The 92924-nt window shown below is 44.4% G+C and carries 74 protein-coding genes, 5 tRNA genes and 1 pseudogene; 47 read left to right on the top strand and 33 right to left on the bottom strand.

Annotation, left to right across the window (positions count from 1 at the left end):
• Window positions 1-330 precede the first annotated feature (330 nt).
• The 12 genes from CIK88_RS10545 (at window position 331) to CIK88_RS10490 (ending at window position 12425) form a co-directional block, all read left to right on the top strand.
• Window positions 331-738: a WbuC family cupin fold metalloprotein gene (locus CIK88_RS10545; protein ID WP_094436340.1), complete on the top strand. Its 408-nt coding sequence runs from the start codon at window positions 331-333 to the stop codon at window positions 736-738.
• Between the two features lie 28 nt (window positions 739-766).
• Window positions 767-2041: a DegT/DnrJ/EryC1/StrS aminotransferase family protein gene (locus tag CIK88_RS10540; protein WP_094436338.1), complete on the top strand. Its 1275-nt coding sequence runs from the start codon at window positions 767-769 to the stop codon at window positions 2039-2041.
• 87 nt (window positions 2042-2128) lie between these two features.
• A complete protein-coding gene (locus CIK88_RS10535; RefSeq protein WP_094436336.1) occupies window positions 2129-3280 on the top strand; it encodes a galactokinase family protein in 1152 nt (383 codons plus the stop codon).
• A 22-nt stretch (window positions 3281-3302) separates the two neighbouring features.
• Entirely contained in the window at window positions 3303-3674 is a 372-nt protein-coding gene (locus CIK88_RS10530) for a four helix bundle protein (protein WP_094436334.1), read from the top strand.
• 88 nt (window positions 3675-3762) lie between these two features.
• On the top strand, window positions 3763-4596 hold the full coding sequence (locus tag CIK88_RS10525) for a sugar phosphate nucleotidyltransferase (protein ID WP_094436332.1): 834 nt from the start codon (window positions 3763-3765) through the stop codon (window positions 4594-4596).
• A gap of 96 nt (window positions 4597-4692) precedes the next feature.
• The gene (locus CIK88_RS10520) at window positions 4693-6021 is read left to right on the top strand and encodes a UDP binding domain-containing protein (RefSeq protein WP_094436330.1); all 1329 of its coding nucleotides are present in this window, start codon (window positions 4693-4695) and stop codon (window positions 6019-6021) included.
• 35 nt (window positions 6022-6056) lie between these two features.
• On the top strand, window positions 6057-7103 hold the full coding sequence (locus CIK88_RS10515; RefSeq protein WP_094436328.1) for an NAD-dependent epimerase/dehydratase family protein: 1047 nt from the start codon (window positions 6057-6059) through the stop codon (window positions 7101-7103).
• 572 nt (window positions 7104-7675) lie between these two features.
• Window positions 7676-8533, top strand: a complete 858-nt coding sequence (locus CIK88_RS10510) for a PD-(D/E)XK nuclease domain-containing protein (protein WP_094436326.1) — start codon at window positions 7676-7678, stop codon at window positions 8531-8533.
• Window positions 8534-8536: 3 nt separating this feature from the next.
• On the top strand, window positions 8537-10564 hold the full coding sequence (locus tag CIK88_RS10505; protein ID WP_094436324.1) for an AAA family ATPase: 2028 nt from the start codon (window positions 8537-8539) through the stop codon (window positions 10562-10564).
• Window positions 10539-11378, top strand: a complete 840-nt coding sequence (locus tag CIK88_RS10500; RefSeq protein WP_094436322.1) for an HNH endonuclease — start codon at window positions 10539-10541, stop codon at window positions 11376-11378. Before CIK88_RS10505 ends, CIK88_RS10500 begins: the two co-directional genes overlap by 26 nt.
• Before the next feature lie 4 nt (window positions 11379-11382).
• The gene (locus tag CIK88_RS10495; protein ID WP_094436320.1) at window positions 11383-12180 is read left to right on the top strand and encodes a TIGR02391 family protein; all 798 of its coding nucleotides are present in this window, start codon (window positions 11383-11385) and stop codon (window positions 12178-12180) included.
• A gap of 5 nt (window positions 12181-12185) precedes the next feature.
• The gene (locus CIK88_RS10490) at window positions 12186-12425 is read left to right on the top strand and encodes a hypothetical protein (RefSeq protein WP_094436319.1); all 240 of its coding nucleotides are present in this window, start codon (window positions 12186-12188) and stop codon (window positions 12423-12425) included.
• A 301-nt stretch (window positions 12426-12726) separates the two neighbouring features.
• On the opposite strand, the gene CIK88_RS10485 is transcribed toward CIK88_RS10490, so the two are convergent.
• Window positions 12727-12969, bottom strand: a complete 243-nt coding sequence (locus CIK88_RS10485) for a hypothetical protein (RefSeq protein ID WP_094436317.1) — start codon at window positions 12967-12969, stop codon at window positions 12727-12729.
• 287 nt (window positions 12970-13256) lie between these two features.
• Here CIK88_RS10485 and CIK88_RS10480 point away from each other — a divergent pair, with 287 nt between their 5' ends.
• From CIK88_RS10480 to CIK88_RS10470, 3 genes are all read left to right on the top strand, one after another.
• Window positions 13257-13664 (top strand): transposase, encoded by a 408-nt coding sequence (locus CIK88_RS10480; RefSeq protein WP_094436315.1) that lies wholly within the window; start codon window positions 13257-13259, stop codon window positions 13662-13664.
• A gap of 259 nt (window positions 13665-13923) precedes the next feature.
• Window positions 13924-15189, top strand: coding sequence for an ATP/GTP-binding protein (locus tag CIK88_RS10475; protein ID WP_094391640.1), 1266 nt, complete (start codon window positions 13924-13926; stop codon window positions 15187-15189).
• Between the two features lie 9 nt (window positions 15190-15198).
• Window positions 15199-15891, top strand: a complete 693-nt coding sequence (locus CIK88_RS10470) for an RloB family protein (RefSeq protein WP_094391641.1) — start codon at window positions 15199-15201, stop codon at window positions 15889-15891.
• Window positions 15892-16666: 775 nt separating this feature from the next.
• Here CIK88_RS10470 and CIK88_RS10465 read toward each other — a convergent pair.
• Both CIK88_RS10465 and CIK88_RS10460 read right to left on the bottom strand, forming a co-directional pair.
• Window positions 16667-18418, bottom strand: coding sequence for a phospho-sugar mutase (locus CIK88_RS10465; RefSeq protein WP_094436313.1), 1752 nt, complete (start codon window positions 18416-18418; stop codon window positions 16667-16669).
• A 761-nt stretch (window positions 18419-19179) separates the two neighbouring features.
• Window positions 19180-19252: transfer RNA gene (locus tag CIK88_RS10460), tRNA-Met, on the bottom strand.
• Window positions 19253-19439: 187 nt separating this feature from the next.
• Between CIK88_RS10460 and CIK88_RS10455 the strand changes: the two genes are divergently transcribed.
• Together CIK88_RS10455 and fabG are read left to right on the top strand one after the other, a co-directional pair.
• Window positions 19440-20042, top strand: coding sequence for a TetR/AcrR family transcriptional regulator (locus tag CIK88_RS10455; protein ID WP_094391643.1), 603 nt, complete (start codon window positions 19440-19442; stop codon window positions 20040-20042).
• A gap of 58 nt (window positions 20043-20100) precedes the next feature.
• Window positions 20101-20859: a 3-oxoacyl-[acyl-carrier-protein] reductase gene (gene fabG / locus CIK88_RS10450; protein WP_094391644.1), complete on the top strand. Its 759-nt coding sequence runs from the start codon at window positions 20101-20103 to the stop codon at window positions 20857-20859.
• 92 nt (window positions 20860-20951) lie between these two features.
• Here the strand turns inward: fabG and CIK88_RS10445 are convergent, their stop codons facing one another.
• Genes CIK88_RS10445 through CIK88_RS10420 form a run of 6 tightly spaced genes read right to left on the bottom strand, consistent with a single transcriptional unit; the run spans window position 20952 to window position 27239 of the window.
• Window positions 20952-21662 carry a LytTR family DNA-binding domain-containing protein gene (locus CIK88_RS10445; protein WP_094436311.1) on the bottom strand — a complete coding sequence of 237 codons (711 nt, stop codon included), beginning with the start codon at window positions 21660-21662 and terminating at the stop codon, window positions 20952-20954.
• Window positions 21659-22663, bottom strand: coding sequence for a sensor histidine kinase (locus tag CIK88_RS10440; protein WP_254046887.1), 1005 nt, complete (start codon window positions 22661-22663; stop codon window positions 21659-21661). Before CIK88_RS10440 ends, CIK88_RS10445 begins: the two co-directional genes overlap by 4 nt.
• Window positions 22656-23876: an ABC transporter permease gene (locus CIK88_RS10435; protein ID WP_094436309.1), complete on the bottom strand. Its 1221-nt coding sequence runs from the start codon at window positions 23874-23876 to the stop codon at window positions 22656-22658. Before CIK88_RS10435 ends, CIK88_RS10440 begins: the two co-directional genes overlap by 8 nt.
• Before the next feature lie 32 nt (window positions 23877-23908).
• Window positions 23909-24667 carry an ABC transporter ATP-binding protein gene (locus tag CIK88_RS10430; RefSeq protein ID WP_094391647.1) on the bottom strand — a complete coding sequence of 253 codons (759 nt, stop codon included), beginning with the start codon at window positions 24665-24667 and terminating at the stop codon, window positions 23909-23911.
• A 5-nt stretch (window positions 24668-24672) separates the two neighbouring features.
• Window positions 24673-25860, bottom strand: a complete 1188-nt coding sequence (locus tag CIK88_RS10425) for an efflux RND transporter periplasmic adaptor subunit (RefSeq protein ID WP_094436307.1) — start codon at window positions 25858-25860, stop codon at window positions 24673-24675.
• 41 nt (window positions 25861-25901) lie between these two features.
• The gene (locus CIK88_RS10420; protein ID WP_094436305.1) at window positions 25902-27239 is read right to left on the bottom strand and encodes a TolC family protein; all 1338 of its coding nucleotides are present in this window, start codon (window positions 27237-27239) and stop codon (window positions 25902-25904) included.
• A 761-nt stretch (window positions 27240-28000) separates the two neighbouring features.
• Here CIK88_RS10420 and CIK88_RS10415 point away from each other — a divergent pair.
• The 4 genes from CIK88_RS10415 to CIK88_RS10400 are packed head-to-tail and all read left to right on the top strand — an operon-like array spanning window position 28001 to window position 31946.
• Window positions 28001-28831, top strand: a complete 831-nt coding sequence (locus CIK88_RS10415) for a prephenate dehydratase (protein ID WP_094391650.1) — start codon at window positions 28001-28003, stop codon at window positions 28829-28831.
• 38 nt (window positions 28832-28869) lie between these two features.
• Window positions 28870-30036: a pyridoxal phosphate-dependent aminotransferase gene (locus CIK88_RS10410; RefSeq protein ID WP_094436303.1), complete on the top strand. Its 1167-nt coding sequence runs from the start codon at window positions 28870-28872 to the stop codon at window positions 30034-30036.
• A 51-nt stretch (window positions 30037-30087) separates the two neighbouring features.
• Window positions 30088-31152: a bifunctional 3-deoxy-7-phosphoheptulonate synthase/chorismate mutase type II gene (locus CIK88_RS10405; RefSeq protein WP_094391652.1), complete on the top strand. Its 1065-nt coding sequence runs from the start codon at window positions 30088-30090 to the stop codon at window positions 31150-31152.
• Window positions 31149-31946, top strand: coding sequence for a prephenate dehydrogenase/arogenate dehydrogenase family protein (locus tag CIK88_RS10400; protein ID WP_094436301.1), 798 nt, complete (start codon window positions 31149-31151; stop codon window positions 31944-31946). Before CIK88_RS10405 ends, CIK88_RS10400 begins: the two co-directional genes overlap by 4 nt.
• A gap of 148 nt (window positions 31947-32094) precedes the next feature.
• On the opposite strand, the gene CIK88_RS10395 is transcribed toward CIK88_RS10400, so the two are convergent.
• From CIK88_RS10395 to CIK88_RS10345, 11 genes are all read right to left on the bottom strand, one after another.
• Window positions 32095-33393, bottom strand: coding sequence for a serine dehydratase subunit alpha family protein (locus CIK88_RS10395; RefSeq protein ID WP_094436299.1), 1299 nt, complete (start codon window positions 33391-33393; stop codon window positions 32095-32097).
• Window positions 33394-33419: 26 nt separating this feature from the next.
• Entirely contained in the window at window positions 33420-34262 is an 843-nt protein-coding gene (ispE, locus tag CIK88_RS10390) for a 4-(cytidine 5'-diphospho)-2-C-methyl-D-erythritol kinase (RefSeq protein WP_094436297.1), read from the bottom strand.
• A 46-nt stretch (window positions 34263-34308) separates the two neighbouring features.
• Window positions 34309-36036 (bottom strand): AAA family ATPase, encoded by a 1728-nt coding sequence (locus CIK88_RS10385; RefSeq protein WP_094436295.1) that lies wholly within the window; start codon window positions 36034-36036, stop codon window positions 34309-34311.
• Between the two features lie 30 nt (window positions 36037-36066).
• A complete protein-coding gene (locus CIK88_RS10380; RefSeq protein ID WP_094436293.1) occupies window positions 36067-38541 on the bottom strand; it encodes a transglycosylase domain-containing protein in 2475 nt (824 codons plus the stop codon).
• Window positions 38538-39425, bottom strand: coding sequence for a tRNA (adenosine(37)-N6)-dimethylallyltransferase MiaA (miaA, locus tag CIK88_RS10375; protein ID WP_094436291.1), 888 nt, complete (start codon window positions 39423-39425; stop codon window positions 38538-38540). The genes CIK88_RS10380 and miaA overlap by 4 nt, the downstream gene beginning before the upstream one ends.
• A 1-nt stretch (window position 39426) precedes the next feature.
• The gene (gene lpxA, locus CIK88_RS10370; protein WP_094391659.1) at window positions 39427-40197 is read right to left on the bottom strand and encodes an acyl-ACP--UDP-N-acetylglucosamine O-acyltransferase; all 771 of its coding nucleotides are present in this window, start codon (window positions 40195-40197) and stop codon (window positions 39427-39429) included.
• A gap of 57 nt (window positions 40198-40254) precedes the next feature.
• Window positions 40255-41637: a bifunctional UDP-3-O-[3-hydroxymyristoyl] N-acetylglucosamine deacetylase/3-hydroxyacyl-ACP dehydratase gene (locus tag CIK88_RS10365; RefSeq protein ID WP_094391660.1), complete on the bottom strand. Its 1383-nt coding sequence runs from the start codon at window positions 41635-41637 to the stop codon at window positions 40255-40257.
• Between the two features lie 2 nt (window positions 41638-41639).
• On the bottom strand, window positions 41640-42677 hold the full coding sequence (lpxD, locus tag CIK88_RS10360; RefSeq protein WP_094436289.1) for a UDP-3-O-(3-hydroxymyristoyl)glucosamine N-acyltransferase: 1038 nt from the start codon (window positions 42675-42677) through the stop codon (window positions 41640-41642).
• A 49-nt stretch (window positions 42678-42726) separates the two neighbouring features.
• The gene (locus tag CIK88_RS10355; RefSeq protein ID WP_094436342.1) at window positions 42727-43947 is read right to left on the bottom strand and encodes an HD domain-containing protein; all 1221 of its coding nucleotides are present in this window, start codon (window positions 43945-43947) and stop codon (window positions 42727-42729) included.
• A 239-nt stretch (window positions 43948-44186) separates the two neighbouring features.
• Window positions 44187-44258, bottom strand: a tRNA-Cys gene (locus tag CIK88_RS10350).
• 195 nt (window positions 44259-44453) lie between these two features.
• A complete protein-coding gene (locus tag CIK88_RS10345) occupies window positions 44454-45491 on the bottom strand; it encodes a diacylglycerol kinase family protein (protein ID WP_094391662.1) in 1038 nt (345 codons plus the stop codon).
• Between the two features lie 162 nt (window positions 45492-45653).
• Here CIK88_RS10345 and CIK88_RS10340 point away from each other — a divergent pair, with 162 nt between their 5' ends.
• The 3 genes from CIK88_RS10340 to CIK88_RS10330 all read left to right on the top strand — a co-directional run bounded on the left by CIK88_RS10340 (window position 45654) and on the right by CIK88_RS10330 (window position 49946).
• Window positions 45654-46841, top strand: coding sequence for an aminotransferase class I/II-fold pyridoxal phosphate-dependent enzyme (locus CIK88_RS10340; protein ID WP_094391663.1), 1188 nt, complete (start codon window positions 45654-45656; stop codon window positions 46839-46841).
• 207 nt (window positions 46842-47048) lie between these two features.
• A tRNA-Pro gene (locus CIK88_RS10335) sits at window positions 47049-47121 on the top strand.
• 371 nt (window positions 47122-47492) lie between these two features.
• Window positions 47493-49946, top strand: a complete 2454-nt coding sequence (locus CIK88_RS10330; RefSeq protein WP_158214675.1) for a helix-turn-helix domain-containing protein — start codon at window positions 47493-47495, stop codon at window positions 49944-49946.
• Here the strand turns inward: CIK88_RS10330 and CIK88_RS10325 are convergent.
• Entirely contained in the window at window positions 49938-51218 is a 1281-nt protein-coding gene (locus CIK88_RS10325) for a DUF5103 domain-containing protein (RefSeq protein WP_254046330.1), read from the bottom strand. The genes CIK88_RS10330 and CIK88_RS10325 overlap by 9 nt on opposite strands.
• Window positions 51219-51292: 74 nt before the next feature.
• Between CIK88_RS10325 and CIK88_RS10320 the strand changes: the two genes are divergently transcribed.
• Window positions 51293-51931 carry a hypothetical protein gene (locus tag CIK88_RS10320; RefSeq protein WP_094391667.1) on the top strand — a complete coding sequence of 213 codons (639 nt, stop codon included), beginning with the start codon at window positions 51293-51295 and terminating at the stop codon, window positions 51929-51931.
• Between the two features lie 108 nt (window positions 51932-52039).
• Here the strand turns inward: CIK88_RS10320 and CIK88_RS10315 are convergent, their stop codons facing one another.
• The 8 genes from CIK88_RS10315 to rho form a co-directional block, all read right to left on the bottom strand.
• The gene (locus CIK88_RS10315; protein WP_094436285.1) at window positions 52040-53101 is read right to left on the bottom strand and encodes an endonuclease/exonuclease/phosphatase family protein; all 1062 of its coding nucleotides are present in this window, start codon (window positions 53099-53101) and stop codon (window positions 52040-52042) included.
• Between the two features lie 30 nt (window positions 53102-53131).
• Entirely contained in the window at window positions 53132-54385 is a 1254-nt protein-coding gene (locus CIK88_RS12735; RefSeq protein WP_094436283.1) for an ATP-binding protein, read from the bottom strand.
• 100 nt (window positions 54386-54485) lie between these two features.
• The gene (locus CIK88_RS10305) at window positions 54486-55670 is read right to left on the bottom strand and encodes a glycosyltransferase family 2 protein (RefSeq protein ID WP_094436281.1); all 1185 of its coding nucleotides are present in this window, start codon (window positions 55668-55670) and stop codon (window positions 54486-54488) included.
• 24 nt (window positions 55671-55694) lie between these two features.
• A complete protein-coding gene (locus tag CIK88_RS10300; protein ID WP_094391671.1) occupies window positions 55695-57272 on the bottom strand; it encodes an Rne/Rng family ribonuclease in 1578 nt (525 codons plus the stop codon).
• Between the two features lie 242 nt (window positions 57273-57514).
• Window positions 57515-57790: an HU family DNA-binding protein gene (locus tag CIK88_RS10295; protein ID WP_094391672.1), complete on the bottom strand. Its 276-nt coding sequence runs from the start codon at window positions 57788-57790 to the stop codon at window positions 57515-57517.
• Between the two features lie 178 nt (window positions 57791-57968).
• Window positions 57969-58571, bottom strand: coding sequence for a riboflavin synthase (locus tag CIK88_RS10290; RefSeq protein WP_094391673.1), 603 nt, complete (start codon window positions 58569-58571; stop codon window positions 57969-57971).
• 402 nt (window positions 58572-58973) lie between these two features.
• Window positions 58974-60254 (bottom strand): serine hydroxymethyltransferase, encoded by a 1281-nt coding sequence (glyA, locus tag CIK88_RS10285; RefSeq protein ID WP_094391674.1) that lies wholly within the window; start codon window positions 60252-60254, stop codon window positions 58974-58976.
• Window positions 60255-60282: 28 nt separating this feature from the next.
• The gene (rho, locus tag CIK88_RS10280) at window positions 60283-62262 is read right to left on the bottom strand and encodes a transcription termination factor Rho (RefSeq protein WP_094436279.1); all 1980 of its coding nucleotides are present in this window, start codon (window positions 62260-62262) and stop codon (window positions 60283-60285) included.
• 758 nt (window positions 62263-63020) lie between these two features.
• Here rho and fabD point away from each other — a divergent pair.
• The 6 genes from fabD (at window position 63021) to CIK88_RS10245 (ending at window position 72006) form a co-directional block, all read left to right on the top strand.
• Window positions 63021-63911, top strand: coding sequence for an ACP S-malonyltransferase (fabD, locus tag CIK88_RS10270; protein ID WP_094391676.1), 891 nt, complete (start codon window positions 63021-63023; stop codon window positions 63909-63911).
• Between the two features lie 82 nt (window positions 63912-63993).
• Complete coding sequence (locus tag CIK88_RS10265; RefSeq protein ID WP_094436275.1) at window positions 63994-66138, top strand: alpha-amylase family glycosyl hydrolase; 2145 nt, start codon at window positions 63994-63996, stop codon at window positions 66136-66138.
• An 84-nt stretch (window positions 66139-66222) separates the two neighbouring features.
• On the top strand, window positions 66223-67890 hold the full coding sequence (locus tag CIK88_RS10260; RefSeq protein WP_094391678.1) for a formate--tetrahydrofolate ligase: 1668 nt from the start codon (window positions 66223-66225) through the stop codon (window positions 67888-67890).
• A gap of 30 nt (window positions 67891-67920) precedes the next feature.
• Window positions 67921-68649: a tRNA pseudouridine(38-40) synthase TruA gene (gene truA / locus CIK88_RS10255; RefSeq protein WP_094436273.1), complete on the top strand. Its 729-nt coding sequence runs from the start codon at window positions 67921-67923 to the stop codon at window positions 68647-68649.
• Window positions 68650-68708: 59 nt separating this feature from the next.
• Window positions 68709-69629, top strand: a complete 921-nt coding sequence (locus tag CIK88_RS10250) for a DMT family transporter (RefSeq protein WP_094391680.1) — start codon at window positions 68709-68711, stop codon at window positions 69627-69629.
• A gap of 178 nt (window positions 69630-69807) precedes the next feature.
• Window positions 69808-72006, top strand: coding sequence for a BamA/TamA family outer membrane protein (locus CIK88_RS10245; RefSeq protein WP_094436271.1), 2199 nt, complete (start codon window positions 69808-69810; stop codon window positions 72004-72006).
• On the opposite strand, the gene CIK88_RS10240 is transcribed toward CIK88_RS10245, so the two are convergent.
• On the bottom strand, window positions 71960-72373 hold the full coding sequence (locus tag CIK88_RS10240) for a hypothetical protein (protein WP_144269606.1): 414 nt from the start codon (window positions 72371-72373) through the stop codon (window positions 71960-71962). The genes CIK88_RS10245 and CIK88_RS10240 overlap by 47 nt on opposite strands.
• 120 nt (window positions 72374-72493) lie before the next feature.
• Between CIK88_RS10240 and CIK88_RS10235 the strand changes: the two genes are divergently transcribed.
• The 11 genes from CIK88_RS10235 (at window position 72494) to CIK88_RS10185 (ending at window position 82984) form a co-directional block, all read left to right on the top strand.
• A complete protein-coding gene (locus tag CIK88_RS10235; protein WP_094436267.1) occupies window positions 72494-73297 on the top strand; it encodes an MBL fold metallo-hydrolase in 804 nt (267 codons plus the stop codon).
• Between the two features lie 166 nt (window positions 73298-73463).
• Window positions 73464-74459, top strand: coding sequence for a MoxR family ATPase (locus CIK88_RS10230; protein ID WP_094391684.1), 996 nt, complete (start codon window positions 73464-73466; stop codon window positions 74457-74459).
• Window positions 74460-74510: 51 nt separating this feature from the next.
• A complete protein-coding gene (locus tag CIK88_RS10225) occupies window positions 74511-75380 on the top strand; it encodes a DUF58 domain-containing protein (protein ID WP_094391685.1) in 870 nt (289 codons plus the stop codon).
• Window positions 75381-75385: 5 nt separating this feature from the next.
• Window positions 75386-76459 (top strand): BatD family protein, encoded by a 1074-nt coding sequence (locus tag CIK88_RS10220; protein ID WP_173815124.1) that lies wholly within the window; start codon window positions 75386-75388, stop codon window positions 76457-76459.
• Window positions 76460-76472: 13 nt separating this feature from the next.
• Window positions 76473-77471, top strand: coding sequence for a VWA domain-containing protein (locus CIK88_RS10215; RefSeq protein ID WP_094436265.1), 999 nt, complete (start codon window positions 76473-76475; stop codon window positions 77469-77471).
• A 20-nt stretch (window positions 77472-77491) separates the two neighbouring features.
• Entirely contained in the window at window positions 77492-79195 is a 1704-nt protein-coding gene (locus tag CIK88_RS10210) for a VWA domain-containing protein (protein ID WP_094436263.1), read from the top strand.
• Window positions 79196-79261: 66 nt separating this feature from the next.
• Complete coding sequence (locus tag CIK88_RS10205) at window positions 79262-81106, top strand: BatD family protein (protein WP_094436261.1); 1845 nt, start codon at window positions 79262-79264, stop codon at window positions 81104-81106.
• A complete protein-coding gene (locus CIK88_RS12635) occupies window positions 81103-81906 on the top strand; it encodes an SH3 domain-containing protein (RefSeq protein ID WP_094391689.1) in 804 nt (267 codons plus the stop codon). The genes CIK88_RS10205 and CIK88_RS12635 overlap by 4 nt, the downstream gene beginning before the upstream one ends.
• Before the next feature lie 12 nt (window positions 81907-81918).
• Window positions 81919-82566 (top strand): phosphatase PAP2 family protein, encoded by a 648-nt coding sequence (locus tag CIK88_RS10195; protein ID WP_094391690.1) that lies wholly within the window; start codon window positions 81919-81921, stop codon window positions 82564-82566.
• Between the two features lie 203 nt (window positions 82567-82769).
• Window positions 82770-82842, top strand: a tRNA-Thr gene (locus CIK88_RS10190).
• Window positions 82843-82911: 69 nt separating this feature from the next.
• Window positions 82912-82984 (top strand) — tRNA-Gly (locus CIK88_RS10185).
• 475 nt (window positions 82985-83459) lie between these two features.
• On the opposite strand, the gene nth is transcribed toward CIK88_RS10185, so the two are convergent.
• From nth to CIK88_RS10170, 3 genes are all read right to left on the bottom strand, one after another.
• Window positions 83460-84095, bottom strand: a complete 636-nt coding sequence (gene nth / locus CIK88_RS10180; protein ID WP_094436259.1) for an endonuclease III — start codon at window positions 84093-84095, stop codon at window positions 83460-83462.
• A 375-nt stretch (window positions 84096-84470) separates the two neighbouring features.
• Complete coding sequence (locus CIK88_RS10175; protein WP_094436257.1) at window positions 84471-85820, bottom strand: MATE family efflux transporter; 1350 nt, start codon at window positions 85818-85820, stop codon at window positions 84471-84473.
• 124 nt (window positions 85821-85944) lie between these two features.
• The gene (locus CIK88_RS10170) at window positions 85945-88245 is read right to left on the bottom strand and encodes an NADP-dependent malic enzyme (protein ID WP_094436255.1); all 2301 of its coding nucleotides are present in this window, start codon (window positions 88243-88245) and stop codon (window positions 85945-85947) included.
• A gap of 129 nt (window positions 88246-88374) precedes the next feature.
• Here CIK88_RS10170 and CIK88_RS10165 point away from each other — a divergent pair, with 129 nt between their 5' ends.
• From CIK88_RS10165 to CIK88_RS10140, 5 genes and pseudogenes are all read left to right on the top strand, one after another.
• On the top strand, window positions 88375-88998 hold the full coding sequence (locus CIK88_RS10165) for a TetR/AcrR family transcriptional regulator (RefSeq protein ID WP_094436253.1): 624 nt from the start codon (window positions 88375-88377) through the stop codon (window positions 88996-88998).
• Between the two features lie 612 nt (window positions 88999-89610).
• Window positions 89611-90042, top strand: coding sequence for a hypothetical protein (locus tag CIK88_RS10160; protein WP_094436251.1), 432 nt, complete (start codon window positions 89611-89613; stop codon window positions 90040-90042).
• The gene (locus CIK88_RS10155) at window positions 90039-90506 is read left to right on the top strand and encodes a DUF6575 domain-containing protein (RefSeq protein ID WP_094436249.1); all 468 of its coding nucleotides are present in this window, start codon (window positions 90039-90041) and stop codon (window positions 90504-90506) included. Before CIK88_RS10160 ends, CIK88_RS10155 begins: the two co-directional genes overlap by 4 nt.
• Before the next feature lie 763 nt (window positions 90507-91269).
• Window positions 91270-92295 (top strand): virulence RhuM family protein, encoded by a 1026-nt coding sequence (locus CIK88_RS10145; protein WP_094391695.1) that lies wholly within the window; start codon window positions 91270-91272, stop codon window positions 92293-92295.
• A 325-nt stretch (window positions 92296-92620) separates the two neighbouring features.
• Window positions 92621-92924: pseudogene (locus CIK88_RS10140) on the top strand (IS1380 family transposase); the annotation flags it as partial.

Genomic DNA, 92924 nt, shown 5'->3' with positions numbered 1-92924 from the left:
ATTTTACAGTTGCAGACAAAGTTGTTGATTCAGCTATAGTTATTGAAAATAAATCTAAAAAAATGTCTATGAAGAACAATTCTTTCAAGGGAGAATTTGTTAATGCTCCTATATATAACCAAAGTTTAGGAGATGTTCTAATTGAAGGAACTTCTATAAATAGGTAAAATGTTAAAATGGATTTAGTTATACAATTGAAACACTTCATTGAAGAGGAGGCACGTTCTTGTTCAATGGACTGTGGGTGTGTTACTCCTCAATACGTTTATCGTATGTGGGGTGGAATTGTATCACTTGAAGAGATTGAGACTGTATTAAAGGAGATTAAGAATGGTTGTAGATAAGGAAATACTGGATGAATTGACGGTCAAGGCCAAAGAGAATCCGAGGTTGCGTTGTAATCTGGATATGCGCAATTCTGCTGACGACCAGTCGCAACGAATGCTGAATGCTCTGGAGCCTGGAACTGTGATGCCTATACACAGACATAAGGGGTCTTCTGAGACGTGTATCTGCATTCGCGGACATTTTGAGGAGTATTTCTATGATGAGCAAGGCAACCTCTCGGATACTATAGATATGGTGCCAGGAGGAGTGGTGCTGAACATAGAGAAAGGGCAGTGGCATAGCTTGAAGTGCCTGGAGAGTGGAACTGTGCTGTTTGAGGCAAAGGATGGACCTTACCAGCCATTATCCTCTGACGAGATAATGGAGGTGAAAAATGGAAGAACAAAATAGAAAATATAAATCATAGAGTTGTAGAATTATGAACATGAAACTTAGGAATATTCCTTTCTCTCCGCCGGATATGACGGAGAAGGAGGCAGCAGAAGTGCGTGAAGCTATTCTCTCGGGTTGGATTACTACGGGTCCTCGTACCAAGAAACTGGAAAGCCAGATTTCTGAGTATGTGCACACGGATAAGACGGTGTGTCTGAACTCGGCAACGGCGGCACTGGAGATGGTGCTGCACCTGCTGGACATTCAGCCGGAGGACGAGGTGATTGTGCCGGCATATACGTACACGGCCACGGCATCGGTAACTCAGCACGTGGGCTGCAAGCTGGTGCTGGTGGACAGTCAGAAGGACAATGTGGAGATGGACTACGACAAGTTGGCGGATGCAATCACGGAGCGGACGAAGGTGATTTGTCCGGTGGACCTGGGCGGTATCGTGGCTGACTATAAGCGTGTTTATGAGATTGTGGAGGCGAAGAAGGGCCTGTTCAGGCCCAACAATGCGCTGCAGGCAAAGATTGGAAGGATTGTGGTGTCTGCGGACTGTGCACACAGCTTTGGCGCTTCGCAAAAGGGCAAGATGGCTGGTGAAATAGCGGACTTTAGTTCGTTCAGCTTCCACGCCGTTAAAAACTTCACTACTGCTGAAGGTGGAGCGTTGACCTGGCATCTACCTTTCGGAAATGAGGCTGTTCCTACTGATGTGAATTATCTGCCTAATGTGCCTAAGAAAGAGTTTGAAACCTGGAATGAGTTGCTGTATCGCTTGAGCCAGTTATTCTCACTGCATGGTCAGAACAAGGATGCACTGGCTAAAACTAAATTGGGTGCCTGGGAATATGATATCATCGGCCCTTGGTATAAGTGCAATATGACTGATATCATGGCTGCTTTAGGACTGGTTCAGATGGAGCGTTACCCTAAGATGTTGGAGCGTAGGCATGAGATAGTTGCCAAATACAATGAAGCTCTGAAGGGGCTAAATGTGGCAGTACTGAATCATAAGGATGCTGACCATTGCAGTTCACATCATCTGTACTTGGTACGCTTGCTTGGTAAGACTCGTGAGGATGCCAACAAGGTGATTGAGCAGATGGCGGAACGTGGCATTGCTTGCAACGTGCACTACAAACCACTGCCCATGATGACGGCATACAAGGCACTTGGATTTGACATCAAGAACTATCCTAATGCTTATCATCTGTTTGAGAACGAGGTGACATTGCCGTTGCATACAAAGCTCACAGATGAGGATGTTGAGTATGTAATAACAAACTTTGTTGAAATAGTCAAAAGTCTCTGATTTGTGGTATGAATTACCTAAAAGCCATCTGGCAGTTCTGTTCTTACCTCTTTTGGCCTCAATGGGGAAAACATAAGGAGTAATTAAATGGATAAGTATCAATATCATATATTCAGCCCATATAGGGTCTGCCCATTGGGGGCACACGTTGACCACCAGCATGGACTGGTGACAGGCTTTGCAATAGATAAGGGTGTTGATCTGTGGTTTAATGTCCGTGATGATAGCCTTGTTAAATTATCTTCACGAACATTTGAGGGTGATGTGGAGTTCCATGTTAATACTCCATCGCAGGTAAAAGAAAGACACTGGGGAGATTATGCCCGTGGTGCGAAATATGCCCTACGCAAACGATTTGAGTTGAGTCATGGTATAGAAGGCGTTATTCAAGGCTCGCTACCAGTTGGTGGTTTGTCTTCATCTGCAGCAGTACTCATTGCCTACGTAATGGCGTTTGCTAAGGCGAATGACATTACACTCCAGCCTTTCGAGGTAGTAAAGATAGCATCTGAGGCAGAACGGGAGTACATTGGGTTGAATAATGGTCTACTTGACCAAGCATGTATAGCCCTTGGTAAAAAAGATGGTCTTTTGTTCTTAGATTGTGATTCGAATGATTGGCGCATCATCAAGCGGAATCCTGAGATGCCAGAGTTTGAAATTGGTATTTTCTTTTCGGGCCTGACTCGTTCGCTGGTGAACTCAGATTATAACCTGAGGGTGTATGAGTGTAAGACTGCAGCGTGGAATATGCTTGCCTATACAGACCAACCACTGAAGACGTTTGATAAGACGTTCCTGAGGGATATCCCTAAAGCAACGTTTGATAAGACGCGTATTGCTATGCCACAAAGGTTCGCTCGTCGTGCAGAGCACTTCTATAGTGAGTACCGTCGTGTGCGACAAGGCGTGACGGCATGGGAAACAGGCAATATGAAACTGTTTGGTAAACTGTCGTTTGACTCCTGTGAAAGTAGTATTCATAACTATGAGTGCGGTTCTCCAGAGTTGATAGCTATCTATGAGATTATGCGTCAGTTGCCAGGTGTCTATGGTGGTCGCTTCTCTGGTGCTGGTTTCAAAGGCGCTTGTATTGCACTCGTTGATCCTGTCTATAAGGAGGAGATTCAGAAGTCGCTGACTGAAAAGTATCTGGAGCAGTTCCCTGAATATGAAAAGACTTTCCAAGTGTTCTGGGTGAAACCGGATGATGGGGCACGATTCCTTAGTGTTCAGTGATTAATGGTCAGTGTTTAGTGATATGAGATCAGTAGTTGAGGAAAAGAGCATTGCATTTGCACATCGTATTATGGATTGCACAGATTACATTCTGAGCAAATATAAGAAATACAGTTTGTGTGATCAACTTTTCAGATGTGGCACAAGTATAGGTGCCAACATTGCTGAAGCGCAATATGCTCAAAGTCCTGCAGATTTCATATCAAAAATGTCTATCAGCCAGAAAGAATGCAGTGAAACTAGTTATTGGCTTGAACTTGCATTTTATGGAAAGTATATTGATGAAAAGATGTACAATTCATTGATGGCTGATAATATAGAAATAATGAAGTTGCTTACAAGCATCATTATCACAAAGAAAAAGAACTTAAGTGTGACATGTATTAATCACTAATCACTAATCACTAATCACTAATCACTCATCATTAATCACTCATAACTCATAACTCATAACTCATAACTCATAACTAACAACTATAGAAGTGAAGAATATTGTAATTGCAGCTGGATATGCAACGAGGTTGGGGGAGTTGACAAAGAACTTTCCGAAACCCCTCTTGAAGATAGGGGAGAATACTATTCTCGGACGTATGTTGGATGATATAGATAAGATTGATGATATTGATGAACATATCATAGTGACTAATCATAAGTTCGCACAGATATTTGCCGATTGGGCATCTGAGCAAAACTATAGCAAACCTATTACAATCGTTGATGACGGAACGTCAACCAACGAAACAAGATTAGGAGCTGTATGTGACTTGTTGATGGCAATCAATGGTGCAGGCACTGTCATCACTCACCACTCACCACTAAACACTCATCACTCACCACTCATCACTCACCACTCACCACTCACCACTCATCACTCATCACTAATCACTGACGACTTGTTGGTAGTGGCTGCTGATAATCTGCTGTTTTTCTCATTCCAAGAGTTTGTGGACTTTGCAAAAGAGAAACAGACAAGTTGCATCATGTGCCATGAGCAGCCTTCGATAGAGAAACTGCAAAGGACTGGTGTTGTGGAACTGGATGAGAACAATAAGGTGTTGGGTATGGAAGAGAAACCGCAGGTGCCTAAGAGCCACTGGGCAGTGCCTCCGTTCTATATCTATCTGAAGAAAGACCTCGATTTGGTACGTCACTCGGTAGAGAATGGCTGTGGCAAGGATGCGCCAGGCAACCTTGCTCACTATATGGTGGAACATACCACTATGCATGCATGGCCTATGAGTGCAGGACGATTTGACATCGGCAGCCTCGATACTTATTATGAAGCCTGCGAGTTAGCGAGAGCAGGCAAAATTTGATTTTGGATGCCGAGCGTGAGCAGGCTCGACCGAAGGTCAAACCGTTGAGAAATACGGAAAGTAATTATTATAGAAACTAACTTATTATTGAAAACGATGAAAATTGCAGTAGCAGGAACAGGTTACGTAGGCATGAGTATAGCAACACTGCTTGCTCAGCATAATCACGTAACAGCTGTTGACGTGATTCCTGAGAAGGTGGAGAAAATCAACAAAAAGATCTCGCCTATTCAGGATGAGTATATTGAGAAGTATTTAGCAGAGAAGCAGCTTGACTTGACGGCAACGCTGGATGGTAAGACTGCCTATAAGGATGCTGACTTTGTGGTGATTGCGGCGCCGACAAACTATGACCCGCAAAAGAACTTCTTTGATACGCATCATATCGAGGATGTGATTGACCTCGTGTTAAGTGTGAATCCCGATGCAGTGATGGTCATTAAGAGTACTATCCCTGTCGGATATTGCCGTTCTCTGTATGTAAAGTATGCGCTGAAGTTCTTGACTGACCCAACGTTGAAGGGGAAGAAGTTTAACTTGCTGTTCTCGCCTGAGTTCCTACGTGAGAGCAAGGCGTTGTATGATAATCTCTATCCTTCTCGCATTATCGTAGGCTATCCAAAAATATTGCCTGCTGACAGAAACAGAAAGTGGGACGAGGAGAATGCTGCCATTACAGCTATCGGTAATCCAGAGGCAGAGGAGAAGGCTAAGACATTTGCAGGACTGCTACAGGAAGGAGCTATCAAAGAGAATATCGATACCTTGTTTATGGGCATGACCGAGGCAGAGGCCGTGAAGTTGTTTGCAAATACATATCTGGCACTGCGTGTGTCGTACTTCAATGAGTTGGATACATACGCTGAGGTGAAGGGTCTGGACAGTCAGGCTATCATATCGGGCGTAGGTCTAGATCCTCGTATCGGAACGCACTATAATAATCCTTCGTTTGGTTATGGTGGTTACTGTCTGCCTAAGGATACCAAGCAGTTGTTGGCCAACTATGCGGATGTGCCTCAGAATATGATGACGGCCATCGTGGAGAGTAACCGTACACGTAAGGACTTTATTGCTGATGAAGTGCTACGCAAGGCTGGTTACTATACGGCCAACAGTGACTGGAATGAGAATGCAGAGAAGGAAGTGACTATCGGTGTGTTCCGTCTGACGATGAAATCTAATTCAGACAACTTCCGTCAGAGTGCTATCCAGGGCATCATGAAGCGTGTGAAGGCCAAGGGTGCCAATATCATCATCTATGAGCCAACGTTAAAGGATGGTGAAACGTTTTTCGGGTCGAAGATTGTGAACAATCTCGATGAGTTCAAGAAGCAGAGCGATGCGATTATTGCTAACCGCTACGACGAGGCTCTGGATGATGTTCAGGAGAAGGTATATACTCGCGATATTTTCAAGAGGGACTGATAGAAGATTGAAGATTGAAAATTGAAAATTGAAGAATGAAGACCATATTGGTTACTGGAAGTGCTGGATTTATTGGCTCGAACTTGGTGCTACGCTTGTTTAAGGAAATGAGCGAAGGTACTATTGTTGGACTGGATAATCTGAATGATTATTATGATCCGACACTGAAAGATTACCGCCTCAGTGAGATTGAGAAGGCTAAGCCTGCGGGAATAGAATATGAGTTCGTCAAGGGTGACTTGGCTGACAAGACTCTGATTGATGAACTGTTCGAAAAGTACCACTTTGACGTGGTGGTAAATCTCGCTGCTCAGGCTGGTGTGCGCTATAGCATCACCAATCCTGATGCCTACATCCAAAGCAACATGATAGGCTTCTATAATATATTGGAGGCGTGCAGACATTACCCTGTAGAGCATCTGGTATATGCTTCTTCATCAAGCGTATATGGTGGCAACAAGAAGGTACCATTCAGCACAGATGACCGTGTGGATAATCCTGTGTCGCTGTATGCAGCAACCAAGAAGAGCAATGAACTGTTTGCCCACTGCTATTCAAAATTGTATGACATTCCCACTACGGGGTTGCGCTTCTTTACCGTTTATGGCCCTGCAGGTCGTCCCGATATGGCATACTTCGGCTTTACCAACAAGTTGTTGAAGGGCGAGACTATCCAGATATTCAACTACGGCAATTGCCGTCGTGACTTTACGTATGTCGATGACATCGTAGAGGGCGTGTATCGTGTGATGCAAGGTGCGCCAGAGCGTAAGAAAGGTGAAGATGGCTTGCCCATCCCTCCATACGCAGTATATAATATCGGAGGCGGTCAGCCAGAAAATCTGCTGGACTTCGTGAATATCCTGCAAGAGGAACTGGTTCGTGCCGGTGTCCTTCCTGCAGACTTCGACTTCGAGGCACACAAGAAGCTCGTCCCTATGCAGCCAGGTGATGTACCAACTACCTATGCCGATGCCACAGCCCTTGAACGTGACTTCGGGTTTACACCAAAGATAACTTTGAGAGAAGGGCTGAGGAAGTTTGCGGAGTGGTACGCATCCTTTTATATGTCAAAGAACTAAGGTCAAATGTCAAAGGCGAATTGTTGATTCCCTTAAGTGATACACAGACAAGTCGGTCATTGAACTATTGGTTTAAGAGAATTCGAGCTTTGCTCGCTTCGCTAGTCGAAGAACTTCCAATGGTGATATGGCCGCTTGTCGGTTTTAAGAAATGGCATAAGGATGCAAGAGACGGCAAACAAGCAGAAGCGCATGGCCGATGAGATGGATATAAACCTGGAAGTGTTCAACCTCTAAACCGATTTCTTCGGTGACCTACACTGCAGCTCCCGCTTCACAGACATGCTCTGTGATGCCCATACCCAATACGGCGATTATTCCGAGTTAGAGAAGTGCCCCATGTGGGGGAAGTGGTGGAAAGAAGGGGGAGAATGAGTTGTTGGACGATATGAACTTTGACAAGTATGGCAAGGTGAAATGTCGGAAGATCGAAGGGATGCTGCCGAAGCTTATGAAGATGGTGGAGGGAGAGATGAGAAGTATGAGATAAACTCGATGGGGGAATCGGTGAGCACAGTAACTGCAGGAATGGTCGCGATGGTATCGCAATATACGAGATAAATGGTTCGAGTATGAATGTCGTTGAGAAAGAAAAAGAACTGTCAAATTATATTGAACAATGGGCGTTAGCTCGTTATCATGATTGGTTTATGTTTAAAAAGGATGCTTATAGCAGACCTGAATTCGGCATATACCAGTTAAAAGGTGGTAAAGATTTGTTGATGTTTGTAGAAACGATAGTCGGGATTATCGAAGATAACTTGAGTACATCTGAGGGTGAGTCGATTATTCCAGCAAAATTTTCTTCGATAACACAACTATTACAGTTCTTAAGAAAACTTGGTGCATATATTGAAGGCTTTTATGATTTAATAGAAAGCAACTTGAATAATACTGTAGCAGAGTATTATATTGCTGAGATTGGAAAAATGTATGATGATACGAAGCATATGGTGGAGCGATGCAATCAAATCTATCTCAATGATGACAGCATCCCCATTCCGTATCTTCAAATTAAGAATTCGTTACAGAATAATGATTTGAATACCTTTATAGATTTGATGAAAGGCCTCATAATGGAGATACCGTATTCTGTGCGAAAGGAGAAGATAAACGAAGGTTATTTTCATACTGTTTTCCACGTGATATCATCAGTAATCGGATTGGATCCTCTATCAGAAATAGAATCTGCTAATGGTAGGTTAGATATGTCTTTTGAAACGCCGGAAATATTTTATATACTGGAATTTAAGTATAATTCAAAGAACGAGGATGAGTCAAATAAAGCTCTAAAGCAGATAAAAAAAATGAAATATGGCCAGAAATACCACACAAAAGGTAAAACGATTATTGGCGTAGGCATCAGCTATAGTGCAAAGATTAGAAATATTAATGGTTTTTTATCGGAGGTTCTCTATAAAAGAGTTTGAAATATGAACGCTAATACCCCTTTTCTGACAAAGGAGCAATTTCTTCCGATTTATAGGAAGATTATTGAGCTTGGTCTAGTTGAGTCGCTTCAAGAATATGGTACTATCATGGAGTTCCTATCTTCGATATGGGAACTTAGGACGATGCGTTCACATGATAACCGCTATAATGATCTATATAGTGATATTAAGAAACACTGGGTCGATAATACTAATGATTATAGTGATGACGACCTCTTTATAACAAGGCTCGGGTTGTTAGACTCATTAGATTTATATCAAGATTTTATAGAGGCTGTTGTTGACCAAAGATTCGTGACAAATGAAAACCAAAGGGAAAGGTACAAGACGTGCGTTGAAGAGATTTTAAAGCGACATGGCTTTGAATTGCAGGTGTACGGATATGATGATGAAAGCAGACCCAAATTTTTGGTTGCCCCAATTGTTGGGGGAGTTGCTTCTGGTGATATACCATCCAACCAGATTCCATTTGTTGTGGTTAAGAATCCAAGAGGCTATTCTCACAAGTTGGATTCGTTTGAGAAACCAAAGAAGTATCCGTGCTTTGTTTTAGTGGCAGATGGGTGGAGTGATGGCTATGCTCATGTACAATTCAACCTATATTACTTCCATACGGAGTACGATTATGATTCGTATGGCTTGGTAAAAATAATTAAGCGAGAGAGCACAATGGAATGTACTGAAGAGCATCGATACTATGTAAAAAATGATGGATTACCAGATGAATTTCTACGATTACCAGAGGATTTTTGCTCACTAGGACAAAATGATAATTATTATAAAGCTATAAAAAGGCGTTTCGTGGATAGTTATGAATCGGTGTTTATGGCACTGAATGATGCTGCGATTTTTCCTCAGATAGATGACGCTTTTAGAAATACGTTATACTATAGTTGCCTGATTAGGGAAAACGAAGCAGAAAGACTTATACGCGAAGCGCAGCTTATTTTGCAAGGCAGAAACGTTGCGGACAGATACAGATTCAAATATCGTTTTCGTCCAATATATGCAGAAAACGATGTTGAGTTCGAATTTAACTTCAGGGATGAGAGACAATTACTGCAAAGACGTATTTATGCAGTTATTGGAAAAAACGGAGTTGGTAAGACTCTATTCGTAACTCAGTTGCCTATTGATTTGTCTGATAAGAATTCAGACGCTTTTACTCCGGCAAAACCGATTCTTAGTAAAGTGATTTCTATAGCGAATAGCACATTTGACAATTTCAAAACTGCAGAGAATACTGCTAAACTGAATTATTTTCATTTTGGACTTACGAAGAGTGTTGGAGATGGTCAGATGCCAAAAACTAAAGATGATTTTACAGCAGAACTGCTAAATGCAACTAAAAAAATAAGAATGTATAGCAGGGTTGAGCATCTGAAGCAAGTACTTGGTAAAATTGTTTTCACAGAGGCGATAGAGGAACTGTTTGTGAAGGTGCGTATAGATGAGCGTGACGTCCTTGACATAGACACCTCAAAGCTGAACAAACTCCTGAGAAAAATGAGTTCAGGTGAGAGTACAATGCTATACCTCTTTATGTGTTTAGAGGCAGATATGCGTTATGATTCACTATTATTGCTTGATGAACCAGAAACCCATCTTCATCCTGATGCGATTGCAGAGTTATTGAGCGCATTGGATGATATGCTGGAGGAGTATCAATCATGTTGTGTGATGGTGACGCATTCGCCATTACTTGTCAGGGAACTAACATCTGACTGTGTGTATGTGATGGAGCGTGAAGACAAAATGGTTATTTTGCGGAAACCTGGTGTTGAGACTATAGGTTCTGGACTAAACACAATAACGGATGACATTTTCGGTTCGAAAAATGTGCAGCGCAACTATAAGAAACGGTTGTCAGAACTTGCACGCTATTACAGCTATGATGACTTGAAAGCCTCGCTTGAAAGTGATGATGTTCCATTGAGTCTCGGTATGGACGTATATCTAAGAAGTCTTTATCAAAACAGAAATAATGAAGAAGCGGGCGAAATACAGTAAGAATCCTTATGGTTTTCACAAGGAGGTTGTGAACCGTAAACAACTGTCCAGAAAAGAGAAATTGTCTCTATTAAGAAGAAAAGTAAGGAGAAGCTTTGGTCTTTACAAAAGAATGATGGCTGCTGATACCCTGGAGGAATTGCGAAATCATCAACTTAAAATGTCAGATTGGAAAGCAGTTGCGCTTCGCGGTCTTTATAGCTATAGGGCCAAAAAGTTCAAAGAGTTGAAAATAGAACTTACCACAACATCCAAAGGCCGTATCAGTAATGTATGTCCATATTGCCAACTTGACAAAGTGGGAACGCTTGATCATATTCTGCCCAAGACTCCATTCCCAGAGTATAGCAGTATGCCGTGGAATCTAATTCCCTGCTGCTCGACTTGCAACAGCAAAAAGGATGATTATTGGCTTGACGAGAATAACAAGAGGTGCTTTATTAATTTCTATATTGATGATATACCACCTGTGCAATACTTCTTTGCAGATGTGAGCGTGGCGAATGGAAAAATAGCAATTAATTTCTACTTAAGATTTCCTGTTGGTTATGACTCGGTTCTTCAAACAAGGATTGAGAAGCACTATAAAAAACTTGACCTTCTCAATCGCTATCTGGAGAACTCAGATGATGTGATAACAGAATTGGAATATTTTGTTCGTAATTATGCCCCAGGTGTTTCTGATACTGAAATAATAAGCAGTATAAATAGAACATGTAATGATATGCAGGATCTTATGGGTGTAAACTATTGGAAACCTGTGCTAGAAAAGGCTTGTGTAAATACTCCGGCGGTGTTTGATCTTTTAAAATAGTGAAATGATTGCAACATTTGACGACCTTGCTCTACTGAATTTTGCTAGCGTTCTAGCAGGTATCCTAACGCATAGTAAGATAACGGATATACTTGCGCTTTGTAACATACCTCAAGCAGAAGGCACGAATAAGTCTGACAGAATTTACTATGCGTTCAAAAACATTCAAAATCGGAATGGCTGCGGAAATAACGTGATTGATTTTATTCAAAAAACGATTACTCCCAAACGATATGATGACAATAAACAGTTTGAGTTAGAAAGAGCTGCTATTAATGAGAAACTGTTGTATGAAGGGTATGAGATAAACGAGAAAGGTGAAATACTACAATGCAAGAAAGCTCAGACTATTACAGAAGCCAAGGAACGGTCACGGAAAATTAAATACAAAATTAGGGGAATGAAGATTCATTCCGAAATTATAAAGTATTGTGATGAAGAATGGCTTAATGAAGACTATTTTCATGCGATGGAAGAGGTTGCCAAAAGTGTATTTGACAGATTACGGAAGATGACAGGAATACAACAAGATGGAGGTTCTCTAGTCACTGCATGCTTTTCGCTAGGACAATCAGGAATCCCCGTTCTTGCTCTGAATAAGTTAGAAACCGAGAGTGAACAGAGCGAACAAAAGGGATTTATGAATTTTTGTATAGGTTTTTATGGACTGTATAGAAATCCCAAAGCACATAACGCAAGAGTAAATGAAGATGTAAGGCTTGAGCAATTTGCTGAGGTGCTGGTAGTGGCTTCGATTATCCATGAAAGACTTGACCATGTGTATTTAACGAGAATCCATTGATATTAATGAATGTTATGACGCAGGATGAACGCTGGTTGAAACGATATGAGGAGGTGATTGATTTTGTTGAAAGCAATCGACGGAATCCATCGAAGCATCGGATTGAGGAGCATGACATGTTGAACTGGGTGAAGGCGAATCGTAAAGTCCTGAATGCGGGGAAGATGAAGACGGATAGGGTGGAGAAGTTTAGAAAACTTCTGGAACTGACGGAACAGTATAGGAGGAAGAATCAGTATGAATAGTTGTTGCGATAATATCGCAACATACGGGACATTATAAAGAAAAGGAATGAGGCAGCTCAATAATACATATCATAGCGGGATGGCTGGATATCTTATGGACTTCGGATTTGGTGGGTTCATTGGGTACGGGAAAGGTGTGTCCGTTGGATTGGTGATGGAAGAGCTGAATAGATGTGATAAGTAAGAAGTAAGATGGAAGATGTGGAGTCGTAGATGAACGGCTTTGCATTATAGCGGCATATATACAGGCATCCCCCGATTCAGCTTTTTCGTGAGCTGAGTCGGTGGATGTCTGTTTTGGTTACTGGCGTCGGTAGTTGCCGACGACCTTGTATATCTCTACGATGATGTCCTTGGGGATGCTGGACTCTTCGGGAGTGCCATCGACCATTTGCGTGAAGTTGATGCTTTGCTCGTCAGGCTGAGTGACAGACACCTTACGGAGTACTTTATATTCGCTAGTAACTACGACGCAGATGAAATCACCGGGAATGTACGTTTTCCACGTTGCGAGTTTCTTCAGTGCGATGACATCACCTGGCATGATGATTGGTGCAAGTGATTATGCCAGAGGGACAGGTCAGTGGCATCAGCTTAAACTGAGGGTATAAACGGATCTAAAATACAAGCATGCCGAGGCAGGCGAGGAAGGAATCGTGCACAGGGATATTTCATGTGATGATGCGTGGCATCAATCATCAGAATATCTCTGACCTTCGGTCGAGCCTGCTCACGCTCGACAATGCTCAAGCGAGCTAGGCATTGTACTCGCTTAATCGCAGCCTTGAAGATGAAGAGGATAATTGGCAGTTTATCAATACTCTTGATCGGATGCGCCTGCGTACGGATGACAACGGGCTTCCTTGTGGAACGAACTGCACCTATTATGGCTATTGCCTGATGACTAATCATTTCCACCTTTTGATTCGTGAGCGTGAGGAGAAGGTGGGGGAGACGGTTAAGCGTATAGCAAGTTCTTATGTGTATTACTATAATAAGAAGTATGGACGTGACGGGCACTTGTTTAAAGAACGCTTTAAGAGTGAGCCGGTGAACGACATGGCTTATTTCGTAACGCTTCTGAGATATATACACCAGAATCCAGTGAAGGCAGGAATCGTGAGCGACATCAAGGATTATGATTTTAGCAGCTGGGGCGAGTTACGGAATTACGGAGTTACGGAGTTACACTCCTGTCGCACAGGCTCAAGCAGCAGGGCATCCTCTGAGATCCTTTGAAAATCCTCAAAGAATCCTGGACTTATTCCGAGAATCTTGGAGAATCCTGCAAGATTTTGAAAATCTCTCTAACATTTTAGGAGGAACTCTGCAAGACGGGGTTCGCTGATGGCTTACAATGAAAAATGTGTTTTTTTTTCTAATTTTTGGGCTGTTAAATAGGTTGTTTGTGTTAAAACGTCTTGATTTTTGAGATATTTTCTCGTAATTTACAGGTTATGCCGATTGTTATTTGTATCTTTGCACAAAAAATTGAGATATGCTAGTAAATTTCACAGTTAAGAATTATCGCTCTTTTAAACAGGAACGAACTTTTGGTATGGAGGCGAGTTCCATAAAGGAACATAAAAAGTCTGTCATCAACAAAGGTAAATACAAGCTGCTTCCGTTGGCAGTTTTCTATGGTGCAAATTCTAGTGGCAAGAGTAATTTCATTCTGGCAATATCTACTATGCGAAGTATGGTCAGACGTTCTGTGCGTTTGAATGAAGGTGATGCGCTACCTTACGACCCTTTTGCATTGGATGAAAATTCTGACTCGCAACCTACGTTGTTTGAGATACAGTTTATAAAAGGTGAGGTCCTATATCGCTATGGTTTTGAATACAACAAAACCGATATTATCTCTGAGTGGCTTTATGAGAAGCGATTTGGCGAGAAAGAGTATGAACTCTTCATGCGCTCGCGAGACATCATTGAAGTGTCTGAGAAAAGATTCCCTGAAGGTCAAGGAAAAGAAGATCTGACCAATTCGAATCGTCTCTTTCTGTCACTTGTTGCTCAGCTGAAGGGTGAAAAGTCCAATTCGATAATGGGCTGGTTTGGTGAATGTAATGTACTATCAGGAATCGATAGTGAAGGTTATGAGGCCTTTACGCTCAGAATGTTTTTGGAGCATTTGAATGGAGCTGATCAGGCTCAGGAGTTTTTTAAAACTCTGCAACTGGGCTTTACCCGATTTTCTGTAAAGAAAGTAGATATTCCCAAAGAAGCCTTAGATAGTGCTCCTCTGTCTATAAGGGCACAGCTTGAAAAGGATATTGTGACAGGTAGTTTTGTTGAGCCAATTACTACTCATAATGTCTATAATGAAAATGGTCTTGTGATAGGGGAACGCAATTTCCACAAGAATCAGATGGAGTCTGAGGGGACGAAGAAAGTTATAGAGATTTCCGGCCCTATATTTGATACGCTGAACGAGGGCAAGACTCTGATTGTTGATGAACTTGATGCAAAGCTTCACCCATTACTGACTCGGAACATCGTACTTCTATTCATGGATCCAGAGAAGAACAGACATGGTGCACAGTTGATCTTCGCTACTCACGATACAAATCTGCTTGATTTGGAAATTATTCGGCGTGACCAAATCTGGTTCGCTGAGAAGGATACGGTGGAGGCTACAGATATCTATTCTCTTGTGGAATTCAAGGATGAGGATGGAAAGAAAGTGCGCAATGATCGTGACATCAAGCGAGATTATATTCGCGGACGATATGGCGCTATACCTTTCATTGGAAAATAGAGTACTGCTATGGGATATTCGAGAAAAGAAGAAATCGCAAAACTGAGGCGGGAACGAAAAGAAGCCAAGGCTGCCAAGAAACGCAAGGAGAATGTTCGTGAAAAGCTCGTGCGTTTCCTCATAGTCTGTGAAGGTACGAAGACAGAGCCGCATTACTTTGAGGCTCTAATCAAGAACTACATTTCTACTGTCCGTGAGGTGACGATTGAGGGCGAAGGTAGGGCTACGGTAGCTTTGATTGACAGAACACAGGAAATCAAGACAGAACTGGAGCGTAAAAATGCCATGTCTTTTGACCGTGTGTGGGTGGTATTTGACAAGGATGATTTCGATGATTTTAACGATGCCATCAAGAAAGCCCATAAGTTGGGTTTCCAAAGTGCCTGGACGAATGAAGCCTTTGAACTCTGGTACTATTTGCATTTTGAGTATCTTGACACAGCCATTAGCCGCGAGGCCTACATTGACAAATTGCAAGATGCCTTTCGTAAGAAGATGGGCGATGAAGGCTTTAAGTATCGGAAAGGAAATCCCGATATATACAGCTTACTTCAGCAGTATGGTCGTGAGGACTTGGCCAAGCGCTTTGCAAAACAACTTCGGGCATTACATAATGATGGCAACTATGCGATGCATAAGCCTTGCACGATTGTAGATAAACTGGTAGAAGAACTGGAACATCCTGGGAGGCTGTTAGAGTGAATGTGATACGGATCATCGGAATTTAAACGGAATTATTTTGGAAGTTGCTTCGCAAGAAATCTTTGGGGGAAATCTTTAATAAAAATATGGCCTATGGCCAGAAATAATCTATCACTAAGGTAGGCAGCTACAACATAATCTTTAACTATAATCTTTGACCAAAATGCGCTCGAGTTCCTCGCTTCTGGGAAGGATTTTTTTTATGGATCGCATCGTTGATGCTCGACATCCAAACTAGAATCTTGAGGAGAATCTTTAAACAAAATCTGTGTTCTGTGGGTGGTTTTTTAGTAGCCTAAAGGCTAGAAATCTTTGGAGAAAATCTTTTTTAAGATGTTGCTGACGCAAGAAATATATTCAATTCACTATAATCTTTAAATAAAATCCTGACTAGAATGCGCTCTTCCTCAGGGTGTTGCCCTGGGCTAGGGAAACCATTGGGCTTTCAGTCCGTTTTTGCTTGTGTATCAAAATCTTTAGAAGAATCCTAACTGAAAATGCGCTCGAATACCTCGCTTCTGGGAAGGATTTTTTTTATGGATCGCATCGTTGATGCTCGAAATCTTAACTATAATCTTAAACTAGAATCTCTAAACTCTAAACACTAAACACTAAACACTAAACACTAACCTATAACCTATAACCTATAACCCATATCCCATATCCCATATCCCATATCCTATAAACTAAACACTAATATCTGACAATGAAAACGCCACCCTGGGTTCGGTGAGAACAGGGTGGCGTCGTATCTTCCTGTGGAAGTGGGGGAGGGTTAGTCGAGTTTCAAATCTTTTTTGATGGCTTCAATGCGCTGGTCGGCTGCTTTGGTGCAACGCTCGTAGCAGCCTGCACACTTGAATGAGGCATCTTTGATTTCAAGGTAGAACTTGATCTTGGGTTCGGTACCTGAAGGACGTACGCTGATCTTGGTGCCGTCTTCACAGAACCACTGGAGTACATTAGAGGTGGCGGGCATGTTGAGCTTCTCTACTGTGCCGTCGGCATGCTTGGCTTCGAGTGACTGGTAGTCTTTCCACAGCACTACCTTGGCACCACCCAATACCTGTGGGGGATTGGCACGGAAGTCTGCCATCATCTGTTTGATCTCGTCGGCTCCTGTCTTTCCTGGACGTACTACATTGACGGTGAACTCGCGAGAGAATCCGTATTCGGCATAGATGTCCATGAGGAGGTCGTAGAGGGTCTTGCCGTTGTCTTTTGCCCATGCTGCTATCTCGCAGATGAGGCAGATAGAGGCGGGGGGGGCTTTTTCGCGTACCTTGTCGAAGGGGAGGAATCCGAATGATTCTTCACCACCACCGATATACTTCTGTTTGCCTTCTGAGATTCTAATCTCGTTGGCAATCCATTTGAAGCCTGTATAGCAGTCACGCAGTTCTACACCGTTCTTCTTGGCTATCTCGGCAATAACTTCTGTGGTGACGATGGTCTTGACGAGGAACTCGTTGCCCTTGAGTTGACCGAGCTTCTTCTTGTTGGCGATGATATACCAGCAGAACATCATGCAGGTTTGGTTACCATTGAGGATTTCCCATTCGCCCTTGGCATTGCGGCAGACAATGGCGAGACGGTCGGCATCGGGGTCGGATGCTATGACGAGGTCGGCATTGAGGCGTGTTCCGAGTTTCATACCGAGTGTCATGGCTTCAGGATTCTCGGGGTTGGGTGATACTACAGTGGGGAAATTGCCGTCGATGACCATCTGTTCGGGTACGACGTGGATGTTTTGGAATCCCCATGAGCGCAGTGCTTCGGGAATGATGACGCGTCCTGTGCCGTGCATGGGCGAATAGACGATATTGAGGTCTTTGTTGCGCAGGATGACATCCTGATCTACCATGGCCTCTTTGACTGCCTGGAGGTAGTCCCAGTCCATTTCTCCACCGATAATCTCGATGAGGTCTTTGTTGCCTTCAAACTTCACATCGTTGATGGTGACTTTATTGACTTCATCGATGATACCTTTGTCGTGGGGTGCCAATACCTGTGCGCCATCATCCCAATAGGCTTTATAGCCATTGTACTCACGTGGGTTGTGAGAGGCAGTGACGTTGACACCTGCCTGACAATGGAGCTGACGGATGGCGAAGGAGATCTCTGGTGTGGGGCGCAGGCTCTCGAAGAGATATACCTTGATGCCGTTGGCAGAGAAGATGTCTGCTACGGTTTCTGCAAACATACGTCCGTTGTTACGGCAGTCGTGGCCTACTACTACGGCGAGGTCGTTGCGGTTGGGGAATGCTTTGAGGATATAGTTGGCAAAACCTTGTGTGGCCATGCCTACGATATATTTGTTCATGCGGTTGGTTCCTGCTCCCATGATGCCTCTGAGTCCTCCTGTTCCGAATTCGAGGTTCTGGTAGAAGGCGTCGATAAGGTCGGTCTTGTCGGCATTGTCGAGCATGGCCTGTACTGCTTTGCGTGTCTCTTCATCAAAGGCTGGTGAGAGCCATTCTTTTGCCCGTGCTTCGCATTGGGCGATCAACTCAGTGTTGTTTTCCATAATTCATTTATATTGTTTATATTGTTAGTTATTGTTTCTAATAGCACAAAGTTAAAACAAAAAAATGAAACGATGCAAGGAATGGCTATGAATTTTGTTTTTTTAACCTTGATTGTTGCATGAGGACACGGATCATCGGAATTTTATCCACGGAGGACAGGATTTTTTTAGTAGCTACGCTAGAAATCTTGGAGGAAATCTTAATAATAAAGAATGGCCGGGGGCCAGAAATAATTCAATAACCAAGAAACTATAATCTTTAAAGAAAATCCTAAACAAAATGCGCTCGAGTACCTCGCTTTTGGGAAGGGTTTTATTATGGATCGCATCGGAGATGCTCGAAATCTTAACGATAATCTTAACGATAATCTTTAACTAGAATCTCTTTCCGTGTCTTCCGTGTGTTCCGTGGATTATTATCATCGGAATTTAGACGGAATTTATACGGAAACAAAATCTTTAAAGAAAATCCTAAACAAAATGCGCTCTTCCTCAGGGTGTTGCCCTGGGCTAGGGAAACCATTGGGCTTTCAGCCCGTTTTTGCTTGTGTATCAAAATCTTTAGAAGAATCCTAACTGAAAATGCGCAACAGTACGTTGCTCTGCAGGAGGGGTTTAATGGGGATCGCCTTACAGGCTCGAAATCTAAACTAAAATCTTAACAAAAATCTCTAACCTTTAACCTCTAACCTTTAACCAAAACACTCCATGAATATAAAAAATCGCAACAGCTGATTATCAGAATGTTGCGATTTGATTAGTTGCGGAGGCAGGACTCGAACATGCGACCTCCAGGTTATGAGCCTGGCGAGCTACCAACTGCTCCACTCCGCTGTATTTCTTAATTGCGGGTGCAAAGGTACAAACTATTTTTGAAAATACCAAATTTTTATGCGATAATTTTTTGATTTTCCTCCAAATAGAACAAAATAACGGAAATTGTTTGCACAATAGAAAAGAAATGTGTAATTTTGCACACGTATGCATACATGTGCAATAGAAAAATAGGAGGAGTCATACTATGTCAATATCAAAGACGCGACAAAAATTAGTAGATGTAGCCCGTCAGTTGTTTGCCAAAAACGGAATGGAAAACACGACGATGAACGACATTGCCATTGCCTCTGGCAAAGGACGTCGCACGCTATATACCTATTTTAAATCCAAGGAAGATATTTATTTTGCTGTCATTGAGTGCGAACTGGAGCGCCTGTCTGATAAATTGGATGAGGTAGCTGCTAAGCGTATCCGTCCACAGGATAAGGTGATAGAATTGATATACACCCATCTGAGTATGATCCGTGAGACGGTGGTGCGTAACGGTAATCTACGTGCTGAGTTTTTCCGTAATATATGGATGGTGGAGAAGGTGCGTAAGAACTTTGATGATGCAGAAGTGGAATTGTTCCGTAAGGTATATACAGAGGGCAAGGAGGCAGGCGAGTTTGACATAGAAAACGTAGATCTTGTAGCTGACATCACCCACTATTGTATCAAGGGACTTGAAGTGCCTTATATCTATGGTCGTATTGCCCATGGAATGACAGAAGAAGCCACCAAACCTCAGGTTGCCAAATTTGTGTATGGCGCATTGGGAAACTTCAAGAAGAACAGTGACCGATGATTTGACAGGAATAGTAACACTAACAATAAAACATATAACATAAACAAATAAACACATTATGGGATTATTAACAGGAAAGACTGCCCTCATTACAGGTGCAGCACGTGGTATCGGCAAAGCCGTTGCTATGAAATTTGCCCAGGAAGGCGCTAACATTGCATTTACAGATCTTGTACTCAACGATGATATGGCTGCAGGCCTTGAGGCTACCCGCAAGGAAATTGAGGCTCTTGGCGTGAAATGTAATGCCTATGCAGGAAATGCTGCTGACTTTGCAGAGACAGAGGCTGTGGTCAACAAAATCAAGGAGGATTTCGGTTCTATTGATGTACTGGTGAACAATGCCGGTATCACCAAGGATGGTCTGATGCTCCGTATGACAGAGGCCCAGTGGGATGCAGTATTGAATGTCAATCTGAAATCAGCTTTCAACTTCATTCATGCTTGCGCTCCTATCATGTTGCGCCAGCGTAAGGGTTCTATCATCAATATGTCGAGTGTGGTAGGTGTACACGGTAATGCAGGCCAGTGTAACTACTCTGCTTCTAAAGCAGGTATGATTGGTTTGGCAAAGTCTATTGCTCAGGAACTCGGTCCTAAGGGTGTACGTGCCAATGCCGTAGCTCCTGGTTTCATTGAGACTGCCATGACGGCACAACTGCCAGAAGAGATTCGTAAGGACTGGATGAAGAAGATTCCTCTCCGTCGTGGCGGACAGGTAGAAGATATCGCTAATGTTTGTCTGTTCCTGGCTTCTGATATGTCAAGCTATGTATCAGGTCAGGTGATTCAGATTGACGGTGGTATGAATATGTAACAATCTAATTATTACGCTATAAAAAACGCAGACTCCTTTGTTGGGAGCCTGCTTTTTTGTTGGTATGCCCGATGGCAATCGTGCTGTGCATCTTATGCCAGCGTATGCGCATCGATATACTGTTGAACGTTGTCTTTGTAGGATTCAGATACGGGGATAAACTCCTTGCCGAAGACGATACGGAAGCGGTCGATAGATTCCGCCTTGCTCATGTGCACGATATAGGAGCGGTGTGTGCGCTGGAACTCCGGTCTGGGAAGGAACTCTTCGAGTTTCTTCATGTTCATGAGTGACATGATTTTCCTACCGTCGTCGAGATAGAAGCGGACATAGTCTTTGAGTCCTTCAACATACAGGATGTTGTCGAGGTCAATGCGTACCAATTTATAATCGCTCTTGACAAAGATAAAGCGGTCGCGCATATAAGTCTCTTGTTTGCGGAATACCCTGAACCATTCCAGCGCTTTGTTGGCAGCAACCAGGAAGTCTTCGTAGGCAATGGGTTTGAGCAGATAGTCGAGTGCCTTAACCTTATAGCCATCCAGGGCATACTGTTGGAAAGCGGTGGTGAAAATGATTTTTGTTGTTTTAGGAACGATTCTGGCAAATTCTATGCCTGACAGTTCTGGCATCTGGATATCGAGAAAGAGCAGGTCAACAGGATTGTCGCGTAGCACCTTCATAGCCTCGATAGCGCTTCCATACGAACCTTGTAGTTCGAGAAATGGTGTCTTTTCGGCATAACTCTTCAGGAGTTCAATTGCCAACGGTTCATCGTCGATGATAGCACAAGTGATGTTCATAATTTAATTGTAATGGTAGAATGATACATTTTTTGATTATCGTTAACGCCATGCGTCCATTCATAGCGTCCTTTATAAGCCAGTTCCAATCGTCGTCTTACAAGTTCGAGTCCCACGCCGTGTCCACTCCTGTCAGTTGAAGTCTTGGGGTGGTTGGAGTTGACGATGTCGCAGACGATTTGTCTGTCATTGGCTTGGATGGTAATATTGATGGTACAGGGAACGGCAGGTTTTACTCCATGTTTGAAGGCGTTCTCCACCAGTGAGATGAAGATCATTGGAGCCACTTTCTGTTGTTCGTTGGTGATATGAAACAAGGTATTGACTTCTACCGACGGCCCCTGACGCAGTTTCATGAGTCGGATATAGTTTTTTAGGAACTCCACCTCATCGCGCAGTTCTATCTCCGATCGCTGATAGTCATAGAGAATGTGTCGTAACATCTTAGAGAGATCTTGTATCGCCTCCTGTGCCTTCTGGGTATTGATAGCAGTCAGCGCATAGATGTTGTTGAGCGTGTTGAGCAGGAAATGAGGATTGATCTGTGAACGAAGATTGCTCAGTTCAGCCTCTTTTCGTGCCTCTTCTGCTGTCTGCCACTGCAAGGCGAGATGAAGTAGGGTGGCAATTGCCGCCGCAATGACGAGGTTGACAATGTCGCGTATGACAAAAGCAATGGTCAATATCAACGGCGGTTCCCTGTGGTTATGTCCCAGCATGTCGTGTGACAGACTCATCCAGAGGTGAAGGGCAATGCCGAGCACGATGACTATGAAGGTATTGGTCACAAAGAACTGCGTGCGGTGTCCTGTTACGAAATACCTTGGGGTGAGCCATAGGTAATCGATATAGAACACAGCCATGAATGTCAGCGGTACCGTTGTGGTCAGCATAAACTGACTGACGGACATACCTCTGCCATGATTCATGAACATCAGCGGTAAAAGGATGATAACAATCCAGATGGCGATGTGGATGAGAATCTCTAAACGTTTATTCATGTCGAATAGCTTCTATTGGGTCCATATTAGCAGCCTTCTGTGCCGGAATGTAGCCGAAGAGCACACCGATGCAGACACAGACAAAGAATGATACGTAGATGCTCCATGCAGGAACACTTGACGGCATATTGAACATCGGTACGATAAATTCGCTTGCCGAGCATCCTACGAGTATGCCGAGTAGTCCACCTGTTACAGAGATGAGTACGGATTCTATCAAGAACTGCAATGAGATGACCGGTCCTGTGGCTCCCACAGCCATACGCAATCCAATCTCCTTGGTGCGTTCGGTCACGCTGACCAGCATGATATTCATGATACCGATACCAGCCACAAGGAGTGAGAAGGCAGCAGCCACCACGAGGATGATGGTCACGGTATCCATGGTGGATGACATGGTCTCCATCATCTCAGCCTGTGAACGGATGGTGAAATCATCGGCAGCATCACCTTTCAGTTTGTGGTTGTCGCGAAGAATCTGTGTGAGTTCTTCGATGGCCGCATCGCTCAGTTCTTCGGTAATTGCCGAACACACAATGCTGGAGAACCACGTCTGTGCCGCGATGCGTTTCATGACGGTAGAATAGGGAGCGATGATGACGTTGTCCTGGTCCATACCCCAGTTGTTGTAGCCTTTCGACTTCAGTACGCCGATGATGCGCATCGGTATGGATTTGAAGCGGATAGTCTTGCCGATGACATCAGCCCCTTCTCCATAGAGTTCCTTGACGATGGTAGTACCAACGACACACACCTTAGCCGCCTTTTTGATATCCTCCTGTGTAAAGCAGTCGCCCTGTTCTATGGTCCATTGCTTGATGTCGAGGTATTCCGGACTTTCTCCATATACCGTAGTATTGGTATTGCTGTTGCCATAGATAGCCTGTCCGCTTGCTGTGACCTCAGGAGAAACATTCGTCACATATTTTTTCTCGCGCATGATGCGTTCATAGTCAGCCATCTTCAAGGTTTGCATGCTTGACGGGTCCTGGCGTACGCCGCCACGCATATCAGCCCCCGGTCGGATATTGATCAGGTTGGTGCCCATGGTAGAGAGTTCCGCACGGATACTCTCTTTAGATCCCTGTCCGATAGACATCATGATGATGACCGCTGCCACACCGATGATGATGCCAAGCATGGAGAGGAAGGATCGCATCTTGTTGTTGGCGACAGCCCTGATACTGACTTTGAAAAGATTGAGTATGTTCATAATCTGATGGGTTCAATATATAGTATGTGAGTTTAATCGTCTTGCGGTTTCGGTAATGCAGCGAGTGCTTCTGCCGCCGACTTGATATTGGTGTTGATGGTATCTTCACGTATCTTACCGTCACGGAGGTTGATGTTACGACTAGAATACTCCGCAATTTCCGGATTATGGGTCACGAAGATGATGGTATGTCCCTGTCGGTAGAGTTCTTGGAAGAGCACGAGCATCTCAAACGATGTACGCGTATCAAGGTTACCCGTAGCTTCGTCAGCTAAAAGTACGGCAGGGTCGTTGACAAGAGCCCTGGCAATTGCCACACGTTGCATCTGACCACCCGACATCTGATTAGACTTATGGTCCAGACGGTCGCCCAGTCCTACAGCCTGCAGAGCTTTAACGGCAGCCTCACGACGTTGTGCTGCATTATACTTGTTGTTGTACATGAGCGGCAGTTCAACATTCTCTACAGCCGTTGTCTTAGCCAACAGGTTGTAGTTTTGAAACACAAAACCAATCTTGTTGTTGCGCAGGTGTGCCCGTTCCGTCTTCGACATGGTGCGTACAGCCACTCCGTCAAGGAAGTATTCTCCGCTGGTAGGTGTGTCGAGACATCCCAACTGGTTGAGGAGTGTAGATTTTCCAGAACCCGATGTGCCCTGAATGGTGACAAACTCGCCCTCATAGATTTTGAAGGAGACACCCCTTAGTGCCTTCACCGTCTCACTTCCTACCTGGAAGTAACGTTTCACATTCTGCAGTTCGATGACTGTTTTTCTTTTCTCTTCAGCCATAGTACTTACTTCTTCTGGTTGTTTTTCTTGTTGTCGCGTGGTTTAGGCATGAAGGGATTCCTTGCCTGCTGGTCTTGGCCTTCAGCCTCGTTACCACCCATGATATTGAAATCAATCAAAACCTCAGTACCCTCTTTGATGCCACCGGTAATCTCTGTTGTAGTACCGTTGGTTGTACCAATCTCAACGGCATGAGCCTTGAAGACATTATTTTCGAGTGTCCACACCTTGTGATCACCCTTGCAATCTGCAATGGTCTGTCCTTCTTGCAGCAGGGTTTCGTTGGGTGTAAAGCGTAATGCCTTGGCAGGTACAGCCGTAACATTTTTCTTCTCCAGTGTGAAGATGGTGACATTGGCAGTCAGTCCCGGTTTCAGTTTCAGATCTTTGTTTGGTGCCGAGATCACCACTTCGTAAGTCACGACATTACTCTCAGTAGTAGCCTGTTGGCGAACCTGAGTCACTTCACCTTCAAACAAGTCATCGGGGAAGGCATCCACTGTGAATGTCACGCGTTGTCCCTCTTTTACACCACCTATGTCAGCCTCGTCGATATCGGCAATCACGCGCATGTCGGTCAAGTCTTTGGCAATAGTGAACAGTTCAGGTGTGTTGAATGATGCCGCAACGGTCTGTCCCTCTTCTACCGATTTGGACAGCACCACACCATCAATAGGTGAGGTGATCGTGGCATAGCCCAGGTTGGTTTGTGCCTTCTGTACATTCTCTTTGGCTGAAACCACCTGCTGTCGAGCCTTGTCATAGGAAAGACGCGCATTCTCATAGTCATCCGCACTAACCAGTCCCTTCTGATACAAGGTTTTGTATCTTCCGAAGTTAGTCTTTTCGTAGTTCAGCGTGCTCTGTGCACTCGACAGGTTAGCCTTAGCTGTATTCAGTTCGCTGATGAGGTTGGTCTTATCGAGTTCAGCGATGACCTGTCCTTTTTTCACCACCGAGTTGTAATCCACATAGAGTTTAGAGACGATACCGCTAACCTGAGTACCCACGGTAACAGAAGTCACAGGTTCTATGGTACCAGTTGCTGTGACGGTATTCTCAATATTCTGGCGTTCCACCTTTGCGGTTGTGTATGTCACTTTCTGTTCCTTTTTGTTGCCTGTCAGCAAGAAAGCCACTATGGCGATGAGTACTATAGCAGCTGCTGCTATACCTATTTTCTTGATATTCATATTGTTGTGGTATTATGTTTCTGTTAGATATGTTGTTTATGTTATAATGTCATTTTCTCGCCTTGGTAGAAGCGGAGTAACTGACGGTTGAGGATAGTGGTGTATTTCGCCTGCAATTTATTTTGTTGTGACGAGAGCAACCGGTCTTTTCCAGTCATCAGTTCAACGATGTTTTTGAGACCGAGCCGAAACTGCTCTTCGAGCAAGTCATAGCTTGCCTGTTCACTCTCAACGGTAGTCAATGCCGTTTTGAATTTCTGTTGGTTTGTTTCAGCGTCGAGCCAGTAGCCTTCGATGGTGGCATAGAGTTGCTTCTGTTGGTCGAGCAGTTCCAGTTGAGCCTGTTCCCGTTGGATACGTGCCTTATTGACAGCTGTTTTTGTCTTTCTGTTATCGAAGAGCGGTACGCTAACAGAAGCACCCACCGAAGCATCGAAATTTGTTTTAATCTGCTTGTCCCAGTTTTGAGAGCTCATCGATGCCGTACTGGTGCCCACACCTCCGTTGATGCTGATGGTAGGCATGGCACCAGCCTTGGCGATATTCATCTGTATGTCGCTTTGTTTCAATCCCAGTTGTGCATTTTTGATTTCCGGTCTTCCGCCCAGAGCTGTCTCATAGACCGTAGATAGAGCAGGAATTTCAGCTAAAGCCTGTTCGTCGCCTGCTGTTAGCATTTCGATGTCAAAAGCCTCATCTCCTGTGAGTTCCAGTAGTTGCTTCAACTGTAGCTTATAGTTAGCGATATTGCTCTCAGCCTCTACGATGGTATATTCGTCGGCAGCCCGTTGTGCTGTGAGTTGTGCGAGGTCAGCCTTTGCCATTTTACCCACCTCAACCATTTCTTTACCACGTTGCTCGTTCCTTTTACTAGTTTCGAGACTTTGTTTATTGACCTCCACGGCTTCGTTCATATATAGGATCTGCACATAGAGCTGAGCAATCCGCTCTTGAATATTGTTAGCGGTCGTTTCGGTTTGCAGTTCTGCCTGTTGTTCGCTAACCTCGCCGAGTTTCACTTGATTCCGGTTTTGGTTTCCGTTCCATACCGTCCATTGTGCGTTGATGCCATAGCTTCCATTATAATAGGTCTTGTTGACCTTCGAGTTTACCGTACCGTTTGTCACGGTAGCGACACCATTTTCCAGCCACGGTCTGTAGCCAAATGATTGGTTTGTTGATGCCGACAGCGATGGCAGTAGTGCCGCTTTAGCCTGTTTGCGTTCCTCCGTAGCCGATTGTTTTTGCAATTTCGCCTGTTGTAGGGTAATGTTGTTCTGTAACGCATAGTCTATACACTCAGTCAGCGTCCATTTTTTCTGGGCGCTGGCCGATAGCGCTATAGCTATTGCCGTTACCATTAGTGTTGTCCTTTTCATACCTTAATTAATATATATGCCTATGATTACTTGTGTTGTATTTTCACGTTGCAAAATTAGACAGAATATCTGATATATAAAAATGTGATAGACGTTTCGTTCCAGTTAGTAGAAAGTATCTTCTTATTCTTCGATATTTTCCTTTGTTTTAACGATTCTTTAGAATAGCGGTTGCGTGAGTCCTTTCATTATATTTTCAGCTCGGCTCTCGGCTTCGGGATGAATACGGGATGCCTTGACCTATGGTCGAGTCATTTTTGCCTCGGCATAACCAAAAAGTGAACTTTAGTCTTTGCTCTCGGCTTCGGGATGCCTTCGGAACATAACCATTCTTTGTACGTAAACAGTAAGTCCCGAGTAAGTTCCAAGTAAGTCCCAGAAACTGCGTTGAAAATGGGAGGAGGATGGGATAAGCATCCTTGAAACATATCAGAAAGATGAAGTTTGGTCAAAAGCGAAACTATAATATATAAATAAGGTGAATCATAAGAAAAATAAGAAATTCACATCTCTTTGGTATATTTTCCATTAAAATGTTTGCATAATTGGTGGAAATATTATACTTTTGCAAGCGTTAATATTTAAAAACAAGAAATATGTTAGACAACAAGGCATTCTTTTACGGTTATTACTTTTACTTTACAGGATACTGTGAAGCGGTTGGCCGTAACTTGAAATGAACTAACAACGAACGATAATAAGGTCCCGCTTCACTTACATGTGAAAGCGGGATTTCTTTTAATATAAAGATAAAAAAGATAATGAAAAGAATCGCAATACAAGGAATCATAGGATCGTTTCATGATATGGCAGCACACCTGTATTTTGAAGGAGAACAGATACAACTCGTTTGCTGCGCCACCTTCGAGGAGGTGTTTGAGCATATGAAGCAGGATCCTACCATGATAGGAATGACAGCTATAGAAAATACTATTGCCGGTTCGCTACTCCATAATTACGAACTGTTACGTTCGTCGGGAGCAACCGTAGTAGGGGAATACAAACTGCATATCTCACATTGCATCTGCTGTCTGCCTGACGATTCGTGGGACACCATTACAGAGGTACACTCACATCCTGTTGCATTAATGCAATGCAGACAGTTTCTGGCACAACATCCTAACATCAAAAATGTGGAAGGCGAAGATACAGCAGGAAGTGCCAAGGATATCAAGGAACATCAACATCACGGATGGGCAGCCATCTGTAGTGCTGAGGCTGCCAAACTCTACGGACTGAAGATACTGGAAGACCATATTGAAGACAACAAGCATAACTTCACACGTTTCCTGGTCACTTGTCAGCCACAGAAAGCAGACTTCCTCAGACCCTTGGAGAAAGCCAACAAGGCAAGTCTGGTATTCTCATTACCTCACGAGGAAGGTTCGCTCTCTCAGGTGCTCAGCATACTTTCGTTCTATAAGATCAACCTCACGAAGATACAGTCGCTCCCGGTCATCGGACACGAATGGGAATACCTGTTCTATGTGGATGTGACCTACAACAGTCTTACACGGTATAGACAGGCCGTTGACGCTATTATGCCTTTGACCAAGGAACTCACCGTACTGGGCGAATATCGAGAGAATTGACAGACAGAAATTTACTTGAACAATAACAATAACACGTCATGATACAACCAGCAGACAGACTTACACTCGTTAGTGAATACTATTTCAGCCGAAAACTCAAAGAAGTGGCTGCACTCAACGCACAAGGTATGGATATTATCAGCCTTGCCATTGGAAGTCCGGATATGCCCCCGTCACCACAGACTATTGACAAGCTCTGTGAGGTGGCCAAACAGCCAGACGCGCATGGCTATCAACCGACCATGGGAACGCCAGAACTAAGACAGGCGATGGCAGGATTCTATAATAGATGGTATGGAGTGCAACTCAATCCTCAAACTGAAGTATTGCCACTCATCGGTTCGAAAGAGGGCATTCTCCATGTGACGCTCGCCTTCGTCAATCCTGGCGATGAAGTCCTCGTACCCAATCCAGGTTATCCTACCTATACCTCGCTGAGCAAACTCCTTGGAGCAAAGGTGGTCAACTACAATCTTGTGGAGGCCAATGGATGGCAACCGGATTTCGACGAACTGGAGCAGATGGACCTCAGCAAGGTGAAACTCATGTGGACCAATTATCCCAATATGCCCACAGGAGGAAATGCAAGGCGCGAAACCTATGAAAGACTGGTTGACTTTGCCAAGAAACACCATATCGTAGTGGTCAACGACAATCCCTATTCCTTTATCCTCAATGAAGAACACCTCTCAATTCTTCAGGTAGAGGGAGCAAAAGACTGTTGTATCGAGTTCAACTCCATGTCGAAATCACACAATATGCCAGGATGGCGCGTAGGACTCTGTGCTACCAACGCTCAGTTTATATCATGGATTCTGAAGGTGAAGAGTAATGTAGACAGTGGAACATTCAGAGGACTGCAACTGGCTGCCGCAACAGCCTTCGACAATAGCGACGAATGGCATCAAGAGGCAAATATCGACACCTATCGCCGTCGCCGACACTATGCAGAGCAGATTATGGAAACGCTCCATTGCAGTTACGATCCCCATCAGGTAGGAATGTTTCTGTGGGGAAAAATACCTGATCAGTATGATGATGTGGAACAGTTGACAGAAAAGGTACTCCATGATGCACGGGTATTCATTACACCAGGATTCATCTTTGGATCCAACGGCAAACGTTATATTCGCATCTCCCTCTGTGCCAAAGAGGAAAAACTACAGGAGGCACTAACACGTATTGCAGATATGATGAGAAAATAAGCTATTTAGCAGTAAATAATAAATAACAGATAAAAACAAAAACAAGATATTATGGAATTGGAATTAGAACCTTTGAGACTTCCGAGTGACAACGAACGTCCCTTCGTCATTGCAGGACCTTGTAGTGCAGAGACAGAAGAGCAGGTGATGACCACAGCACGACAACTGGCCAATTACGGATGCCACATGTTTCGTGCAGGAATATGGAAACCCAGAACAAAGCCAGGAGGATTTGAGGGTAACGGAGAAAAAGCGTTGCCATGGATGCAACAGGTGAAAAAGGAAACAGGCATGTTGACAGCCACAGAAGTTGCAACGCCAGAACATGTGGAACTCGCTCTGAAATATGGTATCGACGTGTTGTGGGTAGGAGCAAGAACCACAGCAAACCCCTTTGCCATGCAAGCCCTCGCAGATGCGTTGAAAGGTACAGACGTGCCCGTATTGGTGAAAAATCCAACCAACCCAGATCTCGAATTATGGATAGGAGCACTGGAACGCCTCAATCTTGCAGGCATCAAGAGGCTCGGAGCCATTCATCGCGGATTCTCAAGCTACGACAATAAGATTTACCGTAACTTGCCCACGTGGCAGATTCCCATCGAGCTGCACAGACGCATTCCCGATCTTCCTATCGTCAACGACCCCAGTCATATCGGAGGACGACGCGAACTGATTGCTCCGCTCTGTCAACAAGCCATGGACCTTGGTTTTGACGGACTGATTGTAGAAAGCCATTGCGATCCAGACAAGGCATGGAGCGACGCTAAACAGCAGGTGACTCCCGATGTTCTTGACTACATCCTCTCGTTGCTCGTTATACGTGATGAAACTGTCACCACAGAGGGTATCGTACAACTCCGCAAGCAGATTGACGAGATAGACAACCAGCTCATGGAAATGCTCTCAAAACGTATGCGTGTCTGCCGTGAGATAGGTCACTACAAGAAAGAACACAACATGACCGTACTTCAGACATCACGTTATAACGAAATCCTCGACAAACGAGGTGCACAAGGTGCACTCTGCGGCATGGCACCAGAGTTTGTTGCCAAGGTATTTGAAAACATTCACGAAGAATCAGTAAGACAACAGATAGAAATCATCAACAAATGAAAATACTCGTATTAGGGGCAGGAAAGATGGGGAGCTTCTTCATAGACCTGCTGAGCTTTGACCATGAAGTGGCGGTCTATGAAAAAGACGCCAGGCGAATGCGGTTTACCTATAACTGTCAGCGCTTTGCTGATTTAGAGGAAATCAGACAGTTTAAACCAGAACTCGTCATCAATGCCGTTACCGTGAAATATACTATCGCGGCATTTGAAGAGGTGATGCCTTTCCTCCCGAAGGACTGTATTATCAGCGATATTTCATCGGTTAAAACAGGTCTGAAAGACTTCTATGAAAAGACAGGTCATCCTTATGTTTCTACACACCCGATGTTTGGACCTACATTTGCCAATCTGCAGCAGTTGTCAGAGGAAAATGCCATTATCATCAACGAAGGTGACTATATGGGACGCATCTTCTTCAAGGACCTCTATCAGAAACTGGGACTGAATATCTATGAGTATTCATTTGACGAACACGACAGAACAGTTGCTTACTCCCTCTCTATCCCATTTGTTTCAACCTTCGTCTTTGCTGCCGTTATGAAACATCAGGATGCGCCAGGAACAACGTTCAAGCGTCACATGAAGATTGCTCAAGGGGTTCTCAACGAAGATGATTACCTATTGCAGGAAATCCTTTTCAATCCCTATACCCATGATCAGGTGGCTCAGATTCGCACAGAGTTGAAAGAGTTGCTAGAGATTATCGACAATCGTGATGCTGTGGGCATGAAAGCGTATCTAACAAAAATCAGAGACAACGTGCGACGTGACATAGAAATCAAACATAGTTGATGTCCCATTCTGACGACCGATTGCATATGAAGATATATCTGACAACCAGTCTTATACGATATCAATAAAACACAAGACTGACCTTCATGATAGGCCAGTCTTGTTGGGTTTTATACCGACTGATAAGCGACAATCGTCGTATCGTACGTTATGATTTGTTGGTCATGATAGTCAATACCATTTCATCGGTAGCACACATCGCTTCCTTGCCGATACTCGTCAGGTTGCGGATAGAACAATCCACATCATGGTCTATAATACCTTCTGCTTCGGTGACATGCTTGCCTTCACGAGCCAATAGGGCAGAGAGTAATGCTGTGGAAACACCAGAGCAGATCTTTAATGAACAACTGGGTTTTGCTCCGTCGCAAATCATTCCTGTTAAGTTGGCTATCATATTCTTCACGGAGTGGCAGATATCTGCATATTGGCCGCCCATGAGGTAAGTAATACCGCAACTGGAACCGATACTGGCCACAACACAACCGCAGAGGGCACTCAGTCTGCCGAGACTTTGTTTGATATAGATGGCGGTGAGGTGACTTAACGTTAAGGCACGGATGAGTTCTTCCTCGGTATTCTCATTCTCCTCAGCAAATACTACAACAGGATTGGTGGCACAGATTCCCTGATTGCCCGAACCGCTGTTACTCATTACGGGAATCATAGCACCTCCCATACGAGCGTCACAAGCAGAGGCTGTCTTGGAGATGATATGGGAAAACATGGTATTGCCAAAAATGCCATGGCTGAGTGGACGGTCCATCGTCTTACCTAAACAATGACCATAATTGCCTTTGACAGCTTCGGCAGCCGCACGCATGTTATACTCTTTTGTTTGCAGAATAAAACGGAGTTCGTCTATGGGAGCAGAGATGGAAAAGTCATAGACTGTCTGCATGGTCAAGGAGACGTGTTCTTCACCCTCTTCCGATGTAGCAGGCTTGCGGTGGTCAACAAGGACTTTGTCATCCGTTGCCTGATAGTCGATATTGGTATGGTCGCCTGAGATGATGGCTGTGGCATGATGAGGTAGGGAAGAATCGTCGGAACTACATTCTACCTCGATGTATAGTTTATCGCAAGCGTCAGCCTTGAGACCGATGTTGATATGGTTGTCCTTGACATATTGTTTGCCGAGTTCAAGAGACTGTGCATCAAGGTCTTTCAAGACCTCGAGTTGATAGTCAGAACAGCCAATCAGCGCACCCAAAGCAATGGCAATGGGCAAACCAATCATACCCGTGCCGGGAATTCCTACTCCCATAGCATTTTTTAGAATGTTAGCACTGAGTAGGACATTGATATGGTCGGGAGTTCTACCAAGGAGTTCTGTGGCACGTGCCACACAAAGGGCTACTGCCATAGGTTCTGTGCATCCAACGGCGGGTACAATCTCTCGTTTCATCAGTTCGAGAATCTCGTTTTGTCTAATGGCATCAATCATAAGCTTTGTATTATTGTTTATTCATTTTAGAGTTGCAGACAAGTGGTGAATGTATCGGGTGAGGTGCATGGAAAACTGACAGGCCTACGGAAAAGACCGAAAAGGGCGCTACCGCTACCGCTCATTGCTGCATAGACTGCACCAAGGTTGTAGAGTTGCCTTTTGACGGCAGCCAACTGTGGGTGTGCACGAAAGACACTATATTCGAAATCGTTGACCAGTAGGTCGCGCCATGTTTCCACAGGTTGCGAAACGATATCAAGGCAACAATGTTCAGGATGACGTGGGGTGATATGAGCAAAGGCTTCACGTGTGGGGACAGGGATATTGGGGCGTACCACACAGAGATACCATCCTTTCAAATCCAATGAGATAGGACGTAACCGTTCGCCAATCCCTTCCGCATAAGCAGGTTTGTTGAGAATGAAAAACGGACAGTCGGCTCCAAGTCTTGCAGCCCGTTCTATGAGTTGTGACGCTGTGAGGTTGAGATTTCCCATTCTGTTCAGCAGAGTCAGCATGGCAGCACAGTCACTTGATCCTCCACCCATTCCAGCCTGTGTAGGAATGCCTTTGTAGAGGTGGGTGTGCAGTCGTGGCAATGTTGGAAACTCATCTTTCAACAGATGGTAGGCGCGCACCACCAGATTGCGTTGTTCGTCACCTTCTACGTCAATACCAGTCACCTTCAGGTCGCAGTCAACGGTAGATGGAAAGGCATCGTTCATCTCAGACACTTCAAGAGCATCCATGATAGGGACTGGATAGAACACGGTCTGAAGGTTGTGATATCCATCAGGTCTGCGCTCTACGACATTGAGGCCGAGATTGATTTTTGCTAAAGGGAATATGATGTCTGTATGTTGCATAGTTCATTTGTTTTTTTTTGTATCACACTTACGGGTCCACGTTATTTTATTTCTTCTTCTTCAATACTTTGATACGTCGGCTAGCTTCATGAGCCTCAGGGTATAGTTCAAGCGCTTTCTCATAGTTACGGATGGCGGCATCTGTCATGTGTTCTTTCTCACATTCACGTCCCAATGAGACATATTCTACAGCCAAGCGTTTGAGCATCTCATCACGATCATGTAGTTTGTTGATAGCCTCCTGCCGTTGTTCTTCCAGTTGGGTGATGACAGCGAGTTTTCTGCGGATGAGTCGTTGTGCAGCAGGCCGTTCGATGTCGTAACGACTATGGATGGCGATGAAGAAATGTTTCAGAAATGCTTGAAAATCGCGTTCGTCGAAAGCACTCATGGCCTCCCTGTATTCGTAGTCGGCTTTACTCTCATGGAGGGCTTTGTTGATGAGGCTGCTGTTATTGTATCGCTGAGCGAACGCGATTACTTCGGGTTTGACAAAGATGTCGCTGCGACGAAGTGGCGACTCTAAACAAATGCCTTGCAGGGAGGTGCATCGGCTTAATGCCACATAGGCTTGTCCGCCGGCAAAGGCGCCTCCTGTGAAATCGATACGCACATGACGGAAGGTAAGTCCTTGACTCTTATGAACGGTAATGGCCCATGCCAGTCGGATTGGAAACTGGATGAATGAACCGAGCAATTCCTCTTCTATCTTCTGTTCCTTCTCATTGAAGGTATAGCGCATATTTTCCCAAATGGCACGTTCTACGTCGTGCTCATGACCAGTCTCGTCGCAAATGGTGATGATACCTTCTTCTTCGTCAAGGGCGACGACAACCCCTAAGGTACCATTGACCCATCGGTGTTCTTTGTCGTTCTTGATAAAGATCACCTGTGTGCCAGGTTTCACCTCTAGCGCAATAGGGGCAGGGTAGGAACTCTCAGGAAATTCTCCAAGGACTTTTCCTTTGAAGACGGTAGCTTTGCCTTCAAGAGCTGCCAGTTGTTCGTTGTTGATATGTTCTGCTGTATCTCGACGGGTAGTCAAGGTAATAGCCATCTCGTCTTGGCTGTTATGGAAAGAAGCCCCCAGTCGTTGATTGATGATTCGCAGGTCATGATCCGTTGTGGTATTGCTTCTGATTCGGTCCAGTATGTGGATGAAATCTTCATCCTTTTGCCGATATACTTTCCGTAATTCTATGCTAACGAGATCCATCTTTTGCCAAACGGAGGCAGAGAAGAAATAGGCAGAAGCATAGAATGGTTGCATGAGTTGCCATTCGTCAGACTTCACCACAGGCTGTAACTGGAAGATATCGCCAACGAGTAAGAGTTGTTTGCCTCCGAATGGCTCACGCATATTGTGGCAGTAGATGCGCAATACTTTGTCAATGAAGTCGATGATATCAGAACGAACCATCGATATTTCATCGATGATGATGAGTTCCAACTCACGCAACATCTTGATCGTGTCTCCGCTATATTTCAAACTTTTGCGGATATGGCGTGCATCATACCGGCTGTCGTTAGGAAGAAGCGGGTGGAAAGGAAGTTTGAAGAAACTATGGATTGTCTGTCCTCCTGCGTTGATGGCAGCAATACCTGTTGGTGCGAGGATGACGTGTTTCTTCTTTGTATGTTCAGACACATAACGCAGAAAAGTAGATTTACCCGTGCCTGCCTTCCCAGTAAGGAAAAGCGAGCGACGGGTAAAGTTGACAATCTGGAGTGCCGATTGCCACTCCGCATTGGTAGTGTCTATAGACGATTTCAATACAGAAGGTCTGTTAAAGGTCTTGCAAAATTAAATTTCCGTATGTTTGGGCTCCTCTGCAGCCTTCGGTTGTGAGGGCGTTCCGTGTTGGTTACCATCAGGTGATGGCGCAACAGGAGCAGTAGGATCAACAGCATTCTCATTGGGCTGTTCCAGTTCGATATGCTGGATACTATCGCTGGCAATAGAGTCTGAATCGGCAGGCTCTTTGAAATAGCCACCGCAACTATACATTTGCATGGTGATGTCGGTATCGTGTGGTTTGTCGAATTTAGCACGATACATTTTGAATGCAGGGTCTCCAAGAACCTGTTCTAAGAAGTCTCCACAGATGGGAAGAGCTGTCTTGGACCCTTGACCTAATGCTCCAGTACGGAAGTGGATACAACGGTATTCACCGCCTACCCATGCTCCGACAACGAGATGTGGGGAAACACCAACAAACCATGCGTCGGAATGGTTGTTAGAGGTACCAGTCTTACCGCCGAAATCTGTATCACGAGCAAATTGGTTGGTCCAGCGTCCCAATGCAGAACTTGTTCCTTGCATACCGCCCTGCAGCAATTGTTGGAGGAGAAAAGCACTCTTGTAGGTCAATACTTGTTTCTCCTCTTCAGGAGCAGTATAGATTTCTTTGCCGTCGCGATCTACGATACGGGTGACAAGGACGGGGTTGTGTGTTTTACCGTCATTGACCGGTGTACAATATGCATTGACAAGTTCAAGGAGGTTGACATCGCTACTACCCAAGGCGAGTGCAGGGGTAGCATCCAACTTACTTTTTATACCCATATCGTGTGCGGTTTTTACAATATTGGGAATACCACATTCTTGGCCGAGTTTGACAGCAATAGAGTTGATACTCATGGCGAAAGCCTGTTTCAGCGTGACATTAGCACCGGAGAAACGTCCGTTGGCATTGGTTGGGGCCCATAATACTTCTTCGTTTTTCTTGCTGTCGAAGACTTTCATAGAGAAATAGGAGTCCTCACGTGTGTCACAAGGAGTAATACCTTGGTTCATGGCCTCAGCATAGACAAAGAGCTTAAACGTAGAACCAGGTTGACGCATCGACTTCACCTTGTCGTACTTCCATGTTCTGAAATCGAGGTCACCGACCCATGCTTTTACGTGACCCGTCTCGGGTTCCATTGCAACGAATCCACAGTGCATGAAATGTTCCATATAACGGATGGAGTCGAGCGTTGAGATATTTTTCTCGATGATGCCTTCGTCGTAATCAAACAACTTCACAGGGTGTGGAAGGTTCAGATAGTAGTTGATAGAATCGGTATTATTGTCGTATCGTTGACTCAGATATTTGTAATAAGGCAATTTTTTTGCAAGATCTTCAATGAAATTAGGAATTTCCTGATGGCGCTCATCCTGCCATGGGTTCTGGCCAGACCAGTGGTTGTTGAAGTTACGTTGGATGATACGCATCTGTCGCTTTGCAGCCTGTTCTGCGTATTTCTGCATACGCGTATCAATAGTGGTGTAAATCTTCAAACCGTCTCTGTAGAGATCAATATCATTGTCCTTACACCAGTCGTGAAGTTCATCAGCAACGGCCTCACGGAAATACTGTGCCTGTCCATCGTAATTGTTCTCCACACTATAGTCGAGTTGGATAGGTTTCTTGGAAAGGGTGTCGTAAGCTTCACGTGTCAGATCCTTGTGTCGACGCATGTTGTCGAGTACCACATTACGACGTTTGAAGGAATTGTCGGGATTGGTTCGGGGATTATAATAGGTTGTAGCCTTGAGCAGACCGACAAGAATAGCAGCCTGTTCAGGGGTCAATTCCTTTGGTGTGGTACCGAAATATGTTTTTGCTGCAGTTTTGATGCCGTATGCATTGGACCCAAAATCCACTGTATTAGCATACATGGTGAGGATGTCTTTTTTATCGAAAAACATCTCAATCTTCACAGCGGTAATCCATTCCTTACTTTTCATGATGAGCATTTTTACACCAGGGATGTTGCCCAACAGACCTGTGGAATACTCAGTACGAACACGGAACATATTTTTCACCAACTGTTGGGTGATGGTTGAGGCACCACGAGCATCATGGTGAACCACAAAGTCTTTTGCTGCTGCAAAAACGCCCTGGAAGTCAATACCGAAATGATGGTAGAAACGTTCGTCTTCTGTGTCTATCAAAGCTTTCCAGAATACAGGGTTAATCTCTTCGTAGGCAACAGGGGTTCTGTTTTCGCTGAAATACTTACCAATCATGACACCGTCAGCACTGTATAGTTCTGATGCTTGTATGGTTTTTGGGTGCATAATAGCTCTCAAGGACGGTGACTTGCCGAAGAGCCACAGAAAATTGACATCTACCATGATGAGGTAGAAGATGAAGGCTATAATTAACGAGGCAAATCCTACACCACCTTTCACGTACCAGGCACGTCCCTGATACAAGCTTTTATACCATAGCCATGATTTCTTGAGCCACTGACGTGCTTTTGCTGTAAACTCAACGATTCTCTCTTTCATAGATTATCAATATACTTCAAAATGTCTTTTTCTTCTTCAGGATGAAACCATCTCATGGCTTCGTCACGTTTATACCAGGTCAATTGCTTACGAGCATAACGACGGGTGCTCCCCTTGATACGCTCTATGGCTTCTTCTAATGACCAGCGCCCGTCCATATAGTCAAACAGTTCTTTATAGCCAACGGTATTGAGTGCGTTGAGATGTCGGTATTCACGGAGTGCAGCAACTTCTTCTAAAAATCCTTGCTGCATCATTTCGTCAACTCTCGCGTTGATCCGTTGATAGAGTTGTTCACGGTCTCTGTTCAGTCCTATCTTGATAATACGGAAGGGTCTTTGTTTTTTTTCTTGTGTTCTAAATGATGTGTAGGTCTTCCCTGTCTGATAGCAGATTTCTAATGCGTGTATCACGCGTCGATAGTTTTGCTTATCTACTATCTCATAGTGTTCTGGGTCCAGACGTTTGAGGTCTTCACATAAAGCCTCAAGACCTTCTTCTGTATAACGACGTTTCATCTCCTTTCTGACGTCATCACGTATGGTAGGAATATCGTCAATACCATTGCAGACAGCATCTATATACATCATGCTTCCTCCCGATAGGAGTGCATAAGGATGATGGTCGTCTTGGAGTAATTGCATCACTTCCTGCTCATACATAGAGGCATTATAATAGTCTGCAATACTCTTGGTGCCTACAAAATAATGATGTGCTTGTTGTTGCTGCTCTATGCTCGGTGACGCTGTACCGATTCTCATCTCCCGGTATATCTGACGGGAGTCGGCATTGATGATGGGAATACCTAAATGATTGGCCAAACGTATGGTCAATGCGGTTTTTCCCACTGCCGTAGGACCGGTGACGACAATCAACGTATGCATATTAGCGGATTACTCCACGCTTGGAGTTCTCTATGAATGAGCAGATATAATCGACCTCTTTTGAGTCGGGATATTTGGCACGTGCCTCTGCAACACCCTCTTTGAGGATTCCTTTAGAGTAGATGATGCGATAGCTGTCGTGAATGGCCTCGATGGTCTCGTTGGAGAATCCACGACGACGCAGGCCAATCAGATTGACGCCAGCATAGCGTACAGGTTCCTTACCTGCAATCACGAAAGGAGGAATATCCTGGCTGGTACGTGAGCCGCCTTGGAACATGATATAGCTTCCGATATGGATAAACTGGTGGAACAGGCAGCATGCAGAGATGATGGCAAAGTCGTCAACGATGACTTCGCCTGCAAATTTGGTAGAGTTACCAATGATACAACCGTTGCCAATCTCACAGTCATGACCGATATGCATATTCTCCATCAACAGATTGCCGTTGCCTACAACGGTCTTGCCTTTTGAGGCAGTACCACGGCTGATGGTAACGTTCTCGCGGATAGAGTTGTTGTCGCCAATCTCACAGGTTGTATCTTCACCTTTGAATTTCAAATCCTGAGGTTTGGTGGAGATTGATGCGCCAGGGAAAATCTCATTGCCGTTGCCCAAACGTGTACCATAGTGTAGTGTGACTCCGTTGTAGAGCTTGTTGTTATCGCCAATGATAACATTCTTGTCAATGACACAGAAAGGTCCAATCACATTGTTGTCACCGAGTTTTGCCTCGGGATCAACGATAGCCATAGGATGAATCTGATTCATATATTATAAAATTAAGAGGGTCTGCATATGTTTGTGTATGCAGACACCGTGATGTTATTATTTGTTTTTTACTATTTGTGCGGTAAAGGTGGCTTCTGCTACCACGTGATCACCCACGAAGATGTATCCCTTCATGCTGGAAATACCGTGGCGTACAGGTGCCAACAGGTCAACTTTGAACAGCAACGTGTCGCCCGGTACTACCTTCTGGCGGAATTTTACATCGTCAATACGCATGAAATATGTGGACCAGCGCTCAGGTTCTTCCAGTGTGTTGAGTACTAGCAGACCGCCACATTGTGCCATGGCTTCAATCTGTAACACGCCAGGCATGACGGGTTCTTCGGGGAAGTGGCCTTGGAAGAAAGGTTCGTTGCTTGTCACATTTTTCACTCCGACAATGCTGCTGGCTCCTAAGGCGATAACCTTATCAACCAGTTGCATGGGATAACGATGGGGCAGCAATTCACGAATTTTGTTGATGTCCATCACCGGTTCGTCGTTGGGATCGTAGATAGGAGCTTGGATTTCGTGCTTGCGAATCTCCTTGCGCATCTGACGGGCAAACTTGTTGTTGATGGTATGGCCTGGACGAGTGGCGATGATACGTCCCTTGATGGGTTTGCCGATGAGAGCCATATCGCCGATGATGTCAAGCAATTTGTGGCGTGTACATTCATTCTCCCATACCAATGGCTTGTGCTGAATATATCCTAAATCCTCTGCGTTAAGGTGGGGCACTTGAAGCATGTCTGCCAGTTGGTCGAGTTGCTCTTGACTAATCTTTCTCTCATAGATAACGATGGCATTGTCCATGTCGCCGCCTTTAATCAGATTAGCTTGAAGCAGGGGCTGTATGTCTCTTACAAAGACGAAGGTACGTGCTGCAGCAATCTCTGTGGGGAAAGCTTCAATCTTTTCGAGGGTTGCAAACTGAGAGTTGATGAACTTCGACTCAAACGAGCACATGGCTGTGAGTGAAAATTCTTCGTCAGGCAGAATGGTGATGGTAGAGCCGCTTTGCTCATCTTTTACCTCAATCTTCTTGCGGATGATGTAATAGTCTTTCGGCGCATTCTGTTCCTCAATGCCCACTTCGTTGATTTTGTTGACATACTGTATAGCACTTCCGTCGAGAATAGGAAATTCAGGACCATTCACCTGAATACGACAGTTGTCGATGCCTAAGGCGTAAAGGGCGGCAAGACCATGCTCTACGGTACTTACGCGGGCTTCTCCTTTAGCAAGAACCGTGCCACGCTGGGTGTCAACGACATTCTCTGCAATGGCATCGATGACAGGCTCCCCTTCAAGGTCGATACGCTGGATTTTATATCCTGTATTCTCTGGAGCAGGATTGAAAGTCACGGTGAGGTTCAGACCGGTGTGCAGTCCTTTTCCGAAGAGGGAGAAACTGCCTTTCAAAGTTTTCTGTTTCATATTTATTTTTGTTTTTTCAATTCATCGAGTTCTTTACGAAGCATGTGGAGTTCACGATACATATCGGGCAACTTACGGAAGATGGCAGAGGATTTGAAGAATCCCTTTGGTTCAATGGCAGGAGAACCAATCAATTGCTCACCATTGCCTTTTGTGTTACTGATTACGCCAGCCTGTGCGCCGATGAATGTCTTGTCTGCCACGTGGATATGACCAGAGAATCCTGCCTGTCCACCTACCATACACCAAGCGCCTATCTTAGTAGAACCAGCAAGGCCAACCTGGGCAGACATTACCGTGTTCTCACCAATCTCACAGTTGTGAGCCACCTGGATGAGGTTGTCTATCTTCACACCTTTATGAAGTACGGTCTGTCCCATGGTAGAACGGTCAACACATGTGTTGGCACCAATTTCTACATGATCTTCGATGACCACGATACCAATTTGTGGTATCTTATCATAACCCTCTTGGCTGGGGGCAAAACCGAATCCGTCTGCACCAATCACGCTACCAGCATGGATTGTTACATCGTTACCCAGGCGGCAACCCTGATAAATGGTGACGTTGGGATAGAGCAGGCAATCGTTGCCGATGCTCACGCCGTCGCCTACTACAGTATGGGGGTAAATCTGAGTGTTGTCGCCAACTGTTGTGCCGTCTCCAATGTATGCAAAGGCGCCAATATATACATCTGCGCCGATTTTTGCGGTTGGGCTAACGAATGCCAGTGGATCGATGCCTTTCTTCTTGGGCATGCTTGCGGCATAGAGTTGCAACAATTTAGCCACACACTCATAAGCATTTTCCACACGGATGAGTGTGGCTTCTACAGGGTGGTCCAGTACCAAATCGTTGTTGACAAGAACAATACTTGCCTTGGTGTCGTAAATATACTGTGTGTATTTAGGATTTGACAAGAAGGTAATGGAACCTTTTGTGCCTTCTTCAATTTTCGAAAAAGTGTGTACAGTGGCGTTATCGTCACCTTCTACACGACCACCGATAAAATCGGCTATTTGTTTGGCTGTAAACTCCATATTTTTGTTTGTAATAATATTAAATTGGTGCAAAGTTACAATTTTTTTCTCAAACTCTTTGGTAACAAAGGTAATATTTGCGTATTTTTTTGGAAAGTAGTTGTACATTGAGAATTTCTGAAGCCTCTGAAATATCCTTAACGGTACCGTCTTTGTAAAGAATACCGATACTGTCGTCTTCTGGATTGTACATGTCTTTGCCTATTTCAGCGACGGATACCATGTATTCAGTTTCTTCGAAAGAGATGTCTAATGTGTCTGCTATATTCTTGCGTATCTCGTTGATAGTATGCTTGTCAGGAGCGTTTTCAAGAACTTCTACTTTAAATAGTTTTCTATCGAGCATGTCTGTGGCAAGAGTGGAAAGAATTTTGTCTTCGTTGTATCTCCATACCTTGAGTGTACTCCATATATCGCAATCGTCAAGGTCGGCATAATGGCGTAATGCAGCACTTTGGGTCCGGAAGTCTTCTGCGCTGATGTCGTTGTTCAGAAAATAGGCGAGGGCGGGAGGGGCGAAAAGGGAATTTCCTTTTCTTACGAGGTCTTTTGCTCTTCGTAGTGTGTTGATCAATACTTTTTCGTATCCTACGGCGGTTTTGTGCAGATAGACCTGCCAGTACATCAGACGTCTCGTTGTCAGGTAGTTTTCTATTGAATATATACCTTTCGACTCCACCACGAGTTGTTCATCCACCACGTTGAGCATCTTGATGATTCTATCGCTGCCAATGTTTCCTTCAGTCACTCCGGTAAAGAATGAATCGCGACGCAGGTAGTCGAGACGGTCCATGTCCAATTGGCTGGAAATGAGTTGGTGGAATATCTTGTTGTGGTATTCGTCTTTGAAGATAGAAATGGCGAGGTTGAGAGCGCCATGAAAGTCTTCATTCATGCGTTCCATCATCATCATGGAAATCTCTTCGTGCGATATGTCGTGGATGAGCGTATTCTCCAGGGCATGTGAGAAAGGGCCATGACCGATGTCGTGCATGAGGATGGCTGCAAGAACAGCTTCCGCTTCCATGTCGAAGATATATACGCCTTTCTCAAGTAACGACTTGATTGCTTCTGACATCAAGTGGTAGGCGCCGATGGAATGCTGGAAGCGTGTATGTCGTGCTCCTGGATATACCACAGATGCGAGTCCGAGTTGGTTGATGCGATTCAAGCGTTGGAACAACTGGTGTTGCACGATATCGTAGTGCAGTCCTTTTCCGATTTTTATAAAACCGAAAACCGGGTCGTTGATGATGGAATATCCGTTCATGGGCAGGTGGTTTTCAAAATGATACACAAAGATACGCATAATATTTCTAAAAAGCAAATCTTCTGTGTTCTTTCGTTTATTTTCGTTGTACCCGTAAAAACTGAAGAGGAAAATAAGCCACACATTTTTTTTGTGGACTGGTTGATTATGTCCTGGTGGAAGCTATGTGGCTTGTGCAGTATTTTATGATATAGAAAAAGAGAGTCGTGTGGACTCTCTTTCTGTTAACCTTACTCTTGAGGTGCCTGGCGGATTCGAACCGCCGTAGACGGTTTTGCAGACCGTTGACTAAGCCACTCATCCAAGGCACCTTGTTGTTAAGCGAGTGCAAAGGTAATACTATTTTTTTGAACAACCAAATTTTTTCCTGTTTTTTTTGCTTAATTCGCATCCTTTGCAGCCTTGACATGGATTTTCGTGGTCAGAAAGCTGACGGTAAATGCGCCAAGCAATATATCCCACGCATAAGACAAGGACTATGAAGACAAGGGTGTATTGCATGTTTTTTATAATTTGGATAGTTTACGCAGCATTAGTTTGTTCATGGCTTGAATACGTCTGCCGCTTTTCTCAATATCCTCGCGAACATTATTTATATTATTGAAGAAATCGCTGAATGCGTTGAGGAAAGGATTGGGTTGACAGGGGTCTTCCATGGCATTGGGGTTGGTGACGATACGGATTCCTGCCGGTTCGATATGCACATCGACATCGGAACTTGTCATGATCGGGTCTCCATCGTAATGGATGGCGCCAGGTTGGGAACGGTGGATATGAATGGACCGCGTCTTAAAGGTTTTGATTTTAGAATTGTTGGTCAGCGTCTTGTTCATCAGGTCGATGCTGATCTGTGGTGCTTCCAATGCTGTAAATGGCTCCATGATGATGACGTCCATCATACCGTCTTTCATGGTTGCATTTGGTGCAATATAGGCATTGTTGCCATATTGTGATGCATTGGCACAGGCAATGAGGAATGCTTTGTAGCTTCGTGCACCGGTATCGTCGGTGACTTCATAGGTTTCTGGCTTGTATTTCAGACCTTCTTTTAGCACATTTTCTATATAGGTGAGCGGTCCACGCTTGCCGGCTTCTGCGAACTTGAGTGAGATGAACGCGTCGAATCCCATGCCACAGGTGCAGAAAAACGGCAGTCCGTTGATGACTCCATAGTCGAAACTTTCTACGACACCCCGGTTGATGACTCCTAATGCCTTGCGTGGATTGAGCGGCAAGCAAAGATGGCGGGCAAGGCCATTTCCAGAACCGCAGGGCACGATTCCCAAAGCCGTGTCTGTGTGGGTGAGTGATCGCGCCACTTCATTGACGGTTCCGTCGCCACCAACTGCCACGACGATGTCGGCACCATTGTCTGCACACTCGCGTGCGATTGATGCAGCATGGCCGGCATGTTCGGTCAATCGAATAGTAACATCGAAGCGTTGTGCATCGATTTCGCTGGCAATCATGTCAGGAATAGCATCCTTTCCATGCGTTCCCGATATGGGATTGACTATGAATGTTATTCTTTTCTTTTCGTTCATGCGATGCAAATGTACTAATAATCGTTCAAAAAGTATGCAAAAATAGATAAAATTACATTTTAATAACGAATAATATTTCTTTTTTTGCACGTTTTGATAAAATTTGTGTAACTTTGCAGTTCGAAACGAATAAAAACAGCTCAGCTGTAGATAACTATTCTCATGGGACAATTACAAGAAAGATACAAAAACTATCGCGAGCCTCAGAAATTTATGGAGGCTGGTGTTTATCCCTATTTCCGTGAAATTACAGGAAAACAGGGTACGGAGGTAGAAATGGGCGGCCACAAAGTTTTGATGTTTGGCTCTAATGCTTATACAGGATTGACTGGTGACCAGCGAATCATTGATGCTGCTAAAGCTGCTTTGGATCAATATGGTTCAGGCTGTGCAGGTAGCCGTTTTCTTAATGGTACTCTTGATCTTCACGTCAAGTTGGAAAAAGAAATCTCGGCGTTTGTTCATAAAGACGACTGCCTCTGCTTGTCAACTGGCTTTAGTGTGAATCAAGGAGTGTTGGCAATGGTAGTGGGTAAGAACGACTACATTATCTGTGATGATCGTGACCATGCAAGTATTGTTGATGGACGTCGTCTCTCGTTTGCTCGTCAGCTACATTACAAGCATAATGATATGGCAGATTTGGAGCGTGTGCTTCAGAATCTTCCTCACGAGGCCGTGAAACTTATAGTGGTGGATGGTGTATTCTCGATGGAAGGTGATTTGGCTAAACTTCCAGAAATTGTAGAGCTGAAGCATAAATACAACTGTTCTATCATGGTTGATGAAGCTCACGGTATTGGAGTATTCGGAGACCATGGACGTGGAGTTTGTGACTATTTCGGTTTGACCGATGAGGTAGATCTTATTATGGGAACATTCTCTAAATCTTTGGCTTCTATTGGTGGATTTATTGCAGGAGATAAAGATACCATCAATTTCCTGCGTCATAATTGTCGTACCTATATTTTCTCGGCTTCTAACACTCCGGCAGCTACAGCCGCAGCTCTTGAGGCTCTGCACATCTTGCAGAAAGAGCCAGAGCGCATAGAGGCTTTGTGGAAAGTAACGAAGTATGCTTTGAAGCGTTTCCAGGAAGAAGGTTTTGAAATTGGAGAAACAGAGAGTCCTATTATTCCACTTTATGTGCGTGATGTGGAGAAGACATTCCTTGTAACAGCACTTGCCTTTAATGCAGGAGTATTCATCAATCCTGTTATTCCTCCTGCATGTGCACCTCAGGATACTCTCGTGCGCTATGCACTCATGGCTACCCATACTGAAGAGCAGGTGGAGCGCTCTGTAGAAATTCTGAAGAAGATATTTGTCGAGCAAGGCATTATCAAGTAAAAGAGAAAGCCAGTTTTTACCACTTTTTACGTCGGATGCACTTTGTAAACCCGATGTAGAGTGAGTGAATAAGCGGATAATAAAGTGGCAGATAAAAGACTAAAAGGTCTGAAGTCTTAAAATAATGTTAAAAACGAAAGATTTTTCTGTTTTTAGTCTTTTGTCTGCCAAATTATTTGTACTTTTGCACCCGCTTAGATAAAGCAACGAGGTGTAGCGCAGTTGGTAGCGTTCCTGGTTTGGGACCAGGCTGTCGCAGGTTCGAGTCCTGTCACCTCGACAAAACATAAGAAAGATCCTATGAATTTAATATTCATAGGATTATTTTTTGCTTGCAGAATAATGCTTTCTAAATAGTTGAGTAACGAATTTATCTCAGCCGATGGCAAGGGGCATCCCGAACACATTCCGGGCACATCCCGAATGTCTCCTTAGTTCCTCCCTAGTTTCTTCCTAGTTTCTCCCAAATAGCTCCCAACGGTAAAAGCCATCTGTAGAATAATCAACAGAAGTGGAAAATAACAAGCATTTTGTACCTTACCAAGCAATTTTCGGTTCAAAAACTTGTTTTTCACAAGCATTTTGCTTAACTTTGCGACAAGTTACATGACTACTAAACCGAAAATGACTAAACGAACAATAATTTGCTGTGTGATAATAGCATTAATGCTGTTTTTTGAACCATTTTATACCAAAGCAAACGAAGCAGATCGGGTGTTCAGGGTTTATACCTCGTCACACGGCATGATAGATAATAGTGCGCAGACGATTAGTTGCACGACAACGGGCCGCATCATCCTCACCACACTTGGTCACGTGAACTTCTTTGATGGTGTGACATTCACACATATAGACCCACAGCCGTCTAATGTCTATCCCTTGGCAAAATACACAGGTTATTCGCATGTCTATTTTGATAATAATCAGCATCTCTGGGTTAAAGACACCCATCGTGTCACATGTGTGGATCTAAGAAAAGAAGAGTTTATCGATGATGTACAAGGCGTGTTCAACTCTTATGGTATCAAAAACAAGGTAGATGACTTATTTGCTGACGAGACAGCTACCGTTTGGGTGGTGTTGGGAGACAAATTGGTCAACATTCACACGAAGTGTACGCTTAAAATCAAGCGTTACCCTTTGCAGGATATTTCCCGTTTTGAAAATCGGCTATTTCTCTTTTATAACAATGGCGATGTAGATGTGTATGATATTAACACAAAAAAAATACTATACACGATACATACTTTGACAGCAGAAGCTGGCAAACGCTACAATGCAACCAGCGTCTTGTGTAAAACCGAACAAGGTATTTTTCAGATTCGTACAGGAGTCAATAAATCAATTTTGCTTTATTTAGATGTTAAGAAGCGGAGTGCCAAAACAATTCTCCAAACTCCTTACAGTCTAAACTCTATGGTCGTTCATGATAACAAGCTCTATATTGCATGCGTAGAAGGTTATTGGACATATAACCTGACAACTGAAGAAACAAAACACCATGCTGAAATCACATTAGACAACGGTCAACGAATGGTTCCTGACATTAATGCCCTTACCTTCGATAAACAAGGCGGTATGTGGCTTGGAACTAAACACAGAGGATTACTCTATTGCAAACCATATACGTCGCCTATACAACAATACGGAACCAATACCGATTTTTTTAAACGCTACGAGTCCCAGATGGCTAAAGCGATTAAAACCAATATAAAAAATCTGCCTCCAACAATCACTTGCTCGTTTGTAGATAGCAGAGGATGGACTTGGCAAGGAACCTATAGCGGAATACGTCTTATGAGACCTAATGCAAAGACTATAGAGTATGGCTACAAGGATGGGCTTGCCAATGAGGTAATACGTGCTGTGATAGAAGACAACAACCACAATATTTGGGTTAGTACAAGTTATGGTATAGCACATATAGATGTCAAGAACAACAAAGTCAATCATATTGAGTACTTTGCAGGAATAGATAACGTACCTGACGAAGCGTTTACAGAAGGAGCAAGTCTCAAGCTGGCGGACGGTACCATCATTTTCAAGTCGCTTGACCACATGGTGACATTCCATCCTGACAAGTTCCACACACAGGCAATCAAAAAAATCCGGTTAACTCCCCAAATGTGCAAAATCCTGATGAATGGTCATGAAGTGCATCCGGGAGAGCGGTTTAATGATAACGTAGTAACCGATGTAGCTATCTCGCGTACACGTGATATGTACTTCAATTATGACCAAAACTCTATTACGTTGATGTTTGTCAGTCTGAACTATTTTCGTCCGTTTCAGACCTATTATAGAGTACGCGTAAAAGGATGTGAACCATATAACGAATGGACCGTTTTATCAACCTACAACGGAAGGGGATTGGTGGATAAGAAAGGCGCTTTGCATTTACCTTTGTCGGGAATAAGCCCCGGACATTATGAAGTGGAGCTACAAGCATCTATGAGTCCTGAGTATTGGACAGAAAAACCATACGTGTGGCATATTTACGTGAAAGAGCCATGGTGGCGCACCACTATCATATATGTCCTTTTAGGATTGACGCTGTGTGTGTTGATTGTAGGCAACCTAATGGTGTACAACAAATATATTCGTATGCGCGTGAAATGGATTAATGTTGAAGCGCAGGTAATGAAACGATTGAAAACATTTGTGCAACGCTGTAAACAACATGAGAACTCTGTACTTGAGCCATTAAACAATAATGGTGGCGCGGATGACAAGGGGGATGTAGGAGAATATATGTACGAGCAAATGATGTTGAAAATCATGCCTCATCTGCTCATCGATCACAACGAACATCTTTCGCTCAGACGATTGGCTGAAAAGGCTGAAGTGGACGAAGTGGAACTTTCGAAAATGGTAATGGCTAACAGCCATAAAAACCCAATCCATTTCTTGATATCGCTACGCCTTGAAACATCAAAGAAGATGCTGAGTGAATCTACAATGGGTATTCCTGAAATTGCCAAAATGTGTGGTTTCGTATCGGCAAACTACTTTATTGCATGTTTCTATCATCGCTATCAATGTACTCCAATAGCCTATAGGACAGAACAAAGGAAGAATGTTCTTAAAACAACAAGACTATCTTGATAATAATTCGCAAAAGCCGACTAAAAGCCATGTTCGTCCACCTATAGGACGATAATATGCGAGCATCTGGTAGTTATTGCTTGTTTGGAAGAAATTTCCTTCTGTTTCTGCCGGAAGACCTTTATCATCAACATAGATATAGGAATAATAGCCTTGTTTCTGCATGATAGTTGCATGATATGATGATGTGGTATTATCATAGTACATCAAATAGTCTCTACTGTCTGACGAATTGGTCCATTGCCCAAAAATGTATCTGTTGCCATGATAGGGGGCTTGTAATTGATAGTTTACAGAAACATAGTCGCACGTTACATCATCTTCCTGTCGGTCGCTATTACGAACAAGTGAAAAACCTTTAGCGGCTTCATCGGTTAGGTAGAACGGTCTGGGAACATCGGGATGGAGATAAGCGTCATATTGATGGCCATTCCATTCGATACGTTCTATGCCCATTGTTGGGTGGCTGGTGGCAAGTATTTCAAACTTGTGATATTCGTTGCCTGCCAAGAAAATGTAGTTTTCATCGTGGTCCCATTTCATTCCGCTTTTCATTTGATATGTAGGAGGAACGTTGATTCGTGGGCAATGCCAGTTCTGCATCATAACGGTATATAACTGTCGTTCTCGATCGGAAATATTAAGTGATGGATATTCTAAGGTCGCAGAAATCTGCTGATGTTTTCCGTTTACGTCCTTATCGGTAATGGTTGTCATAGTCAAGGCTACCTTAGCCTTCGGTTCAACAACCATGAAGCAAACTTCTGCTACGGGTTGATCAAGGCGATGATTCCTGTCGAATATTCTTAATCGGTAGTTTCCACTCATCGTAATCTGACATTGTTCGTTGGGAATCGTAATCGTATAGTGTGTATAGTCGATGGTGGTATTGATGGAATGTTGGTAATCCAATATCGGAAATTCTGAGAATCCTTGCATCCAGTCGTTTTCAAAAACAAATTGAGAAGTAGTCCAGTCGGGTTCACACCGTTCCAGTCTGCAAATGTAGTCGTGGACTTCGTGAGACATTTCATCAAAGCCAACTGTCATTCTTTCGTTTGTTGCATGAAGATGGAGTAGGGGCAACGTTTGCCAATTGTCATTCACAATAGCGGTAAGGGATTTTAATTGCGAAACATATAGTCGCGTGGAATTTACCCACTCGCCAGGACCTGACGTTTGGAAATGCTGACCATTGGCAACTGTAGAAATTGCTGTTATCAGGAATAGGAACAATAGAAAAAAGTTCCTTCTGCAATTGAACGTTTTCATCATAATGGCGCAAATTTAGTAATTTCTTGTTAGAAAACAGAATAGATTGAAAAAAAATTGCTATATTTGCATTCATGATGAAGAAATCTATAATTTGGGTAAGTGCTGTCTTACTGATGATGGCGTTCGGTTGTCGCAATCACAATCGAATGGCGGAGTATCAGCGTAAGATAGACAGTATTAAAAAAGCGGAAACCACGAAAGCTATGTTGCCTGTACCCGATAACCGTGAACCTTTGACTGTATTTTTCGACAGTCTTTCTATGATTGCGTTGCCTTTGCATTATACCCCTGAGTTTGTGGAATATCTTCCCCAGATGACGCCTGTTCCAAAACTATTCAATAGTAGTATGGGGTGTGAGGGAGACCAGAAACTCAAAGCTGCGATTCTTCCACCAACCCCTCATTTTAATATGGTACTGTTGGCAGAGCGTATGGATTCTATAACTCCACCAACTTTATACCTTTGTGTTTTTGATCACGATAACGTCATGCAAGACCGGTTGACCATTTACGAACGTGCCGATGGTGATCTGAATGGTGAAATTGGAAGTATGAAACTTGAATATTCTGTGACGAGCCGTTACGAAGTGACATTAATGCGCTTCTTTCGTTCGGACAATAAGCCGGATGCTGATTTTGAATGGAAAGAAAGTCGTAAATTCCATATCAATCGTGAAGGTCATTTTGAAGAGGAACCGGCAGATTTATAATTATCGATAATGAGTATGTGGAATATTTAATGAAGGGATAAAATACAAAACCGGCAGTACTATAGGGTTGTCTGTGTAGTACTGCCAGTTTGTATATAGGAAATTATTCTATAAAGCAATTTTCATAAATACGGGATAGTGATCAGAGTATGTAAGCTCACGTTTGTAATAGGTAAGACCTTTGAGCATCTCATCATGGAAGATGTAGTCAATGCGGACACTTTTCTTTCCACCACGGAAGGTACTCATCCAGCCGAAACCACATTCTTTGAATCCGTCAACCATGTTGCCTAAAAGTGTCTTATACACATAAGAGTAGGGCACATCGTTAAAGTCGCCGCAGATGATACGTGGGTGTTCTGTCTGTCGCATATTGTTAGCTATAGTCATCGATTGGCCTGAACGAATCATCAGACCTAAAGTGTAATTGCCATAAATGGCGCGCAAAATAGAACTTTTATCTACATTTATTCCGTGATAGTTAGCTTTGGCAACTTGATGGAGTGTGCCGTTGATACCTGTTGTCTGCAGGTGAACATTATAAACGCGGATGATTTTTCCGTTTACCTCTATGTCTGCCCACATGGCACTATTGTTGGAATATTCAAAGAGAATCTTATCCGTTTTACGGATTGGATAGCGGCTGTAGATGATCATATCATCACGTCCATAAGCTTTGTAAGGAAAGTAGTTCTTATATGAATCAGACACTTTCTTATCGCCACTTGCATCAAGATACTCCTGAAAACAAAGCACATCTACTTTTTGGTTTTTCATTTCTGCCAAGATGTCTTGAGAGATGAAACCTGATGTCTCCCTTCCAAACATGGCAACGTTGTATGTGGCGATAGTTAAACCGTCTTGAGCTGCAACCGCTTTGGTGTTGTCAGACCGGAATTGGACTAGCGTACCAATATAGGGAATGCAACAAAGTAATGTGATGATTGGTACAAATGTCAACAGCCAGTTCCGTTTAATCAACCAATATACCAACAATAGTAGGTTGGCAAGGATGAGCAGGGGCAAGATATAAACTATCATTGCCTTTGCATTATTTCCTACTGGCGAATAGTTTCCTCCAAACAAACCGAGAATCGTGAAGATAGATACTATAATCTGCATTATAAGAAACATCATAGCCACATAGCGATAAACAGCAAGTTTTCCCATATAATTTGTGTCAAAAGATTTATAATAAACTTATTCGGTCAAATAGTTGTGAATCTTATCCAACAAGTCTTCCACGCGGAATGGCTTTGAAAGAAATCCGTTGCATCCTGCAGCTTGGGCCTCTCTTATATTTTCCTCAAAGGCATAGGCGCTGAGGGCAATAATGGGTACGTCTGGATTTACTTCTTTGATGATTCGAGTGGCATCGAGTCCATCCATTTCCGGCATTCTGATGTCCATGAGAATAAGGTCGGGATGCTCGTCTTCACAAAATGTTACGGCTTCTATTCCATTGTGGGCGCGTAGCAAGCGATAGCGTTTGGAAAGCACGACCTTAACCAGCTCATAGTTGTTGTCTTCATCTTCTGCAACGAGAATAAGTGGAGCATCTTGCAAATTGCCATGTGTACTAACTCGTATGGTTCGCGAATTAGTGGTGATGCGTGAGTTTTTGGCAAGTCCTCCAACTGATCCATCGAAAGGTATTGTAAAGCGGAAGGTCGAACCTTGGCCGAGCTTGGAAGATACGCTGATGGTTCCTCCAAGTTTTTCTACAATAATTTTGCTTAAAGGCAAACCGAGGCCAAATCCGTTTTGAATAAAGTCGGCATCTTTCGAAACATAGGTCTTGAAAATGTTGTCTATGTCTTGTGGGTCAATACCTGAACCGGTATCGCTCACATAAAATTCTACGTCTTGCCCGTCGTTAATCAGTCTGTATCCATAAGAAATGCTACCTTGTGTGGTATGCTTCAGAGCGTTGCTGATTAAGTTTGAGAAGACCTGCGAAATACGGTTACCGTCTGTATTGAGCATGACAGTCATATTAGGTTCTTCCCACACCATGTTGACAGTATCAGGACATCTAAACTTGAATGTGTTGTTGAGTGTTCTACAAAGTTCGTTGAGGTCTGTTAACGACTTCTTTATCGAAACTTCTCCGGCTTCTACTCGTGAAAGGTCAAGAATTTCATTGATAAGTGTCAGCAAACGCGAATTGTTGCTCTCAATAATCTCCATGTATTTCATGCGTTCTTCCTGTGATTCAGTTTCACACATGACTCTTGAGAAACCTTCGATTGCATTGAGCGGTGTTCTTATTTCATGGCTCATATTGGCCAAAAACAACGATTTCATGCGGTTTGCCCGTTCGGCCTCTTTTGCTTTTGCTTCATATTCGCCTATCTTTTTCTGGAGACCCAAAAATTTGATTTCAGCAGCATCAGCTCTGGAATTTGCTTCGTTTATCTTTGCTATAAGCTCTTTGCGTTCATCTTGGTTCATAATATTTAATTTTTCAAGATGTAATTAGTTCTTGTTTGTAATATACTTCTGCAAAGATATAATTTTTTTTTTATTCCGCCAAACCTGGGGAGTATATATTTTAAGCGCGTTTGCTTTTTTCCCATTTTCCACTATTCTTATGTGATTGAAGATAAGATATTCCGTAGAATACATTCAGGTTCATAAATACAAAGTAGCAAGGGATATATAGAAATTTGTTCTTCTTTCCATTGAGTTCTTGCATATAGCCACACAATGCTGCAAGATAGAAAACTATCTGCAATATCCAAATCACGTTGTAAACCATGCCTGCTTTCATCAAGACAAGGGCAATGTTAAGTGGAATCAAACAGAAAAGTGCGAAAGGGGTAATGGTCCAACGGAGTACACGATGTGAAACAAACTGAAAAGAAGCTATGGGATAGCGTAGGGGATTCATGAGTTGACGAAGCCACCAGATACTCTGTAGTCCACCTGCTGCAATACGTTTTTTTCTTTTGGCTTCTTCTGCTAAATTGGCAGATCCGTGCTCAAGTGCATAGGCTTTTGGAGTATAAGCAATACGATAGCCTTGCATCAGCATTCTCAACGACATGACAAAATCATCAAGCAAAGCGTTCTCTGGCATGGGTTCGTATAGAGAGCGGCGAATGGCACAAAGCTCGCCTGCAGCTCCCATGGCTGAATAGAGTTCGCTGTCAAGTTGTTTAAGTTTGCTTTCATATTTCCAGTAGAGGCCTTCACCTTGAGCTGCTGCTTGTTGTGGGCCTTGCTCGTTGGCAGCAACACGCTTTTCTCCTGCTACGCATCCTACTTTTGGATCAAGAAAGCATTTCACGATTTCGCGTATGGCATTGCTGTTGAGCATGGTATTAGCGTCTGTCATCACTACAAGTTCTGTATCAACCAATGCCAAGCCATGATTAAGTGCTGCGGTCTTTCCACGACGCTCAGGTGAAAATATCACCTTCACGTCGTAGGAAGACAGCTTTAGGTTGGTATCGTCATCCGATCCGTCTGTAACCCATACGGTTTTTAGTTTCGGATAATCGATTGCCAACGTATTGTTCATTTTGTCGTTGACAATATCCTGTTCGTTGTATGCACATATCATCAGCGTCACTTCAGGAAGCTTGTTGTCTTCCGGCAGTTTCGTCTGTTCCTTTTTGCCTTTACTTAAAAGCCGTTTCACTCCGACTATGATATAAAGTAAGATTCCATATCCGAAGTAGGTATAAAATACCAGCGCTATAGCTGACCAGAATACGATTTTCAGTAAAAGCATAAGAAATGATATTGTGTCTGTTGTTTAGTTTTTACTTTCCACTTCTTCGCGCATGTCGATGAAATGGCCTTTTTTGTCATAGAACTCGTATTGCAGGAATGCCAGTTTCTGCGAAGGGATTATGCGCACTCCAAGTCCATATTTAATTTGCCAGCGACGCTTCATGGAAATCATTCCTTGATTGATGTATGCTGCAACATAGGGATGGACATGGAGGGTGAATTGCTTGATTCCAATCTTGTTGACCAGCTGGTCAATCTTATTTTCCAATTGGTCGGTAAAGAGTATTGAGGACTTGATTTTTCCTGTTCCGAGACATGTTGGGCACACCTCTTCCACATTCACATCCATAGCAGGGCGTACACGTTGTCGTGTAATTTGCATGAGGCCGAATTTGCTAAGCGGAAGAATGTTGTGTCTTGCACGATCTTTCTGCATGTTCTTACACATTCTTTCGTAGAGCAATTGTCGATCTTCTGCCAAATTCATGTCGATGAAATCGACAACAATGATACCTCCCATGTCTCTTAGTCGCAATTGTCTTGCCAATTCATCGGCCGCTCCGAGATTTACCTCGAGTGCATTGGCTTCCTGTCCGTTTTCAGCCCTTGTTCTGTTTCCGCTGTTTACATCCACCACGTGCATGGCTTCTGTATGCTGAATAATCAGATAGGCTCCTCGTTTGTAGTTGACAGTTTTGCCGAATGATGACTTCAACTGTTTGGTTACGTTGAAATTGTCGAAAATGGGGACGCTTCCTGTGTAGAGTTTGACAATGTCTATCTTGTCTGGGGCAATAATCTCGACATAGTTCTTGATTTGCTTAAATACCTCTTTGTCGTTGATGTAGATTCCGTCGTAAGTAGGATCAAACAGGTCGCGTAGCAAAGCTACTGCACGACCTGTTTCTTCGTGTATGAGTTGTGGCGATGTTGTGGCCTTCTGTGCATTTTCTATGGCTTCATCCCATCGTTTTAACAGTTGTTTCAGTTCTGCATCAAGTTCTGCGACACGTTTTCCCTCTGCTGATGTCCTGACTATAACTCCGAAATTTTTTGGTTTTATACTCTGAACCAATTGTTTGAGTCTGGCTCTTTCTTCTCCTTTTTTGATTTTTGTGGAAACTGATACTTTGTCTTGGAAAGGCATCAGTACCATATATCGTCCCGCGAAACTTAACTCGCAGGTAAGTCGTGGTCCTTTGGTTGAAATGGGTTCTTTCACCACCTGGACAAGAATTTCCTGACCAGGCTTCAGCGTATTTTGCACGCTTCCTTCTTTGGGTAAGTCTGGCAGTCGTGTAGCTTTAGAGATGGGGAAGAGTTTTCTTCTGTCGCTTTGTACTTGTTTAAGGTATTTCTCGTACGAACAGTAATGTGTTCCTAAGTCAAGATAATGCAAGAAAGCGTCGCGTTCCGAACCGACATTGACAAAGCATGCGTTGAGTCCGGGCATGAGTTTGTGTACTTTTCCCAGATAGATATTGCCTACAGAAAACGACATCTCACGCTTTTCGTTTTGGTATTCTACCAAGTTCTTGTCTTCGAGAAGTGCAATGGAGATTTCTTTCTGTTGTACGTCAATGATAACTTCACTTGTCATTCTTAAAAACTTTTTGTATTTGTATTTTGAAATACAGAAAGGGGTGTACTGAGAATTGTCGGCACTCGACATTTTCTCGGTACACTCCTTTCATTTTTCTCGTTGAGCTTATATGCTTATGGCTTACTTGCTCTTGTGACGATTCTTGCGCAGTCTTTTCTTACGCTTGTGAGTAGCCATCTTGTGGCCCTTCTTTTTCTTTCCGTTTGGCATAATGTGTATAAATTAAGTTGTTGTTATAATTATTTCATTTTGGCGATAAAGCTCTTTGCAGGCTTGAATGCAGGGAAGTCGTGGGCATCGATAACAAGAGTGGTGTTCTTGGAAATGTTGCGTGCAGTTTTCTGGGCACGGTGTTTAACGGTAAATGTACCGAAACCTCTGAGATATACGTTTTCTTTTCTCACTGACATGCTCTGGCGTATTTCTTCCATGAATGCTTCAATGGTGCCTGCAACATCTTTTTTCGAGATTCCTGTTTCAAGGACAATCTTGTTGATAATTTCTGCTTTCGTCATGTTTTCTAACGATTTTATTTTCTTTCTGTGATTATAATTTTTATTTCGGAGTGCAAAGATACTGATTTTCAGCGTGAAACGGAAATATATTTTCGTTTTTTTTTGATAATCAGTATTTTTTGTGCTATTTTTGTGGTCTTACACCTTATATTATAGGTGTGGTCTGCTGTGAATTTTGTTATTTCAACTGTTGTAGCCGTGCGATGTATTTGCCTATAATGTCAAACTCAATATTGACAACACTTCCTTTTTCGATATTACAAAAATTGGTATGTTCAAAGGTGTAGGGGATGATGGCTACCTGAAAGCTGTTGGCGGTAGGGTTGCAAACGGTAAGGGATACACCATTGACGGTAACCGAGCCTTTATCTACTGTAAAATAGCCATTGAGAGCCATTTCTTGGTTTTCTTGGTATTCAAAAGTAAAATAGGTAGAGCCGTTTGCGTCTTCTTTTGCGATGCACACAGCGGTTTGATCGACGTGTCCTTGTACAATATGTCCGTCGAGACGTCCGTTCATCATCATCGATCGTTCCACATTGACTTTGTCGCCTATGTGAAGTAGTCCTAAGTTGGTGCGCTCTAACGTTTCTTTCATGGCTGTTACCGTGTAGCAATCGTTGTCAATGGCTACTACGGTAAGGCATGTTCCGTTGTGTGCTACACTTTGGTCGATACCTAACTCGTTAGTAAACGGACAACGTAATTTTAAGTCGATATTGTCGCGGTCGCGTATGATATCAACAACTGTTGCGGTTTCTTCGATTATTCCGGAAAACATATTATTAATGTTGGTTTAATATTTCTTTGATTATTTTGATGAAAAAGAAAAAAGAGGCCGCACCGGTGATGTGATGAAAACTCCTTTTTTAGAAGATATGGGGTTCTCCTGCCTTTGTAATCCACTGGTCTGTTGCCAAACTGCTCCTTAGGAGTTGTGGCCCGCCATTGTACAGGAAATACGCCCTGTTTTCATAGTAATTTGATGAGTATCCCTATCGAACCGATACGGCCATTCTCTTTCTGTTTGCAAAGATACGAAAAAAAATGGAGAGCACGAGGTTTGCTCAACATTATTTTTCATGTTTCTGATAAAAAAACAGTTCTGCGTGACTTTTGTTGTCAGCAGAACTGCTTTGTATTTAGTTGTTTGAAGGGTTAAAACCTCTTGCTTTTCAATAGTTTAGTAGGCAAAGAGTGGATATTCCTTCATGCGTTCGTTGACGCGTTTGCGAACACTTGCAATAACTTCTGGATTTTCGGGATCGTTGAGTACTTCTTCGATGAAAGCGGCAATTTCTACCATTAAGTCTTCTTTTGCACCACGTGTAGTGATGGCAGGAGTGCCGAGGCGAATACCTGATGTCTGGAAGGCAGAACGGCTGTCGAATGGTACCATGTTCTTGTTGACTGTGATATCTGCAGCAACGAGGGCATTCTCTGCTACTTTACCGGTCAAATCGGGATATTTTGTACGCAGGTCAACGAGCATTGAGTGGTTGTCTGTACCGCCGCTTACGATGGTGAAACCACGCTTGATGAGTTCTTCAGCCAATACCTTGGCATTCTTTTGTACTTGTTTGGCCCACTCTTTGAACTCTGGCTGTAGTGCTTCGCCAAAAGCTACTGCTTTAGCAGCAATAACGTGTTCCAGAGGACCGCCTTGCTGTCCAGGGAATACTGCTGAATTGAGCAGTTGTGACATCATTTTGGTGACACCCTTAGGCGTTTTGAGTCCCCATGGGTTTTCAAAGTCTTTACCCATCAAGATGATACCTCCGCGTGGACCGCGCAGGGTTTTATGTGTGGTAGAGGTTACGATATGAGCCCATTTCACCGGGTTCTCGAGGAGTCCTGCGGCGATGAGACCTGCTGGGTGTGCCATGTCGATCATGAGCAAAGCCCCAACTTTATCTGCGATTTCGCGCATGCGCTTGTAGTCCCATTCGCGGCTGTATGCTGATCCGCCACCGATGATGAGTTTTGGTTTGTGCTCGAGTGCTAAATGCTCCATTTCATCGTAATCTACACGTCCAGTTTTCTCATCAAGATTGTATCCTACGGGTTTGTAGAGAATACCGCTGGTATTGACGAGTGAGCCATGTGAGAGGTGACCGCCGTGAGCCAGGTTAAGGCCCATGAATGTATCACCTGGTTTAAGTACGGCGAGTAGTACTGCAGCGTTTGCTTGTGCTCCTGAGTGGGGTTGTACGTTGGCGTATTCAGCTCCGAAGAGTTTGCAAACACGGTCGATGGCGAGTTGTTCTACTTCATCCACGACCTGACAGCCACCATAGTATCGGTGTCCAGGGTAGCCCTCAGCATATTTGTTTGTCAGATAGCTGCCCATGGCTTCCATCACTTGTTCGCTGACGAAATTTTCTGACGCAATCAGTTCGATGCCTTTGAGTTGGCGCTGATGCTCTTTTTCGATGAGCTCGAAAATCGTGTTGTCTCTTTGCATAGTTGTAATTATTGGGATGATTTAAAGGTTATCCATTCATTGTGGCCAAGAATTCCTCGTTGTCCATGGTTTTAATTATGCGGTCTCGCATGGTATTCATGGCTTCAAGAGGATTCATGTCTGCAATAAAATTGCGTACAATCCACATACGCTGGAGTGTGGTTGGATCCTGCAACAAGTCGTCGCGTCTGGTAGAAGAGAGGACGAGGTTGACAGCAGGGAATATGCGTTTGTTGGCCAATGTGCGGTCGAGTTGTAATTCGGAGTTACCGGTTCCTTTGAATTCTTCAAAGATTACCTCATCCATTTTTGAGCCCGTATCTGTAAGAGCAGTGGCTATAATAGTGAGTGAACCTCCGTTTTCTATATTACGTGCAGCTCCGAAGAAGCGCTTTGGTTTCTGTAGTGCGTTGGCGTCAACACCACCTGTGAGTACCTTTCCTGATGCAGGACTTACGGTATTATAGGCACGTGCCAATCTTGTGATGGAATCGAGGAAAATTACTACGTCGTGTCCACATTCAACCATTCTTTTTGCTTTTTCCAGTACGATACCGGCAATTTTTACATGTCTGTCCGCTGGTTCGTCAAAGGTAGATGCAATTACTTCTGCGTTGACAGTACGGCTCATGTCTGTGACTTCCTCAGGTCTTTCGTCAATGAGGAGCATCATGATGTAAGCCTCTGGATGGTTGGCTGCTATTGCGTTGGCAATGTCTTTCATCAGTACTGTCTTACCTGTCTTTGGCTGTGCCACTATGAGTGCGCGCTGTCCTTTTCCTATAGGTGAGAAGAGGTCAACGATGCGTACACTTGGATTTGTGGTGGCGCTATTGCCGCAGAGGTTGAATTTTTCATCGGGGAAGAGTGGGGTGAGATGTTCGAAGCTTACGCGGTCTCTGACCTCTTGTGGGTTTCTTCCGTTGATGCTTTTTATTTCTGTTAAAGCAAAGTATTTCTCGTTATCGTGCGGTGGTCTTACGGTACATTCCACCACGTCGCCTGTTTTGAGACTATAGCCTTTTACTTGTTGTGGACTTACGTAAATATCATCGGGTGATGAAAGGTAGTTGTAGTCGCTTGAACGAAGGAAGCCGTATCCATCTTGTAGTATTTCGAGTACTCCGTTACCAGAGATAATACCGTCGAAGTCGTATTTATCCTGTGCAGGTTGTTGTGGTGCAACAAAAGTGCTGGCTGTTGGGGCGTTACTGCTGATGGGTCTGTCGAAGATGTCGAGTGAAGGTAGTGCCTCTTGGTCTTCTATGGGCAGGTCGACAACGGTAATAAAATCAGTACCGTCTCCTGGGTCTCCACTCCAAACATCATCTTCTGTCATTGGACCTTCGTTGTAGTATGTGTTATTGTTTTGCTCCATGTTCTGAGCTTCGGACTGTGGTTCTGTCACAGGCTCCTCTTGTGCAACAGTATTGGGGTCTACGTTTTCAATCTGCTCTTGGGGCTCGTTAGTTTCGGGTTGTTGCTGAATAAGGGCCGCTTCTTTTGCAGCCTTTTCCAGTTCGAGAGCTTCGAGTTCCTTTTTCGATTTCCTTCCTCGTTTTTTAGGAGCAGGCTTGTCTGTAGCTTCTTTTTCTGCCTTTTCCACAGGTGCTGTTTCTGTTTCAGCATCTTTTGCTGTTTCTATAGATTGTGGTGCAATGGTTTCGCTGTTGTCATTTTCTTCTGTGGGAATAGTTTGTTGTGCGGCAGTAGCAAGGAGTGTGTCGAGAGAAGGTTTCTTCTCGCGTTTTGCAGGCTTTGTATCAAGGTTTTCTCCGTCTTTTCCGCTGACAGTATATACTTTATCTTTTTCTTTTTTAGCTATACGTGTGCGTTTGCGTTTGGTGTTAGCCACAGACTCCGCAGCAGAATCTATGGCATGTTTATCGAGTATGGCATAGATTACGCTTTCCAAAGAATCGTCAGGTGACACTTTTACACCTACTTCATGGGCAATCTCCATAAGTTGAGAGATTTCCATTTTTTCCAAATCTTCTTTTAAGTACATATTTATTTCTAAGTATTCTTGGTATGAATGTGTGCGACAGGAATTTGTCGCAATACTATTGTTTCTCGAATGGAAACAAGGGAATGATTAATATCGGCTGCAAAAGTAATCAATATATTTGAGATTTCCAAACTATTTCAACAAAAATAATCTGATAGAGATTCAAATTATTCAATTATGTTTGGTGTTCAAAGACTTTTATCTGCTTTTTTATCTCATAATATAATAAGGTTAGCACATCGGCAGTTCTTACCTATATAGTCCTAGCATGTTCCTATTGTAGTGGACATGATTTTGGGACTTACTTGGGATTTACTTGGGAGTTTCTTGGGACATGTTACGCGATTTCTGTTCTTCGCTTTTTTCACGGAAAATCTCGAACGGATCATTTGACTTAACAAAGTTGAGGACGATTACCTGAACGCATCCCGAATGCAACTCGAAGATAAAAGGTTTTGTTTGCTTATTCGTACCTCTGAGACTGTTGTCTCTTAGGTACTTTCGTTCGATAATCCAAAAGAAAATGTGTTTTTCTTTTGGATTCTGCTCGCTTATTCGTACCTTTAATCCTTCGGATTTTAGGTACTTCCGCTCGGAAAAACTCAAATAAGTTTGGTTTTTCCCTCGCTTATTCGTACCTTTAATCCTTCGGATTTTAGGTACTTCCGCTCGGAAAAACTCAAATAAGTTTGGTTTTTCCCTCGCTTATTCGTACCTTTGCACGCGGAAAGAATTCCATAATAAAAATATATAAGAAAATGAAAGCATTTGTATTTCCCGGTCAGGGAGCTCAATTCGTAGGAATGGGCAAAGACCTCTACGACAACAATCCTAAAGCAAAAGAACTTTTTGAAAAAGCCAACGAGATTCTTGGCTATCGTATAACCGACATTATGTTTGAAGGTACTGACGAAGACCTCAAACAGACCAAGGTAACGCAACCCGCCGTTTTCCTTCACTCTGTTATTTCTGCCATCTGCATGGGAGACGCATTCCAACCAGCTATGGTTGCAGGACACTCTCTTGGCGAATTCTCGGCACTTGTTGCTGCTGGAGCATTGAGCTTTGAAGATGGTCTTAAACTGGTTTATGCTCGTGCCATGGCTATGCAGAAAGCTTGTGAGGCTCAGCCCTCTACCATGGCAGCCATCATCGGTTTGCCCGACGATAAGATTGAAGCCATTTGCAAAGAAGTAAGCAAGATGGGTAAGGGTGTTGTGGTTCCTGCCAACTATAACAACCCCGGACAGCTGGTAATCTCTGGTAATATCGAAGCCATCAACGAGGCTTGCGAACAGCTGAAAGCCGCCGGCGCTAAGCGTGCTCTGCCTTTGAAGGTAGGTGGCGCATTCCACTCTCCATTGATGCAGCCTGCTAAGGACGAACTTCAGGCCGCTATCGAGAAAACAGAGTTTGCCGCTCCCAAATGTCCCATTTATCAGAATGTAGATGCCAAGCCACATACCGATCCTGCTGAAATCAAGCAAAACCTGATTGCTCAGCTGACAAGTTCGGTTCGTTGGACACAGATTGTGCAGAACATGATTGCCGTTGGCGCAGACGATTTTACAGAGTGCGGTCCAGGTAAAGCCCTTCAGGGTATGATTGCAAAAATCAATAAGGAAGTAAGTGCTCATGGCATTGCTTAATCCTAATGATACTAAAACAGAATTAAATAAATAATAGGCGTGGGCTATACCTGCGCCTATTATCTTTACTCGTTAAATCTTTATGACAGGTAAACAGGTTATCTATCAAGTTTTTACTCGCCTTTACGGCAATCGTAGTATCACCCGTCACATGAACGGAACCATTGAAGAGAATGGTTGCGGAAAAATGGATGATTTCACCCCAAAGGTATTGAACCGATGGGCAAGAATGGGCATTACTCATGTCTGGTACACGGGGGTTATTCGTCATGCGACGAGGACAGATTATTCAGCATATGGAATCCCAAAACAACATCCTGCAGTTGTGAAAGGATGTGCCGGTTCGCCATACGCTATTGCCGATTATTATGATGTTGATCCAGATCTCGCAACAGATGTTGACCACAGAATGGAGGAGTTTGAAGCCTTGCTTCAGCGCACCCACGAGGCTGGTCTCAAAGTGATTATCGATTTTGTGCCCAACCACGTTGCACGCCAGTATCATTCCATTTGCAAGCCAGCAAATGTTAGCGACCTTGGAGAAGACGATCATGTGGATAGAGGCTTCGACCCGGTAGATAACAATTTCTATTACTGTCCAGGACAAGCTTTCGTACCTTGTTTTGACCTTTATCACGGCGAAGCAACACCTTACGAAGAATATCCTGCCAAAGCCACGGGCAACGACCATTTTGACAATGCGCCAGGGAGGAATGACTGGTATGAAACGGTAAAACTCAATTATGGTGTTGACTATTACGCAGGTGGAGTATTGTACGACAATCCCATGCCCAATACCTGGAAGAAAATGACCGACATCCTCTTGTTCTGGGCAGCCAAAGGTATAGACGGTTTCCGTTGCGACATGGCTGAGATGGTGCCGGCAGCATTTTGGAGCTATGCTACAAAAGCGGTAAAAGAACAATATCCCGACATACAGTTCATCGGTGAGGTATATAATCCGTCATTATATCGTAGTTATATTTCAGCCGGCTTTGACTTACTCTACGACAAAGTAGGCATGTATGATACGATGCGCGCCGTCATAACCGGACAGGCTGCTACCTCGGCAATTACTTCTGCCTGGCAACAAACAGACGATATTCGTCAACACATGTTGTACTTCTTGGAAAACCACGACGAACAACGTATTGCAAGCACATTCTTTGCAGGCGAAGCCCGTCGCGGAGTCCCTGCTATGATGGCATCCATGCTCATGCAACAGAATCCTTTTATGCTCTATTTCGGAGAAGAGTATGGAGAGCGCGGAATGGACCACGAAGGATTTAGCGGATGCGATGGACGAACCACAATATTCGACTACTGGAGTATCGATACCCTATGTCGGGCAGCCTCCAGAAAATTGACCGCCGACGAAAAACTGGTTTATGCACAACATGAACAAACCATGCAGATTGCTCGTCGCGAGAAAGCCATAAGCGAAGGCACATTCTTCGACCTGATGTATGTGAATCCACATTTGCACCGTCAATATGCGTTCCTCCGCCACATCGGACATGACCTGCTCTTGGTGGTAGTCAATTTTGAAGACCGCGAAGTTGATGTTGATGTCAATCTGCCGAAACACGCCTTCGACTTCTTGCAAGTTGCCTCAGGCGAATATGTTGCCACAGAACTGTGGAGCAAAACAAAAACCAACATTGACCTGCAGCCAGATAAGGCCGTTCGACTGCAGGTAGGCGCCAATGGGGGCGTGGTGATGAAGATGAAAGTTACAGTATCTGAAAATCATAAAACAATGGAAAATATCATTCTCAACGAACACCACAAAGAGGAATTTCCTCCGGCTCATACAGCCGAACACCTGCTCAATCAGACCATGATGCGCATATTCGGTTGTGAACGTTCTTTCAACGCACATATCGAGCGCAAAAAGAGCAAGATGAGCTTTCATCTGAGTCATAAACCTTCGCGCCAAGAGGAGAAGGAAATAGAACAGACGATGAACCGACTTATTGAAGAGGATTTGCCTGTGGAGTTTGAATTTGTTGACCGCAACAATCTGCCAGAGGGCGTTTCGCCAGACCGACTGCCAGAAGATGCGTCGGAAACCATCCGACTCGTACGCATAGGCGATTATGACGTTTGTCCGTGTATCGGCAAACACGTGCGATCAACCAGTCAGATTGGCCGTTTTGAATTATTTGGAACGAATTGGGACGAAGAAAACAAGGTATTCCGGGTTCGTTTCAAAGTGGTGCAATAAAAACAATAAGAAACAATCGATTACATGGTGACACAGCAGGACTATATCAACAAATATATAATCATTTAAAACCCACCTGACCGCATGAAACAAGACATCGAAATTGCACGCGAAGCAACATTGAAGCCAATCAGCGTGATTGCTGCCACGATGGGCATCAACCAAGACCTGATTGAACCGTATGGAAAATTTATTGCCAAAGTGCCAGGCAAACTGATTGATGAAGAACGAGTTGAAAAGAGTAACCTCATCCTCGTAACAGCCATTACTCCTACAAAGGCAGGAATCGGCAAGACAACCGTCTCCGTCGGTCTCTCGCTCGGATTGGCACGTATAGGAAAAAGAGCTGTTCTGGCACTCCGCGAACCATCACTCGGTCCGTGTTTCGGACAAAAGGGTGGAGCTGCCGGAGGAGGCTACGCACAGGTGTTGCCCATGGATAGAATCAACCTGCATTTCACAGGCGATTTCCATGCCATTACCACGGCAAACAATATGATTGCCGCTTTGCTCGACAATTACATCTATCAGCACCAGACTGAAGGTTTCGGAATGAAACAGATACTATGGCGAAGAGTCATGGATGTGAACGACCGATCGCTCCGACACATCGTAACAGGACTTGGACCTCATGTCAACGGCTGTCCGCAGGAAAGCGGATTCGACATTACTCCTGCCAGCGAGATTATGGCAATCCTTTGTCTTGCCTCTGACCTTGAAGATTTAGAACGAAGAATCAATCACATCCTACTGGGTTACACGCTCGAAGACAAACCGTTTTATGTGAGCGATTTGGGAGTAGGGAGCGCTATCGCAGTATTGTTGAAAGATGCACTCAATCCTAATCTCGTTCAGACCACAGAAAATACGCCTGCCTTCATCCATGGAGGACCATTTGCCAATATCGCACATGGTTGCAATTCTATTATAGCTACAAAGATGGCGATGACGTATGGCGACTATGTAGTGACAGAAGCAGGATTTGGTGCTGATCTGGGTGCAGAGAAATTCCTTGATATCAAGTGTCGTAAAGCCCATATTCAACCCAAACTGACGGTCCTTGTGGCTACGCTACGCGGATTGAAAATGCATGGTGGAGTGGAAGAGAGGGCAATCCGTCTGCCTCATACAGAAGGAGTTTGTCGCGGCTTGCGCAATCTCGACAAGCATATTCACAACCTCCAGAAATTCGGTCAGACCGTACTCGTTTGTTTCAATCAATATGCAGATGATGATGCACAGGAAATAGAAATGGTACGTCGCCATTGTAAGGAACAGGACGTACCCTTTGCCTTAAATAACGCCTATGCACAAGGGGGCGCAGGTGCTGAAGACCTTGCCCGTCTGGTGGTCGAGACGATAGAGCAGAAACCGTCAAAACCACTCCAGCTGATGTATGCAGACGAGAGTCACATAAGTGCAAAGATTGAAGCTGTTGCACGCAGAATCTATGGCGCCTCGCATGTGACATTCTCAGCAGATGCCCAGCTCAAGATGAAACGCGCAGAGCAATTAGGTTGCAGAACCTTCCCCGTGTGTATTGCCAAGACCCAGTATTCGTTCTCGCAAGACCCGAAGGCATACGGAGTGACCGACGGATTTGATTTTGAAATCCGTGACATCGTCATCAATTCCGGAGCCGAGATGATTGTGGCTATTGCAGGAAGCATGATTCGCATGCCAGGACTTCCAAAATCTCCTCAGGCATTACATATTCGCTTGGTAGATGGTGAGATAGATGGTTTAAGCTAAAGAAAAGAAACAATCAAACAAGTTAAGAAAATGAGATATTTCGTATGGTTTGGTTATGATGGAACACGTTATCATGGATGGCAGTATCAGCCCAATGGTATTACAGTTCAAGAAGAATTGGAACGTGCACTTTCACTCCTTCTCCGTGAGGATATTCACGTGACAGGAGCAGGACGTACTGACACAGGAGTTCATGCACGCCAAATGGCTGCACATTTCGATACTGAGGTTGTTTTCGATTGTGTACACATGGTCAAGCGCCTCAATGGCGTATTGCCATACGATATAGGAGTTTCTAAGGTAGAGGCGGTTGCAGCCGATAAACATGCTCGTTTTTCGGCTACCGCCCGAACCTACCATTATTATATCCACTACGGCAAGAATCCCTTTTGCCAGCAGTTTAGCCTGCAGATGCATTATCAGCTCGATTTCGGACTCATGAATCAAGCTGCGGCTATACTGATGGAATATGACGATTTCGGTTCGTTTTGCAAAACCGGAAGCGACGTCAAGACCACGCTCTGTAAGGTAACCCATGCACAATGGCATCAAACCGCTCCAGAGGAGTGGTATTTCGAGATACGTGCCAATAGATTTCTTCGGAATATGGTAAGGGCCGTTGTCGGTACGATCATAGAAGTGGGGCGAGGCCGCATGACCCTTGAGGAGTTTCGACGGGTTATTGAGAGTGGACATCGTACCCAAGCAGGCGAGTCGATGCCCGCCAAAGCATTGTTTCTTGAACGGGTAGAATATTAAGTATTTCAAACAACGATACATTTTTTCAAATAATAAACACATAAAAGATTGTTAAAAAGATGACTTGGTTATTATTGGCTTTTTTGTCGGCAACATTATTGGGCTTCTATGATGCATTCAAGAAAGAAGCTCTACGCGAAAATGCCGTCATTCCTGTGTTGTTTCTCAACACCCTGTTCTCGTCGATAATCTTCTTACCATTCATCATTCTGAGTGGTCAGACAGAAATTCTCGACAATACCATATTCCATGTTGCTTCAGGCGGATGGGAGATGCATAAATACATCGTCCTCAAATCCTTGATCGTGCTGAGCAGTTGGGTGTTAGGCTATTTCGGCATGAAACATCTGCCCTTGACGATAGTAGGTCCGATTAACGCCACACGTCCGGTCATGGTACTTGTAGGAGCGTTACTCGTATTTGGAGAACATCTTAACGGATGGCAATGGATGGGAGTCTTGTTGGCCGTCATGTCGTTTATGATGTTGAGTAGGAGTGGTAAAAAAGAAGGAATAGACTTCCGGCACAACCATTGGATCTGGATGATAGTTGGTGCTGCTGTTCTTGGAGCGATTAGCGGACTTTACGACAAGTACCTGATGGCTCCCGAAGGAAGCGGAGGCGTTGGGCTTGATCGTATGATGGTACAGTCGTGGTATAACATCTATCAATGTGGTATGATGCTCATCATGCTTGCCATTCTCTGGTGGCCCAAACACAAGCAGACCACGCCATTTCATTGGCATTGGTCAATTATCGGAGTCAGCATTTTCCTTTCTACAGCTGATTTCGTGTATTTCTATTCCCTCTCGTTGCCCGATGCCATGATATCTATCGTGTCGATGGTGCGTCGTGGTTCGGTTATCGTGTCGTTCCTCTTTGGTGCTGCCTTCTTCCATGAGAAGAACCTTCGCGCCAAGGCTGTCGATTTGGCGTTGGTGCTGCTGGGAATGATATTCCTGTATATTGGTTCGCATTAACAAGAGTGAGTGGACATATTTCTTTGAACCGTTCAAACACATTTATCTGTTCAGCCAAACGGCCTGATTATGGTAAAATCAGAACGCAAGTTAGTTGTTGAACAGACAAAATTTGTTGGTTTGTTTTGTATTTCACCTGAATTGCACTACCTTTGTAAACAGAATGCGACATACGATCATGATAATAACAGGAGTCATAGGGTTGATGCTCTGTGGCTGCTCAGAAACCAAATATGTGCCAGAAGGCCAATACCTGCTCAATAGAGTCAAGGTGGAAAGTGACGGAAAATACAGAGATGTAAATTCCGCCAATCTCAAATCGTATGTACGCCAAAAAGGTAATACAAGATGGTTCTCGTCGTTCAAACTACCATTGTCAACCTACTCGTTGGCAGGTAAAGACTCGTCGAAATGGATCAACCGTACCCTAAAAAACATAGGAGAGGCTCCTGTCATTTACGACACGTTGAGCACTACACGCTCCATGCAGGATTTACAGATGAGATTGCAGAATATGGGTTATCTGCGTGCTTCTGTAGATGCGACATTCAAAGAAAAGAAACGTAAGATCAACGTGACGTACCATGTTCACCCTCGTGAGCCTTATTATTTGGGAAAGGTGAATTATGAAGTACGGGATACTGCCATTGCCAATCTGTTGCGTTTGGACCTGCCTGAGCATAGAGGGCTGAAAGAGAATATGCGCTTTAGCGTTGAGAATTTAGATAACGAACGCAACCGATTAGTCGGCGAATTGGCCAACAGAGGATATTTCAGATTCAACAAGGATTTCATCACCTTTCGAGCCGATTCTATGCCGGGTGAAAAAGCTATCAACCTGACACTTGTCATCCATGCCAATACCGACCATGACGGGAATGAAATACCACACCTCAGTTATAGGATAGGGAAAGTCAACCATCTGAGTGGAGATAGCGAAGACAGTATCATTCATCTTCGAAAAGCAGTCTTGCAACGCAATACTTTTATACGTTCGGGAGAATTGTATTCGGCAAAGAAATTGCAAGATACCTATGCACATTTCGGAAGACTCGGAGCCGTCAAATACACCAGTATTTCATGGGAAGAACACCAGCGAGAACGTCTTCTCGATTGTAATATCCATCTGAGTACCAACAAACCCTCCACCATCTCTTTTCAACCCGAAGGAACGAATACAGCAGGAGATTTTGGCGCTGCTGTTGCGCTAACCTATCAGAACCGCAACCTCTTCAAGGGAGCAGAAAACCTTACCATAGAACTGCGTGGCGCGTTTGAGGCTATCAAGGGGCTGGAAGGCTATGGTAACGACAATTTTGAAGAGTATAGCGTAGAAACCAAATTGACATTCCCAAGATTCATCGCACCTTTTCTTGCCAACAGCTTCAGACGTCGCATTAATGCCACAAGTGAAGTGTCGATGCTATACGACCTTCAAAACCGACCGGAGTTCCATCGACGAGTCTTTTCTGTAGCATGGAAATACAAATGGAATGACAGTAGGCATCATGACCGTTATCGCATAGACCTGCTTGATCTCAACTATATCTCCATGCCATGGATAAGTGAAACGTTTCGTAATGAGTATCTTAACGATACCGAAAGTAAGAATGCCATCCTGCGCTATAATTACGAGAACCTTTTCATTATGAAAATAGGTATGGGGTATACCTATAACAACGGACGTATTGCCATCAAAGCCAATGCAGAAACAGCAGGCAATCTGCTTCATGGCGCAGCACATGCGTTGAATTTCCATAAAAACGCACAGGGACAATACACTTTCCTTGATATTGCCTATGCACAATACGTGAAGGGGGATGTTGACTTCACACGTAACATACAGTTGGACTACAACAACCAACTCGTATTCCATGCCGGATTTGGAATTGCTTATCCCTATGGAAACAGTACTATCCTGCCGTTTGAAAAACGATATTTCGCGGGTGGAGCCAATAGCGTGCGCGGATGGAGTGTTCGCGGACTTGGTCCTGGTTCGTATATCAGCAAGGACGGACGTATCGACTTCATCAACCAGACGGGAGACATGAAGCTGGACCTCAACATGGAATATCGCACACATCTGTTCTGGAAAATAGGAGGTGCACTTTTTGTTGATGCCGGTAACATCTGGACCATCCGTTCTTACGACGACCAACCGGGTGGACAATTCAAGTTTGACGAGTTCTTGAAACAACTCGCAGTAAGCTACGGAATGGGATTCCGATTGAATTTTGGATACTTCATCCTTCGCTTTGATATGGGTATGAAAGCCGTTAATCCTGCTTATACTACATCAAAGGAACATTACCCTCTGTTACATCCGGATTTTAGTCGCGATTTTGCATTTCATTTCGCGGTAGGCCTGCCATTCTAACCATCCAATGGCCATGACGTTTTACCACAGTAACGGTCGTGTGGTATTCGTCAACGAGATGAGCTCGGGAACCTATGGAGTCGGCAACAAAGGCATTATCCACAACCAACTTTATCAGGCACATCGTATCACCCGGAAGTTCCGTCACATCATCGATATGTGCCGACGTGGAGGCATCCTCCGAATTGGCGAAATCCAAATCTTCGTCTGTAATGTTAGAAGCCATGAAATGTAACCAAGGCCGACTCTCTTCAACTGTCAGTTGGTTGGCACGTGCAAGGTCGAAGCTGAAAAAGGCTTCAGCCCATGATTTTGCTGCAACTTCAGACTCCTTTTGATGCACTTCTATCAGGCTACAAGACACCATAATCATAGTGCAAATGTATAATACAATTTTCTTCATAAGTTTAAAATATCCAAAAATCGTTGCAAAGATAAGAAAAATGTGACTTTTTTTTATTACTTTTGCAGATAAATTTAAAACCAAATGCTAAGATTTATATCCTTTGGAAGCGGCAGTAGCGGAAATTGTTATCTGTTGACTACGCCGACGGATGGACTATTGATAGATATCGGAGTAGGACTTAGAAGTTTGAAAAAGAACTTCAGAGATTATGGATTAAGTTTCTCACAGGTGCATCATGTACTTGTGACCCATGATCATGCAGACCATATCAAATCGGTAGGTTCGTTCAGCAAAGACCAACACGTTCCTGTGTATACGACGAAGGTGGTGCACGAAGGTATTACCAAAAATTATTGTGTCCAACAGAAAGTTCCCTCAGACTATGTGAATAATGTAGAAAAGGGCACTTCTTTTACCATAGGCGACTTCAAGATTACTCCCTTTGGCGTTCCACATGACAGTAGCGATAATGTGGGGTATATGGTGGAAGCGGAAGGAACCGCATTCTGTGTGATTACTGATGCTGGTTATGTAACCGATGAAATGAAAGAATACATCAGCAAAGCAGATTATCTCGTCATCGAGGCTAACCACGATGTTGAAATGGTGAAAAACGGTCCATATCCGGCTTTTCTTAAAGAGCGCATACTCTCGCATACCGGACATCTCAGTAATGTAGAATGTGGAGAAGCACTTGTGGAGAACATGAGCGAACACCTGAAGCATGTCTGGCTTTGTCACCTGAGTGAAGAGAACAACCATCCGGAACTTGCCCGTAAGACCGTTGAGGCCATTTTGCGTAGCCATGGTATCGTGGCGGGTGCCGACCTGCAACTGGAAGTACTCAAAAGAAAGAGCCCGACAGGCATTTTTGATTTGGTATAAATCTCAAATATACAGCTAAAATGTTATGATATGAAAAAGTTTCTTAAATTGTAAGACGTAGGAAACTTTTTTAATATTATTTAGATACTTGCATGAGAACTTTCCTATAGGAATTGATTACTTTTGCATCACGTAAAACAGAAATAAACAAAAATAGAATATAACTATGGCAGAATCAATTGATATCCGGGAGCTTAACATCCGGATTGAACAGCAAAGTGGATTTGTCACCAATCTCGTGACAGGAATGGATCAAGTAATAGTAGGACAGAAGCATCTCGTAGAGTCGTTGCTCATCGGACTTCTCAGCGACGGAAACATATTGCTCGAAGGTGTGCCTGGTCTGGCAAAGACACTTGCCATCAAGACCCTTTCACAACTGATTGATGCAACTTACAGCCGCATACAGTTCACACCTGACCTCTTGCCTGCCGACGTGACAGGTACGATGATCTATTCGCAGAAAGACGAGCGCTTCCAGGTGAAACAAGGTCCGGTATTCGCCAACTTCGTATTGGCAGATGAGATCAACCGCGCTCCTGCCAAGGTACAGAGTGCGTTGCTCGAAGCCATGCAGGAAAAACAGGTGACTATTGGCAAAGAAACATTTGATTTGCCCACACCATTCCTTGTGATGGCTACACAAAACCCCATCGAACAAGAAGGTACCTACCCACTTCCAGAAGCACAGATGGACCGTTTCATGCTGAAGGTGGTGATCGACTATCCTACACTCGAAGAGGAGAAACGCATCATCCGCGAGAATATCGCAGGAAAACTTCCTGAAGTGAAACCTGTCGCTACGGCTCAGGAAATCCTTAATGCAAGAAACGTGGTACGCGAGGTCTATATCGACGAGAAGATCGAACAGTATATTGCCGACATCGTATTTGCCACTCGCTATCCTGATCGCTACGGACTGAAAGACATGAAAGACCTCATAGCATACGGCGGAAGTCCGCGTGCGTCTATCAATCTGGCGAAGGCTGCCCGCGCTTATGCCTTTATCAAGCGTCGCGGATATGTTGTTCCTGAGGATGTACGCGCCGTGGCACACGATGTATTGCGTCATCGTATCGGTCTGACCTATGAGGCAGAGGCAAGCAATGTGACAAGTGAGGAAATCGTTTCAAAGATCATCAATAAGGTGGAAGTACCTTGATTGTCGCCTGTCTTATTGAAGTGATTATAAACAACGAATCAGATCAAACAAATGGAAACCGCTGAAATACTAAAAAAGGTAAGAAAGATAGAAATCAAGGCCAGAGGACTGAGCGTTAACGTCTTTGCAGGCCAGTATCACTCTGCTTTCAAGGGCCGTGGAATGGCTTTCAGCGAAGTGCGCGAATACCAGTACGGAGATGATGTCAGAGATATCGACTGGAATGTGACAGCACGCTTCCATCGCCCTTATGTCAAGGTCTTCGAAGAAGAGCGCGAACTCACCGTCATGCTACTCATAGACGTCAGCGGATCGCTCGACTTCGGCACGCAAAGCCAAATGAAGCGCGATATGGTGACAGAAATAGCTGCCACCATTGCTTTTAGCGCCATTCAGAATAATGATAAGATAGGAGTGGTATTCTTTTCCGACCATATCGAGAAGTATATCCCTCCGAAGAAAGGACGTAAACACATTCTTTATATCATACGCGAAATGCTCGACTTTCACCCTGAAAGCAAGAGAACGAACATAGAGGGAGCGTTGCAGTTTCTTACAAGTGTTGTTAAACATCGTTGTACCGCATTCGTGTTGAGCGATTTTTACGACCAGAAGGATTTCTTGCATCCCCTTCAGATTTGCAACAGAAAACATGATGTTGTTGCAGTTCAGGTCTATGACCGTTTCGCCAAGTCATTACCCGATGTGGGATTGATGCGTGTGGTTGATGCTGAAACCGGCTATGAACAGTATATTGATACCAGCAGCAAACGCTTGCGACGTGCTCACGAGCAATATTGGAATCGGATGCAACAGCATTTGCGAGAGACCATGAACAAGAGTAATGTTGACATGGTAAGCATTTCCACAGGTGATGATTTTGTCAAACACCTGTTGCTGCTATTTAAAAAGAGAAGTTGATAAGCATGAAACACCTGATATTATTTATCCTTGCATTATTGCCTGCTACGATCTTGGCGCAGGTGGATGTAGAAGCTCGTATCGACTCACTTGAGATGATGATAGGAGAGCAGGTGCATGTGACTGTGACCGCAACAGTTCCACAGCAGTCTAAGGTCAACATGCCGAGTTTCAAACCGCGTGAGAATATCGTACCGGGAGTGGAGGTGTTGGCTGTAAGCGACGAACAGACTGAAGATGTGAGCGATGGACGCATGCAGGTTAAACGCATCTATACCTTGACGTCTTTCGACGGAAAACTCTATTATCTGCCCGCATTTCGCGTTAAAGTAAACGGAAAAGTATATCCTACTAAGAGTCTGGCACTAAAGGTGATAGAAGTTGAGGTAGATACAACCAAACTCGATAAGTTCTATGGTCCGAAGGATGTACAGGACAACCCATTCTCATGGGCAGAGTGGGCTCTTCCTTTTTGGTTGAGCATTCTCTCTTTGCTCCTGATGGCTGTGGCTTATTACCTCTACCTTCGCCTGCGCGACAACAAACCTATCATCAAGACTTTGCGTATCGTGAAGCGACTGTTGCCACACCAGAAGGCCATGAAGGAGATAGAGCAGATCAAGGCAGAACGTATGGTGTCGTCGGAGAATCCGAAGGAGTACTATACGAAACTTACCGATACGCTTCGTAAATATATAGAGGAGCGCTACCATTTCTCTGCCATGGAGATGACAAGTGGAGAGATTATAGAACGCCTGACGTCTTCGGGCGACCAGGCTATGATCGACGAACTCCGCCAGCTGTTCATCACGGCCGATTTGGTGAAGTTTGCCAAATATTCTACACTCATCAACGAGAACGACGCCAACCTGGTTAACGCTATTGCCTTTATCGACCAGACGAAACAGGAGGCGGTTGCTACAGAGGAAGTCCAGAAACCTGAGTTGACAGAAGCTGACCAACGCTCTCTGAAAACAAGACGACTGCTCAAAACCGTTATCAGCCTGATTGTCGTGGCATGTGTGGCTATGCTCGTTTATGCCGTTTATCATGTGTTGCTTCTCGGCGAGTGGATATAAATAATGAATTAGAATGGAATTTGCAAATAAAGAATATTTCCTGCTGCTGTTACTGCTGATACCGTATGTGATATGGTATCTGATGTATCGGAAGAAAACCGAACCTACCGTGCGGTTGAGCGATACCCATGCCTATAGGTTTGCAGCACGGAGCTGGAAGGTGACCTTGATGCCGATACAATTGTTGTTGAGGCTGGCGATTTTCGTACTGTTGGTATTGATATTGGCACGACCTCAAACCCATAACTCCTGGAAAAACAAATCGGTGGAGGGTATCGATATCATGATGGCGATGGACGTCTCTGGATCTATGCTGGCAGAAGACCTAAAGCCTAATCGTATTGAGGCTGCCAAACAAGTGGCTGCTGAGTTTATTGCCGGCAGACCCAACGATAATATTGGTCTGACGATATTTGCGGGTGAGGCGTTTACACAATGTCCTATGACGACCGACCACGCTTCGGTACTCAACCTGCTACGGGGTGTCAGAACCGACTTGGCAACGAGAGGACTTATCGAGGATGGAACAGCCATCGGAATGGGACTTGCCAATGCTGTCAGCCGTTTGAAGGATTCTAAGGCGAAAAGCAAGGTTGTCATTCTGCTGACCGACGGTAGTAACAACCGTGGCGACTTGTCGCCCATGACATCTGCTGAAATTGCCAAAAGTCTAGGTATCAGAGTTTATACTATCGGTGTAGGTACCAATAAGGTGGCTCCTTATCCCATGCCTGTTGCCGGTGGTGTGCAGTATGTCAATATCCCTGTAGAAATAGATAGTAAGACCTTGAGTGAAATTGCCGCAGCAACAGATGGCGGCTTCTATCGCGCAACAAACAACCGGGAGTTGCAGCATATCTATCGAGAAATCGACAAACTCGAAAAGTCTAAACTTAACGTGACGCAGTTCAGCAAACGCTATGAGGCTTATCAGCCCTTTGCCTTGGCAGCATGCCTCCTGTTGCTTCTCGAATTGCTCTTACGACTTACCATATTCAGAAAACTACCTTAAAATTATCGGAGAACTGCATTATGTTTCGATTTGAAGACCCCATATATCTCTATTTGCTGATATTGATACCGATTCTGGTGTTGATGCAATTCTGGATGGTGTATCAACAAAAGAAACGCCTCAGACGATTTGGCGATATCAATCTCGTACGCGAGTTGATGCCCAACGTTTCTCGCCATCGTCCACGGGTGAAATTCATATTGCTGATTGCAGCCTTGGCGCTCATGATCGTGATGCTGGCGCGTCCGCAGATGGGTACCAAGATCAACCATGAGAAGCGAACGGGTATTGAAACCATCATCGCCATGGATATTTCCAATTCTATGTTGGCGGAAGATGTGGCACCAAGTCGTCTCGACAGAGCCAAAATGATGGTAGAAAACCTTGTTGACCATTTCACCAACGACAAGATCGGACTGATCGTATTTGCCGGCGACGCCTTTGTGCAACTGCCTATTACGAGCGACTACGTTTCTGCTAAAATGTTTTTGAGCAATATAGATCCCTCGATGATTGATGTACAGGGTACCGACCTTGCTGCCGCCATTAAAATGGCAACAAACAGTTTTACGCAGGAACAAGGTATTGGCAAGGCCATCATCGTGATAACAGATGGAGAAGACCATGAGGGTGGGGCGCTTGAGGCTGCACGTGAGGCAAAAGACAAAGGTATGCGTGTGTTTGTTCTTGGCATAGGATCTCCTAAGGGAGCGCCTATCCCCATCGGCGGCGGTAACGATTACATCAAAGACGAAACAGGGCAGACCGTCATGTCGGCTTTGAATGAAGATATGTGTAAACAGGTGGCTGAAGCTGGAGGCGGAGCCTATATTCACGTGGAAAACAATTCCAACGCGCAAGAGCAACTCAACGCAGAACTCGACAAACTCTCTAAGAAGGAAACGGCTGTAACTATTTATAGCGATTTCGACGAACAGTTTCAGGCGGTTGCCATCCTCGTCATGCTCTTGCTGATCATAGAAATCTGTATCCTTGAGGTTCGCAATCCTCATCTCAGCAAGCTTCACCTCTTCAGCCGAAAGAAACCCATGATGCTCCTGCTCTTGCTTCTTGCGGCTACGCTCAACGTGCAGGCGCAGTCCGACCGCGACTATGTCAGAAAGGGCAATCGACAGTTCAGGGCTGGCAATTATGCTGAAGCGGAAACCAGCTATCGCAAGGCGTTGGAACGCAACGACCGCAATCCTCAGGCTATATATAATCTGGGTAATGCCCTCCTGATGCAACGCAAAGACTCGGCTGCCATACAGCAGTTTCAGAGTGCTGCCAAACTGGAACAAAACCCGTATCGTCGTGCGCAGGCTTACCATAACATAGGTACTGTTTGTCAGACGCTCAAGATGTATGGCGATGCCATAGAGGCGTATAAGGAGGCTTTGCGCAATAATCCTCGCGATAACGAGACGCGTTACAACCTTGAACTCTGCAAACGTCAACAGAAACAGCAGAAGCAACAGCAGCAACCTCAACAAAACAATAAAGACAAAAAAGACGATAAGCAAAAGCAGCAAAAACAGGAGAATAACAAGCAGAAGCAAGACAAGCAGAAGCAACAACAGCAACAGCAGAAACCGCAGATGAGTAAGGAAAATGCAGAACAACTGTTGAATGCTGCCATGCAGGAAGAAAAGAATACGCAACAGCGCATCAAGAAAGCTCAACAGCAGCATCAGCAGAAACGCAGGTTGCAGAAAAACTGGTAATGGATACAAGCTATTTACATAACAACTATTCAGTTTCAAAGTCAAGACCCATTGAACAGGAAAGAAATGAAGAACAATACCACAGATAGAACTATTCAACATGCACAATGGCTGATCCCATTGGTCGCGATGCTGCTCATGTCGGTAACGACATTCGGACAGCACATGGTGGGACGTGCTCCCTCGCAAGTTGCCGTAGGAGAACAGTTCCGTCTTACCTATACGGTCAATACGGATGATGTAAACGATTTTCGTGCAGGTAATATCCCGGAAGCCCTGGAGGTGCTGATGGGACCGCGTACCAGTACGCAGTCGAGTTTTCAGATGATCAACGGAAAGACTTCCAGCTCTTCGTCGGTTACCTTTACCTATATCGTCTGTGCTAACAAAGCTGGAAACTATACCATTCCTGCCGCACGTGCTGTGGCAGCAGGAAAGCAGATCCACTCCAACGTATTACGCATCAGGGTGTCGGGCTCTGCCTCGTCTTCACAGCAAGGTAGTGGACAACGCTCGGAGAATCATGGTTCTGCCATGAGCAACCGCATCACGGGTAATACGCTCTTTATGAAGGTTAGCGCCAACAAGCGACGCGTCCACGAACAAGAGCCTATCTTGCTGACCTATAAGGTCTATACCTTGGTCAATCTGACCTCGCTCAATGGTAAGATGCCTGATCTGAAGAGCTTCTATACCCGTGAGGTTCCGCTACCACAACAGAAGAGTTTCCATGTCGAGACCCTCAACGGACGTCCTTATCGTACCGTTACCTGGCAACAGTATGTGATGTTCCCGCAGACCACAGGACGCCTTGAAATTCCAAGTTTGGATTACGAGGGCATGGTGATGCTTGAAAACCGCGACGTCGATCCCTTTGAAGCCTTCTTCAACGGAGGTTCGGGATATACAGAGGTCAAGAAGATTATCAAAGCGCCGGGACTGACCATTACCGTAGATCCGTTGCCTGCACGTCCTACCAATTTCTCTGGTGGAGTAGGAACGTTCTCGCTATCTGCCTCTCTCGACAAACAAGAGGTCAAGGCCAACGATCCCGTGACCATGCGTATTGTCGTGAGTGGAGTGGGTAATATGAAGCTCATCAAGCAACCGGCTGTCGAACTGCCCAAGGATTTCGACCAGTATGATGCGAAGATTACCGATAAGACAAAACTCTCTACCAACGGTATTGAGGGTAGCATGATCTACGATATCCTCATCGTACCTCGCCATCAAGGCAATTACGAACTGAAACCTATCGAGTTTGTGTATTTCGATACCAAGACGGGCAGTTATAAGACGTTACGCTCACAACCCTTTACCTTGAAGGTTGCTAAGGGTAGTGGCAGTTCGTCGGCAACCTTTGCTAGCGAAGAACTGCAACAAGTCAATAAAGACATCCGCTTTATAAAGACCGGAGAGGTCAATCCCAGAATGTTGGGCGACACCTTCTTCGCGTCAACAGCCTACTGGACTGTCCTTGTTGTCCTGCTGGGCATCTTCGTTACCCTGTTTGTAGCATTCCGCCAGCGAGCCATCGATCAGGCTAACGTAGTGAAGATGCGTGGCAAACGGGCCAACAAGGTGGCCATACGACGACTTCGTACAGCCGCCAAACTCTTGAAGGCCGACAAGCAGAATGAGTTCTACGACGAGGTGTTGCGTGCCCTTTGGGGATACGTGGGCGATAAACTCAATATTCCTGTTGCCGAACTTTCACGCGAGAATATCAGCCAGCGCCTTGGCGATCGTCAGGTAGATGGCGAAACTATCAAACTCTTCATCGGAGCCCTTGATGAATGTGAGTTTGCGCGCTACGCTCCTGGTGATGCGCATGGTAATATGAACAAGGTGTATGAAGCTGCCATAGAGGCTATTACATATATCGAAAAAGGAAGAGAGGTGAAATCATGATAAAATATGCTATACAACATACCACAGCTGCCAAACGCTTTGTTGGAACAATAGCCTTGGGATGCTGTCTCACGCTGATGTTGATGATGCCGTTGACGCTACAAGCGCAAAAGGTGACGAAGGCTGATGCCGATAGCGCCTATACCCATGAGCGCTACCAGCAGGCCATCCATATCTACGAGGAATTGCTCAAGCAAGGGGAGGATGCCGACCTCTACTACAACCTGGGTAATGCCTGGTATCGTACCGATAATATCACACGGGCTATTCTCAATTATGAGCGTGCGCTACTCCTTTCGCCTGGCGACGAGGATATTCGTTTCAACCTACAGATGGCACAATCAAAAACCATCGATCGCATCACACCGGAAACGGAGATGTTCTTCGTCACCTGGTACCATTCCCTGGTCAATCTCATGAGTGTTGACGCATGGGCATGGTTGGCGCTTGTCTCGTTGGCGCTTGCCATCATACTGGCGTTGGTCTATCTCTTCGTAGATCGCGTGTGGATGCGAAAGACGGGATTCTTCGGCGCTCTCGCCTTGCTGATGATATTCTTCTTGGCCAACCTCTTTGCTTGGCAACAGCGCGACAAGCTCCTGCATCGTGATGGAGCCATCGTCGTGGCGCCTACCGTTTCGGTCAAGAGTACCCCGGCGAAAAACGGTACCGATCTGTTTACCATCCACGAAGGAACACGTGTCACCATTACAGACAATACGATGAAGGGATGGCGCGAGATACGCTTGGCAGATGGAAAGCGCGGATGGATTGCCGTAGAAACCATAGAGATTATTTAGGCTGCAACCCACATGGAAACAATCATTCAGTTTGACCAGCAATTGTTGTTGATGCTCAACGGTAGCGACTCGTTGTTTGTTGACCAACTGGCAGTAATCCTGACCAATGCCCGTACGTGGATTCCACTCTATATCGCATTATTCTATATGGTGTTGCGATGCAACAATAGTGTTTCACAGGTGCTTCTGGTATTAGGCGCAGCAGGCCTCTGTGTGGTATTGGCAGGAACCATCGACGACACCATCGTCAAACCGTTGGTTGCCCGATGGCGACCTACCCACGACCCACAGATAGGTATCCTCGTCGATGTCGTCAACGACTATCGTGGCGGCAACTACGGTTTCTTCTCCGCCCATGCCGCCAATACGTTTAGTTTGGCGGTCTTCTTCTCGTTATTGACACGCAACCGCATCCTATCGTATTTTCTGATAGGCTGGTCGTTGGTCAACTGTTGGACACGCATATACCTTGGCGTGCATTATCCTGGCGACATCCTTGTCGGTCTGCTCTGGGGCGGACTGGTAGGCTATGGCGTCTATCGCCTCTATCTCCGTGTTGCGAAACCCGTTGCCTATGGCATGTATTTCTGCGAGATACCCGTCCTTGTCCTTGTCCTGACAGCCTTCTGTGCCGTACTCTACAGCCTCGTTTGTTCATAACAAGGCAGTCCAACCGTCTCGACAGACTGAAACAAGGAATGAACGACGAGAGACGATATCGTTTGTAATCCTCGTTTTCAACGGTTGGAAGTTGGGGTAGGGAGAACCTTTTCACGTATAACTTTATAAAGAAAAGTTTTGTGATTTCGTTTTTTATTAGTATCTTTGCATCCGCTTAAACAAAAAGGCGTTCTTTGAATGTTGCCGATATGGCTCAGTTGGTAGAGCAACGCATTCGTAATGCGTGGGTCGCCGGTTCGAGTCCGGCTATCGGCTCATTTCATACAGGAGTTAGAACCTATGTTCTGACTCCTGTTGTCTTAAAGACACATTATTTTTCTCCATGCGGATTTAGCTCAGTTGGTAGAGCATTGGCTTCCCAAGCCGAGGGTCGCGGGTTCGAGTCCCGTAATCCGCTCCTTTTTTATCTCCCTCGAAAAAGTCACACGGAATTTTTATCCACGGAACATACGGAATTTTTTTATCCACGGATCACACGGATCACACGGAAAAGATTCTAGTTAAATTCTCTTAAAGATTTTCGTAGGATGATAAAGACCACTCCATCAGAATTCAGACTTCAGACGTCATCTTAGTTAAAGATTATTTTTAAAGATTTTCGTTAAGATTTCGAGCCGTAAGGCGATCCATAATAAAACCCTTCCCAGAAGCGAGGTATTCGAGCGCATTTTGGTCAAGGATTTTTATTAAAGATTTTGTTTCCGCATAAACTCCCTCTAAGATCCGATGATTGATTTCTTGCGAAGCAATATCTTAAACAAGATTTCCTCCAAAGATTTCTTGCGAAGCAACCCCAAAAAACATCCCTCTAAGATCCGATGATTGATTTCCGTGCGACATTAGAAGAATCTGTGTCATCTGTGTGCAACCTTTCACCGGATGGCAGAAGGGCAGAGGTCGCGCAGGAAGCAATCAGCACAATGGGGCTTGCGAGCCGTACAAACGTAGCGACCATGGAGCAACAGCCAATGGTGAGCAAGGGGAATATCGGCAGAAGGGATGATGCGCAAGAGTTGACGCTCAACCAACAAAGGAGTAGAGGCAGACCGCGTGACGATACCTAACCGATGGCTGACGCGGAACACATGGGTATCTACAGCCATGGCAGACTGTCCGAATGCCACACTCAACAGCACATTAGCCGTCTTACGACCCACGCCGGGAAGCGTCAGAAGATCTTCCATCGTCGCAGGAACCTCCCCATTGTGATGCGTCATCAATTCACGAGCCATCTCAACCAGATGGGCGGCTTTGGCATTGGGGTACGATACGCTCCTGATGAACTCATAGACCTCATCGGCTTCTGCTTCTGCCAGACTGCGTGCATCAGGATATTGTTTGAAAAGAGCAGGCGTAACCTGGTTAACGCGTTTGTCGGTACATTGTGCACTAAGCATTACCGCCACAAGTAGTTGGAAGATGCTGCCAAACTGCAATTCCGTTGTTGGATTGGGCATCTTCTCGCGAAATCTCGCAAAAATCAAAGCATCACGTTCATTCTTTTTCATATTCGTTGTTTTATCTTACACGGTCACACGGAAATTTTTATCCACGGATTACACGGAACACACGGAAAAGATTCTAGTTAAAGATTTTGTTTTGTGTTGCTTACGCAAGAAATCTTAGAGGAAATCTTCATGTAAAATCTAAGGACCTAAACGGTCCAGAAATCTATTTAATAATATTGTTATCTTCCTAAAATATTTCTTGCCGTAGGCAACATCTTAAACAAGATTTCCCCCAAAGATTTCTAGCCTTCAGGCTACCCAAAAAACATCCGTCTAATATCCGTTTAAATTGGCATACGCCTTTGTTTTCTCGCCATGGCATAATTAAAGCGAGCTTTATTCTGCTCATGGCTTAACGAAAACAATCCGATGATTTCATCCATGTGACATTTTATTGAGTTCCTTTTTGAATCTGATGTAGTATAGGAATCCCGCGATGGTCAGACCAAAGGGGAAAGCCGTCCAGATGCCATAGATGCCCAGATCGCAGATAAAGCCGAGGGTATATCCCAAGGGAAGGCTGACCACGAAATAGGCGATAAAGGCATAGGTCACCATCGGTTGTACGCAGGCTATTCCACGTAAGGCATTGGCAAACGCGTATTGCATGCCGTCGCCAAACTGATAGAGCGCCAAGATGAGAATCAACCCCGACACATACAGTTGCACCTCGATATTCTCGCTGAACAAACCGCCGATATGGTTGCGGAACAGCAAGATTGGGATGCTCAGCACGAAGGAGATAAAGAGGTTCAGACGGAAACCATCCATCGCATTAGCCTTCACGGCAGCAAAGTCGCGTTGTCCCACGAAATGGCTGACGCGTATCGCCATGGCAGCTGCCAATCCCGACAGAATCAGGTAGAACAGTTGCGAGATGGTAATCATCACCTGATGGGCAGCCAAAGGAATCGTACCCAACCATCCTGCCATCACACAACTCAGACTGAACGCAGCACTCTCCATGCCGAGTTGCAAGGCAACAGGCCAGCCCAAGCGGTTCATTTCTATGAAATCCACTTTGTTGATAGGATAGGAGAGGAAGTGGAGGCGATAGGTCTTGTAGCGTCGGCAGGAGAGCATCACGCCAACGAGGACGAGAGCCATGAAGACACGCGACCCTAATGTGGCAATACCGGCACCCAGGAGTCCCATTTCAGGAAAACCGCCCACGCCATAGATGAGAAGCCAGTTGAAGAGAATATTCAGCAGGTTACCGCCCACCATGGTCCACATCGCCACTTTGGTTTGTGCAATACCGTCAAAGAATTGTTTCAGCGTGTTGAAGAGACCGACAAAGAGGATGCTCGCCAGATTGACCAGGAAATACGGCCGGATGAGCGACAGCAGTTCGTCAGGTTGTCCGATGTGTTCAAGATTGAAATAGAGGAAGGTCATGACGGCTGTAAACAGCAAGCCGACAACACCGTTGGCCACAAGAGAGTTTTTCACTTTTCCTCCTACGGCTTCGTTTTGCCCCATACCATAGAGTCGTCCTACGACAGGCGTCAGTCCGTAGGAGAAACCCATATAGGCGATAAGAACAAGACCGAAGATATTGTTGACCAGGCCGGCGGCAGCCAGTTCTTCTGTGCTGTGATGACCTATCATGAGCGTATCGGCAAAACCGAGTACGATGGTGCCCAACTGGCCGATGATAATGGGAATGCCCAGCACGAGCAGTTCGCGGTAATGATGTCGTTGTTGTGATGTTGTAAGCGTCATTTCTTTCCGAGTTTGTCAGTCTGCGGGCCACTACCTGTGAAAGCCCAAATATGGGAGCCGGCAAAAAGTCTGTCGGCTCCCATATCGTATAGAGAGAGGGAGTGGGAACTCCCTGAGTATGTTATTATTTAGCAGCGTTGATGCGTTTCTTCACCTTATCCACGTAGGCATCGATGGTAGCAACAGCCACGATATTCACCACGTCGCGCACGCTGGCTCCGAAGTCGATGAAGTGGATAGGTTTGTTGAGTCCCATCTGGATCGGGCCGATAATCTCGACGTCCGCATCCAGCATCTGCAGCATCTTATAGCTTGAGCGTGCTGATGAGAGGTTGGGGAATACGAGTGTGTTCACATCCTTACCATTCAGGCGACTGAAAGGATACTGTTCGTCGCGGAGTTCGCGGTCGAGGGCAAAGCCCAGCTGCATCTCACCGTCGATAGCCAGTTCAGGATATTGCTGCTGCATGATTTCCGTAGCCTTGCGCACTTTCTGTGCCCCATCAGAAGTAGAGCTGCCGAAGTTAGAGTGAGAAATCATCGAGATAACCGGTTTCTCGTTGAAGAAGCGTACGCTGGTAGCCGCCAGACGTGCGATATCAACAAGTGCGTCGGTATCAGGATTCTCGTTCACCATGGTATCGGCAATATATAGGGTACCCTTCTGAGAGTTGATGATATGCATCGAACCGAAATGCTTGTATTCCGGACGGATGCCAATTACCTCTTTTGCCACCTTGATAGTGTTGCTGTATTTTGTATAGAGACCTGTGAGGAAAGCATCAGCCTCGCCAGTCTCCACCATCATCATACCGAAGTAGTTGCGCTCAAACATCTTATCGTTAGCCTCCTGGAAGGTGTATCCGTCGCGCTGGCGTTTCTCGGTCAGGATACGTGCATAACGCTCGCGGCGCTCCTGCTCGTCAGGATGACGCAGGTTGATAATCTCGATACCGTCGAGGTTGAGGTCCAGCTGTTTAGCCAATTTCGCAATCACCTCGTCGTTACCCAGCAGGATGGGGTGGCAGATACCTTCAGCCTTCGCCTGTACGGCAGCTTTCAGCATAGTGGGGTGTACAGCTTCAGCAAATACCACACGCTGTGGATGAGCCGAGGCAGTAGCGTAGAGCTTCTGAGTCAGTTTAGTCTCCTGACCGAGCAATACCGACAGCGAACGCTTGTATTCATCCCAGTCCTCGATGGTCTTGCGAGCCACGCCACTCTCGATGGCAGCCTTGGCAACGGCGGCACTCACCTCTGTGATGAGACGTGGGTCAACAGGTTTCGGAATGAAGTACTGGCGACCGAAGGTGAGGTTGTTCACCTTATAGACATCGTTGACCACGTCGGGTACAGGCTGTTTGGCAAGATCGGCAATAGCGTGAACGGCAGCCAGCTTCATCTCTTCGTTGATGGCGGTAGCGTGAACGTCGAGTGCACCACGGAAGATGTATGGGAAACCAATCACGTTGTTGATCTGGTTAGGATAGTCAGTACGACCTGTTGACATCAAGGTGTCTGGACGAGCCTCCATGGCATCCTCGTATGAGATCTCAGGTACGGGGTTAGCCAAGGCGAAGATGATAGGATCTTTAGCCATCGACTTCACCATATCCTGCGAGAGCACGTTACCCTTCGACAGACCAACGAAAACGTCGGCTCCGTTGACAGCCTCTTCCAGGGTATGCACATCACGACGGTCGGTAGCAAAGAATTTCTTCTGTTCGTTCAGGTTCTCGCGGTCTGAAGTGATCACACCTTTCGAGTCGAGCATCAGGATATTTTCCTTTTGAGCGCCGATAGCCATATAGAGTTTGGTACAAGAGATGGCAGCAGCACCCGCGCCGTTGACCACGATCTTCACCTTTTTAATATCCTTACCAATCACTTCAAGGGCATTTTTCAGTCCGGCAGCAGAAATGATAGCCGTACCATGCTGGTCGTCGTGCATCACGGGGATGTCGAGAGTACGCTTCAGGCGCTCCTCGATATAGAAGCACTCAGGCGCCTTGATATCCTCCAGGTTGATACCGCCGAAGGTAGGCGCAATCTTCTCTACCGCTTCACAGAATTTCTCAGGGTCCTTCTCAGCCACCTCGATATCGAACACATCGATGCCGCCATAGATTTTAAACAAGAGGCCCTTACCCTCCATGACAGGTTTGCCGCTCATGGCGCCAATATCACCCAGTCCAAGAACAGCCGTTCCGTTAGAGATTACAGCCACGAGGTTTCCTTTGTCAGTATATCGATAGGCAGCCTCAGGGTCTTGCTGGATCTCAAGACACGGATAGGCAACACCAGGAGAGTAGGCGAGCGACAGGTCTGTCTGTGTACGGTAAGCCTTGGTAGGCTTCACTTCAATTTTTCCAGGACGGCCAGCCTCATGATAGTTGAGGGCGGCCTCTTTAGAGATTTTTACCATAATAATATAAGTAGCTTTACGTTTGTTCCATTAAAAACAGCACAAAATTACAAAAAATGAGCGAAAATACGCGAAAAAACATCAACCTTTTTAATCTTTTTAGTAACTTTGTGGGCAAAATGGTTACTTATGCAGGAAATAACAAGAGATTTGACTGATTATCGTATAGGATTAAGGGATAAGATACTGGAAACAGCCATGGCTGCGTTTGAGAAAAAAGGTGTAAAGGCGGTTAAGATGGACGACATAGCAACAGCCTTGTCCATATCCAAGCGCACCTTATATGAAATATATGATGACAAAGAGGCTTTATTGTATGAAGGCATCAGCAAGCGCGACCGTCTGCGTCACGACCAGATACAATCCTATGCCAGCAAAGGTCATAATGTGATGGAGATACTGAAGGAAGCCTATCGCGTCAATAATAACTCCTCCCGCAATATCTGTCCTGCATTCTACGAAGACATCCATCGCTATCCTAAGATAGAGCAATACATGCAGAAAGTCAGGGCCCAGAAGGGCGCCGAGATATTAGATTTCATGCATTTAGGTGTTGAGCAAGGTTTCTTCCGTTCCGACATCAACTACAATCTCTTTCTTATCCTTTATGACTCCGTCACCGATGCCATCATCAATAACAAGCTCTTGTCAACCTATACCATGGACGAGCTCTACTACAATTTCTTCCTTGTTCCCCTCCGTGGTGTATGCACAGAAAAAGGCCTGCAACTGGTAGCGGAAACCTGGAAATAGCCTTGCACACGGAGTTTATAGGTTAAAGGTTAAAGGTTAAAGGTTATAGGTTAAAGGTTAAAGGTTAAAGGTTAGTGATTAGAGGTTAGTGATTAGAGGTTAGAGATTATTTTTAAGATTTTCGTAGGATGACAAAGACCACTCCATCAGACCTCAGACTTCAGACCTCAGACCTCAGACTTCATTTTTGTTAAAGATTCTTCTAAAGATTTTCGTTAAGATTTCGAGCCGTAGGCGATCCATAATAAACCCCTTCCCAAAAGCGAGGAACTCGAGCGCATTTTGGTCAAGGATTTTTATTAAAGATTTTGTTTTTATCCATTTTGAATGATATATTATTTCTTGCGAAGCAACATCTCATTAAAGATTTCCACAAAAGATTTCTTGCGCTCGCGCAACCAAAAAACATCCGTCTAACATCCGTTTAAATTGGCATACGCCTTTGTTTTCTCGCCATGGCATAATTAAAGCGAGCATTATTCTGCTCATGGCTTAACGAAAACAATCCGATGATCCGATGATCCGTGAGCCATTTCTGGCAGAAAAAGCCTAAAAACTTGCATAAAAGAGAAATATTGCTTATTTTTGCAAACGGATTTAAACCACAGACAGATGGGAACATATAAGTATCAAGCAGAAATAGACGCATTGATACAACAAGGAGTAAAGATGCCCGAAGTTGTAAAGCCAAACGATTTGAAAGGATTCAGATTCGTTTTCAGCTCAGATATGTCCAAAAGCTACTTACCCAACTACATCATGAAGCCTCAGCGTGCCATCATGAATGGACAAAGAAAAGTCGATGTTGGTGGATATGCTTTGTCTTGCTTTACCGAAAAGGAAAAAGCCATTAAGTTCTATCACTTACTTGCTAAGAATATGAGAAACATATACAAAGCCATTGGTGATAGTATTTCTTCTGGAATTGTTTCCAATAACGATGGCAACGTCACACCCCCAGCCAGTAACGGACATTATAACCTATTTGAGTTTCCATCATGTGACTTATCCAAAACATTTAAATTAGAGGAGGACAAATTATGAAAACAATAAAAGGTATAAGCATCAGGAATCGCAATTTCGACAAGTTCAAGAAAGTGGCCGATCTTATATATTTTGATGGACCATTGTTGTCACACTATGTAACTATCAATGGTGACAACTATCTCTTCTATTGGATAGACCAAGATGATGCAGACAATCGTTGGATGTTCATCAGAACCGATTACGACACCATCCTGAGGTACACACAAAAAAAGCAGACATTACGTAATATTTTAAGTTCGCCATTAGACGACATAGTATATACTGTTGATATAGATAACGAAGGACATCATCACAATTTCCAAGCCCATTCCATAGAAGATTTTCCAGAGGATTATCTCCCCTCTGAAGATTCTTATTATGAATTTGAACCTGAAGATGTAAACAAAGAAAACTTATCCATAGCAGAAATGAGTGGCAAAAAACTCGATTGGTTCCGCAAAGTCTGTGCTGCGGTACTATAATACTTTTTAATGTCACACATGGTCACCCGTTCACCCGAATTTCACGGATTACATGGAAATTTTTTTATCCACGGAACACACGGAGAACACGGAAAAGATTCTAGTTAAAGATTATTCTCAAGATTCTAGTCTAGATTTCGAGCCGTAGGCGATCCAAAATAAACCCCTCCCCAAAAGCGAGGTATTCGAGCGCATTTTGGTCAAGGATTTTTGTTAAAGATTTTATTTCCGTTTAATATCCGTTTAAAATCCGATGATGATTGATTTCTGGCCAAAGGCCATATTTCATTAAAGATTTCCCCCAAAGATTTCTTGCGCTCGCGCAACCAAAAAACATCCGTCTAAATTCCGTCTAAATTCCGATGATCCGTGTCATCCGTGTGCGACAATAAAAATTTCCGATGATCCTAAATTATTTTTTGCATCAGAAAGTGGCGAAATCGGGCTATTTTTCTTAATTTAACGTGTGGAATGGTGGAATTTTGAAGAATTTATATAAATTTGCATCAAACGATAATAAATATTATATGGAGCAAGAATTGAATCGCATCAAGTTAGTCCTTGTCGAAAAGAAGAAGACCGGGAAATGGCAACCACAAGAAATAGGCGTATCAGAGTGTACTATGTCAAGATGGACTAGTAATAAAGCTCAGCCTAACCTTAGTTTTATGCCATTGCAAAACTGCTTGGTGTCGAAATGAAAGATCTGAAAAGAAGCAAAACCAAGTTCTTCTCCTAACCAAGACGTTAAAGTAATGTATATATGGATAAAGGCCAATTTTTATTATATCAAACTCCTGACGGCGATTCACAGATAGAGGTGAAGCTGCAAAACGATACTGTCTGGCTCTCACTCGACCAGATGGCAGAGTTGTTTCAACGTAATAAGTCCACAATCTCACGACATATAAAAAATGTATTGGAGGATGGGGAGTTGGACGAAAAAGAGGTAGTTGCATTTTTTGCAATAACCACTAAGCATGGTGCTATTGAGGGAAAAGTACAGGAGCACCAAGTCGCTTTCTACAACCTCGACATGATAATCAGCGTAGGTTATCGTGTACATTCATACCGTGGTGTTCAGTTTCGTATATGGGCAACCAAGGTACTGAAGGAGTATATAGTAAAAGGCTTCGCCATGAACGATGACCTGTTGAAGAGAGCAGGAGGTGGCAATTATTTTGACGAGCTGCTTGCAAGAATACGTGACATCCGCTCCAGTGAGAAGGTGTTCTATCGTAAGGTATTGGAGATTTATGCCCTCAGTATCGACTATGACCCACGAGTGGAAATGACACAAAAGTTCTTCAAGACAGTACAGAACAAGATGCACTATTCGATTCATGGTCACACGGCGGCGGAAATAATATATGAGAGAGCCGATGCAGAGAAAGACTTTATGGGACTTACAACGTGGTCAGGAGCTATGCCGACTAAGCCCGAAGCGGAAATAGCCAAGAACTATCTCACCCACGAAGAAATCAAGTCCTTGAACCGCATCGTGAGCCTGTATCTTGACTTCGCCGAAATGCAAGCCGAAGAACACCGCCCAATGTATATGAAGGACTGGATAAACATTCTCGATGACTTTCTCCGTATCTCCCGAAAAGACATTCTCACCCATGCAGGCAAAATCTCCGCCAAACTTGCCAAAGAGAAAGCCAACCAGGAATACGACAAATTCAAGGAGCGTACCAAGAACAACCTCTCACTTGTAGAGATTCACTTTTTGGAGAACTTTGAGCGTGAGCAGAAAAGGTTGTTGGGAGAAAAAGACAACATTAAGTGAAGTCCCATCAAGTGTCCCCCTGTTTCCGGGAAATTTTATCCACGGAACACACGGAGCACACGGATTCTAGTTAAAGATTATTCTCAAGATTTTTGTTAAGATTTCGAGCATCTCTGATGCGATCCAAAATAAAACCCTTCCCAGAAGCGAGGTATTCGAGCGCATTTTCAGTCGAGATTTTTGTTAAACCTTAATTCCGCAACACTTTGATTTAACTTTATTTATAAGTTCCTGAGCAACAAAAAGTTGCTCAGGATTTTGCCATGTCAGATTTTTCACTTATCTTAGTGTTGCAAATCAAAACAAGCGTAAATCGTAACAAGACATGGCAAAGGTACAAATAAAATCTGAAAAACTCACACCTTTTGGAGGAATTTTTTCAATCATGGAGCAATTTGACTCCATGCTTTCACCTATTATCGACCAGACACTTGGTCAGAGATGCAGCAGTATCATCGGATATCAGTACAGCGAAATTATTCGTTCTCTGATGAGCGTGTACTTCTGTGGCGGCTCATGCGTGGAAGATGTAACGTCACAACTGATGCGCCATCTCTCGTATCATCCTACCCTTCGTACATGCAGCTCTGATACCATCCTCAGAGCCATCAAGGAACTGACACAGGAAA

Source organism: Prevotella sp. P5-50 (assembly GCF_002251295.1).
Lineage (GTDB): Bacteria > Bacteroidota > Bacteroidia > Bacteroidales > Bacteroidaceae > Prevotella.
Note: the sequence above shows the minus strand (reverse complement) of the source record. Positions and strands in the feature narration are given on the sequence as shown.

What these genes read in the sequence shown, in the direction of transcription:
- CIK88_RS10545 (WP_094436340.1), top strand. Translation starts at nt 331, where the DNA reads ATGGTTGTAGATAAGGAAATACTGGATGAATTGACGGTCAAGGCCAAA.
- CIK88_RS10540 (WP_094436338.1), top strand. Translation starts at nt 767, where the DNA reads ATGAACATGAAACTTAGGAATATTCCTTTCTCTCCGCCGGATATGACG.
- CIK88_RS10535 (WP_094436336.1), top strand. Translation starts at nt 2,129, where the DNA reads ATGGATAAGTATCAATATCATATATTCAGCCCATATAGGGTCTGCCCA.
- CIK88_RS10530 (WP_094436334.1), top strand. Translation starts at nt 3,303, where the DNA reads ATGAGATCAGTAGTTGAGGAAAAGAGCATTGCATTTGCACATCGTATT.
- CIK88_RS10520 (WP_094436330.1), top strand. Translation starts at nt 4,693, where the DNA reads ATGAAAATTGCAGTAGCAGGAACAGGTTACGTAGGCATGAGTATAGCA.
- CIK88_RS10515 (WP_094436328.1), top strand. Translation starts at nt 6,057, where the DNA reads ATGAAGACCATATTGGTTACTGGAAGTGCTGGATTTATTGGCTCGAAC.
- CIK88_RS10510 (WP_094436326.1), top strand. Translation starts at nt 7,676, where the DNA reads ATGAATGTCGTTGAGAAAGAAAAAGAACTGTCAAATTATATTGAACAA.
- CIK88_RS10505 (WP_094436324.1), top strand. Translation starts at nt 8,537, where the DNA reads ATGAACGCTAATACCCCTTTTCTGACAAAGGAGCAATTTCTTCCGATT.
- CIK88_RS10500 (WP_094436322.1), top strand. Translation starts at nt 10,539, where the DNA reads ATGAAGAAGCGGGCGAAATACAGTAAGAATCCTTATGGTTTTCACAAG.
- CIK88_RS10495 (WP_094436320.1), top strand. Translation starts at nt 11,383, where the DNA reads ATGATTGCAACATTTGACGACCTTGCTCTACTGAATTTTGCTAGCGTT.
- CIK88_RS10490 (WP_094436319.1), top strand. Translation starts at nt 12,186, where the DNA reads ATGAATGTTATGACGCAGGATGAACGCTGGTTGAAACGATATGAGGAG.
- CIK88_RS10485 (WP_094436317.1), bottom strand. Translation starts at nt 12,969, where the DNA reads ATGCCAGGTGATGTCATCGCACTGAAGAAACTCGCAACGTGGAAAACG.
- CIK88_RS10480 (WP_094436315.1), top strand. Translation starts at nt 13,257, where the DNA reads ATGCGCCTGCGTACGGATGACAACGGGCTTCCTTGTGGAACGAACTGC.
- CIK88_RS10475 (WP_094391640.1), top strand. Translation starts at nt 13,924, where the DNA reads ATGCTAGTAAATTTCACAGTTAAGAATTATCGCTCTTTTAAACAGGAA.
- CIK88_RS10470 (WP_094391641.1), top strand. Translation starts at nt 15,199, where the DNA reads ATGGGATATTCGAGAAAAGAAGAAATCGCAAAACTGAGGCGGGAACGA.
- CIK88_RS10465 (WP_094436313.1), bottom strand. Translation starts at nt 18,418, where the DNA reads ATGGAAAACAACACTGAGTTGATCGCCCAATGCGAAGCACGGGCAAAA.
- CIK88_RS10455 (WP_094391643.1), top strand. Translation starts at nt 19,440, where the DNA reads ATGTCAATATCAAAGACGCGACAAAAATTAGTAGATGTAGCCCGTCAG.
- fabG (WP_094391644.1), top strand. Translation starts at nt 20,101, where the DNA reads ATGGGATTATTAACAGGAAAGACTGCCCTCATTACAGGTGCAGCACGT.
- CIK88_RS10445 (WP_094436311.1), bottom strand. Translation starts at nt 21,662, where the DNA reads ATGAACATCACTTGTGCTATCATCGACGATGAACCGTTGGCAATTGAA.
- CIK88_RS10440 (WP_254046887.1), bottom strand. Translation starts at nt 22,663, where the DNA reads ATGAATAAACGTTTAGAGATTCTCATCCACATCGCCATCTGGATTGTT.
- CIK88_RS10435 (WP_094436309.1), bottom strand. Translation starts at nt 23,876, where the DNA reads ATGAACATACTCAATCTTTTCAAAGTCAGTATCAGGGCTGTCGCCAAC.
- CIK88_RS10430 (WP_094391647.1), bottom strand. Translation starts at nt 24,667, where the DNA reads ATGGCTGAAGAGAAAAGAAAAACAGTCATCGAACTGCAGAATGTGAAA.
- CIK88_RS10425 (WP_094436307.1), bottom strand. Translation starts at nt 25,860, where the DNA reads ATGAATATCAAGAAAATAGGTATAGCAGCAGCTGCTATAGTACTCATC.
- CIK88_RS10420 (WP_094436305.1), bottom strand. Translation starts at nt 27,239, where the DNA reads ATGAAAAGGACAACACTAATGGTAACGGCAATAGCTATAGCGCTATCG.
- CIK88_RS10415 (WP_094391650.1), top strand. Translation starts at nt 28,001, where the DNA reads ATGAAAAGAATCGCAATACAAGGAATCATAGGATCGTTTCATGATATG.
- CIK88_RS10410 (WP_094436303.1), top strand. Translation starts at nt 28,870, where the DNA reads ATGATACAACCAGCAGACAGACTTACACTCGTTAGTGAATACTATTTC.
- CIK88_RS10405 (WP_094391652.1), top strand. Translation starts at nt 30,088, where the DNA reads ATGGAATTGGAATTAGAACCTTTGAGACTTCCGAGTGACAACGAACGT.
- CIK88_RS10400 (WP_094436301.1), top strand. Translation starts at nt 31,149, where the DNA reads ATGAAAATACTCGTATTAGGGGCAGGAAAGATGGGGAGCTTCTTCATA.
- CIK88_RS10395 (WP_094436299.1), bottom strand. Translation starts at nt 33,393, where the DNA reads ATGATTGATGCCATTAGACAAAACGAGATTCTCGAACTGATGAAACGA.
- ispE (WP_094436297.1), bottom strand. Translation starts at nt 34,262, where the DNA reads ATGCAACATACAGACATCATATTCCCTTTAGCAAAAATCAATCTCGGC.
- CIK88_RS10380 (WP_094436293.1), bottom strand. Translation starts at nt 38,541, where the DNA reads ATGAAAGAGAGAATCGTTGAGTTTACAGCAAAAGCACGTCAGTGGCTC.
- miaA (WP_094436291.1), bottom strand. Translation starts at nt 39,425, where the DNA reads ATGCATACGTTGATTGTCGTCACCGGTCCTACGGCAGTGGGAAAAACC.
- lpxA (WP_094391659.1), bottom strand. Translation starts at nt 40,197, where the DNA reads ATGAATCAGATTCATCCTATGGCTATCGTTGATCCCGAGGCAAAACTC.
- CIK88_RS10365 (WP_094391660.1), bottom strand. Translation starts at nt 41,637, where the DNA reads ATGAAACAGAAAACTTTGAAAGGCAGTTTCTCCCTCTTCGGAAAAGGA.
- lpxD (WP_094436289.1), bottom strand. Translation starts at nt 42,677, where the DNA reads ATGGAGTTTACAGCCAAACAAATAGCCGATTTTATCGGTGGTCGTGTA.
- CIK88_RS10355 (WP_094436342.1), bottom strand. Translation starts at nt 43,947, where the DNA reads ATGAACGGATATTCCATCATCAACGACCCGGTTTTCGGTTTTATAAAA.
- CIK88_RS10345 (WP_094391662.1), bottom strand. Translation starts at nt 45,491, where the DNA reads ATGAACGAAAAGAAAAGAATAACATTCATAGTCAATCCCATATCGGGA.
- CIK88_RS10340 (WP_094391663.1), top strand. Translation starts at nt 45,654, where the DNA reads ATGGGACAATTACAAGAAAGATACAAAAACTATCGCGAGCCTCAGAAA.
- CIK88_RS10325 (WP_254046330.1), bottom strand. Translation starts at nt 51,218, where the DNA reads ATGAAAACGTTCAATTGCAGAAGGAACTTTTTTCTATTGTTCCTATTC.
- CIK88_RS10320 (WP_094391667.1), top strand. Translation starts at nt 51,293, where the DNA reads ATGATGAAGAAATCTATAATTTGGGTAAGTGCTGTCTTACTGATGATG.
- CIK88_RS10315 (WP_094436285.1), bottom strand. Translation starts at nt 53,101, where the DNA reads ATGGGAAAACTTGCTGTTTATCGCTATGTGGCTATGATGTTTCTTATA.
- CIK88_RS12735 (WP_094436283.1), bottom strand. Translation starts at nt 54,385, where the DNA reads ATGAACCAAGATGAACGCAAAGAGCTTATAGCAAAGATAAACGAAGCA.
- CIK88_RS10305 (WP_094436281.1), bottom strand. Translation starts at nt 55,670, where the DNA reads ATGCTTTTACTGAAAATCGTATTCTGGTCAGCTATAGCGCTGGTATTT.
- CIK88_RS10300 (WP_094391671.1), bottom strand. Translation starts at nt 57,272, where the DNA reads ATGACAAGTGAAGTTATCATTGACGTACAACAGAAAGAAATCTCCATT.
- CIK88_RS10295 (WP_094391672.1), bottom strand. Translation starts at nt 57,790, where the DNA reads ATGACGAAAGCAGAAATTATCAACAAGATTGTCCTTGAAACAGGAATC.
- CIK88_RS10290 (WP_094391673.1), bottom strand. Translation starts at nt 58,571, where the DNA reads ATGTTTTCCGGAATAATCGAAGAAACCGCAACAGTTGTTGATATCATA.
- glyA (WP_094391674.1), bottom strand. Translation starts at nt 60,254, where the DNA reads ATGCAAAGAGACAACACGATTTTCGAGCTCATCGAAAAAGAGCATCAG.
- rho (WP_094436279.1), bottom strand. Translation starts at nt 62,262, where the DNA reads ATGTACTTAAAAGAAGATTTGGAAAAAATGGAAATCTCTCAACTTATG.
- fabD (WP_094391676.1), top strand. Translation starts at nt 63,021, where the DNA reads ATGAAAGCATTTGTATTTCCCGGTCAGGGAGCTCAATTCGTAGGAATG.
- CIK88_RS10265 (WP_094436275.1), top strand. Translation starts at nt 63,994, where the DNA reads ATGACAGGTAAACAGGTTATCTATCAAGTTTTTACTCGCCTTTACGGC.
- CIK88_RS10260 (WP_094391678.1), top strand. Translation starts at nt 66,223, where the DNA reads ATGAAACAAGACATCGAAATTGCACGCGAAGCAACATTGAAGCCAATC.
- truA (WP_094436273.1), top strand. Translation starts at nt 67,921, where the DNA reads ATGAGATATTTCGTATGGTTTGGTTATGATGGAACACGTTATCATGGA.
- CIK88_RS10250 (WP_094391680.1), top strand. Translation starts at nt 68,709, where the DNA reads ATGACTTGGTTATTATTGGCTTTTTTGTCGGCAACATTATTGGGCTTC.
- CIK88_RS10245 (WP_094436271.1), top strand. Translation starts at nt 69,808, where the DNA reads ATGATAATAACAGGAGTCATAGGGTTGATGCTCTGTGGCTGCTCAGAA.
- CIK88_RS10240 (WP_144269606.1), bottom strand. Translation starts at nt 72,373, where the DNA reads ATGGTGTCTTGTAGCCTGATAGAAGTGCATCAAAAGGAGTCTGAAGTT.
- CIK88_RS10235 (WP_094436267.1), top strand. Translation starts at nt 72,494, where the DNA reads ATGCTAAGATTTATATCCTTTGGAAGCGGCAGTAGCGGAAATTGTTAT.
- CIK88_RS10230 (WP_094391684.1), top strand. Translation starts at nt 73,464, where the DNA reads ATGGCAGAATCAATTGATATCCGGGAGCTTAACATCCGGATTGAACAG.
- CIK88_RS10225 (WP_094391685.1), top strand. Translation starts at nt 74,511, where the DNA reads ATGGAAACCGCTGAAATACTAAAAAAGGTAAGAAAGATAGAAATCAAG.
- CIK88_RS10220 (WP_173815124.1), top strand. Translation starts at nt 75,386, where the DNA reads ATGAAACACCTGATATTATTTATCCTTGCATTATTGCCTGCTACGATC.
- CIK88_RS10215 (WP_094436265.1), top strand. Translation starts at nt 76,473, where the DNA reads ATGGAATTTGCAAATAAAGAATATTTCCTGCTGCTGTTACTGCTGATA.
- CIK88_RS10210 (WP_094436263.1), top strand. Translation starts at nt 77,492, where the DNA reads ATGTTTCGATTTGAAGACCCCATATATCTCTATTTGCTGATATTGATA.
- CIK88_RS10205 (WP_094436261.1), top strand. Translation starts at nt 79,262, where the DNA reads ATGAAGAACAATACCACAGATAGAACTATTCAACATGCACAATGGCTG.
- CIK88_RS12635 (WP_094391689.1), top strand. Translation starts at nt 81,103, where the DNA reads ATGATAAAATATGCTATACAACATACCACAGCTGCCAAACGCTTTGTT.
- CIK88_RS10195 (WP_094391690.1), top strand. Translation starts at nt 81,919, where the DNA reads ATGGAAACAATCATTCAGTTTGACCAGCAATTGTTGTTGATGCTCAAC.
- nth (WP_094436259.1), bottom strand. Translation starts at nt 84,095, where the DNA reads ATGAAAAAGAATGAACGTGATGCTTTGATTTTTGCGAGATTTCGCGAG.
- CIK88_RS10175 (WP_094436257.1), bottom strand. Translation starts at nt 85,820, where the DNA reads ATGACGCTTACAACATCACAACAACGACATCATTACCGCGAACTGCTC.
- CIK88_RS10170 (WP_094436255.1), bottom strand. Translation starts at nt 88,245, where the DNA reads ATGGTAAAAATCTCTAAAGAGGCCGCCCTCAACTATCATGAGGCTGGC.
- CIK88_RS10165 (WP_094436253.1), top strand. Translation starts at nt 88,375, where the DNA reads ATGCAGGAAATAACAAGAGATTTGACTGATTATCGTATAGGATTAAGG.
- CIK88_RS10160 (WP_094436251.1), top strand. Translation starts at nt 89,611, where the DNA reads ATGGGAACATATAAGTATCAAGCAGAAATAGACGCATTGATACAACAA.
- CIK88_RS10155 (WP_094436249.1), top strand. Translation starts at nt 90,039, where the DNA reads ATGAAAACAATAAAAGGTATAAGCATCAGGAATCGCAATTTCGACAAG.
- CIK88_RS10145 (WP_094391695.1), top strand. Translation starts at nt 91,270, where the DNA reads ATGGATAAAGGCCAATTTTTATTATATCAAACTCCTGACGGCGATTCA.